Origin of the sequence: Pseudomonas fluorescens (assembly GCF_002022275.1) — a bacterium.
In the GTDB taxonomy this organism is placed as follows: domain Bacteria; phylum Pseudomonadota; class Gammaproteobacteria; order Pseudomonadales; family Pseudomonadaceae; genus Aquipseudomonas; species Aquipseudomonas fluorescens_AJ.
The window spans coordinates 312,850-416,710 of the sequence record NZ_MSDF01000014.1 but is presented as its reverse complement, the minus strand read 5'-3'; the positions used below and the strand labels follow the sequence as shown (position 1 = coordinate 416,710).

102 protein-coding genes, 1 other RNA gene and 1 pseudogene (1 of these 104 cut by a window edge) are annotated in these 103,861 nt (G+C 60.2%); 66 read left to right on the top strand and 38 right to left on the bottom strand.

Annotation, left to right across the window (positions count from 1 at the left end):
- A partial coding sequence (locus tag BFW87_RS32240) for a hypothetical protein (protein WP_254865864.1) occupies positions 1-245 on the top strand: 245 nt, incomplete at its 5' end.
- Here the strand turns inward: BFW87_RS32240 and BFW87_RS10160 are convergent.
- Positions 242-700 carry a TIGR02444 family protein gene (locus tag BFW87_RS10160; RefSeq protein WP_078739716.1) on the bottom strand — a complete coding sequence of 153 codons (459 nt, stop codon included), beginning with the start codon at positions 698-700 and terminating at the stop codon, positions 242-244. The two genes, BFW87_RS32240 and BFW87_RS10160, sit on opposite strands and share 4 nt — an antisense overlap.
- Positions 701-750: 50 nt before the next feature.
- Here BFW87_RS10160 and BFW87_RS10155 point away from each other — a divergent pair, with 50 nt between their 5' ends.
- The 5 genes from BFW87_RS10155 (at position 751) to BFW87_RS10135 (ending at position 6,704) form a co-directional block, all read left to right on the top strand.
- Positions 751-2,661 carry an ATP-binding cassette domain-containing protein gene (locus BFW87_RS10155; protein WP_078739715.1) on the top strand — a complete coding sequence of 637 codons (1,911 nt, stop codon included), beginning with the start codon at positions 751-753 and terminating at the stop codon, positions 2,659-2,661.
- On the top strand, positions 2,661-3,233 hold the full coding sequence (locus BFW87_RS10150; protein WP_078739714.1) for a mechanosensitive ion channel family protein: 573 nt from the start codon (positions 2,661-2,663) through the stop codon (positions 3,231-3,233). The genes BFW87_RS10155 and BFW87_RS10150 overlap by 1 nt, the downstream gene beginning before the upstream one ends.
- Positions 3,234-3,322: 89 nt before the next feature.
- Entirely contained in the window at positions 3,323-3,955 is a 633-nt protein-coding gene (locus BFW87_RS10145; RefSeq protein WP_078739713.1) for a LysE family transporter, read from the top strand.
- A 244-nt stretch (positions 3,956-4,199) separates the two neighbouring features.
- Entirely contained in the window at positions 4,200-6,095 is a 1,896-nt protein-coding gene (locus BFW87_RS10140) for an FTR1 family protein (RefSeq protein WP_078739712.1), read from the top strand.
- Positions 6,096-6,248: 153 nt separating this feature from the next.
- Positions 6,249-6,704 carry a YaiI/YqxD family protein gene (locus tag BFW87_RS10135; protein WP_078739711.1) on the top strand — a complete coding sequence of 152 codons (456 nt, stop codon included), beginning with the start codon at positions 6,249-6,251 and terminating at the stop codon, positions 6,702-6,704.
- Here the strand turns inward: BFW87_RS10135 and elbB are convergent.
- Positions 6,701-7,366, bottom strand: coding sequence for an isoprenoid biosynthesis glyoxalase ElbB (gene elbB / locus BFW87_RS10130; protein ID WP_078739710.1), 666 nt, complete (start codon positions 7,364-7,366; stop codon positions 6,701-6,703). The genes BFW87_RS10135 and elbB overlap by 4 nt on opposite strands.
- Before the next feature lie 116 nt (positions 7,367-7,482).
- Here elbB and BFW87_RS10125 point away from each other — a divergent pair, with 116 nt between their 5' ends.
- Entirely contained in the window at positions 7,483-8,718 is a 1,236-nt protein-coding gene (locus tag BFW87_RS10125; RefSeq protein WP_078739709.1) for a sterol desaturase family protein, read from the top strand.
- Here BFW87_RS10125 and BFW87_RS10120 read toward each other — a convergent pair.
- Entirely contained in the window at positions 8,699-9,334 is a 636-nt protein-coding gene (locus tag BFW87_RS10120) for a DedA family protein (RefSeq protein ID WP_078739708.1), read from the bottom strand. The two genes, BFW87_RS10125 and BFW87_RS10120, sit on opposite strands and share 20 nt — an antisense overlap.
- Positions 9,335-9,542: 208 nt before the next feature.
- On the opposite strand from BFW87_RS10120, the gene hemB reads away from it, so the two are divergent.
- Entirely contained in the window at positions 9,543-10,556 is a 1,014-nt protein-coding gene (hemB, locus tag BFW87_RS10115) for a porphobilinogen synthase (protein ID WP_078739707.1), read from the top strand.
- 18 nt (positions 10,557-10,574) lie between these two features.
- Complete coding sequence (gene ppk1 / locus BFW87_RS10110; protein ID WP_078739706.1) at positions 10,575-12,800, top strand: polyphosphate kinase 1; 2,226 nt, start codon at positions 10,575-10,577, stop codon at positions 12,798-12,800.
- 128 nt (positions 12,801-12,928) lie between these two features.
- Here the strand turns inward: ppk1 and ppx are convergent, their stop codons facing one another.
- The gene (gene ppx, locus BFW87_RS10105; RefSeq protein WP_078739705.1) at positions 12,929-14,431 is read right to left on the bottom strand and encodes an exopolyphosphatase; all 1,503 of its coding nucleotides are present in this window, start codon (positions 14,429-14,431) and stop codon (positions 12,929-12,931) included.
- A gap of 482 nt (positions 14,432-14,913) precedes the next feature.
- Between ppx and BFW87_RS10100 the strand changes: the two genes are divergently transcribed.
- The 4 genes from BFW87_RS10100 to BFW87_RS10085 all read left to right on the top strand — a co-directional run bounded on the left by BFW87_RS10100 (position 14,914) and on the right by BFW87_RS10085 (position 19,427).
- A complete protein-coding gene (locus tag BFW87_RS10100; RefSeq protein WP_078739704.1) occupies positions 14,914-15,561 on the top strand; it encodes a DUF1120 domain-containing protein in 648 nt (215 codons plus the stop codon).
- Between the two features lie 132 nt (positions 15,562-15,693).
- The gene (locus tag BFW87_RS10095) at positions 15,694-16,383 is read left to right on the top strand and encodes a fimbria/pilus chaperone family protein (protein ID WP_078739703.1); all 690 of its coding nucleotides are present in this window, start codon (positions 15,694-15,696) and stop codon (positions 16,381-16,383) included.
- 64 nt (positions 16,384-16,447) lie between these two features.
- A complete protein-coding gene (locus BFW87_RS10090; RefSeq protein ID WP_254865875.1) occupies positions 16,448-18,886 on the top strand; it encodes a fimbria/pilus outer membrane usher protein in 2,439 nt (812 codons plus the stop codon).
- Positions 18,876-19,427: a hypothetical protein gene (locus BFW87_RS10085; RefSeq protein WP_078739701.1), complete on the top strand. Its 552-nt coding sequence runs from the start codon at positions 18,876-18,878 to the stop codon at positions 19,425-19,427. Before BFW87_RS10090 ends, BFW87_RS10085 begins: the two co-directional genes overlap by 11 nt.
- Here the strand turns inward: BFW87_RS10085 and BFW87_RS10080 are convergent.
- From BFW87_RS10080 to BFW87_RS10065, 4 genes are read right to left on the bottom strand one after another with little or no spacing between them, the layout of a single operon-like run.
- Positions 19,399-20,136: an amino acid ABC transporter ATP-binding protein gene (locus tag BFW87_RS10080; RefSeq protein ID WP_078739700.1), complete on the bottom strand. Its 738-nt coding sequence runs from the start codon at positions 20,134-20,136 to the stop codon at positions 19,399-19,401. The two genes, BFW87_RS10085 and BFW87_RS10080, sit on opposite strands and share 29 nt — an antisense overlap.
- On the bottom strand, positions 20,123-20,773 hold the full coding sequence (locus tag BFW87_RS10075; RefSeq protein ID WP_078739699.1) for an amino acid ABC transporter permease: 651 nt from the start codon (positions 20,771-20,773) through the stop codon (positions 20,123-20,125). Before BFW87_RS10075 ends, BFW87_RS10080 begins: the two co-directional genes overlap by 14 nt.
- Positions 20,770-21,438 carry an amino acid ABC transporter permease gene (locus BFW87_RS10070; protein WP_078739698.1) on the bottom strand — a complete coding sequence of 223 codons (669 nt, stop codon included), beginning with the start codon at positions 21,436-21,438 and terminating at the stop codon, positions 20,770-20,772. The genes BFW87_RS10075 and BFW87_RS10070 overlap by 4 nt, the downstream gene beginning before the upstream one ends.
- A gap of 14 nt (positions 21,439-21,452) precedes the next feature.
- A complete protein-coding gene (locus BFW87_RS10065; RefSeq protein WP_078739697.1) occupies positions 21,453-22,238 on the bottom strand; it encodes a transporter substrate-binding domain-containing protein in 786 nt (261 codons plus the stop codon).
- A 255-nt stretch (positions 22,239-22,493) separates the two neighbouring features.
- Between BFW87_RS10065 and BFW87_RS10060 the strand changes: the two genes are divergently transcribed.
- The 6 genes from BFW87_RS10060 (at position 22,494) to BFW87_RS10035 (ending at position 29,789) form a co-directional block, all read left to right on the top strand.
- On the top strand, positions 22,494-23,189 hold the full coding sequence (locus BFW87_RS10060; protein ID WP_078739696.1) for a FadR/GntR family transcriptional regulator: 696 nt from the start codon (positions 22,494-22,496) through the stop codon (positions 23,187-23,189).
- A 120-nt stretch (positions 23,190-23,309) separates the two neighbouring features.
- On the top strand, positions 23,310-23,639 hold the full coding sequence (gene trxA, locus BFW87_RS10055; protein WP_003213989.1) for a thioredoxin TrxA: 330 nt from the start codon (positions 23,310-23,312) through the stop codon (positions 23,637-23,639).
- Between the two features lie 236 nt (positions 23,640-23,875).
- Positions 23,876-25,135 (top strand): transcription termination factor Rho, encoded by a 1,260-nt coding sequence (gene rho / locus BFW87_RS10050; RefSeq protein WP_003176825.1) that lies wholly within the window; start codon positions 23,876-23,878, stop codon positions 25,133-25,135.
- Between the two features lie 156 nt (positions 25,136-25,291).
- Entirely contained in the window at positions 25,292-27,295 is a 2,004-nt protein-coding gene (locus BFW87_RS10045; protein ID WP_078739695.1) for an acyltransferase family protein, read from the top strand.
- A gap of 59 nt (positions 27,296-27,354) precedes the next feature.
- Positions 27,355-28,821 carry a 4-hydroxy-3-polyprenylbenzoate decarboxylase gene (gene ubiD / locus BFW87_RS10040; RefSeq protein WP_038444369.1) on the top strand — a complete coding sequence of 489 codons (1,467 nt, stop codon included), beginning with the start codon at positions 27,355-27,357 and terminating at the stop codon, positions 28,819-28,821.
- Complete coding sequence (locus BFW87_RS10035; RefSeq protein ID WP_078739694.1) at positions 28,821-29,789, top strand: CDP-6-deoxy-delta-3,4-glucoseen reductase; 969 nt, start codon at positions 28,821-28,823, stop codon at positions 29,787-29,789. Before ubiD ends, BFW87_RS10035 begins: the two co-directional genes overlap by 1 nt.
- 143 nt (positions 29,790-29,932) lie before the next feature.
- Here the strand turns inward: BFW87_RS10035 and BFW87_RS10030 are convergent, their stop codons facing one another.
- Complete coding sequence (locus tag BFW87_RS10030; protein WP_078739693.1) at positions 29,933-30,415, bottom strand: sn-glycerol-3-phosphate transporter; 483 nt, start codon at positions 30,413-30,415, stop codon at positions 29,933-29,935.
- A 328-nt stretch (positions 30,416-30,743) separates the two neighbouring features.
- Here BFW87_RS10030 and BFW87_RS10025 point away from each other — a divergent pair, with 328 nt between their 5' ends.
- Positions 30,744-33,131, top strand: coding sequence for a TonB-dependent receptor plug domain-containing protein (locus BFW87_RS10025; protein WP_078739692.1), 2,388 nt, complete (start codon positions 30,744-30,746; stop codon positions 33,129-33,131).
- Positions 33,132-33,157: 26 nt separating this feature from the next.
- Entirely contained in the window at positions 33,158-33,814 is a 657-nt protein-coding gene (locus BFW87_RS10020; protein WP_078739691.1) for a gamma-glutamylcyclotransferase, read from the top strand.
- Here the strand turns inward: BFW87_RS10020 and glpT are convergent.
- Positions 33,811-35,148: a glycerol-3-phosphate transporter gene (glpT, locus tag BFW87_RS10015; protein WP_078739690.1), complete on the bottom strand. Its 1,338-nt coding sequence runs from the start codon at positions 35,146-35,148 to the stop codon at positions 33,811-33,813. The two genes, BFW87_RS10020 and glpT, sit on opposite strands and share 4 nt — an antisense overlap.
- A gap of 272 nt (positions 35,149-35,420) precedes the next feature.
- Positions 35,421-36,398 (bottom strand): NADPH:quinone oxidoreductase family protein, encoded by a 978-nt coding sequence (locus BFW87_RS10010; protein WP_078739689.1) that lies wholly within the window; start codon positions 36,396-36,398, stop codon positions 35,421-35,423.
- Positions 36,399-36,548: 150 nt separating this feature from the next.
- Here BFW87_RS10010 and BFW87_RS10005 point away from each other — a divergent pair, with 150 nt between their 5' ends.
- Entirely contained in the window at positions 36,549-36,956 is a 408-nt protein-coding gene (locus tag BFW87_RS10005) for a flagellar basal body-associated protein FliL (protein ID WP_078739688.1), read from the top strand.
- A 5-nt stretch (positions 36,957-36,961) separates the two neighbouring features.
- On the opposite strand, the gene BFW87_RS10000 is transcribed toward BFW87_RS10005, so the two are convergent.
- Positions 36,962-37,411 (bottom strand): EVE domain-containing protein, encoded by a 450-nt coding sequence (locus BFW87_RS10000; RefSeq protein WP_078739687.1) that lies wholly within the window; start codon positions 37,409-37,411, stop codon positions 36,962-36,964.
- A 194-nt stretch (positions 37,412-37,605) separates the two neighbouring features.
- On the opposite strand from BFW87_RS10000, the gene BFW87_RS31960 reads away from it, so the two are divergent.
- Complete coding sequence (locus tag BFW87_RS31960) at positions 37,606-37,755, top strand: hypothetical protein (protein WP_176159726.1); 150 nt, start codon at positions 37,606-37,608, stop codon at positions 37,753-37,755.
- A gap of 7 nt (positions 37,756-37,762) precedes the next feature.
- On the opposite strand, the gene BFW87_RS09995 is transcribed toward BFW87_RS31960, so the two are convergent.
- The 4 genes from BFW87_RS09995 to BFW87_RS09980 form a co-directional block, all read right to left on the bottom strand.
- Positions 37,763-38,392, bottom strand: a complete 630-nt coding sequence (locus BFW87_RS09995; RefSeq protein WP_078739686.1) for a 5-formyltetrahydrofolate cyclo-ligase — start codon at positions 38,390-38,392, stop codon at positions 37,763-37,765.
- A 57-nt stretch (positions 38,393-38,449) separates the two neighbouring features.
- A non-coding RNA gene (gene ssrS / locus BFW87_RS09990) (6S RNA) lies at positions 38,450-38,628 on the bottom strand.
- A 30-nt stretch (positions 38,629-38,658) separates the two neighbouring features.
- On the bottom strand, positions 38,659-38,976 hold the full coding sequence (locus tag BFW87_RS09985) for a cell division protein ZapA (RefSeq protein ID WP_078739685.1): 318 nt from the start codon (positions 38,974-38,976) through the stop codon (positions 38,659-38,661).
- The gene (locus BFW87_RS09980; protein ID WP_003177365.1) at positions 38,973-39,182 is read right to left on the bottom strand and encodes a TIGR02449 family protein; all 210 of its coding nucleotides are present in this window, start codon (positions 39,180-39,182) and stop codon (positions 38,973-38,975) included. Before BFW87_RS09980 ends, BFW87_RS09985 begins: the two co-directional genes overlap by 4 nt.
- A 138-nt stretch (positions 39,183-39,320) precedes the next feature.
- On the opposite strand from BFW87_RS09980, the gene BFW87_RS09975 reads away from it, so the two are divergent.
- The 9 genes from BFW87_RS09975 to gcvH all read left to right on the top strand — a co-directional run bounded on the left by BFW87_RS09975 (position 39,321) and on the right by gcvH (position 48,736).
- Positions 39,321-39,878 carry a YecA/YgfB family protein gene (locus BFW87_RS09975; protein WP_078739684.1) on the top strand — a complete coding sequence of 186 codons (558 nt, stop codon included), beginning with the start codon at positions 39,321-39,323 and terminating at the stop codon, positions 39,876-39,878.
- Positions 39,879-39,898: 20 nt separating this feature from the next.
- Entirely contained in the window at positions 39,899-41,221 is a 1,323-nt protein-coding gene (gene pepP, locus BFW87_RS09970; protein ID WP_078739683.1) for a Xaa-Pro aminopeptidase, read from the top strand.
- Complete coding sequence (gene ubiH, locus BFW87_RS09965; protein WP_078739682.1) at positions 41,218-42,405, top strand: 2-octaprenyl-6-methoxyphenyl hydroxylase; 1,188 nt, start codon at positions 41,218-41,220, stop codon at positions 42,403-42,405. The genes pepP and ubiH overlap by 4 nt, the downstream gene beginning before the upstream one ends.
- Positions 42,398-42,883, top strand: coding sequence for a DUF4442 domain-containing protein (locus tag BFW87_RS09960; RefSeq protein WP_078739681.1), 486 nt, complete (start codon positions 42,398-42,400; stop codon positions 42,881-42,883). The genes ubiH and BFW87_RS09960 overlap by 8 nt, the downstream gene beginning before the upstream one ends.
- A 9-nt stretch (positions 42,884-42,892) precedes the next feature.
- The gene (locus tag BFW87_RS09955) at positions 42,893-44,110 is read left to right on the top strand and encodes a 2-octaprenyl-3-methyl-6-methoxy-1,4-benzoquinol hydroxylase (RefSeq protein ID WP_176159734.1); all 1,218 of its coding nucleotides are present in this window, start codon (positions 42,893-42,895) and stop codon (positions 44,108-44,110) included.
- Between the two features lie 161 nt (positions 44,111-44,271).
- Positions 44,272-45,276, top strand: coding sequence for an extracellular solute-binding protein (locus tag BFW87_RS09950; RefSeq protein WP_078739679.1), 1,005 nt, complete (start codon positions 44,272-44,274; stop codon positions 45,274-45,276).
- Between the two features lie 166 nt (positions 45,277-45,442).
- Entirely contained in the window at positions 45,443-47,059 is a 1,617-nt protein-coding gene (locus tag BFW87_RS09945) for an ABC transporter permease (RefSeq protein WP_078739678.1), read from the top strand.
- A gap of 157 nt (positions 47,060-47,216) precedes the next feature.
- Positions 47,217-48,299, top strand: a complete 1,083-nt coding sequence (gene gcvT, locus BFW87_RS09940; RefSeq protein ID WP_078739677.1) for a glycine cleavage system aminomethyltransferase GcvT — start codon at positions 47,217-47,219, stop codon at positions 48,297-48,299.
- A 53-nt stretch (positions 48,300-48,352) separates the two neighbouring features.
- On the top strand, positions 48,353-48,736 hold the full coding sequence (gene gcvH, locus BFW87_RS09935) for a glycine cleavage system protein GcvH (RefSeq protein ID WP_078739676.1): 384 nt from the start codon (positions 48,353-48,355) through the stop codon (positions 48,734-48,736).
- Positions 48,737-48,805: 69 nt separating this feature from the next.
- Here the strand turns inward: gcvH and BFW87_RS09930 are convergent, their stop codons facing one another.
- The 7 genes from BFW87_RS09930 to BFW87_RS09900 all read right to left on the bottom strand — a co-directional run bounded on the left by BFW87_RS09930 (position 48,806) and on the right by BFW87_RS09900 (position 54,901).
- On the bottom strand, positions 48,806-49,948 hold the full coding sequence (locus BFW87_RS09930) for a DegT/DnrJ/EryC1/StrS family aminotransferase (protein ID WP_078739675.1): 1,143 nt from the start codon (positions 49,946-49,948) through the stop codon (positions 48,806-48,808).
- A gap of 158 nt (positions 49,949-50,106) precedes the next feature.
- Positions 50,107-50,772: an outer membrane protein gene (locus tag BFW87_RS09925; protein WP_078739674.1), complete on the bottom strand. Its 666-nt coding sequence runs from the start codon at positions 50,770-50,772 to the stop codon at positions 50,107-50,109.
- Between the two features lie 179 nt (positions 50,773-50,951).
- A complete protein-coding gene (locus BFW87_RS09920; protein ID WP_003176799.1) occupies positions 50,952-51,266 on the bottom strand; it encodes a DUF2388 domain-containing protein in 315 nt (104 codons plus the stop codon).
- A gap of 68 nt (positions 51,267-51,334) precedes the next feature.
- A complete protein-coding gene (locus BFW87_RS09915; RefSeq protein WP_078739673.1) occupies positions 51,335-51,781 on the bottom strand; it encodes an NfeD family protein in 447 nt (148 codons plus the stop codon).
- 10 nt (positions 51,782-51,791) lie between these two features.
- Positions 51,792-52,712 carry an SPFH domain-containing protein gene (locus tag BFW87_RS09910; RefSeq protein WP_078739672.1) on the bottom strand — a complete coding sequence of 307 codons (921 nt, stop codon included), beginning with the start codon at positions 52,710-52,712 and terminating at the stop codon, positions 51,792-51,794.
- Positions 52,713-52,789: 77 nt separating this feature from the next.
- Entirely contained in the window at positions 52,790-54,481 is a 1,692-nt protein-coding gene (locus BFW87_RS09905; RefSeq protein ID WP_078739671.1) for a GspE/PulE family protein, read from the bottom strand.
- 81 nt (positions 54,482-54,562) lie between these two features.
- Positions 54,563-54,901 (bottom strand): hypothetical protein, encoded by a 339-nt coding sequence (locus tag BFW87_RS09900; protein WP_078739670.1) that lies wholly within the window; start codon positions 54,899-54,901, stop codon positions 54,563-54,565.
- Between the two features lie 127 nt (positions 54,902-55,028).
- Between BFW87_RS09900 and BFW87_RS09895 the strand changes: the two genes are divergently transcribed.
- Positions 55,029-55,499, top strand: coding sequence for an Lrp/AsnC family transcriptional regulator (locus BFW87_RS09895; protein WP_033897555.1), 471 nt, complete (start codon positions 55,029-55,031; stop codon positions 55,497-55,499).
- Between the two features lie 140 nt (positions 55,500-55,639).
- On the opposite strand, the gene BFW87_RS09890 is transcribed toward BFW87_RS09895, so the two are convergent.
- On the bottom strand, positions 55,640-57,007 hold the full coding sequence (locus tag BFW87_RS09890; protein WP_078739669.1) for a CYTH domain-containing protein: 1,368 nt from the start codon (positions 57,005-57,007) through the stop codon (positions 55,640-55,642).
- A gap of 158 nt (positions 57,008-57,165) precedes the next feature.
- Between BFW87_RS09890 and argE the strand changes: the two genes are divergently transcribed.
- Both argE and argA read left to right on the top strand, forming a co-directional pair.
- Entirely contained in the window at positions 57,166-58,314 is a 1,149-nt protein-coding gene (gene argE, locus BFW87_RS09885; RefSeq protein WP_078739668.1) for an acetylornithine deacetylase, read from the top strand.
- Positions 58,315-58,449: 135 nt separating this feature from the next.
- Positions 58,450-59,748 (top strand): amino-acid N-acetyltransferase, encoded by a 1,299-nt coding sequence (gene argA / locus BFW87_RS09880; RefSeq protein WP_078739667.1) that lies wholly within the window; start codon positions 58,450-58,452, stop codon positions 59,746-59,748.
- 149 nt (positions 59,749-59,897) lie between these two features.
- Here the strand turns inward: argA and BFW87_RS09875 are convergent.
- Positions 59,898-60,347: pseudogene (locus BFW87_RS09875) on the bottom strand (hypothetical protein); the annotation flags it as partial.
- A gap of 369 nt (positions 60,348-60,716) precedes the next feature.
- Between BFW87_RS09875 and BFW87_RS09870 the strand changes: the two are divergent.
- The 8 genes from BFW87_RS09870 to BFW87_RS09835 all read left to right on the top strand — a co-directional run bounded on the left by BFW87_RS09870 (position 60,717) and on the right by BFW87_RS09835 (position 67,978).
- A complete protein-coding gene (locus BFW87_RS09870) occupies positions 60,717-62,075 on the top strand; it encodes an OprD family porin (protein ID WP_078739666.1) in 1,359 nt (452 codons plus the stop codon).
- Between the two features lie 272 nt (positions 62,076-62,347).
- Positions 62,348-62,986, top strand: a complete 639-nt coding sequence (locus tag BFW87_RS09865) for a peroxiredoxin (protein WP_003195267.1) — start codon at positions 62,348-62,350, stop codon at positions 62,984-62,986.
- 315 nt (positions 62,987-63,301) lie between these two features.
- On the top strand, positions 63,302-63,895 hold the full coding sequence (ssuE, locus tag BFW87_RS09860; RefSeq protein WP_078739665.1) for an NADPH-dependent FMN reductase: 594 nt from the start codon (positions 63,302-63,304) through the stop codon (positions 63,893-63,895).
- Between the two features lie 95 nt (positions 63,896-63,990).
- Positions 63,991-64,959: a sulfonate ABC transporter substrate-binding protein gene (locus BFW87_RS09855; protein ID WP_078739664.1), complete on the top strand. Its 969-nt coding sequence runs from the start codon at positions 63,991-63,993 to the stop codon at positions 64,957-64,959.
- 25 nt (positions 64,960-64,984) lie between these two features.
- Complete coding sequence (ssuD, locus tag BFW87_RS09850) at positions 64,985-66,133, top strand: FMNH2-dependent alkanesulfonate monooxygenase (protein WP_078739663.1); 1,149 nt, start codon at positions 64,985-64,987, stop codon at positions 66,131-66,133.
- Between the two features lie 9 nt (positions 66,134-66,142).
- Positions 66,143-66,931 (top strand): aliphatic sulfonate ABC transporter permease SsuC, encoded by a 789-nt coding sequence (gene ssuC / locus BFW87_RS09845; RefSeq protein ID WP_078739662.1) that lies wholly within the window; start codon positions 66,143-66,145, stop codon positions 66,929-66,931.
- Positions 66,928-67,734, top strand: a complete 807-nt coding sequence (gene ssuB / locus BFW87_RS09840) for an aliphatic sulfonates ABC transporter ATP-binding protein (protein WP_017139537.1) — start codon at positions 66,928-66,930, stop codon at positions 67,732-67,734. The genes ssuC and ssuB overlap by 4 nt, the downstream gene beginning before the upstream one ends.
- Positions 67,735-67,762: 28 nt before the next feature.
- The gene (locus BFW87_RS09835) at positions 67,763-67,978 is read left to right on the top strand and encodes a TOBE domain-containing protein (RefSeq protein WP_003213899.1); all 216 of its coding nucleotides are present in this window, start codon (positions 67,763-67,765) and stop codon (positions 67,976-67,978) included.
- A gap of 56 nt (positions 67,979-68,034) precedes the next feature.
- Here BFW87_RS09835 and BFW87_RS09830 read toward each other — a convergent pair whose 3' ends face one another.
- Both BFW87_RS09830 and BFW87_RS09820 read right to left on the bottom strand, forming a co-directional pair.
- Positions 68,035-68,694: a TetR/AcrR family transcriptional regulator gene (locus BFW87_RS09830; protein ID WP_078739661.1), complete on the bottom strand. Its 660-nt coding sequence runs from the start codon at positions 68,692-68,694 to the stop codon at positions 68,035-68,037.
- Between the two features lie 210 nt (positions 68,695-68,904).
- On the bottom strand, positions 68,905-70,281 hold the full coding sequence (locus BFW87_RS09820) for a glutamine synthetase family protein (RefSeq protein WP_003213894.1): 1,377 nt from the start codon (positions 70,279-70,281) through the stop codon (positions 68,905-68,907).
- 278 nt (positions 70,282-70,559) lie between these two features.
- Here BFW87_RS09820 and BFW87_RS09815 point away from each other — a divergent pair, with 278 nt between their 5' ends.
- From BFW87_RS09815 to BFW87_RS09780, 8 genes are all read left to right on the top strand, one after another.
- Positions 70,560-71,339 (top strand): gamma-glutamyl-gamma-aminobutyrate hydrolase family protein, encoded by a 780-nt coding sequence (locus BFW87_RS09815; protein ID WP_078739660.1) that lies wholly within the window; start codon positions 70,560-70,562, stop codon positions 71,337-71,339.
- A 39-nt stretch (positions 71,340-71,378) separates the two neighbouring features.
- On the top strand, positions 71,379-72,737 hold the full coding sequence (locus tag BFW87_RS09810) for a glutamine synthetase family protein (RefSeq protein ID WP_078739659.1): 1,359 nt from the start codon (positions 71,379-71,381) through the stop codon (positions 72,735-72,737).
- 58 nt (positions 72,738-72,795) lie between these two features.
- Complete coding sequence (locus tag BFW87_RS09805) at positions 72,796-74,160, top strand: aspartate aminotransferase family protein (RefSeq protein WP_078739658.1); 1,365 nt, start codon at positions 72,796-72,798, stop codon at positions 74,158-74,160.
- A 193-nt stretch (positions 74,161-74,353) separates the two neighbouring features.
- Complete coding sequence (locus BFW87_RS09800) at positions 74,354-75,448, top strand: polyamine ABC transporter substrate-binding protein (protein ID WP_078740034.1); 1,095 nt, start codon at positions 74,354-74,356, stop codon at positions 75,446-75,448.
- A 151-nt stretch (positions 75,449-75,599) separates the two neighbouring features.
- The gene (locus BFW87_RS09795) at positions 75,600-76,694 is read left to right on the top strand and encodes a polyamine ABC transporter substrate-binding protein (RefSeq protein WP_078739657.1); all 1,095 of its coding nucleotides are present in this window, start codon (positions 75,600-75,602) and stop codon (positions 76,692-76,694) included.
- Positions 76,695-76,760: 66 nt separating this feature from the next.
- On the top strand, positions 76,761-77,903 hold the full coding sequence (locus tag BFW87_RS09790; RefSeq protein WP_078739656.1) for an ABC transporter ATP-binding protein: 1,143 nt from the start codon (positions 76,761-76,763) through the stop codon (positions 77,901-77,903).
- On the top strand, positions 77,900-78,820 hold the full coding sequence (locus BFW87_RS09785) for an ABC transporter permease subunit (RefSeq protein ID WP_078739655.1): 921 nt from the start codon (positions 77,900-77,902) through the stop codon (positions 78,818-78,820). Before BFW87_RS09790 ends, BFW87_RS09785 begins: the two co-directional genes overlap by 4 nt.
- A complete protein-coding gene (locus tag BFW87_RS09780) occupies positions 78,817-79,701 on the top strand; it encodes an ABC transporter permease subunit (RefSeq protein ID WP_056860728.1) in 885 nt (294 codons plus the stop codon). Before BFW87_RS09785 ends, BFW87_RS09780 begins: the two co-directional genes overlap by 4 nt.
- A 132-nt stretch (positions 79,702-79,833) precedes the next feature.
- Here the strand turns inward: BFW87_RS09780 and BFW87_RS09775 are convergent, their stop codons facing one another.
- On the bottom strand, positions 79,834-80,475 hold the full coding sequence (locus tag BFW87_RS09775; RefSeq protein ID WP_078739654.1) for an HD domain-containing protein: 642 nt from the start codon (positions 80,473-80,475) through the stop codon (positions 79,834-79,836).
- Between the two features lie 288 nt (positions 80,476-80,763).
- On the opposite strand from BFW87_RS09775, the gene BFW87_RS09765 reads away from it, so the two are divergent.
- A complete protein-coding gene (locus tag BFW87_RS09765) occupies positions 80,764-81,729 on the top strand; it encodes a GlxA family transcriptional regulator (RefSeq protein ID WP_078739653.1) in 966 nt (321 codons plus the stop codon).
- Here BFW87_RS09765 and BFW87_RS09760 read toward each other — a convergent pair.
- A complete protein-coding gene (locus BFW87_RS09760; protein WP_078739652.1) occupies positions 81,707-82,060 on the bottom strand; it encodes a carboxymuconolactone decarboxylase family protein in 354 nt (117 codons plus the stop codon). The genes BFW87_RS09765 and BFW87_RS09760 overlap by 23 nt on opposite strands.
- A 99-nt stretch (positions 82,061-82,159) precedes the next feature.
- Here BFW87_RS09760 and BFW87_RS09755 point away from each other — a divergent pair, with 99 nt between their 5' ends.
- Positions 82,160-83,062, top strand: coding sequence for an AraC family transcriptional regulator (locus BFW87_RS09755; RefSeq protein ID WP_078739651.1), 903 nt, complete (start codon positions 82,160-82,162; stop codon positions 83,060-83,062).
- Between the two features lie 113 nt (positions 83,063-83,175).
- On the opposite strand, the gene BFW87_RS09750 is transcribed toward BFW87_RS09755, so the two are convergent.
- Positions 83,176-85,530 carry a penicillin acylase family protein gene (locus BFW87_RS09750; protein WP_078739650.1) on the bottom strand — a complete coding sequence of 785 codons (2,355 nt, stop codon included), beginning with the start codon at positions 85,528-85,530 and terminating at the stop codon, positions 83,176-83,178.
- Between the two features lie 150 nt (positions 85,531-85,680).
- Here BFW87_RS09750 and BFW87_RS09745 point away from each other — a divergent pair, with 150 nt between their 5' ends.
- Both BFW87_RS09745 and BFW87_RS09740 read left to right on the top strand, forming a co-directional pair.
- Complete coding sequence (locus BFW87_RS09745) at positions 85,681-86,787, top strand: GNAT family N-acetyltransferase (protein WP_078739649.1); 1,107 nt, start codon at positions 85,681-85,683, stop codon at positions 86,785-86,787.
- Positions 86,784-87,662, top strand: a complete 879-nt coding sequence (locus BFW87_RS09740) for a hypothetical protein (RefSeq protein ID WP_078739648.1) — start codon at positions 86,784-86,786, stop codon at positions 87,660-87,662. The genes BFW87_RS09745 and BFW87_RS09740 overlap by 4 nt, the downstream gene beginning before the upstream one ends.
- Here BFW87_RS09740 and BFW87_RS09735 read toward each other — a convergent pair.
- From BFW87_RS09735 to BFW87_RS09720, 4 genes are all read right to left on the bottom strand, one after another.
- On the bottom strand, positions 87,640-88,860 hold the full coding sequence (locus tag BFW87_RS09735) for a DegT/DnrJ/EryC1/StrS family aminotransferase (protein ID WP_078739647.1): 1,221 nt from the start codon (positions 88,858-88,860) through the stop codon (positions 87,640-87,642). The two genes, BFW87_RS09740 and BFW87_RS09735, sit on opposite strands and share 23 nt — an antisense overlap.
- Positions 88,860-89,270, bottom strand: a complete 411-nt coding sequence (locus BFW87_RS09730; protein WP_078739646.1) for a DMT family transporter — start codon at positions 89,268-89,270, stop codon at positions 88,860-88,862. The genes BFW87_RS09735 and BFW87_RS09730 overlap by 1 nt, the downstream gene beginning before the upstream one ends.
- Entirely contained in the window at positions 89,270-89,626 is a 357-nt protein-coding gene (locus tag BFW87_RS09725) for an EamA family transporter (RefSeq protein ID WP_078739645.1), read from the bottom strand. Before BFW87_RS09725 ends, BFW87_RS09730 begins: the two co-directional genes overlap by 1 nt.
- 95 nt (positions 89,627-89,721) lie before the next feature.
- A complete protein-coding gene (locus tag BFW87_RS09720) occupies positions 89,722-90,300 on the bottom strand; it encodes a DUF6436 domain-containing protein (protein WP_078739644.1) in 579 nt (192 codons plus the stop codon).
- A gap of 99 nt (positions 90,301-90,399) precedes the next feature.
- Between BFW87_RS09720 and BFW87_RS09715 the strand changes: the two genes are divergently transcribed.
- Entirely contained in the window at positions 90,400-91,341 is a 942-nt protein-coding gene (locus tag BFW87_RS09715; protein ID WP_078739643.1) for an alpha/beta hydrolase, read from the top strand.
- Between the two features lie 119 nt (positions 91,342-91,460).
- Here BFW87_RS09715 and BFW87_RS09710 read toward each other — a convergent pair whose 3' ends face one another.
- A complete protein-coding gene (locus tag BFW87_RS09710) occupies positions 91,461-92,213 on the bottom strand; it encodes a DUF2059 domain-containing protein (protein WP_078739642.1) in 753 nt (250 codons plus the stop codon).
- 131 nt (positions 92,214-92,344) lie between these two features.
- On the opposite strand from BFW87_RS09710, the gene BFW87_RS09705 reads away from it, so the two are divergent.
- Together BFW87_RS09705 and BFW87_RS09700 are read left to right on the top strand one after the other, a co-directional pair.
- The gene (locus tag BFW87_RS09705; RefSeq protein ID WP_078739641.1) at positions 92,345-92,977 is read left to right on the top strand and encodes a 2OG-Fe(II) oxygenase; all 633 of its coding nucleotides are present in this window, start codon (positions 92,345-92,347) and stop codon (positions 92,975-92,977) included.
- Between the two features lie 2 nt (positions 92,978-92,979).
- Positions 92,980-93,465 (top strand): DUF523 domain-containing protein, encoded by a 486-nt coding sequence (locus tag BFW87_RS09700; protein ID WP_078739640.1) that lies wholly within the window; start codon positions 92,980-92,982, stop codon positions 93,463-93,465.
- A gap of 106 nt (positions 93,466-93,571) precedes the next feature.
- On the opposite strand, the gene BFW87_RS09695 is transcribed toward BFW87_RS09700, so the two are convergent.
- Positions 93,572-94,045 carry a transporter substrate-binding domain-containing protein gene (locus BFW87_RS09695; RefSeq protein WP_078739639.1) on the bottom strand — a complete coding sequence of 158 codons (474 nt, stop codon included), beginning with the start codon at positions 94,043-94,045 and terminating at the stop codon, positions 93,572-93,574.
- Between the two features lie 134 nt (positions 94,046-94,179).
- Between BFW87_RS09695 and BFW87_RS09690 the strand changes: the two genes are divergently transcribed.
- Positions 94,180-94,620 (top strand): DUF4399 domain-containing protein, encoded by a 441-nt coding sequence (locus BFW87_RS09690; RefSeq protein WP_078739638.1) that lies wholly within the window; start codon positions 94,180-94,182, stop codon positions 94,618-94,620.
- Positions 94,621-94,684: 64 nt separating this feature from the next.
- Here the strand turns inward: BFW87_RS09690 and serA are convergent, their stop codons facing one another.
- Positions 94,685-95,914 (bottom strand): phosphoglycerate dehydrogenase, encoded by a 1,230-nt coding sequence (gene serA, locus BFW87_RS09685; RefSeq protein ID WP_003176761.1) that lies wholly within the window; start codon positions 95,912-95,914, stop codon positions 94,685-94,687.
- Between the two features lie 204 nt (positions 95,915-96,118).
- Here serA and BFW87_RS09675 point away from each other — a divergent pair, with 204 nt between their 5' ends.
- From BFW87_RS09675 to BFW87_RS09660, 4 genes are all read left to right on the top strand, one after another.
- Positions 96,119-97,513, top strand: coding sequence for an FAD-binding oxidoreductase (locus BFW87_RS09675; protein ID WP_078739637.1), 1,395 nt, complete (start codon positions 96,119-96,121; stop codon positions 97,511-97,513).
- A gap of 22 nt (positions 97,514-97,535) precedes the next feature.
- Entirely contained in the window at positions 97,536-98,201 is a 666-nt protein-coding gene (locus tag BFW87_RS09670) for a fumarylacetoacetate hydrolase family protein (protein ID WP_078739636.1), read from the top strand.
- Between the two features lie 223 nt (positions 98,202-98,424).
- Positions 98,425-99,348 carry an SdiA-regulated domain-containing protein gene (locus tag BFW87_RS09665; RefSeq protein WP_078739635.1) on the top strand — a complete coding sequence of 308 codons (924 nt, stop codon included), beginning with the start codon at positions 98,425-98,427 and terminating at the stop codon, positions 99,346-99,348.
- Positions 99,349-99,468: 120 nt separating this feature from the next.
- On the top strand, positions 99,469-100,377 hold the full coding sequence (locus BFW87_RS09660; protein ID WP_078739634.1) for an SdiA-regulated domain-containing protein: 909 nt from the start codon (positions 99,469-99,471) through the stop codon (positions 100,375-100,377).
- Between the two features lie 107 nt (positions 100,378-100,484).
- Here BFW87_RS09660 and rpiA read toward each other — a convergent pair whose 3' ends face one another.
- On the bottom strand, positions 100,485-101,156 hold the full coding sequence (rpiA, locus tag BFW87_RS09655) for a ribose-5-phosphate isomerase RpiA (protein WP_078739633.1): 672 nt from the start codon (positions 101,154-101,156) through the stop codon (positions 100,485-100,487).
- A gap of 137 nt (positions 101,157-101,293) precedes the next feature.
- On the opposite strand from rpiA, the gene ilvA reads away from it, so the two are divergent.
- The 3 genes in view from ilvA to BFW87_RS09640 are tightly spaced (at most 40 nt apart) and all read left to right on the top strand, a layout consistent with a single transcriptional unit that may run on beyond the window.
- Complete coding sequence (gene ilvA / locus BFW87_RS09650; protein WP_078739632.1) at positions 101,294-102,808, top strand: threonine ammonia-lyase, biosynthetic; 1,515 nt, start codon at positions 101,294-101,296, stop codon at positions 102,806-102,808.
- A 40-nt stretch (positions 102,809-102,848) separates the two neighbouring features.
- A complete protein-coding gene (locus BFW87_RS09645; RefSeq protein WP_078739631.1) occupies positions 102,849-103,262 on the top strand; it encodes a DUF2269 family protein in 414 nt (137 codons plus the stop codon).
- A gap of 4 nt (positions 103,263-103,266) precedes the next feature.
- Positions 103,267-103,861 carry the 5' end (the start) of an SDR family oxidoreductase gene (locus BFW87_RS09640; RefSeq protein WP_078739630.1) on the top strand. It continues 656 nt past the right edge of the window, so 595 of the gene's 1,251 nt are visible here — the first part of the coding sequence; it begins with the start codon at positions 103,267-103,269; its stop codon lies beyond the right edge, outside the window.

Sequence of the window (103,861 nt, the reverse complement as noted above, 5' to 3'; positions counted from 1 at the left end):
CAAAACCAGCCGCCAAGCCAGCTGCTAAACCTGCTGCTGCAAAACCAGCTGCCAAGCCAGCTGCTAAGCCTGCTGCTGCAAAACCAGTTGCCAAGCCTGCCGCCAAACCTGCCGCTGCAAAACCAGCTGCCGCCAAGCCGGCAGCACCGGCTGCTACCCCGGCAGCGTCCACCGCTCCAACCGCATCGGCCAGCAGCACCCCTGCACCGGTAGCGCCAAGCACCACTCCAACCAGCGCTTCCTAAGTGCCGGTGACCACGGCGCGCAGCAGTTGCAGCGCGTCGTGGTCAAGGTTGGCGGCTTCGGGCGCCAAGCCTTCAAGCCATCGGTGGTGACCTGTTTTCATCGGCCATGCCTGTGCCAACTTCTCCAGACGCGCCAACAATTGCCGCTCGGCCTCCAGCTCCAGGGCTTTGACGCGCTCGCGTAACCCTGCCAATTGCTCATCCTGCTGCGCCATTTCGCGCCATTGAATACGCACTTGCCGCAACGGCCAGACCACCTGCAACTGCCAGGGCCCGGCAATCTGTTCAAGTGCCTCGACACGCTCGGCTGTCAGGGCTACACCCCTTTGTTCCAGCCAGGCCCCGCAGAGCAACAGGCACACATCTGCGCCTTGCTCCTGCAAGCGCAGGCAAGCGGCTTCGACGCCCGGCCGGGCGTAAGTCGAAAGGGCAAAGCTCCACAGGTCAGCGCACATATTCACACCCAAGCCAGCGGGCAACGAAGCTGGTAGACTCCGCCGCCATTATGATCCGACTTCAAAGCCTAACATTACAGCGTGGCCCGCAACGTCTTCTCGAAGACGCCGAGCTGACCCTGCACGCCGGTCACAAAGCCGGCCTGATCGGTGCCAACGGCGCCGGTAAATCCACGTTGTTTGCCCTGTTGCTGGGTGAGCTGACCCCGGATTCCGGGGACTGCCTGCTGCCGGCCGACTGGCGCATCGCCCATATGCGCCAGGAGATCGACACCCTGGACCGCATTGCGATCGACTACGTGCTCGATGGCGACCTGCGCCTGCGCCAGGTGCAACACGACCTCGCCGAGGCCGAGAAAGCCCAGGACGGTGCCGCCCAGGCCCGCCTGCACTCGGAACTCGACAGTGCCGACGGCTACACTGCCGACGCCCGCGCGCGCAAAATGCTCGCTGGCCTCGGTTTTACCAATGAACAGATGGACCGCCCGGTCGCCGACTTCTCCGGCGGCTGGCGCATGCGCCTGAACCTGGCCCAGGCGTTGATGTGCCCCTCGGACCTGTTGCTGCTCGACGAACCGACCAACCACCTGGACCTCGATGCCATCTTGTGGCTGGAAGATTTCCTCAAGAGCTACCCGGGCACTTTGCTGCTGATTTCCCACGACCGGGACTTCCTCGACGCCGTGGTCGACAACATCGCTCACGTTGAACAGAAGAAAATCACCCTCTACCGTGGCGGCTATAGCGCGTTCGAACGCGCGCGCGCCGAGCGTTTGGCCCAGCAACAACAGGCGTTCGAGAAGCAACAGGCGCAGCGTGCGCACATGGAAAGCTACATCGCCCGCTTCAAGGCCCAGGCCACCAAGGCCCGTCAGGCCCAGAGCCGGATCAAGGCGCTGGAACGCATGGAAGAACTGTCGGCGGCCCACGTCGATTCACCGTTCGACTTCGTGTTTCGCGAGTCGGTGAAAATTTCCAGCCCCTTGCTCGACCTCTCCGATGCCCGCCTGGGTTATGGCGACAAAACCATTCTGGAGAAGGTCAAGCTGCAGCTCACGCCGGGCGCGCGTATCGGTTTGCTCGGGCCCAACGGCGCGGGCAAGTCGACGCTGATCAAGAACCTGTCGGGCGAGCTGCAACCATTGGCCGGCCGCCTGACCCGTGGCGAGAACCTGGTTGTGGGCTACTTTGCCCAGCATCAGCTGGACTCCCTCGACTCCAAAGCCAGCCCCTTGCTGCACTTGCAACGCCTGGCACCGACCGAGCGCGAGCAGACCTTGCGCGACTTTCTCGGTGGTTTTGACTTCCGTGGCGCGCGTATCGATGAGCCGGTGCTGAATTTCTCCGGCGGCGAAAAGGCCCGCCTGGCCCTGGCGTTGATCGCCTGGGACCGTCCGAACCTGCTGCTGCTCGATGAGCCCACCAACCACCTGGACCTGGAAATGCGCCTGGCGCTGACCATGGCTCTGCAAGAGTTCAGCGGCGCGGTACTGGTGGTGTCTCACGATCGCCACTTGCTCAAAAGTACCACCGACAACTTCCTGCTGGTGGCCGACGGCAAAGTCGAAGAGTTCGACGGCGACCTCGACGACTACGCACGCTGGTTGACCGATTACCGCCTGCGCAACGCGCCGACCAGCAACACGCCGGTCAACCCGGACAAAACCGACAAGAAGGCCCAGCGCCAAGCTGCGGCTGCGCTGCGCCAACAGTTGGCGCCGCATAAACGCGAAGCCGACAAGCTGGAAGCCGAGCTGGGCAAGGTGCATGAGCGCCTGGCCAAGATCGAAGCCAGTCTGGGCGACAGCGGCGTGTATGAGGCCGCACGCAAGGACGAGCTACGTGACCTGCTGGCCGAGCAGGCCAAGCTCAAGGTGCGCGAAGGGCAATTGGAGGAAACCTGGATGGAGGCCCTCGAACTGCTCGAAACCCTGCAAGCGGAGCTGGAGGCGCTGTCCTGATGGAAGCGCTGCAACTGCCGCTGCCGGCGCAATGGGTCGAACCGGTGTGGATCGGCGTGCAAATCCTGCTGATCCTGTTGGCTGGCTACCTCGCCCAGCGCTTTGTCGCCAAGGGCCTCACTCGACTGGGCGAGCGCTACCCGTTCCCGCCGCAATTGCTGATGCCGCTGCGCGGTGGCTTGCGCTGGCTGATCATGGGCAGTGCGCTGATTTTCGTCCTCGGCCGTCTGGGCGTGTCCGCCACGGTGCTGTGGACGGCGTTGTCAGGGTTTGTCGCGGTTGCCGCCGTAGCGTTTTTTGCCATGTGGTCGGTGTTGTCGAACCTGCTGTGCGCGATTTTGATCTTTACGGTTGGGCCGTTTCGCCTCGGCGACATCGTCGAACTGGTCGATACCGTCGACAAACCGGGCGTGAAAGGGCGGGTGGTTGCGATCAACCTGCTGTACACCACGCTGATCGAAGTGGCAGAAGCCGGCACCGACAGCGCGATGGTGCAGGTGCCCAACAGCCTGTTCTTCCAGCGTTCGGTGCGCCGTTGGCCGGGTACGCACGTATTCCCGGGCGACCGCTAGCATTCACATTTTGTAAAAACCTATAGCCAGCCTTCTGTCGACAGAGTTAGCTTTAGCCAATAAACGCTGACTCTTCCTTGAGGTGTGCAATGGCACTCGATACATGGCTGGCCTTTTTCGTGGCCAGTTGGATCATCTCCCTTTCTCCTGGTGCCGGCGCCATCGCTTCGATGTCCAGCGGCCTGCAATACGGCTTCCTGCGCGGTTACTGGAATGCCATTGGCCTGCAACTGGGGCTGGCGATGCAGATTGCCGTGGTGGCGGGCGGGCTGGGTGCCATTTTGGCGGCATCTTCTACCGCCTTCTATGCGATCAAATGGTTCGGCGTGGCGTACCTGGTGTACCTGGCCATCAAGCAATGGCGCGCTTTGCCGATGGACATGGCCGATGACTCCGCCGTGCGCCCGATCGGCAAGCCGTTGGCGATGATGTTCCGGGGCTTCCTGGTGAACGCCAGCAACCCCAAGGCCTTGGTGTTCATGCTGGCGGTGTTGCCGCAGTTCGTGGACCCGCACGCGCCGTTGCTGACCCAGTACCTGATCCTGGGCGCGACGATGATCAGCGTCGATATGATCGTGATGGCGGGGTATACGGGGTTGGCGTCGAAGGTGTTGCGGCTGTTGCGCACGCCCAAGCAGCAGAAACGCATGAACCGCACGTTTGCCGGGTTATTCGTGGGGGCGGCGGGCTTCCTCGCCAGTTTGCATCGCGCGACAGCCTGACTGACTCAACCGGATCAAAAATGTGGGAGCGGGCTTGCTCGCGATAGCGGTGAACCAGTCAACTTATCTCTCGACTGACACACCGTAATCGCGGGCAAGCCCGCTCCCACATTTGTTTTGTGCGAGCCGATTACACCCGGCCCGTTCAGGCGGACACGCATGTCGCGGCTGCACTAACGCCTTGAGTCAAACCTCTTAACGTTGAACAATAGTGTTACTTCGTATTTTCCCTTGAGATTCATTCATGACTGCCCCCTTCCGTTTTCTCGGCTGGCTGTTATTGCCGGTGTTGATGTCGTGCAGCTTCAATCTGTTGGCCGCGACGGCTGAAGGCGCTCCACAAGCCCTGCATTTGCTGGACTATATTGGCGCCGACTACCTGCCGACCGTCGAGGCGGGCACCGTTGTTGACGAGTCGGAATACCGCGAACAGGTGGAGTTTCTCGGCGTGTTGCAGGGGCTGGTCTCGCAATTGCCGGATAAACCCGAGCGCGCCGAGCTGGTGAAGGGTGTCGATGAGTTACTGGCGGCGGTCACCGCCCGTCAGGACGGTGCCGCGGTTGCCCGTCAAGCGCGTCAGTTGGGCGCCAAGCTGGCGGTGGCGTACGAGGTCAGTCAGGCCCCGGCCATCACGCCCGACCCGACACGCGGTGCGCCGCTTTACGTTCAGCAGTGTTCGGTCTGCCATGGCACCACCGGTGCCGGTGATGGGCCTGCAAGCGTAGGCATGATTCCACCGCCCGCAAACCTGCGCGATGCCACGCGCCTCGATCGCCTGAGTCTCTACGCGATCTACAACACCCTGGGCCTGGGCGTCGAAGGCACGGACATGCCGTCCTTCGCCGATCAATTGGACGACCGCCAGCGCTGGGACCTGGCGACTTACATCGCGGGCTTCACCGCCGACCCGGCTGCCGCCAAGAGCGAGCAACCTTTCAACCTGGCCGACCTTGCGCGCCAAACCCCGAATGAAGTACTGGCTGCCAGCGGCCCGGCCGCCGCCGCCACGTTCCGCGCTCAACGCGCTCAGCCGCCGCAGGTCAAACGTGGCCCGGCGCAGTTGCTCGATTACACCGGCACCACGCTGGACAAGAGCCTCGCGGCCTTCCGCAACGGTGACCACGAACAGGCCTATGACCTGTCGGTGGCCGCCTACCTGGAAGGTTTCGAGCTGGTGGAAAGCTCCCTGGACAACGTCGACGCCAATGTGCGCAAAGACACCGAGAAGGCCCTGATGGCTTACCGGCAGTCGTTGCAGGACGGTTTGCCGATCGAGCAGGTGCAGCAACGCCTGGACGTGGCCAAGGGCAAACTCACCGAATCTGCCGGTTTGCTGGGCAGCGACGGCCTGAGCTGGTCGCTAAGCTATATCTCTGGCTTGCTGATTTTGTTGCGCGAAGGTCTGGAAGCGATCCTGGTACTGGCGGCGATCCTCGCGTTTTTGCGTAACACCGGCCAACAATCGGCGGTGCGCAGCGTTAACGTCGGTTGGGGCCTGGCACTGCTGGCAGGCTTGGCTACGTGGGCGTTGGCGGCGTATGTGATTGACGTCAGCGGCGCTCAGCGTGAATTGCTGGAAGGCTGTACAGCCTTGTTCGCCAGTGTGATGGTGTTGTGGCTGGGTGTGTGGATGCACGACCGGCGCCACGCGGCGGCCTGGCAGGATTACATCAAGAGCAGCCTGGTGGGCGGCGGCGGGCGGTTTGGCTTTGCGATGCTGGCGTTCTTCTCGGTGTACCGCGAGCTGTTCGAAGTGATCCTGTTCTACGAAACCCTGTGGCTGCAAGCGGGACCTGCCGGGCACAACGCGGTACTGGCCGGTGGCGCCACGGCGCTGGTGCTGCTGGTGGGGTTGGCGTGGGTGATCCTGCGGGGTTCGGCGAAGCTGCCGCTGGCGTTGTTCTTCGGCATCAACGCGGCGTTGCTGTGCGCACTCTCGGTGGTGTTCGCCGGGCATGGCGTAAAAGCGCTGCAGGAAGCCGGCATCTTCGGCACGCGGCCAGTGGCGTTTTTTGACTTCGACTGGCTGGGTATTCACGCTGATGCGTATTCACTGAGCGCGCAGGCCGTGGCGATCCTGGCGATTGTGGTGCTGTATGGTCGCAGTCGGTTGGCCGAGAAGCGCCGCATTCCTGCTTGAACGAACGAGGTCAAAACTGTGGGAGCGGCGGTGCGACGATTCGACTTGCCCGCGATTGCAGTGTGTCAGTTGGTGAAATGTTGGCTGATCCACCGCTATCGCGGGCAAGCCCGCTCCCACATTGGATCTATATTGGTAATGGAAGGTGGAAATATGCGCGTGTGGATCGATGCCGACGCTTGCCCCCGGGCCGCCAAGGACCAAGTCGTCAAGTTCGCGTTGAAGCGCCAGTTCGAAGTAGTGCTGGTCGCCGGTCAGAGCCAGATCAAGCCGAGCTTCGCCTGCGTAAAGCTGATCGTGGTGCCCAGCGGGCCGGACGCGGCAGATGATTACCTTGTCGAACATGCCGTGCCCGGTGAGTTGGTGATCTGCAGCGACGTGCCCCTGGCCGATCGGCTGGTGAAGAAGGGCGTCACGGCCCTCGACCCGCGCGGCAAGGAGTTCAGCCCGGCGAACATGAGCGAGCGGCTGGCGGTGCGTAACCTGTTCACTGACCTGCGCGAGCAAGGCCAGATGGGCGGCGGCCCGCCACCCCATGGGGAAAAGGACAAGCAGGCGTTCGCCAATGCCCTGGACCGGATCCTCACCCGGTTGATGCGCGCCAGCTAGTCGTTTTCGTGGGTCAGCTCCAACACCCGGTCCACCAGTTTGTTGATCCCCGAAGCCACCTCACTGATGCTCTTGCCGACCATGTAGGCGGGTGTGCTCACCAGTTTGCGCGCGGTGTCTTCGACGATGTCTTCCACCGCACACTCACGGTGGGTGGCGCCCATCTTGTTCAGTGCTGCCGCCGTGTCAGGGCAGTTGCCGATGGTGCAGGTCACGCCCGGGCCGTAGATCTTCGCGGCCAGCGCCGGCGAAATGCAGATCAGCCCCACCGGTTTACCCGCCTCGGCAAAGGCCTCGGCCAGTTCCAGCACCTGCGGGTTGACGCTGCAACCGGCGCCCTCGACGGCAAAGTTCGACAGGTTCTTCGCCGCGCCAAACCCGCCTGGCACGATCAGCGCATCGAACGCGTCGGCGTCCGCTTCGCGAATGTCTTTCACTTCACCCCGGGCAATACGCGCCGATTCCACCAGCACATTGCGTGTCTCGGGCATCTCCTCACCGGTGAGGTGGTTGATCACGTGCAATTGCGCGATATCAGGGGCAAAACATTGGACCTGAGCGCCGCGCTGGTCCAGGCGCAGCAAGGTGATCACGCTTTCATGGATCTCTGCGCCGTCGTATACGCCACAGCCGGAAAGGATCACTGCAATGTTTTTGCTCATGGGCATTTCTCCATTTTTTGTGGCGTTAAATGTCTACTAATTTGTCACCTGTTGCCAATGGGATCCGCGGCCGCTACACCTAATCTTGATGTAACAAAAATAGACCGGACTAGCCCATGGACTTCGTGCCTTACGCGGTACCGTTTTTCATCGCCCTGATTGTGGTGGAGCTGCTTGCCGACCGCTGGCGCGGCGAACGCAACTATCGGGTGGCAGATGCCATCAACAGCCTCAGTACCGGCGTGCTGTCGACTACAACCGGCTTGCTGACCAAAGGCGTGGGGCTGCTGACCTATGCCTTCGCCCTCAAACACCTGGCACTGATCGAGTTGCCCGCGCAAAGCGTGTGGACCTGGGTGTTCGCCTTCGTGTTCTATGACTTTTGCTACTACTGGCTGCATCGCTGCGGCCACGAGCGCAACATCTTGTGGGCCGCGCACTCGGTGCATCACCAGAGCGAGGACTACAACCTCACCACCGCCCTGCGCCAGACCAGTACCGGTTTCCTGCTGAGCTGGATCTTCTACCTGCCTCTGGCCGTGCTCGGGGTGCCGCTGGTGGTGTTTATCAGTGTGGCCTCGCTGAACCTGCTGTACCAGTTCTGGGTACATACACGCCACGTGCCCAAGCTCGGCTGGTTCGAATGGTTTTTCGTTACGCCGTCCAATCATCGGGCCCACCATGCACAGAATGCTCTCTACATGGATCGCAACTACGGCGGGGTGTTCATTATTTGGGACCGTCTGTTCGGCTCCTTCCAGGAAGAAGACGAAAACGAGCCGGTGATCTTTGGCGTGACGACACCTTTGGCGAGTTGGAACCCGCTGTGGGCCAACCTGCAGTTTTATGCGCAGCTGTGGAGTGATGCGCGACGCACCGAGCGTTGGCGGGACAAGCTGCGCATCTGGTTCATGCGTACGGGCTGGCGCCCTGAGGACGTAAAGGCCAAATATCCACTGGTGAAACACGACCTGAGCCAGTTCCGCAAATTCGAAGTGCCGCTGGACGCACGCCAGCAAATCTACATCGCCCTGCAATTTGCGGCGTACGTAGGGTTTGGCAGCTACCTGATGAATTTTGGTGAAGGGTTGCCCGCGGCGGCGTTGGTGGTGGGCTGGGGCACGATGGCGGTGGGGTTGTTTACCCTGGGCGTGGCCCTGGAGAACCGCCCTTGGGCACTGAAGGCCGAATGGGTGCGCCTGGGGCTGAATGTGCCGCTGGTGTGGCTGGCGCCGCTGGTCGGGTTGTGGCCAGCGAGCAGCTTGGGCTGGCTGGGCCTGGTGAGTTACAGCCTGCTCAGCGTGATCGGTCTCTACTGCTGCAGAGACCGGCTTACTCGATTGGCGTCTTAGGCGCTTCTACCTGCACCGGCTCGGCGGCGAGCCGGGCCTTGGCGTCAGCGCAGGCCTGGCGGGCAATACGCGCGTTCTTGAAGCGCCGACGCAGCCACAGGCCGAGCCCCAGCAACAGCAGCGCACCCAATACCCACAGTTCGTACTTCTTGACGCTGCCCAGCATGCCTTCCAGCACCGCGCCGAAGTGGTAGGCCGCAGCCCCCAGCGCCGCCGCCCAGATGGCCGCGCCGATACCGTTGAGGATCAAATAGCGCACTGGCGGGTAGCCCGACAGGCCAATCGCCACCGGCATCACCGTGCGCAAGCCATACACGAAGCGAAAGCTCAGCACCCAGATATCCGGATGCTTGCGGATATGCTCCAGCGCCTTGTCGCCCATCAATTGCCAGCGCGGTTTGCGCGCCAACAGTTTGCGCCCGTGTTTGCGCCCCAGGAAATACCACAGCTGGTCGCCGGCGTAGCTGCCACAAAAGGCAACGATCACCACCAGATTGATATCCATGTAACCACGGAACGCCAGGAAGCCTGCGAGCACCAAGATGGTCTCGCCTTCGAAGAAGGTGCCAAGGAACAGGGCAAAGTAGCCGAAGTCATGCAGAAATTGTTGAAGCATGGTCTAGGGTGCTGGCGAAATGAACGCGCAGCCTACGCCTTCACGAAGATTCATGAAAGTATCGAGATGTGTCACGAAGTGAACAATTCCTACGTAAATGACGAATGCGACTACAGGTCGCACGGATAAGCACAACTGTCATTCCTTCGTCATAATGGCCGCTTATAACTGCAACGCTCGCCCGTAAACGCGGGCTCAGGAGTCTGTCGTGAGCTTTACCCCTGCCAATCGCCTGTTCCCAGCCACCCGTCTGCGTCGCAATCGCCGTGATGATTTTTCTCGCCGTCTGGTGCGTGAAAACGTGCTGACGACGAACGATCTGATCCTGCCGGTATTTGTGCTGGACGGCGAAAATCGCCGGGAAGCCGTGGCGTCGATGCCGGGTGTGGAGCGTTTGAGCATTGATCAACTGCTGATCGAAGCTGCGAATTGGGTCGAACTGGGGATTCCGGCAGTCGCGCTGTTTCCGTTCACGCCGCCCGAGCTCAAGTCCCTCGACGCCGCCGAAGCCTGGAACCCTGAAGGCATTGCCCAGCGCGCCACCCGCGCCCTGCGCGAGCGTTTTCCGGAGTTGGGCGTGATCACCGACGTGGCGCTGGACCCGTTCACCACCCACGGTCAGGATGGCATTCTCGACGAAGAAGGCTATGTTGAGAACGACATCACCGTCGATGCGCTGGTCAAGCAGGCCCTGTCTCACGCTGCCGCAGGCGCTCAAGTCGTGGCACCGTCGGACATGATGGACGGCCGCATCCAGGCGATTCGTGAAGCCCTGGAGCTGGCCGGCCACGTCAATGTACGAATCATGGCCTACTCGGCCAAATACGCCAGCGCCTACTACGGCCCGTTCCGCGATGCGGTGGGCTCGGCGCTGAACCTGGGCAAGGCCAATAAAGCCTCGTACCAGATGGACCCGGCCAACAGCCAGGAAGCCCTGCACGAAGTGGCCGCCGACCTGGCCGAGGGCGCTGACATGGTGATGGTCAAACCCGGGATGCCGTACCTGGACATCCTTTACCGGGTCAAAGAGGAATTCAAGGTGCCGACCTTTGTCTATCAGGTCAGCGGTGAATACGCCATGCACATGGCCGCGATCCAGAATGGATGGTTGAGTGAAGGGGTGATCCTCGAATCCCTGACTGCCTTTAAACGTGCGGGGGCTGATGGCATTCTGACCTATTTCGCCGCCCGCGCTGCCCAATTGCTTAGAGAGCAACAATAGCCCTCACAGGAACACTCGATGAATACCGAAGGACTCTCCGAAGTTGCCGTAAAAGACGCTCACCCGGTGGTGGAACAAGTCACCGAAACCCCGCCGGAGCATGAGCCGGCCGCGCCGGCGGTAGTGGCTGAAACGCCTGCCCCGGCGGCCCCGGTCGTCGCCGTGACCAACCTGGATGACAGCAGCCTGTACATCCACCGTGAGTTGTCACAACTGCAATTCAACATCCGCGTGCTGGAGCAGGCGCTGGATGAGTCCTACCCGCTGCTGGAACGGCTGAAATTCCTGCTGATTTTCTCCAGCAACCTGGACGAGTTCTTCGAGATCCGTGTTGCCGGCCTCAAAAAGCAAATCACCTTTGCCCGTGAACAGGCCGGCGCCGATGGCCTGCAGCCGCATCAAGCGCTGGCGCGCATCAGCGAATTGGTGCACGGCCATGTGGACCGCCAATACGCGATCCTCAACGACATCCTGCTGCCGGAACTGGAAAAACATCAGGTCCGCTTCATCCGTCGCCGTCACTGGACCACCAAGATCAAGACCTGGGTGCGCCGTTACTTCCGTGACGAGATTTCGCCGATCATCACCCCGATCGGCCTCGACCCGACGCACCCGTTCCCGTTGCTGGTGAACAAGAGCCTCAACTTTATCGTTGAGCTGGAAGGCATCGACGCCTTCGGTCGCGATTCGGGCCTGGCGATTATCCCGGCACCGCGCCTGTTGCCACGCATCATCAAGGTACCGGAAGAAGTGGGCGGCGCTGGCGACAACTATGTATTCCTGTCGTCGATGATCCACGCACACGCCGATGACCTGTTCCAGGGCATGAAGGTCAAGGGGTGCTATCAGTTCCGCCTGACCCGAAACGCCGACCTGGCGCTGGACTCCGAAGACGTCGAAGACTTGGCCCGTGCCCTGCGCGGCGAGCTGTTCTCGCGGCGTTATGGCGATGCGGTACGCCTGGAAGTGGCCGACACCTGCCCTAAACACCTGTCGGACTACCTGCTCAAGCAGTTCAACCTGGCCGAGTCCGAGCTGTACCAGGTCAATGGCCCAGTGAACCTGACGCGTTTGTTCAGCATCACCGGCCTGGACAGCCATCCGGAGCTGCAATACACGCCGTTTACGCCGCAGATCCCGAAACTGCTGCAAAACAGCGAGAACATTTTCAGCGTGGTGAGCAAACAGGACATCCTGCTGCTGCACCCGTTCGAGTCTTTCACGCCGGTGGTCGACCTGCTGCGTCAGGCCGCCAAAGACCCGCACGTGTTGGCCGTACGCCAGACCCTGTACCGGTCCGGCGCCAACTCGGAAATCGTCGATGCGCTGGTTGACGCCGCGCGTAACGGCAAGGAAGTCACCGCAGTGATTGAGCTGCGTGCACGCTTCGACGAAGAGTCCAACCTGCAACTGGCCAGCCGCCTGCAAGCGGCCGGTGCGGTGGTGATCTACGGCGTGGTCGGCTTCAAGACCCACGCCAAGATGATGCTGATCCTGCGCCGCGAAGCTGGCGAGATCGTGCGTTACGCCCACTTGGGCACCGGCAACTACCACGCCGGCAACGCCAAGCTCTACACCGACTACAGCCTGCTGACCTCTGACGACGCCTTGTGTGAAGACGTCGGCAAGTTGTTCAGCCAGTTGATCGGTATGGGCAAGACCTTGCGCATGAAGAAGCTGCTGCACGCGCCGTTCACGCTCAAGAAGGGCATGCTCGACATGATTGCCCGCGAAACCCAATTCGCCCTCGACGGCAAACCGGCGCACATCATTGCCAAGTTCAACTCGCTGACCGATCCGAAGATCATCCGCGCGCTGTACAAGGCCAGCCAGTCCGGCGTGCGTATCGACCTGGTGGTGCGTGGCATGTGCTGCCTGCGTCCAGGCATTGCCGGGGTGTCGCACAACATCCACGTGCGCTCGATCATCGGCCGCTTCCTGGAACACACCCGCGTGTTCTACTTCCTCAACGGTGGCGAGGAGCAGATGTTCCTCTCCAGTGCCGACTGGATGGAGCGCAACCTCGACAAGCGTGTGGAGACCTGCTTCCCGGTGGAAGGCAAGAAGCTGATCATGCGGGTCAAGAAGGAGCTGGAAAGCTACCTCACCGACAACACCCACAGCTGGAGCCTGCAGCCGGATGGCCGTTACGTGCGTAACACGCCAACCGGCAACCAGAACCCGCGCAGTGCGCAGGCGACGTTGCTGGAGAAGCTGGGCAGCCCGATTCTGTCGGTGAACTAACGGCCAATACGGACTAAAAATGTGGGAGGGGGCTTGCTCCCGATAGCGGTGTGTCAGTTGACCTATTCATCAACTGACCCACTGCCATCGGGAGCAAGCCCCCTCCCACATTGGTTTTGCAGTGTTCTTTAGCGCAAATTCAGGCTGAACCCCACCCGCGTCAACCACTCCGCTTCCTGGGCGAAATCCGCCTGGGTCAGCTGGTTTTCATCCAGCCAACCTTTTGGGAATACCACGTCGAGGCTGTCGCCATTGGCGCGCAGGGTCACCTGGGGCATTTCCTGGGTGCCGCGGATGTGGTGGAACAGGATCGCAAAGCGCAGCAGCACGCACAGGCGAATCAGCTTGATGCCTTCGTCGCCGAAGTCGGCAAACTTGTCTTTAGGGATGTTACGGCGATGGCCGCGCACCAGCAGGGCCAGCATCTGTTGGTCTTCGCGGGAGAAACCGGCGAGGTCCGAGTGCTCGATCAGGTAGGCGCCGTGCTTGTGGTAATGGTAGTGGGCGATGTCCAGGCCCACCTCATGCACCTTGGCGGCCCAGCCGAGCAGCTCACGCCACACGCCGTCTTCAAGGTCCCAGTCTTCGGCGACCTGGTCGAAGGCGTGCAGGGCTTTGCGTTCCACGCGGGCGGCTTGCTCCAGGTCAACGTGGTAACGCTCCATCAGCGAGCTGAGGGTGCGCTCACGCACGTCTTCGTGGTGATGACGGCCCAGCAGGTCGTAGAGCACGCCCTCGCGCAGGGCGCCGTCGCAGTGGTCCATGCGTTGCAGTTCGAGGGCGTCGAAAATCGCTTCGAGAATCGCCAGGCCTGCCGGAAAGATAGTGCGGCGGTCGGGCTTGATGCCGTCGAAGTCGATTTTTTCCGCATCGCCGAGCTTGAACAGCTTGCGTTTGAGCCACGCCAGGCCTTCAGCGTTGACCTCGCCGGAGCCATGGCCACCGGCTTTGAGGGCCAGGCCTATGGCGCGAATGGTGCCGGACGAGCCGATGGCTTCATCCCAGGTCAGGCGATGCAGGGCGTGCTCGATGCTCATGATCTCCAGCCGCGCCGCGGTATAGGCCTGTGCATAGCGCGCCGGGGTGATCTTGCCGTCCTTGAAGTAACGCTGGGTGTAGCTGACGCAACCCATCTGCAGGCTTTCGCGCAGCAATGGCTCGAAGCGTTGCCCGATGATGAATTCGGTACTGCCGCCGCCAATGTCGGCGACCAGGCGTTTGCCGGGCGTGTCGGCCAGGGTGTGGGACACGCCGAGGTAGATAAGGCGCGCTTCCTCACGGCCGGAGATGACTTCAACCGGGTGGCCGAGGATCTCCTCGGCGCGGCGGATGAATTCGCCACGGTTGCGTGCTTCACGCAGGGCGTTGGTGCCGACGATTCGTACGGCGCCCAAGGGCATGCCGTTGATCAATTGGGCAAAGCGCTTGAGGCAATCGAGCCCGCGCTGCATGGATTCTTCATTGAGCTGGCGCGCGTCGTCGATCCCGGCAGCCAGTTGGACTTTCTCGCCGAGCCGCTCAAGGATGCGGATTTCGCCGTTCTGGGCCTTGGCCACGACCATGTGAAAGCTGTTGGAGCCCAGGTCGATGGCGGCGATCAGGGACAGATTCTTGGCTTGGGATTGCGGCATGGTTTGGGGGTCTCGGTCGATAACCCAGCCATCGTGCCACGATCGACCGCTGACGCCAACGCGTTGTGCTTCAGTAATTTTCCTGACGCTGTCTGTGGGGAAATATCGTGGGAAATGTAGGCTGATTTTGTAAGCGGCCAGCGAATGCGCTTATCGATCACGTAGGAATTTTTAACCTGTGCTTGTCGCAAGTTCTTACTGAGTTTTCCTACAGTGGAGTGCTTGATGTTCTCCTCGTTATTTTGTTCTGGACTACTTTAATAGCGCTTGCGAGCGACTGCTTATATTCACCGCTCCCACACTTATTGATGTGTTGTCTGATTCTTTCATGAAGTACCAAAGGAACAGACTGTCACCCGGCAATTTTGCCTGGGTGTTATTTATTTATAGTTGCGTATGTCTCGGAAGATGAAGTGGTTGGCGATGGAATCGCCAAGGCACAAATAAAAAGCGCCTGATAACTTTCAAGTGACAGGACAAGCATGAAAAAGATTGTTGGATTGACTCTCGGTATCGTGTGCCTGGCTTCGGCCCTCAGCGCCCAGGCAACCACCAGTGCCCAACTGGTCGTCAGAGGTACGATTACACCGGCGGCCTGCAACCTCAGCCTGGCGGGCAGTGGCATCATCGATTACGGCACCATCCGTTCCGGCGAATTGTCCCAGGCGGCGTTCAACCCGCGCGAAGAGCGGAGCACTTCCCTGGTTGTCAATTGCGGCACCACGCCGGCCCGGTTCGGCATCACCTTTACCGATTTGCAGGCGGGCAGCAAGGTCACGGGCATCCTGGGTGCCGGTTATACCGAAGCTCAGAACTTCGGTTTGGGTGCGGTCGCCACCCGCCGTACGGGCGGTTACTCAGTCACCCTCAGGGATTTGCGCACCTCCGGTGCGGCCCTGCTCCCCATCATGCGCACAGGTGCGGGCGCCTGGCAGATCAGCGATGGCAAAGTCGCTCAATCGCCTAGCCAATACTCGTGGCGCAACAGCGGCGCGATTACACCCGCCGCTATTTCCCAACTGACCGGCACCCTTGTGGTGAAGGCGGTCATCAACAGGGCCCAGGACCTCGACCTGAGTCGCGACATCGCTATTGATGGCCGCGCCACGTTGGTACTGAGTTACATCTAAACGACTGAAAGCAGCCAATCAAGAAACTCTCACTTCCTGGTTGGCTGCTTTTTCGTGGGCGCTTGGCTACCAATCGTCAATCTGACCGCTTGCGGGGAATATTGAGTGCGTGGTTTTTCGATAATAAATAACGTGTTGTTAGCGTGTGTAAGTGTGTGTCTTTTGTTTTCTGCTGTTGCAACTGCGGACGGAATGTTGCCGGAAACGACCGTTGTTGTGTTGTATGAAGAAGACGGCGAAGCCACCTTAACTATCAAGAACACCGATTCCGGACCTGCATTGCTGCATTCGGTAGTGGAAAACGTGCCCGAAGACGTGGATCCGTTATTAATTGTCACGCCGCCCATTGCGCGGGTGGAGGCGGGCGACACTCAGCTGGTGCGTTTTATCAGCACGTTGGAGGCGCCACTCAAGACTCAGCGGCTAAAGCGCGTGTCGTTCGAGGGCATCCCCCAGGCGCGCGCGGCGGGCAGTGCGACCATCGGTATCACCCTGCGCCAGAATTTGCCGCTGATCCTGCACCCAAAAGGTTTGCCTCGGCACCACACACCCTGGGAGCTTCTGAAGTGGACGCGGGAGGGGGAGCGCCTGAGGGTCCACAACGACAGCGCCTACGTTGTGCGCCTGGCCCCGGACTTACGGTTGTTGCCACAGGGCCTCGTGGGCACCTTGCCACGCACTTACATCCTGCCGGGTGAGGCGTTGACGGCGGAGGTCGACAGCCCCCTGGGCGGCGTGGCCGAGGTCGAGATTCAGCCCGCCACGGTCTATGGCTTTTCGGTAGATCACTACCGGGCGCCGATCAGTGCCAATGGGGGTTGATCGACGCATGAACGGTCTGTGGAACAACCGCTTTGCGACCTCGCCCTGGCCTCGCGGACCGTCGATGTTCGTGGGGGTCGCGGCGTTGTGGAGTCTGCCCGGCCTGGTGCTTGCGCTGGAGCTCGGGGAGGGTTTTGACCTTGCGGCACTCACCGCCCACGGCATTGACCCTAACGTTTCCGACTATTTTCGCAATGCGGCGCGCTTTCGCGAAGGTGTCCACGTGGTGGGGTTGCGGGTCAATGGCAACCCGCTCGGGCTGGTGGATGCCCGGTTCGATCAACAGGGCCGGCTGTGTTTCACCCCTGGGTTGCTCCAGAAAGCCGGGCTGGTGAAACCGAACGCGATCTTGCTCGAAGGCACTGCGCCAGATCAGGCCTGCCATGATTTTCTCGGGGCGTTCCCGACGACCATGGTCAGGCTGCGCCCCGGCACGGATGAAGTGGCGCTGGTCGTGCCGACCCAGTCCTTGCGCGGGCCGGAGTGGGGCGCCGGGCATTTTTCCCGGGGCGGGGCGGCGGCGTTGTTCAACTACGACGTGCTGGGGTTCGACAGCCGCTCGCGCAGTGGGCCCAGCCGGTTTGTGTCGGCGTACACCGAGGCGGGCTTTAACCTTGAGGACTGGATTGTTCGCAGTCGCCAGTTCTACGTGTCCGACAACGGCAAGGCGCGTACCGAACACCTGTACGCCTTTGCCCAGCGGGATATCGCCGTACTGCAGTCGACTTTCCAGGTGGGCCAGCTCTCCAGTAATAACCCGTTGTTTGGCGGCATTCAGCTGTCCGGCCTGCAATTTTCCCCGGATGGTCAATCACGCGGCCCGGCAGGCGCCAACAATGCGGTGGTCGAGGGCCTGGCCCAGAGCCAGTCGCGAATTGAAGTGCGTCAGTCTGGTGTATTGATCCATACCACCCTGGTGCCTGAAGGCCCCTTCCGCCTGACAGGGCTGCCCTTGCTCAATGGCACCAGCGACCTTGAAGTCAGCGTGATCGACGTGCGCGGTGGCAGGCGCAGTTTTGTGGTGCCCGCAGCGTCTTTCGGTGGGGCTGTACCGACTGCGCCCGGGTATTACTTTTCGCTGGGCAAGCTGCGTAGAAGTACCGCTGAAGAGGGGCCTTCACCGGTGGTCGCCATGGGGAGCGGCACCTGGGGGTTGGGGCGTGATTCGTCCGCGGGCTTTGGCTTGTTAAGCACCGATGATTATTGGTCGGCAGGCGGTACGTTGAGCAGCGTGTTTTTTCAGCGGGTTTCTCTGGGCGTCCGTCAAAACCTGTCCCGGGACAGCAAAAATGCAGTGTCCGGCTCGCGCAGCAGCGTGTCGGTCAGTAGCCCGTTGTTCAGCAATATCGACGTCAACCTGAGTGCAACCACCCAGACCCGGGGTTATCGCGAAGTGCTTGAAGCGGGCGGGTCGTCCACGGCCGATGAGTTGGGTTCCCGCTTCAAAAATCAATACACGGCGGGCATGAGCTGGGCCGATCCCACGCTGGGCGTGTTTTCCGTGGGTTATACCCGCAGTGCACAATTTGACCGGCAAACGTCCGAACACGTGTTTGCCTCCTGGAACACCTCCATGCGCTATGCCGACGTCGCATTGATCGCCGATTCGCAGGTGGGCGGTACTCGTCGTGACGCAGGTTTAAACAGCAATCGACGCGACACGTCACCAGGCGATAACGTGTCGGTACGGTTGCAAGTCAGCGTTCCGCTGGGCGGTGACCGTCGTGTGAACAGCTACACCAGCCGCCGTGGAAACCAGTTCACCGCCGGTACGGCGCTCAGCGACAGGGTCAATGAGTATGTGAACTACGAGGTGGGCGTGGAACGCGACCTCAGGGCCCGAGAACAATCGGTTCGAGGGCAAGTGGATATCCTGCCGCGTTACACCCGCGTTGGCCTGGGCGTCAGCCGCGACCCGTCGGGCGCCAGCTACACCGGGCAATTGCAGGGCGGCGTGGTGGCCCACAAGGGCGGGCTGACCTTCTCGCCCTATGCCGTGCAGGACACCTTTGGCGTGATCAAGGTGGGCGACATCGGTTCTGCAAAAATCGAGACCCCGCAGGGGCCGGTGTGGACCGACTTCAGTGGGCAAGCGGTGATCGCAGGCTTGCCGGCGTACTCCAACAGCCGGGTCGAAGTGCAGACCCAATCATTGCCCAAGCGCGTCGACCTGAAGAACGGCACCCAGGTGCTCGCCGCGGGCCGTGGGTCTTTTAATGCTGTGGATTTCGAGGTGGTGAAAGTGCGCCGTGTGCTGCTCACCGCCCGTGATCAGCAAGGCCGGCCTTTGCCCCAGGGCGCCGCGGTATTCGGCAAAGGTGATCGCTTCCTGACCAGTGTGGTGGGCGACGGCATGATCTTTCTGAACGACGTCAATGAGTCGCAAAGCCTGCGGGTTGCGCTGCCGGATTCTTCCTCCTGCCTGTTGCGCATTGCCCCTGGGAGCACGCCTGATAATGACAAGTTCTATGAAACTGCATCGGCGGTGTGCCATGCCCGTTAAGCGCGCAAGCCTGTTCGGGATGGTGCTCTGCACATTACTGGTGGCCCCAGACGGGTGGGCGGAAAACTGCCGGTTATCACTGAGCCAGCCGCGTATCGACTATGGCGTGATTCGCCGGGAGGGTCCGGTCGATAAACTTGCCCTGGTCCTCGGCACTCGCGTGCGGCACCTGAACATCCAGTGCGCAGAGCCTGCGGCCATGGCGCTGCGCTTTATCGGGGTTGCAGCCGACGGGCAGGGGTTTCAGTTTGGTCGGCAGGGGCGCTTTCGCCTGAGCCTCAAACACGCTCAGGTGGATGGGCATGCAGTCGGCTGGGTAGCGGCGCACTTGCCCGGTGAGCCGGCCAGCGGGCAATTGCTGCCCGGCCAGACCTTGATGGCGCGGGTAGCAGGGATGCCGATGGTAGGCCGGCGACTCACAGCCCAGGTCGAGATCGACACCGAACTGCCCGCCAGCGCTCTGGAAGTACGAAGTGAGGCACTGTTGGAAGGGCAGGGCAGTTTCGAGCTGATCAGCCCGGCTGTTCCACCGAACCAATGAAGTTGGCGAGCTCCGGCGTTCTGGGGTTGGCGAACAAGGTTTTGGGGTCGCCCACTTCATGCACCTTGCCTTGGTGCATGAACACCAGTTTGTCGCCGACTTCCCGGGCGAAGCGCATTTCGTGGGTCACCATGATCAAGGTCATGCCGTCCTTGGCCAGTTGGCGCACCACGCTGAGCACTTCGTTGACCAGTTCCGGGTCCAGGGCCGAGGTGATTTCGTCGCACAGCAGCACTTTGGGTGACATCGCCAGTGCGCGGGCAATGGCTACGCGCTGTTGCTGGCCGCCGGACAGGCGATCGGGAAAGGCATCAAACTTTTCCCCCAGTCCAACGCGCTCGAGCATCTGCCTGGCAAGCTGCGCGGCCTTGGCTTTGGGCACTTTTTGCACCACTTGCGGCGCGAGCATCACGTTTTCGCCTACGGTCAGGTGCGGGAACAGGTTGAACTGCTGGAACACCATGCCGACTTTCTGCCGCAGGCTGCGCAGGTCAGCGCGGGCTGCGTCGAGGTATTCACCGTCCACTTCGATGACGCCGTCGTTGATCGACTCCAGGCCGTTGAGGGTACGCAGCAAGGTGGATTTGCCAGAGCCACTGCGGCCGATGATCGCCACCACCTGGCCTTCTTCAACCGTCAGGTCGATGCCCTTGAGCACGTGGTGATCGCCGTAATACTTATGCAGGGCGGAAATTCTAAGCAGAGGCATGCAGTCTCCTTTCCAGGTAGCGCGCACTGAGGGACAAGGGGTAACAGAGCAGGAAGTAACCCAGCGCAACCAGCCCATAGACCATGAAGGGTTCGAAGGTGGCGTTGGCGAGCATCCCGCCGGTTTTGGTCAGTTCGGTGAAGCCGATAATCGAGGTCACCGCGGTGCCTTTGACCACTTGCACCGAGAAACCCACGGTGGGCGCTACGGCAATGCGCAGCGCCTGGGGCAAGATCACGTAGCGCAGTTGTTCAAGCGGGTTGAGTGCCAGGCTGGCCGAGGCTTCCCATTGCCCATGGGCGATGGACTCCACGCAACCGCGCCAGATTTCAGCGAGGTAGGCGCTGGTAAACAGCGTCAGGGCGATTGCCGCGGCCAACCACGGCGAGATGTCGATGCCCAGCAAGGCAATGCCGAAAAACACCAGGAACAGCTGCATCAACAGCGGCGTGCCCTGAAACAGTTCGATGTACGTGCGCGCGACATTGCGCGGGAACGCCTTGCGGCTGATGCGCATCGTCATCACCAGCAAGCCGATCACACCGCCGCCGATAAACGCCACCAGCGACAGCAACAGGGTCCACTGCAGGCCGGTGAACAGGTTGCGCACAATGTCCCAAAAGGAAAAATCACTCATCGGCTGTTCCTCATCACGTAGCGACGGCCGATCCAGTTGAGCAACTGGCGAATCATCAACGCCATGCACAGGTACACCAGGGTGGTCAGGGTATAGGTTTCAAACGCGCGGAAGTTGCGTGACTGAATAAAGTTGGCGGCAAAACTCAGCTCTTCAGTGGCGATTTGCGAGCACACCGCCGAGCCGAGCATCACGATGATGATCTGGCTGCTCAGGGCCGGCCACACCTTGCCCAGCGCCGGCAGCAGCACCACGTGGCGGAACGCTTCGAAACGTGTCATCGCCAGTGCCGCTGCGGCTTCCAGTTGGCCGCGAGGGATCGCCTGGATACCCGCGCGGATGATTTCCGTCGAATACGCCCCGAGGTTAATCACCATTGCCAATACGGCGGCTTGCCACTCGGTGATTTTCAGCCCCAGGGACGGCAAGCCGAAGAAGATGAAGAACAACTGCACCAGAAACGGTGTGTTGCGGATCAACTCGACATACACGCCAAAGAACCAGGCGAAGGGCTGGATCTTCCACGCCCGCACCACCGCGCCGAGGGTGCCCAGGGCTACGCCGAGGATGGCACCGATGGCGGTCAGCTCCAGCGTAAACAGGGCGCCGCGCAACAGCAGGTCGGTATTGGCCAGCACCGGCACAAAGTCAAATTGATACGCCATGAATCAGCTCCGCTTCAGAGGTCGGCTGGCAGCGGCTCTTTGAGCCATTGCATCGCGTTCTTTTCCAGGCTGCCGTCAGCCTTGGCTGCGACGAGGATCTGGTTGACCTTCTCCAGCAGCGCCGGCTCGTTCTTGTTCACGCCCACGTACACCGGCGAGTCCTTGAGTTTTACCTTCAGTGCCGGGACGCGTTTCGGGTTGCGCTCGCTGATCGCCACCATCACCACGTTGCCGCTGGCGATGAGATCGACCTGGCCGGCCAGGTAGGCGGCGATGGTCGAATTGTTGTCTTCGAAGCGCTTGATGGTCGCCTCTTTCGGTGCCACGGCGGTCAGTTCGATGTCTTCGATGGCGCCGCGCGTCACGCTGATGGTCTTGCCCTTGAGGTCGTCGGTGGTGCTGATGGCGGCGTCAGGCGGCCCGAATACGGCCAGGTAGAACGGCGCGTAGGCCTTGGAGAAGTCGATGACCTTTTCGCGCTCGGCGTTTTTGCCCAGGCTGGAAATCACCAGGTCGACTTTGCCGGTGGTGAGAAACGGGATGCGGTTGGTGCTGTTGACCGGGGTCAGCTCCAGCTTGACCTTGAGCTGGTCGGCCAGCAGCTTGGCGGTGTCGATGTCCAGGCCGCGGGGCTTCATGTCAGGGCCGACCGAGCCGAAGGGCGGGAAATCCTGGGGCACGGCGACCTTCAGGGTGCCACGGGCGATGATATCGTCCAGACCATTGGCATGGGCGGGTGCCTGGCTCAGCATCAAACTGGCAAACAGGGCAGTGAGCAGGGCGCTGTAGCGCTTGGTCATGGCAACTCTCCGGGAATGGCGAAGGAATTTTCTGCTGTTGGGCAGTGCACAGCCCATGCCATCACTGCCTGGATCGTCTGTAACGCTGGAATTTGTTGGGGCGGGGTGGTCTTACTGGTCTGAACAGTGCGTGTATTTTTCGCACCGTTTTCGAGCGTCGCCAAAACCCCGCGAGCCCCTTTGGGGCGTGGCTTGCCGACGGCCGCGAATAGCTTTACAACTAGCCGCTCAGTTGTCTGGAACCTTGAGTTTTTTATGAATTCCATCGCCCAAGCCGTACCGGAAGCGGCCCTGCAGGCCATCCGCAAACTGATCAAGGAGCAGGGCTTCGGTGCGGGTGATGCATTGCCGTCCCAGCGCGACCTGGCGGTGCAGTTGGGCGTGAGCCGTGCGTCGTTGCGCGAGGCGTTGTCGTCCCTCAGCGCCTTGGGTGTGGTCAGTGTGCAGCCGGGCAAAGGCGTGTTCGTGCAGGCGGTTGACGAAGCGCCGGGGTTTGCCTGGCCCTTTGCGGCGCAGGCCACGCCGCTGGACATCTTCCAGCTGCGCTATGCCCTTGAGGGGTTTGCGGCAGGGCTGGCAGCCATGACGTTGACTCTGGATGAGCTGGACGCCCTGGAGGACAACGTCGAGGCGATGCGCAAGGTGCTCAAGGCCGGCGACTTCGAAGCGGCGGCCCGGTTGGACTTCGAATTTCACCAGCGCATCCTGCTGGCCAGCGGTAATCAGGCGATGGTGAGCATTCTGAGTGCCAGCGCCGAGGTCTTTCTGGAGAGCCAGAAGCTACCGTTCATCCGACCGGAACGTGCCATGGAAACCTGGCAGGAGCACCGCAAGATCCTGCGTGCCCTGGCCCGGCGCGCCAGTGCCGCGGCGCAGAAAACCATGCAGGAGCACGTGCGCAATGCGGCCTTGCGCACCGGCATCGCCTTCGTGACCCCCGTGGCACCCTGAGTGGGCGATACCCACACTCATGCGCCACCATAGCAAGACTCAATCAGAGGCGGCTTCCTGAACGGGGGAAGGGCGGCTATGATGGGCCACGTTTTTTTTGCTTACAATCCGGAGACATCCATGAGCAACGATCTTATCAAGCACGTCACCGACGCGACCTTTGAGGCCGAAGTACTCAAGGCTCAAGGCCCGGTGCTGGTTGACTACTGGGCTGAATGGTGTGGCCCTTGCAAAATGATCGCTCCTGTTCTGGACGACATTGCGACCACCTACGAAGGCAAGCTGACCATTGCCAAGCTGAACATCGACGACAACCAGGAAACCCCGGCCAAGCATGGCGTGCGTGGTATCCCGACGCTGATGCTGTTCAAGAACGGCAACGTTGAAGCCACCAAAGTGGGCGCGCTGTCGAAGTCCCAGCTGCAAGCTTTCCTCGACGCGAACATCTAAGCGTCGTCAAAAAAGCCCCGCCAACCCGCGGGGCTTTTTCGTGAAACAGGGCTAGACGCTCCGAAATTCAGGTGGTACATTCGGCCCCGCACTGGTTTCTCCACTGCCCCCTGCAAGCCGTCGCCGACGCATTCCTTTTCGATTAGTACGCGATCCTGTCGCCTTCTCTGCGGCGCGGCCTCATTAAGCCAAAAGCTTAATTTCCCCCCCTCCATAAATGATTACGTCATTCCTATATGAATCTGACTGAACTCAAGCAAAAGCCGATTACCGACCTGCTTCAACTGGCCGAAGAAATGGGCATAGAAAATATGGCCCGTTCGCGCAAGCAGGACGTGATTTTCTCCCTGCTCAAAAAGCACGCGAAAAGCGGCGAGGAAATCTCCGGTGATGGCGTGCTGGAGATTCTCCAGGACGGCTTCGGCTTTCTCCGCTCTGCAGACGCTTCCTACCTTGCCGGCCCAGACGATATCTACGTCTCGCCGAGCCAGATCCGTCGCTTCAACTTGCGCACCGGTGACACCATCGTCGGCAAGATCCGCCCTCCAAAGGAAGGCGAGCGTTATTTCGCCCTGCTCAAGGTCGACACGATCAACTTCGATCGTCCCGAGAACGCGAAAAACAAGATTCTCTTCGAGAACCTGACGCCGCTGTTCCCGACCGTGCGCATGAAGATGGAAGCCGGTAACGGTTCCACCGAAGACTTGACCGGTCGTGTTATCGACCTGTGCGCTCCGATCGGTAAAGGCCAGCGCGGCCTGATCGTTGCACCGCCGAAAGCCGGTAAAACCATCATGCTGCAGAACATTGCAGCGAACATCGCACGTAACAATCCTGAAGTTCATCTGATCGTCTTGCTGATCGATGAGCGTCCGGAAGAAGTGACCGAAATGCAGCGCACCGTGCGCGGCGAAGTGGTTGCCTCCACGTTCGATGAGCCGCCAACCCGCCACGTGCAGGTTGCCGAAATGGTGATCGAGAAGGCCAAGCGCCTGGTCGAACACAAGAAAGACGTGGTGATCCTGCTCGACTCGATCACCCGTCTGGCCCGTGCCTACAACACCGTGATCCCGAGCTCCGGCAAGGTATTGACCGGTGGTGTCGATGCCCACGCCCTGGAGAAACCGAAGCGTTTCTTCGGCGCCGCGCGGAACATCGAAGAAGGCGGCTCACTGACCATTATCGCCACCGCACTGGTTGAAACCGGTTCGAAGATGGACGAAGTGATCTACGAAGAGTTCAAGGGTACCGGCAACATGGAACTGCCCCTGGACCGTCGCATCGCGGAAAAACGCGTGTTCCCGGCCATCAACATCAACCGTTCCGGCACCCGCCGCGAAGAGTTGCTGACGGCCGACGACGAACTGCAGCGCATGTGGATCCTGCGCAAGCTGCTGCACCCGATGGACGAAGTCGCCGCCATCGAGTTCCTGATCGACAAGCTGAAAACCACCAAAACCAACGACGAGTTCTTCCTGTCGATGAAGCGTAAGTAACACGACGATTCAGGTCGAAGAAAAAATGGTGCCCTTGAGGGTGCCATTTTTTTTGCGCCAAACAGGGAGGTTTGTGTGCCGAGAGTGTCAGTAGAGAAACAAAAAGGGCGAGTACGCCTACGCTCTCTTCCATATGTATCAGGCTGATTACGATTTATGACCGCTCTTGCTTACCGAAGAGACATTGATGGCCTGCGCGCTATCGCTGTCCTGGCTGTAGTGTTGTTCCACTTTGGGGTTCCTGGCGTCACCGGCGGCTTCGTCGGCGTAGATGTTTTTTTTGTGATTTCAGGTTTCCTGATCACGTCGATCATCCTGCGTGAGCGCGAGGGTGGGCATTTCAGCTTTCTGAATTTTTGGGCGCGCCGGGCCCGGCGTATCCTGCCAGCGTTGCTGGTGATGATGTCTGTGTCCTTGATCGTCGGATGGTTCCTGATGGCGCCCAAGGACTATTCCGAGCTGGGCCGATCGATCCATAACCAGGCGATCTTCATCTCCAATTTATTCTTCATGCGGCAGGACGGCTATTTCGAAACCGCCTCTGATATGAAGCCGATGCTGCACACTTGGTCGCTGTCGGTCGAAGAACAGTTCTACATTGCGTTTCCGCTGTTGCTGGCGCTGTTGTCGAGCCGGCTCAAGCACTGGCGCAGCGCGTTGTTCGTGTTGCTGCTGGTGTCATTTGCGGCGAGCGTGTGGGCTGTGGCGCACGCGCCGGACAAAGCGTTTTTCCTGCTACCTATGCGTGCCTGGGAGCTGCTGGCGGGCTCCATGCTGGCCGTTATGCCCGCGCGCGCCAAACGTACAAGCCCGATGTTGGCGCAAGCCGTCAGCGCTATCAGCCTGGGGCTGATCCTGGTGGCAGTCGTTGGCTATGACGACAGCACCGCCTTCCCGGGTTTGGCGGCCCTGTTGCCGGTGTTGGGCGTGGTCGGGCTGATTTGGGCCAACGGCCAACACACCACGTGGGTCGGGCGGTTGCTGGGCAGCCGCGTGTTGGTCGGCATTGGGCTGATTTCGTATTCCTGGTACCTGTGGCATTGGCCGGTGCTGGTGTTTGGCAAATACGCGAATATTGCTGATCTGACGCCTTTTCAGCTTGCGGCCCTGTTCAGCCTGAGCCTGCTGCTGGGGTATGCGTCCTGGCGCTTTGTCGAGGGGCCATTTCGTGAGCGACGCCTGTTGGCTGGAAATCGGGCAGTGCTGGCAGCGGCGGTCGTTGGGCTGGTCAGCCTGGGTTTGATCGGCAAAGGCCTGGTGTGGTCGGATGGTTTTACCTGGCGGTTGTCGCCTCAGGCGCTGCAATTTGCCAAGGCTTACACCTGGAGCCCCAAGCTGGTGAATTGCCTGTCGGATGACAAGAAAAACAAACACCGTGAGCTGTGCCATTTTGGCCCGCAAGGCGGCGCGGCGCGTGCCCTGGTCTGGGGTGACAGCCATGCCTCGGCGTTGATTCCTGCGTTGAAAGACGGTGCTGGCAAGTACGACTTCGGCATCACGCAGGCCGGATACGCCGGCTGCCTGCCTTTTTACCGCAAAGAAAACACGCAGGGCTGCAACGCTTTTAATGATCGCGTCACCCAGTTGCTGAGCCACGAGTCGTTCAGTGATGTGGTGCTCGTTGCACGTTGGAGCCTTTACGTTTATGGCCAGCGCAACGGTGATACAGGCCCTACGATTCATGATCCGGCGACAGGGAAATATGACCGTGCCGTCGCTGAGCGCAAATTCTCCGAGGGCGTCACTGCGCTGGTGCACCAACTGCGAGCCAGTGGCCACCGTGTGTGGCTGGTCAAGGAAGTACCGTTGCAGGAATTCAACGTGCCTTACCGGCTCAGCCGCCTGGCAATGCTGGGGCGCCCGACCGATAAGGAAGGTTTGCCAGTCACCGAACACCTGCAGCGACAAGCCACGATCAGCGCTGTTTTTGAGCAGATCGCGGCAGCAGACTCGGGTGTGCAACTCCTGGATCCGGCGCCCAAGCTGTGTGATGCCAATGGCTGGTGTCGGGTCGAGTTGGGCGGTCAGGCGCTGTATACCGACGATAACCACCTTTCTATCGTGGGCACGCATTATGTGGAAGGCTTCCTTGATCCGTTCTTCAACACCTTGCGCAACGTCTCCGTCGAGTCGGGTGTGAGTCGTAATGACGTGCAATAAGCTGCCAGCGTCCGTAAGAGCAGGTAGGATGTACGCCTATTTTACGGGTGGCATGGTTAATGAAATTCAAGGATCTTCGGGATTTCGTGCAGCAACTTGAGCAGCGCGGAGAGTTGAAACGCATCCAGGTGCCGGTCTCCCCGGTCCTGGAGATGACTGAGATTTGCGACCGTACCCTGCGTAACAAGGGCCCGGCGCTGCTGTTCGAGAACCCGACCGGCTTTGATATCCCGGTGCTTGGCAACCTGTTCGGCACGCCCGACCGTGTGGCCTTTGGCATGGGCGCCGAGTCAGTCAGCGAGCTGCGCGAAATCGGCAAGCTGCTGGCGTTCCTGAAGGAACCCGAGCCGCCCAAGGGCTTGAAGGACGCCTGGTCGAAGCTGCCGATCTTCCGCAAGATCATTGCCATGGCCCCCAAAGTGGTCAAGGACGCGGTGTGCCAGGAAGTGGTCATCGAAGGTGATGATGTCGACCTGGCGATGCTCCCGGTGCAGACCTGCTGGCCCGGCGATGTTGGCCCGCTGATCACCTGGGGCCTGACCGTCACCAAAGGCCCGAACAAGGACCGCCAGAACCTCGGTATCTACCGCCAACAAGTGATCGGCCGCAACAAGGTGATCATGCGCTGGCTGAGCCACCGTGGCGGTGCGCTGGACTTCCGTGAGTGGTGCGAAAAGCATCCGGGGCAGCCGTTCCCGGTCTCGGTGGCCCTGGGCGCAGACCCGGCGACCATCCTCGGCGCCGTAACCCCGGTGCCTGACAGCCTGTCCGAATATGCCTTTGCGGGCCTGCTGCGCGGTAACCGCACGGAGCTGGTGAAATGCCGTGGTAACGACCTGCAAGTGCCAGCGACTGCCGAAATCATTCTTGAAGGCGTGATTCATCCGGGCGAAATGGCCGATGAAGGCCCTTACGGTGACCACACCGGCTACTACAACGAAGTCGACAGCTTTCCGGTGTTCACCGTCGAGCGCATCACCCACCGTATCAAGCCGATCTACCACAGCACCTACACCGGCCGTCCGCCGGATGAGCCGGCCATTCTGGGCGTGGCACTGAACGAGGTGTTCGTACCGATCCTGCAGAAGCAGTTCCCCGAGATCACCGACTTCTACCTGCCGCCTGAAGGCTGCTCGTACCGCATGGCCATTGTGACCATGAAGAAGTCGTACCCGGGCCACGCCAAGCGTGTGATGCTGGGTGTGTGGTCGTTTTTGCGACAGTTCATGTACACCAAATTCGTTATCGTCACCGACGACGATATCAATGCCCGCGACTGGAACGACGTGATCTGGGCCATCACCACGCGCATGGACCCCAAGCGCGACACGGTGATGATAGATAACACGCCGATCGATTACCTCGACTTCGCTTCGCCGGTGTCGGGCCTTGGCTCGAAAATGGGCTTGGATGCCACCCACAAATGGCCGGGTGAAACTACCCGGGAGTGGGGTCGGGTGATCGTCAAGGATGAAGCCGTCACCGCGCGTGTTGACGCGATGTGGAAAGAATTGGGAATAGATTGATGCGTGTAACACTGCAACCTTCCGGCGCCATATTGGAGCTGGTACCTGGCGAGCGAATCCTGGAAGGGGCGCGCCGCCTGGGCTATGAATGCCCGCAGGCTTGTCGCAATGGCGTATGCCACGTGTGTGCGGCGCTGCTGGTGGAGGGCCGGGTGCAACAAGCCGGTGAGGTTCGCGACCATGGTGAGTTCTTCACCTGCATCGCCGAACCGCTGGAAGATTGCATTGTGTTGTGGGATGGCGTGTTGGCGCCGGGAGAGTTGCCATTGCGCAAGTTGTCGTGCCAATTGAGTGAGTGTGTGGAGGTCGGTGGCGATGTGTGGCGCGTGCGCCTGCGTGCCCCGGCCGGCAAAGCGCTGCGTTACCACGCCGGGCAATACCTGATGATTGAGCGGGAGAATGGCGAAAAATCGGCGTTCTCTCTGGCTTCCGCACCCCATGCCGGGCGCGAGCTGGAGTTGCATGTGCTGGCCCGCGAGGACAGCGCACGCAACCTGCTTGAACAGTTGCAACGCAACCAGATGGCGCGCATTGAACTGCCCTTTGGTGACACTCACCTGGCCGAATTGCCGGACGGGCCGCTAGTGCTCATCGCCGCCGGCACCGGCATGGCGCAGATGCACAGCCTCATCGAGCATTGTCGCGCCTCCGGCTTCAAGCACCCGGTGCATCTGTATTGGGGCGTGCGCCGCCCGGAAGATTTCTACGAAATTGAACACTGGGACCAGTGGCTGCAGCTGCCTAACCTGTTCCTGCACAAAGTCGTCAGCGACCTGTGCGGCTGGGAAGGGCGCTGCGGGCTGTTGCATGAGGCGGTGTGTGAAGACATCAGCGACCTCAAGGCCGTGCACGTTTACGCCAGTGGTTCGCCGGCGATGATTTACGGCACGCTGGATGCGCTGGTCGAAGCCGGCATGGATGCGCACCAGATGCGCGCCGATGTGTTCGCCTACGCGCCTCGGCCCTGATCCGATCACCGATCAAACTGTGGGAGCTGGCTTGCCTGCGATGGCGGCGTGTCAGCTTGCACACAGTGCACTGACCCACCGCCATCGCAGGCAAGCCAGCTCCCATAGGGATTTGTGTTTGCATCAAGGATTTGTGTCTGCTTTTAGAAGCGCACGCCGGTCGTGATCATCGCCGCATTGAACCCCAGCAACACCACTTCCGCCGCAACCGGCCCGTAATGGGTGCCCACGGACGGAATAATCACCGGCGCAATGCCGAAACGGTTCAATGGAATCTTGTCGCGGTATTTGCCGCGATAGCCCTGGATCGCCCCGCCCGTGAGTTTTAGATACACCGGATAGTCGGCCATGTCATAGCGTTTGCCCGCGTAGGCGTAATACGAGCGCTGGCTGAACGAGTTGCGAAACGTCGCCCCGCCATACACAAAACCTGAGGCTTCATTGCGCTCCAGGTTGATCAGATCCTGATTGTTGTTGTGCTTGGGGTCGGGCGAAAAGTGCCGGGTGTATACGCTGGTCTGCGCATACCAAAAACCTTTGTCGTCATTGGCCGGCGGTACTTCGGCGGCGAGTGCGGTAGTGGCCTGGGCAAGGAACAACAAGCCGGGCAGTCGGAATTTCTTCATGGGTGCGACCTCGGTAGTCGGTGTGATGGGCGGCTAGGTGGGTCGTGATGTGCGCGTTATTTTGACGGCTTGGCACATGCCCAGGCTGAACCGGGGCTGAAAGTACCGGGATTGCTGCGCGCAATCCTGACGAGTGGGGCACCGGGCTTATGCATTCGCTTATTCCTTAAAGGTATTTAATTTGTTACATAAATATCTTTAAGCTATATCTCAACGGACTACCGATTTATTCCAATAACCAATAACTGACCGCCACCGCCCGCCAGCCGGATCGATCGTACGAACTCAGAGCGTTGACGTTCTGATTGTTGATTCAAAGGGGAGCGGTATGGGGAGTTACAGGAAACACGCGCTGTACTCAGCGATTTTGTCAGCCAATTTGCTGACCGCTGCAGGCTTCAACCCGGTATCGGCGGCCGAAACAACCACCGCCGACGCACCAAAGCTCGACACCGTCATCGTCACCGGTACCCGCGCCCAAGAGCGCACCGCCAGTGCTTCGCTGTCACCCATCGATGTGATTTCCGGCGATACCCTGCGCAGCACCGGCTCCGATGAGCTGGGCGCCGTGTTGGCGCGCCTGATTCCATCGATCAACTTCCCGCGCCCAAGCCTGGTGGATGGCGCGGAGCTGGTGCGGCCTGCGCAGTTGCGCGGCCTGTCGCCGGATCAGGTGCTGGTGCTGGTTAACGGCAAGCGCCGCCACACCAGTGCGTTCGTCAATTTGGGCGGTGCGGTGGGCCGTGGCTCGGCACCCGCGGACCTGAATGCGATCCCGCTGTCGGCGGTGGACCACATCGAAGTGCTGCGCGATGGTGCATCCGCCCGTTATGGCTCCGACGCGATTGCCGGGGTGATCAACGTGATCCTCAAGCACGACGACCACGGTGGTTCGATTTCGACCAAGTTCGGTGAATACAAAAAAGGTGACGGTATCCAGCGCAATGTCAGCGGCAATACCGGCTTTGCGCTGGGTGACAATGGCTTTATCAACGTGTCGGGCGAAGGCGCCGACAACGATTACACCAACCGCGCAGGCGACGATTTCCGACCGGGCAGTGTAGGTTCCACTACTTACGGCCAGCGCGTGTTCCGTCAGGGCGAGCCGGCAACCAATGAAGGCAAATTCCAGTTCAACTCCGAATATTCTTTCAACGACGCGGCCGAGTTCTACAGTTTCGGCGGCTACAGCAAGCGGCGCGGCGAAACGGCGGCGTTTTACCGGGCGAGCAATGCGTCCAACAACATCCCCGCGCTCAACCCCAATGGTTACTTGCCGCTGATCAAGGGTGATCTGGAAGATACCTCGTTGGTGGTCGGGTTGCGTGGCTTGCTGGCTTACGACTGGCATTACGACCTGTCGGCCAACTATGGCAAGAACCAATATGAGTTGAGCACCGAAACCATCAACACCTCACTCGGCCTGGCGACGCCGCGCAAATTCAACAACGGCACACTGAGCAATGACCAGAAACAGGTCAGCCTGGACCTGTCCCGCGAATTTGATCTGGGCTTTCTGCCTTACCCGGTGTCGGTGGCCTTCGGCGGTGAATACCTGCATCAGGGTTATGAAATCGAAGCGGGCGAGCCAGCGTCCTACTACCAGACCGGCAGTTCGGGCCTCGGTGGTTTCCGCGATGCCGACGCCGGCAGCAGCTCGCGGCACAACTGGGCCCAGTACCTGGACCTGGAAACCAACTTCACCGAAAAACTCAGTGCCTCGGCGGCCGTGCGCCACGAGGATTACAGCGACTTCGGCTCCAACGTCAGCGGCTCGTTGTCGGCGCGTTACGACTTCACCCCGCAAGTGGCCTTGCGCGGCAGTATTTCCAACGGTTTCCGCGCGCCGTCCCTGGCCCAGCAGAACTTTGCCTACACCTCGTCGCAGTTGATTGGCAGCACTATCCAGGAGGCGGGCACCTTCCCGGCCAATAGCCAGGTCGCCCGTCTGTTGGGCGCCGAAGACCTGAAAGCCGAGAAATCACGCAACTACAGCCTGGGCCTGGTGCTGGAACCGGCAGATGATCTGACCGTGACCCTCGATGTGTACCGCATCGACATCCGCGACCGCATCAGCCTGTCGTCCAACCTCAACCTCAACCCGGCGACCATTGCCTACCTGCAAGCCAACGGGGTCGGCAACATCAACTACACCACGGCGCGTTACTTCACCAACGCCACAGACACCAGCACCGACGGCGTCGATCTGGTGGCCAACTACCGCTACCAGTTCGATAACGGCATCCGCTGGAACAGCACCGTGGGCTACAACTACAACCACACCAAAGTGACCGACGTGAAGGCCAACCCGGCCATCCTCGACAGCTTGGGCGCCAACCTTCTGCGGGTAGACCGTCGCGAGCAGATCGGTTTGCTCGGCGACACCACGCCTCAGCACAAACTGACGCTGGGTAACGATTTCACCTACGGCAATTGGGCGCTGCACAGCAACCTGGTGCGCTATGGTGAGTTCACCAGTTACCAGACGGACAAGGTCAACGATCAGACTTTCAACGCGACCTGGATACTGGATTTGTCGGCGGACTATAAGCTCAAGAATTGGACCTTCACCCTGGGTGGCGACAACATCACCGACAAATACCCGGAGAAGGTCAACGCGTTCGCCAGCAGTGGCGGCAACCTCGCCTACAGTACTTTTTCGCCGTACGGTTACAGCGGCGCGTTTTATTACGGTAAAGTTGCCTATAACTGGTAGTACGCAGGAGACCTAAGCGATTCGCCATGACTGTTATTGAATCCGATCTTATGCAATTGGCTTACCCTCCGCGGCTCGATCTGGGGCCGCAACTCACTCACGAACAGTTGATGAGCTCAATGCAGGCCACCATGGCCCGGCATAAGGGTGGGCCGGTCTGGCTATTCGCTTATGGTTCGCTGATCTGGCGTCCCGAATGCTCCTCGACCGAGCGCGTGCGGGCACGGGTCCACGGTTATCACCGGGGCCTGTATCTGTGGTCGCATGAGCATCGGGGTACGCCGGAGCTGCCGGGTTTGGTCTTTGGTCTGGATCGCGGCGGCTCCTGCAGCGGGTTTGCCTACCGCTTGCCGGAAGACCAGCTCGAAGCCTCGCTTTACGCTTTGTGGCAGCGTGAGATGCCTTACCCCTCCTACCGGCCGCACTGGCTCAACTGCCGTCTCGAAGATGGCAGCCAGGTACAGGCGTTGGGGTTTGTGTTGGAGCGGCACTTGCCAAGCTATGCCGGCAACCTGCCCGACATCGTGCTCAACCACGTGCTGGAAAGCGCTTGCGGGCGTTACGGCACTACGCGCGATTATGTCGAGCAGACCGTCAACGCCCTGCGTAGCCACGCCATGCCAGACAAAAATCTGGAGGCGCGGCTCAAGCGTTGTGCGAAGGGATGTTCAGGCGGCGATTAACGCGCCGTGCTGATGCTGTTGGTGTGCCACAGCGTTGGGATCAGGAACGCGATTGCCAACAGGCACGCGCCTACCAGCAGTACGAAACCCCCGTCCCAGCCAAAATGGTCGACCGTGTAGCCCATGGCTGCACTGGCGGCCACCGAGCCTCCCAGGTAACCGAACAAACCGGTGAACCCCGCAGCGGTACCGGCGGCTTTCTTCGGTGCCAGTTCCAGCGCTTGCAGGCCGATCAGCATCACCGGGCCGTAAATCAGGAAGCCGATCGAGAACAGCGCAATCATGTCGACCATCGGGTTGCCCGGCGGGTTGAGCCAGTAAACCAGCGTCGCCACGGTGACCAGCGCCATGAATACGATGCCGGTCAGGCCACGGTTGCCACGGAAGATCTTGTCCGACATCCAGCCGCACAGTAGCGTGCCCGGAATGCCCGCCCACTCATAGAAGAAGTACGCCCACGAGGTTTTATCCACGTCGAAGTGCTTGGCTTCCTTGAGATAAGTCGGCGCCCAGTCCAGCACGCCGTAGCGCAGCAGGTAGACGAAGACGTTGGCGAAGGCGATGTACCACAGCATTTTGTTGCGCAGCACGTACTTGACGAAGATTTCCTTGGCGCTGAATTCTTCTTCGTGGCTGGCGTTGTAGCCTTCCGGGTAATCGTTCTTGTATTCCTCGATCGGCGGCAGGCCCACCGATTGCGGGGTGTCGCGCATGGTGATGAAGGCAAACGCCGCCACTGCCAACGCCACGGTCGCCGGCACGTAGAAGGCTGCGTGCCAGTCGTTGAACCAGGCCATGCCGAGCAGGAACAGCGGGCCAATCAGGCCGCCGCCGACGTTGTGCGCCACGTTCCACACCGACACCACGCCGCCGCGTTCTTTCTGCGACCACCAGTGCACCATCGTTCGTCCACTTGGCGGCCAGCCCATGCCTTGAGCCCAGCCATTGATGAACAGCAAAATGAACATCATGGTCACGCTGGACGTCGCCCAAGGTGCGAAACCGAAAATGAACATCACGCCCGCTGATATCAGCAGGCCGAAGGGCAGGAAGTAGCGTGGGTTGGAGCGGTCGGACACCAGGCCCATGAGGAACTTGGACAAGCCGTAGGCAATCGCAATCGCCGACATCGCCAGGCCCAGTTGACCACGGGTGTAACCCTCGTCGATCAAGTAGGGCATGGCCAGGGAGAAGTTTTTACGCAGCAGGTAGTACCCGGCGTAACCGAAGAAAATACCGGCGAAGATCTGCCAGCGCAGTCGTCGGTAGGTACTGTCTATTTTTTCTTCAGGCAGGCGTGCCTGGTGTGCGGCAGGTCGAAAGAAAGCAAACATTCAAGAGCTCCAAATTTCTTGTTTTGACTGCGGATGCGAATGTTACAGTTTCGTTACCGAAAATAGCATCGCCTCTTATCTGCAAACACAGGAAATGGGAGCAATTGCATGTTCTCTTATGAACATGTCGTGAATAGATAAGTGTGGGTCGTGATAGGTGCTCAAGAACACTGAAGATCAAATGTGGGAGCTGGCTTGCCTGCGATGGCGGTCTGTCAGTGATATCGCTATCGCAGGCAAGCCAGCTCCCACATTAACCACATTTCAAGTCATTACCGGGTTTGGACCACGACTTTGCCCACCGCCTTGCGCTGCCCCAGGTCATTGATAGCCTGGGCGGCCTGCTCCAGTGGGTACACCTGCGATACCAATGGCTTGAGCTTGCCCTCGGCATACCAGGTAAACAGTTGCTGGAAGTTCGCCGCATTATCCTGCGGCTGGCGCTGGGCAAACGAACCCCAGAACACCCCGACCACGGAGGCGCCCTTGAGCAGCGCCAGGTTCACCGGCAACTCGGGAATGCGCCCGCTGGCAAAACCCACCACCAACAGACGGCCGTTCCAGGCAATGCCACGGACGGCCTGGTCAAACAGGTCACCGCCCACCGGGTCGTAGATCACATCTACGCCGTTGCCGTCGGTCAGGCGTTTGATTTCGTCTTTAAGATTGGCTTCGCTGTAATTGATCAACTCATCAGCGCCGGCCGCCTTGGCCACCGCGAGTTTGTCGGCACTGCTGGCGGCGGCAATCACGCGGGCGCCCATGGCCTTGCCGATTTCCACCGCAGCCAGGCCCACGCCACCAGAGGCGCCGAGTACCAGCAGGGTTTCGCCGGGTTGCAGGTTGGCGCGTTGTTTCAGCGCGTGCATCGAGGTGCCGTAGGTCATGCTGAAGGCGGCGGCGGTGTTGAAGTCCATGCTTGGCGGGATCGGCAGCACGTTGTAGCCCGGCACTGCGACCTGTTCGGCGAAACTACCCCAGCCGGTCAGCGCCATGACGCGGTCGCCCACCCTCAAATGGCTGACCTTTTCACCGACTTCACTGACCACGCCCGCCGCCTCGCCGCCTGGCGAAAACGGGAAGGGTGGCTTGAACTGGTATTTGCCCTCGATGATCAGGGTGTCCGGGAAGTTGACCCCGGCGGCGTGCACGTCCAGCAGGATTTCGTTCTTCTTGATCGCAGGGCTTTCGATCTCTTCCAGCACCAGGGTTTCGGCGGGGCCGAAGGCTTTGCACAGCACAGCTTTCATCGGACTATTCCTTTTGGCATCGTGGCCGATAAGTGTAGGAGGGTACGCCCGTGGGTCAACGAGCATGCCCGGGCCTGATAAGCCGCCATAAGCTTGTGCTCAGCCTTGCTAGCGTTATGCTAGCCCGCAACCGAATTCGAGGAATGAACTGTGAAAGCGTGGATCCTGTTGATGCTGGCCCTGACCTTGCCGATGGCAGCCCAGGCCGAAGAAGCCAAAGAAGGTGAGGCACCGAAGGTCAGCTATATCAGCTTGACCCCGCCGTTCGTGGGCAACTATGGCCTGGACGGCACGGCAAAGCTCAAGGTGTTCAAGGCCGACATCGCCTTGCGCGTGACCGGGCCTGAAGCGGCTGCGGCCGTCAAAGCCAATGACCCGCTGATCCGCAACCAGTTGGTCGCGCTGTTCACCCAGCAGACCAGCGAGGCCATGAGCACGGTCGAAGGCAAAGAAAAACTGCGCCAGGAAGCCTTGAAGCAAACCCAGCAAGTGATGAACGACGAGACCGGCAAGCCGGTGGTTGAAGACCTGTTGTTCAACAACCTGATCATCCAGTAACGCTCTCAACGCAATTGAATGATGGCCGCCCATTGCTCGGCGGTCACCGGCATTACGGAAAGCCGGCTGCCTTTTTGCACCAGCGGCAGTTCGGCGAGGGCGGTTTGCTGTTTCAGGTAGCCAAGGCCCAGCGCTTTGGGAAAGGTTTTAACGTGGGCCACATTGATGGCGCTCCACGGGTTTTTCTCGGCTGTGGCTTTGGCGTCGAAGTAGTGGCTTTCCGGCTCCAGCGCCGTCGGGTCCGGGTATGCCGCTTCGACGATTTTGCCGATGCCGGCAATGCCTGGCTCCGGGCAACTGGAGTGATAGAAGAAAAACTCATCGCCCACTGCCATGGCCCGCAGAAAGTTGCGCGCCTGATAGTTGCGCACCCCGTCCCAGCGGGCTTCGCCGAGCTTTTCCAGACCGTCGATGGAGAGTTCGTCGGGCTCGGATTTCATCAGCCAGTAGGCCATTTTTGGGCTCCTGAAAAAGGCATTGGGCAAGTTGTCGGGCAATTCCATGACAAACCGACAGTCGGTTGGCGTCAAGGTTTGCGTGTTGGTTCACGTTACCGCAGAATGCCCGCCTTCAAGCTTGACGCAGCTGCAACGGACTACTTTGGAACGTTGTTGTCATCGTGTACGAGGTGCCTGCAGGGGGGCAATCGATGCAACGTAAACCGGATTTACTATGGATTTTGGTTATTTTGTTTGGTCTGGGCGTCGTGACCACCGGGTATGCGCAGAGCAAATGGTCGAACAAGACCGATGCACCCGTTGAACTGGCTCAGCAGCAGCCGCAACCGTTCAAGCGTTAACACGGCTTCAAGGCGTCGCTGATTCCGGCGACGTTTCTGCGATATACCATTGCTTATCGGTGACAGTGCCTGCCAACGGCACGTCCCAGCTTGCCTGCGCCAATCGATCGACTTTCTGACATTCATGGGCCAGGCCCAGCAGCGTCGGTTTGCGCCAGCTTTTGCGTCGAGCCAGGTAAGCGAGACTGCGGTCGTAGAACCCGCCGCCCATGCCCAGGCGTCCGCCGACATCATCGAACCCCACCAACGGCAACAGCACCAAATCCAGGGCCCAGACCTGGCGTTGCTGGTGGGCATTCACCCGCGGTTCAAGAATGCGAAAGCGGTTGGGCTGCAACTTATCCCCAGGCCGCACGCGTTGAAACACCATCTTTGTTCGTGGCCAGGCACTGAGCACCGGCAGGTAGGTGGCTTTGCCCCGGCGCTGAGCGGCGCGCAGCAGCAGGCGCGGATCGATTTCACCGTCCGTCGGTAGGTATAAAGAGATATGTTTGGCCCGGCGAAACAGCGGGTGCTGTGCCAGTTGCCGATACAGGCCAAGGGCGGCCTTGCGCTGCTCGCTCGGCGACAGTTCGCGGCGGGCTTTACGCAACATGCGTCGAAGGTGCGGACGGGAAAGCGGCGCAGGTTCGGTCATGGTTTTCGGCTCATAAAACAATGCCAGTCCGAGGACTGGCATTGAGTTTGGGAATTCAGGCTCCCCGACAGAGCCGCTGTCGACTTAGCCCTTGAACCCGAAAGTTCAAGGTGGAAGATGCAGTAGGCTTTAAGGCTTTCCGTCTAGCGGACATGCACACCAGCCCAACGTGCAACTTCCAGGGTAGTGCGAATCGGCTCAGGGACATCGCCGACTGGCAAACACGCCAGGGAGTGGGGCGAGTATACCTTAAACAGTCGCGGCAATCAGCCCTTGGGTGGCTCTGGATCGGTAGAAAGTACCAGATCCACGCGCTCCAGCAGGTCACGCACCTGCTCGCGCGTCGAGCCGCTGGCCTGCACGTCAGGCTGTTCCTGCTTATGCAGCAAATCGTGGGTAATGTTCAGTGCGGCCATCACGGCGATGCGATCGGCACCGATGACTTTGCCGCTGCTGCGGATTTCACGCATCTTGCCATCCAGGTAGCGGGCGGCACTCACCAGGTTGTTGCGCTCTTCCTGGGGGCAGATGATCGAATATTCTTTGTCGAGGATCTGCACGGTTACGCTATTGCTTGAACTCATGAGTCTTGCTCCAGGGCCTTCAGGCGCGAAATCATCGATTCGACCTTACGCCGGGCGATTTCGTTTTTTTCAATGAGGTGAGCGCGTTCCTCGCGCCAGGTCTTTTCCTGAGCTAATAGGAGTCCGTTTTGACTCTTAAGTTGCTCGACCCGATCAATTAGCAGTTCGAGTCTGGCCATCAGCGCTTGCAGGTCGGTGTCTTCCATTGGGTTCCACTGGATTTGTCTGATGAATGGCAACTGCAGGATAAACGATCTGACGCCCTTGATAGTCTTGGTACGTCTGCCGGTGCTAGGATACAGCGCTCCATTCTAGACATTGCGCCGTCTGGCGCCTAGCTCACCATGCCTATTCAGAACTCCCCGTACGACGCTTTTTCCAAACTGCTGAGCACCAGCGGTCACCCTTGCTCGCCTGCTGAACTGCACGGCGTGTTGCTGGGCCGCAGTTGCACCGGTGTTGGCTTCGATGCCGACAACTGGCTGGCCGATGTGGCCGAGCTGCTGGAAACCGAACCTACCGACAACGTGCGTAACGCGCTGATCGGCCTGCAGGAAATGGTCAAGGGCGAGCTCACCGGTGATGACGTCACCGTGGTCCTGCTGCTGCCGACCGACGACGCGCCGCTGACCGAACGCGCCGCAGCGCTGGGCCAATGGTGCCAGGGTTTCCTCCACGGTTTTGGGGTGAACGCCGGCGGCCTCGAGCTGAGCACCGACGCCAAGGAAGTGTTGCAGGATTTGGCAGCCATCTCCCAGGTGCAAGATGCCCTGGAAGAATCCGAAGACGGCGAAGGCGACTACATGGAAGTCATGGAATACCTGCGCGTTGCGCCGCTGCTGCTGTTCACCGAGACCAAAAAGTCTGCTGAACCTGCTTCGCCCAAGCCGTCGCTGCATTAAGAAAGGACACCCATCTGCCCATGATCCATATCCCCAAAGCGGAATACACCCGGCGCCGCAAGGCGCTGATGGCGCAGATGGAACCCAACAGCATCGCGATCCTGCCCGCTGCCGCTGTGGCGATCCGCAACCGTGATGTGGAGCATGTGTACCGCCAGGACAGCGATTTCCAGTACCTCAGCGGCTTCCCCGAACCGGAAGCGGTGATTGTGCTGATGCCCGGTCGCCAGCATGGCGAGTACGTGCTGTTCTGCCGCGAACGCAATGCCGAGCGCGAACTCTGGGACGGCCTGCGCGCCGGCACCGAAGGCGCGATCCGCGACTTTGGTGCCGACGATGCCTTTCCCATTACTGATATCGACGACATCCTGCCCGGTCTGATCGAAGGCCGTGACCGGGTGTATTCGGCCATGGGCAGCAATGCCGAATTCGACCGGCATGTGATGGAGTGGATCAACGTGATCCGCTCCAAAGCGCACCTCGGCGCCCAGCCGCCGAATGAATTTGTTGCCCTGGATCATCTGCTTCACGACATGCGTCTGTATAAATCGGCGGCAGAAGTGAAGGTAATGCGCGAGGCCGCACGAATTTCCTGCGCCGCCCACGTGAAGGCCATGCAGGCCAGCCGCGCCGGGCTGTATGAGTTCAGCCTGGAAGCCGAGCTGGACTACGAATTTCGCAAGGGCGGCGCGAAGATGCCTGCCTATGGCTCGATCGTCGCCGCCGGGCGCAACAGCTGCATCCTGCATTACCAGCAGAATGACGCGGTGCTCAAGGATGGCGATCTGGTGCTGATCGACGCCGGTTGCGAGATCGACTGCTACGCCAGCGACATCACCCGTACCTGGCCGGTCAGCGGAACGTTTTCGCCGGAACAGAAGGCGATCTACGAAATTGTGCTGGCTTCCCAGGAAGCGGCCTTTGCCGAGATTGCGCCGGACAAACACTGGAATCAGGCCCACGAGGCCACAGTGCGCGTCATCACCGCGGGTTTGGTGAGGCTCGGTTTACTGCAAGGTGACGTCGACGAGTTGATCGCCAGCGAAGCCTACCGCGCCTTTTATATGCACCGCGCCGGCCACTGGCTGGGCATGGATGTGCACGATGTGGGCGAATACAAAGTGGGCGGTGAATGGCGCGTGCTGGAAGTCGGCATGGCGTTGACTGTGGAGCCGGGCATCTACATCTCGCCGGACAACCAGAACGTTGCAAAGAAATGGCGTGGCATCGGCGTACGCATCGAGGACGACGTGGTAGTGACCAAGAAAGGCTGTGAAATCCTGACCGACGGCGTGCCCAAGACTGTCGCCGATATCGAAGCGCTGATGGCGGCCGCCCGATGAGCCGGGTCAACCTGGCGATTATCGGCGGCGGCCTGGTGGGCGCCAGCCTGGCGCTGGCGTTGCAGGCCGGGGCCAAGGCGCGTGGTTGGAAGATCGTGCTGATCGAACCGTTCGCCCCGGGCGACAGCTACCAGCCGAGCTACGACGCGCGGTCTTCGGCGCTGTCGTTTGGTGCCCGTCAGATTTACCAACGCTTGGGCCTGTGGCAGGACATCGCCCGCCGCGCCGAGCCGATCAAGCAGATCCACGTGTCCGACCGTGGGCGTTTCTCCACCGCGCGTTTGTCGGCGATGGAAGAGGGCGTGCCCGCGCTGGGTTACGTCGTGGAAAATGCCTGGCTCGGCCAATGCCTGTGGAAAGGTCTGGATAAAGAAGTGATCAGTTGGCGCTGCCCGGCGGAAGTCACGCGCATGGAGCCGTTGCCCGACGGTTATCGCCTGACGCTTAACGATGAAACGGTCCTTGAATGTGATCTGGCAGTACTGGCGGACGGTGGCCGCTCCGGTTTGCGCGAGCAACTGGGCATCGGCGTGAAAACCCGCCCGTATAACCAGAGCGCGCTGATCGCCAATATCACCCCAAGCGAATCTCACAACGGCGAGGCATTCGAACGCTTCACCGACGAAGGCCCGATGGCCTTGCTGCCGCTGCCCGACAACCGTTGCGCGCTGGTGTGGACGCGCATTGGCATGGACGCTCAGCGCTTGGCCAACCTTGATGAACGCAGTTTTCTCAGTGAATTGCAGGGCGTATTCGGCTATCGCCTGGGCACCTTGAAGCAAGTCGGTGCCCGGCATTTGTATCCGCTGACGTTGGTAGAGGCCGAAGAGCAAGTGCGCTCGCACCTGGTCGTCCTCGGCAATGCCGCTCACAGCCTGCATCCGATTGCCGGGCAGGGGTTCAACTTGTCCCTGCGCGATGCGAATGCCTTGGCCGAAGCCCTGCTGGCCGGGCCGCAGACCCCGGGTGATTTGGCGACGTTGCAAAGCTATCGCGAGCGTCAGCGCCTGGATCAGAAACTGACCGTGGGCTTCTCCGACCAAGTCACGCGCCTGTTTGGCAGCGCTCAACCGTTGGTCGCGCTGGGCCGCAACATGGGCCTGCTGGGCCTGGACTTGCTGCCGCCGGCCAAACGCTGGTTTGCTCGTCAGGCCATGGGCCTGGGCACGCGCTCCGATGGGTAAGTGGCTGATCCAACGGCTGGGCAAGGCGCGGCTGCTGCGCTGGATCATGACCTTGTACCCGCCATACCTGGGCGCGGGCATCAGTGTGCAACACATGAGCGCCGACTTTCGTCACGTCAAAGTGCGCATGGGCCTGGGCTGGTACAACCGCAATTACGTCGGCACGCAATTCGGCGGCAGCCTGTATTCGATGGTCGACCCGTTTTATATGCTGATGCTGATGGAGAACCTGGGCCGCGACTACATTGTGTGGGACAAGGCCGCGAGCATCGACTTCATCTCGCCGGGCAAAGGCCCGGTGTACGCCGAATTTTCCATCGACGAAACCTTGCTTGATGAGGTGCGTCGCCAGACCGAAGGGGGCGAGAAGTATTTGCCCCAGCTCAAGGTCGAGATTCATGACGGCGCCGGCACTCTGGTGGCGTGCGTCGACAAAACCCTTTACGTGCGGCGCAAGCCGCCAGCAAGGCAGGCTTAAAGCATGGACATGCGCGCAGATGTGCTGATTGTCGGGGCCGGAATGGTCGGAAGCGCCCTGGCGCTGGCGTTGCAGGGCAGTGGCCTGCAGGTGCTGCTGCTCGACGGTAGCCCGCTGAGCGTCAAACCGTTTGACCGTGCTGCAGCTTTCGAACCTCGCGTGAGCGCCTTGTCGGCGGCCAGCCAGCGCATCCTCGAGCGCCTTGGTGTGTGGCAGGGCATCGTCGACCGGCGCGCCAGCCCTTACGGCGAAATGCAGGTGTGGGACGGCAGCGGCACCGGGCAGATCCACTTTTCGGCGGCCAGTGTGCACGCTGAGGTGCTTGGGCATATCGTCGAGAACCGTGTGGTTCAGGATGCCTTGCTCGACCGCCTGCACGACTGCGATTTGGGCCTTCTGGCCAACGCGCGCCTGGAGCAGATGCGCCGCTCTGGCGACGATTGGCTGCTGACCCTGGCCGATGGTCGCAAACTGCGCGCGCCGCTGGTGGTCGCCGCCGACGGTGCAAATTCTGCCGTACGGCGCCTGACCGGCACCGCGACCCGCGAATGGGATTACTTGCACAACGCCATTGTCACCAGTGTGCGCAGCAGCCAGGCGCACCAGCGCACGGCCTGGCAACGCTTTACCGACACCGGCCCGCTGGCGTTTCTGCCGCTGGTGCGGGACGGGCAGGAGGACTGGTGTTCGATCGTCTGGTCGACCACGCCGGCTGAATCCGAACGCCTGATGGCACTGGATGATGAGAGCTTCTGCCGTGAGCTGGAGCGCGCCTTTGAAGGGCGCCTTGGCAGCGTAATCAGCGCTGATCCGCGCGTTTGTGTGCCGCTGCGTCAGCGCCACGCCAAACGCTACGTCGCCGAAGGCCTGGCGTTGATCGGCGACGCGGCCCATGTGATTCATCCGTTGGCGGGGCAGGGCGTAAATCTGGGCTTCCTCGATGCAGCGACATTGGCCGAAGTGCTGTTGTCTGCGACCGAGCGCGGCGAGCGCCTGGCGGATGTGAAAGTGCTGAGCCGCTACGAGCGTCGGCGCATGCCGCACAACCTCGCCTTGATGGCGGCGATGGAAGGTTTCGAGCGGCTGTTCCAGGCCGATCAACTGCCGCTGCGCTGGCTGCGCAACGCCGGGTTGAAAATGGTCGACCAAATGCCCGAAGCCAAGGCCGTGTTCGTGCGCCAAGCCCTCGGCCTCACCGGTGACCTCCCGGACCTGGCCAAACCCTGAACCTGAAATGCAGCCCCCTGTGGGAGCCGGGCTTGCCCGCGATGAGGCCATCAGCCCCAGCGCAAACCCCGGCCACGCAACATCTCGTAACGCCTCCACCAAGCGCCACCAAATGTGAGTCCTTATCATTTGCGCTCCTTCGATCACGAGAGACCGCAACCATGTCGGCACCCAAGCGCCTCCTGACTGCCCTGGCACTCACCCTTATCGGCACCACCACCGTGCAGGCGGCCGACGAAGTGGTGGTCTACTCCTCGCGTATCGACGAACTGATCAAGCCGGTGTTCGACGCCTACACCCAAAAGACCGGCGTACAGGTGAAGTTCATCACCGACAAGGAAGCCCCGCTGATGCAGCGCATCAAGGCCGAGGGCGAAAATGCCACCGCCGACCTGCTGCTGACCGTCGACGCCGGCAACCTCTGGCAGGCCGAGCAAATGGGCATCCTGCAGCCGTTCACCTCCGAAGTGATCGACAAGAATATCCCCCTGCAATACCGCTCTTCCAAACACGCCTGGACCGGCCTGAGCCTGCGCGCACGAACCATTGCTTATTCCACTGCGCGGGTAAAACCGGGCGACCTGACCACCTATGAAGCCCTGGCCGACAAGCAGTGGGAAGGCCGTCTGTGCCTGCGCACGGCGAAAAAGGTCTACAACCAGTCGCTGACCGCCACCCTCATCGAAACACATGGTGCAGCCAAGACTGAAGAAATCGTCAAAGGCTGGGTCAACAACCTGTCCACCGACGTGTTCTCCGATGACGTCGCCGTGCTCGAAGCCATCAACGCCGGGCAGTGCGACGTGGGCATCGTCAACACTTACTACTACGGCCGCCTGCACAAACAGAAGCCGGACCTGGCGGTAAAACTCTTCTGGCCGAACCAGGGTGACCGTGGCGTGCACGTGAACCTGTCCGGCATCGGCCTGACCAAACACGCGCCGCACCCGGAAGCCGCCAAAGCCCTGGTGGAGTGGATGACCACGCCTGAGGCGCAGAAGATCTTTGCTGATGTGAACCAGGAATTCCCGGCCAACCCGGCGGTACCGCCGTCGGCCGAAGTGGCGACCTGGGGCAAGTTTGTGGCGGACACCTTGCCGGTGGAAGTGGCGGGCAAGCGCCAGGCCGAGGCCATTCGGTTGATGGATCGCGCCGGCTGGAACTAAGTACAATCAGCAGGACTGCGCAGATCTAAATGTGGGAGCGGGCTTGCTCGCGAAGGCGGTGTATCAGTCACACGTGTACCGACTGACACGACGCATTCGCGAGCAAGCCCGCTCCCACATTGGTTCGAGGCGAATTCAAAATCATCATTCCCCAGAGAGCTTTTCCTTGGCCCACCCCGCCCAGCGCCGCTGGTACCTGCCGGTCTTCACTGTCGCCGCCCTGGTGTTGCTGCCGCTGAGCGTACTGTTACTGTCCTGGCAAAGTATCGACCAGCAGATTTGGTCCCACCTCTGGGAAACCCAGATGCCGCGCCTGCTGGGCAATACCCTGACGCTGGTGCTGGGCGTCGGCGTTGGCGTGACGGTGTTGGGCGTCAGCCTGGCCTGGCTGACCAGTCTCTGTGAATTTCCCGGCCGGCGCTGGCTCGACTGGGCGCTGATGCTGCCTTTCGCCATTCCCGCCTATGTGTTGGCGTTCGTATTCGTCGGCCTGCTGGACTTCTCCGGCCCCGTGCAAACCCTGCTGCGTGAATGGTTTGGCACAGGTTTGCGTTTGCCACGCGTGCGCTCTACCAGCGGCGTGATTATCGTGTTGGTGCTGGTGTTCTATCCCTACGTCTACCTGCTGGCGCGCACTGCGTTTTTGGCTCAAGGCAAAGGCCTGATGGAAGCGGCGCGGGTGCTGGGCCAATCGCCCTGGCAAGCATTTTGGCGCGTGGCGCTGCCTATGGCGCGGCCCGCGATCGGCGCGGGTGTGGCATTGGCCTTAATGGAAACCCTGGCCGATTTCGGCGCCGTATCAGTGTTCAACTTCGACACCTTCACCACCGCCATCTACAAGACCTGGTACGGCTTCTTCAGTCTGTCCAGCGCTGCACAGTTGGCCAGCCTGTTGCTGCTGGTGGTGATGCTGGTGCTTTACGGCGAGCGGCGTGCCCGCGGTGCCAGCCGCCCGAGCAATGAACGACCGCGAGGCAAAGCCCTGTATCACCTGCGTGGGTTCAAGGCGGCGGCGGCCACTGGTTGGTGTGGCTTGGTGTTCGCGTGTGCGTTTGTCATTCCGGTGCTGCAACTGGTCGTCTGGTTCTGGCAGCGCGGTCGGTTCGACCTGGATGAACGCTACACGGGCCTGATCGTCCACACGCTCTACCTGGGCGGCATTGCGGCGCTGATTACGGTCAGCGTGGCGCTGATACTGGCCTTCGCCAACCGCCTGGCGCCGACCCGGGCAATTCGCTCCGGCATCAGCCTGGCTAATGTCGGCTATGCCTTGCCGGGCTCGGTGCTGGCGGTGTCGATCATGTTGGCGTTCAGCTATCTGGACCGTGAACTGGTGGTGCCGCTGTCGGGCCTGCTGGGCGGCGCAGGCAAACCGCTGCTGCTCGGGAGCCTGGCGGCGCTGGTGCTGGCGTATCTGGTGCGGTTTCTGGCGGTCGCCTATGGGCCACTGGAAAACAGCCTGGCGCGAATCCGCCCGTCGTTACCGGAAGCAGCACGTAGCCTTGGCGTGAGCGGGCCGCGACTGTTTTGCAAAGTGTATCTGCCGTTGTTGTTGCCGGGGACCTTGAGCGCGGCGCTTCTGGTGTTTGTCGATGTGCTCAAGGAAATGCCCGCCACCCTGCTGATGCGCCCGTTCGGCTGGGACACCCTGGCAGTACGCATCTTTGAAATGACCAGTGAAGGCGAGTGGGCGCGGGCTTCGTTGCCGGCGCTGACCCTGGTGCTGGTCGGCCTGTTGCCGGTGATCGGGCTGATTCGACGCTCTGCACGGCCAATCGGTTAGGTGCCAGTCCTACGGCTTGCGGCTACAATGCGCGGCATTCGGTGCGCTTCGTCTTTCGGAGCGGGTCGCTGGGCGTGGCTGCAGGCCTTGTAATTCAAGGCATTCAGGCGCAAACAGCTGCTCCGCGCACCTTCGCCAAGCCCGGAAGGAGAAACCCATGGGACAGCGTACGCCTCTGTATGACCTGCATCTCGCCCTAGGCGCGAAAATGGTCGATTTTGGCGGTTGGGATATGCCTCTGCATTACGGCTCGCAAGTTGAAGAACACCATCAGGTGCGACGCGACTGCGGGGTGTTCGATGTATCCCATATGACCGTGATCGATGTCACAGGCCTTCAGGCCAGGGAATGGCTCCAGCACTTGCTGGCCAATGACGTCGACCGTTTGCATGGCTGCGGCCGTGCGCTTTACAGCGCCATGCTCAATGAGCAGGGCGGCGTGGTGGACGACATGATCGTCTACCGCACAGAAAGCGGTTACCGGTTGGTGGTCAACGCCGCCACGCGTGATCAGGATATGGCCTGGATGCAGGCGCAATTGGGCAGCTATTCAGTGCAACTTCATGAGCGGCCCGAATTGGCCATGCTCGCCATTCAGGGGCCCCACGCTCGGCAGAAAATCGCCGAACTGGTCACCCAGTCGCGCGGCACCCTGATCCATCAGCTCAAGCCGTTTGAAGGCCAGGCAGACGGCGACTGGTTTATCGCCCGTACGGGTTACACCGGCGAAGACGGCCTCGAAATCGTGCTGCCTGCCGATCAGGCTCCGGGTTTTTTCAACGACCTGGTGGGCGCCGGTATTTCACCCATTGGGCTCGGCGCCCGCGATACCCTGCGCTTGGAGGCTGGCATGAACCTCTATGGCCAGGACATCCACCAGGAGGTTTCGCCGCTTGCGGCCAACATGGCCTGGAGCATTGCCTGGGAGCCTGTCGAGCGTAACTTCATCGGCCGCGCTGCGCTGGAAGCGGAAAAAGCGGCAGGTGTGCAGTTCAAATTGGTCGGGCTGGTACTGGAGGAACGTGGAGTTTTACGCGCTCACCAGGTGGTTCGTATCGCCAATGTTGGCGAAGGAGAGATCACCAGTGGTAGTTTCTCTCCTACGCTGAGCAAATCCATTGCCCTGGCACGTGTACCGACGGCCACCGCCGATCGGGCCGAAGTGGAAATCCGCGGCAAGTGGTACCCGGTTCGAGTGGTCAAACCGACCTTCGTGCGCCATGGCAAAACCTTGATCTAACCTATTTCCGGCAGGCCAAAGGCCGCTGACATTTCTAATTGAGGACACAGATTATGAGCGATATCCCTGCCGACCTGCGTTTTGCCGAAAGCCATGAATGGGCCCGTCTGGAAGCTGACGGCACCGTGACTGTCGGTATCTCCGACCATGCCCAGGAAGCCTTGGGTGATGTGGTATTTGTTGAATTGGCCGAAGTCGGCGCTCAGTTTGAAGCTGAAGGCCTGGCGGGTGTGGTTGAGTCGGTGAAGGCTGCTTCGGATATCTACTCACCGGTTGCCGGCGAAGTGATTGCTGTCAACGAGGAGCTGGGCGGTAGCCCTGAGCTGCTGAATTCCGACCCGTACGGCGCCTGGATCTTCAAGCTCAAGCCAAGCAACCCGGCTGATCTGGAAAAGCTGCTGGATGCTGCAGGCTACAAAGCTGCCATCGGCGAATAAAGGCAGATAGCTGAAACAGCACAAACCAATGTGGGAGCTGGCTTTCCAGCTCCCACAGTTGATTGGGGTTTATTCCGGCTTCAGTACTGCTTTTACTGCTGCTACAGACCGCTCCACATCAGCCTCAGTCATCGCCGTAAACATTGGCAACGACACAATCAGACGCCCAACCTTTTCCGACACCGGGAACATGCCTTCCTTGAACCCCTGCGCCCGATAAAGGCTCAGCAGGTGGATCGGCGGGTAGTGATAGCCAATGCCCACGCCGTGGGCCTGCATCTGCTCCATGAACGTCGCGCGAGCCGGCAGGCCATCCTGACGCTCCGGCAGTACCAGCTGGAACAGGTGCCAATTGCTGTTTTCGAAATCGGCTGGTGGCAGTTGCGCGCCGTATTGCGCTTCAAAATCACTGCCGAAGCACTTGAAGTAGTGCCGTGCCAGGTTCTGGCGGTGCGCAGTGATCTTCTCGATATGAGCAAACTGGCCCAAGCCGATGGCTGCGGCGATATCGGTCATGTTGAACTTGCCGCCCAACACATCCACATCCAGCCCGTCGAAGCCGGTGCGGGTAACGCCCTGCAGACGATATTTTTCCGCCAGGCGTGCTTCCTCAGCGTTGTTCAACACCAGGCAACCGCCTTCAGACGACGTGATGTTCTTGTTGGCCTGGAAGCTGAACGACACGAAATCACCAGTCGCACCAATGCGCTCCCCGTCCCAGCTGGAGCCCAGGGCCTGGGCGGCGTCTTCGACGATGCGCAGGTTGTACTTGTTGGCCAGTGCATACAGCATCGGCATGTCCAGGGGCAGGCCGGCCAGGTACACCGGGATGATTGCCTTGGTACGCGGGGTGATGGCGGCTTCGACCTGCGCCAGGTCGATATTGCGGGTGACCGGGTCAATATCGGCAAACACGGGCGTGGCGCCCACTTCCAGAATCACGTTGGCGGTGGCGACCCAGGAAATAGGCGTGGTGATCACTTCATCCCCAGGCCCAATGCCGGCGATGCGCAACGCAATTTCCATGGTGCACGTGCCGGAGTTGAAGGTGCGCACCGGGCGGCCGCCAAAGTATTCCGACAACTGTGCTTCAAACGCCTGCACTTTCGGCCCGCTGGTGATCCAGCCCGAGCGCAGTACATCGCCGACCGCCGAAATGGTGGCTTCATCAATGGTAGGTTTGGAAAACGGCAGAAAAGGCTGTTGGCTCATGACGACGAATGCATCCGTTTCAGATAGGCGATGAGTGTTAAAGGTATCAGTACCGCATGGTTGCACGGTTTGACTGAATATAGCCTGTCGTGCGTGAACGAATCGTCATGTTGCGGGCAAAAAAATACCGCTTTCTCAGCGGCATTTCTTGCGGTGTGTCAGAAGGCTAACCGGGCTTCGAGGAACACATTTTGTTCCTTGAGTTTGCCTTTGAGCTGCTCATCGCGGGCGTTTATTCGGTTGGCGAAGGTGTTGTACCCCGTCTCGACTTTGCCCATGTCAACATAACGCCAGCCTGTGCCCAGGGTGAGTTTATCGCTGACTTTGGCATCCAGGCCCAGGCCTACGCTGTAGGCGAAGTTGTATTGGGTATTGCTGGCAAACTGACGGGTAGGGTTGCTCTGGAAGCCCCCTGCATCAATTTTCGCCACGCCCACTCCGGCCATACCGTAAAACGACAACCAGTCGTTGATCGGGATGTTTTTATAACCATTGAACATCAAACGCTGGCTGTCGACTTCGAGGCGGTTGACGTTGGCATTGAATGGCGCCCAGTAAGAATCGAACGTTGAGCTGCTGCGCGTGGTGTATTCACTTTCCAGACGCCAGCCATCGGAAAAGGCGTAGCCCAGGGCGAACGAGCCGGTAAAGGACTTGCTGCTATCGGGGGCCTCCACTTGCTGGGTGACACGAGGACTCGTCAGCAGGGCACTTGACAGGTTCTGGCGAGCGCTATTGAGTTTCGCTGACCCGTACCAGGTTTCTGCCTGGGCGTAAGAGGTGGCAAACGCTGAGAGAAGTAGCGCGTAGACAAGCTTTTGCATGGGGTTGATTCGCTTTATATAAAAGGAATCTTCAGCTTGTTGCCTGGCCCTTGAGGGTTCGATAGGACTTATCTGACAGCAGACGGAAAAATCGGAAATATGGTGCAATAAGCAATCGACGATCACTGAAAAGATAAAAAAATGCCGCTGAAAAAGCGGCATTTTTTATCGGTCGAGTGTTACTCGGTCACAGCGTTTTTCGCGAGGATGGCGTTAGCCAGCTCCATGTCCGTGGCTTGCAGGCCAGGGTTGTCGGCGCGGACTTTCTGCATGGCAGCTTCCAGGTATGGGCCGCGAATGCCGCCGTCGCTGGCAACAAAGCTGCCTGCGTCGTCCTGGGCCGCAACCACCAGCTTATGGTCCTTGAAGGTCAGGTACGTCGAGCCGGTAGTGGCGCCCGACGAGATGACATTGCGCCAGAAGCTGTCGGCCATGGCTGAACCGACAGGTAGGGAAAGCACAGCGAGGGTTGCGACAGCATATTTGAGACGCATGATGGGTGACTCCGGGTGGGTTATCTGTACTTTATGATTGTAATTACCCCAATCGAGTTCAATCCTGACTAAACAGTTTCAACCTGCAAAATCACCCCGTTTTGCCCAATCACGCGGACTTGAGCGCCTACAGGGCTGTCCGGGCCCGTCGCCATCCACACGCCATCGCCGACTTTTATCTTGCCACGGCCATCGACTATCGCCTGATGCACCACAAAGGTGCGCCCGATCAATTCTGAGCCACGCATGTTCAGCCCGGGCTGGTCGCTGACCTTGGCGCTGCTGCGCTGGCGCTTCCACCAGTACACCGCCGTCAGGATCGACAACACCGCGAACAGCAGCAGTTGCCATTCCAGCCCGAGTGGCGGGACCAGAAACTTGATCACACCGACGGCCGCCGCGGCGATACCCATCCATAGCAGGTACCCACCGGCGCCAAATACCTCAAGGATCAACAGCACCGTACCCAGTGCCAGCCAGTCCCAGAACGACAGATGCTGCAGGAATTCCCACATGGCGACTGCCTCAGCCTTTCTTGTTGTCGAAGGTTGCCTTGACGATCTCGCCGATGCCACCAATGGAGCCAATCATCTGACTCGCTTCCAGCGGCATCAGGATCACTTTGCTGTTGTTGGCGGAAGCCAGTTTGCCCAGGGCGTCGATGTATTTTTGCGCGACGAAGTAGTTGACCGCTTGCACGTTGCCCGACGCGATGGCTTCGGAGACCACTTTAGTGGCACGCGCCTCGGCTTCAGCTTGACGCTCACGGGCTTCCGATTCGAGGAATGCGGCCTGGCGGCTACCTTCGGCCTCGAGGATCTGCGCTTGTTTTTTGCCTTCGGCGGTCAGGATCGCCGACGCCCGCAGGCCTTCAGCTTCGAGGATCTGCGCACGCTTGATCCGCTCGGCTTTCATCTGGCCGGACATGGCGGCCATCAGGTCGGCAGGCGGGCTGATGTCCTTGATCTCGATACGGGTGATCTTGATGCCCCACGGCGCTGTAGCTTCATCGACAGTGCGCAGCAGTTTTTCATTGATGCCATCGCGTTGGCTCAACATCGCGTCCAGCTCCATGGAGCCGAGCACGGTACGAATATTGGTTTGCAGCAGGTTACGGATGGCGTGTTCGAGGTTGTTCACCTCATAGGCGGCCTGGGCGGTGTTGACCACCTGGAAGAAGCACACGGCGTCGATCTGCACGGTGGCGTTGTCGGCGGTGATCACTTCCTGGGGCGGAATATCCAGCACGCTTTCCATCACGTTGATCTTGCGACCGATGCGGTCCATGACCGGAATGATGATGTTGAGGCCGGGCTTGAGGGTGTTGGTGTAGCGGCCAAAACGTTCGACGGTCCACTGGTAGCCCTGAGGTACCACTTTAAAGCCCATGAACAGGATGGCCACGGCCAATCCCACGAAAAGAAGCAGTACGGTTCCGATCTGCATAGCGATTCCCTATCTGAAGGTGTCAGTGAAACGACATTGGGCCGATTGTAACGGTCTGGTCACCGATAAGAACGGTTTCATCGCCCAACTATCAAAGGATTTGTTTCTGAATCCCCCGGAGTAATCCGTAATACCTCCGCCATGGTTGTCAGCCCGGCTTTCACTTTGCGTAATCCGGCCATTCGCAGGCTTGACATGCCTTGCTCCAGCGCCGCCCGGCGCAGCGTCTGCACGTCGGCCCCGGGAGTGATCAGTGCTTTGAGTGCCTCGTTCATCACCATGATTTCGTAGAGTCCGGCGCGGCTCCGATAGCCACTGTCGCGGCATTCCACGCAGCCACCCGCCTCGTGCTCGATTTCCTGCGCACCCGTCGCGCGTTTGCAATGAGGGCATAGCAGGCGCACCAGGCGCTGCGCCATCACGCCAATCAACGTAGCTTTGATCAAGTAATGAGCGATTCCCAGTTCCTGCAAACGGCTGATTGCGCCTGGCGCATCGTTTGTATGCAGGGTCGCAAACACGAGGTGGCCGGTCAGTGCAGCCTGAACTGCCATTTCGGCCGTCTCCTGGTCGCGAATCTCGCCGATCATGATGATGTCCGGGTCTTGTCGCAGCAGTGCGCGAATGCCGCTGGCGAAGGTGAGGTCAATATTGTGCTGGACCTGCATCTGGTTGAAGGCCGGCTCAACCATTTCAATCGGGTCTTCCACGGTGCACAGGTTGACCTCCCGGGTCGCCAGCTGTTTGAGCGTGGCGTAGAGGGTGCTGGTTTTGCCCGAGCCGGTGGGGCCGGTCACCAGGATGATGCCGTTGGCTTGGTGGGTCATGGTGTGCCAACGCTGCTGGTCTTCGGGCGACAGGCCCAGTTGGTCAAAATCCTTGAGCAGTACCTGCGGGTCGAAAATCCGCATCACCAGCTTCTCGCCAAACACCGTCGGCAGGGTTGAGAGGCGCAACTCGACTTCGACGCCTGCAGGGCTTTTCGTCTTGACCCGCCCGTCCTGGGGTTTGCGTTTTTCAGCCACGTTCATGCGGCCCAGGCTTTTCAAGCGACTGATCACCGCCAGGGTGACCTGGGGCGGAAACTGGTAGACATCATGCAGCAACTCGTCGATGCGAAAGCGAACACGACCCTGATCGCCGCACGCTTCGATATGGATATCGCTGGCCCGTTGGTCGAAAGCGTACTGCAGCAGCCAATCGACGATATTGATGATGTGGGCGTCGTCGGCATCCGGCTCCTTGTCGCCGGCCCCCAGGTTGAGCAACTCGGGGTTCGCTGGCGACATCACCCGTTGATCAGCGCCGCTGACCGACTTGGCCAACCGGTAGAACTCGCCGATGCAACGCTGAATGTCCTGTGGGTTGGCGACCACCCGGATGATTGAGCGTTTTAGCACCTGCGCCAGGCCGGCCTCCCAACCGCTGACAAAAGGTTGCGCGCTGGCGACGGTGACGGTGTGCGCATCCACGGCCACCGCCAGAATGGCGTGGCGCTGCGCGAACGCGTGGGACATCAAGGGTACAACCGTCGCCACGTCGATTTTCAACGGGTCGATACGCAAATAAGGCTGCCCGGCACGTTGAGCGAGCCATTGCGTCAACGTTTCCAGGCAACCCCCCTCAGCCGCAATGCATTCCAGCGGGTGCCGGGTGGAAGAAACGGTCGACAACCTATGCGCCGCTTGCGTCGTGATCAAGCTTTGCTCGAGCAACGCTGGCAACAATTGATGCAGGTGCAATGGGCGATCTGGCAGTGGGGCGGCCATGAGGGGTTCCTGAAGGGTAGGGGTGTGATCCCAGACTAGTCAGCCCCTGACAGTCCTCCCCCTGGCGTGTATTGCAGGCTTTTACTGAGCGGCCGCCGTCACCGCTTCAGGCCGCGCAGAATCAGCGGGCCACAGGTCCAGCGAACACACGCTGATCAGGTTTCGAATCTTTTCACCGATGACTTGGGCGCGATGCCAGCTCAAACCGTCCATCACGATATCAATGCTCAGCAAGTCGGATTCCCGGTTCACAAGCACCTCTTGCGGCGTCAAAAACTGCAGCGCGAAATAGTTGAGGACCCGACACAGGACGTCCGGCTCCGCCTCAGCGACGATCCGGTAATGCGCCAGGCAATGGACGCTGGTGACGGCCCAGGCATCAACGCGGGAGACGGGGAAGGTGGTTTCGACGGCGTGCATGCTGATTCTCCAGATTCGACTGGAGAAATTTTTACACGCGTCCGCTGAGATTTCTTATCTAAAATTGAGCTTATTCAAGCCTGATAGAATAGATTGATTCGAAGTAAGCACTATCAAAGGTATTTTTATGCACAGTGAGTTGGACGTGTACGACCGCCGTATCCTCGCCCTGTTGCAGGAGGACGCCTCGCTCTCCAGCGCGCAGATCGCCGAGCAGGTCGGCCTGTCACAGTCGCCGTGTTGGCGGCGTATCCAGCGGCTCAAGGAAGAGGGCGTGATCCGCGGTCAGGTCACCCTGCTGGATCGAAAGAAGATCGGCCTCAACACGCAGATTTTCGCCGAGGTCAAACTCAACGCCCACGGGCGATCGAACTTCACAGAGTTCACCGACGCGATTCGCGGGTTTCCGGAGGTGTTGGAGTGTTATGTGCTGATGGGGGCGGTGGATTTTCTGCTGCGAATTGTTACGTCGGACATTGAGGCGTACGAGCGGTTTTTCTTCGAGAAGCTGTCGATGGTGCCGGGGATTCAGGAGGTGAATTCGATTGTGGCGTTGTCGGAGATCAAGTCCACCACCAGCCTGCCGGTCTTGCGCTGACCGTGTGGGAGCGGGCTTGCTCGCGAAAGCGGTGGATCAGACACACATTCAGTGACTGACACTCCGCTTTCGCGAGCAAGCCCGCTCCCACATTGGAACGCATTCCACTGTGGGAGCCGGGCTTGCCCGCGATAGCGATCTTACAGGCGCAGCAAGGTTTTCCAGGCGCGATTCTGATACACCGCAATCGCCTGATGCATACGCGCATCCAGCGACTCATCGGTGATCGGCTGATTGGCCAGTTGCGCCAACTTGTTCAGCTCGCCATACAAACGGTCCAGCTCTGCAATGTCCACCACCTGACGTGCATGGTGCAGCCACGCCTGAATACGCTCGATACGCGGCAGTTGCTCGGCCAAATCTTCCGGCTGCTGCTGGTAGCGCGGCAGTTGCAGGGCGACGGCGTCGTCGGCCAACAGGCGCGGCAGCCAGTTGGTGATTTGTGCGGCGCCCTGGCGGTTGCCACGCACGTTGCGGTCGGCAGTCCAGGTACGGGCGAGTAACCAACGCGACAAGCTCAGTGAGAACAGGCCCCAGCGCACGTCGTCCAATTCTTCGACGAACTGTTCCGGCGCGGCTTTGCGGATGTCTTCATCATCGTCGCCGGCTTGTACCAGCGGGCGCCAGTCTTCCAGCAAGGCATCGAGTGCGCTGCGCAGTTCGCTGGTGGATTGACGCGGCGCGGCCTGGCCGAGGCTGCCGATCAGCGCGCGCAATTCGCCGAGGTTGTCGACCCAGTCCTGCAACAGACGCCAGTGGCCGTTGAAACGGTATTGCTCGGCCAGACGCTGGCTGCTGCCGAGCAGGTGCCACATGATCGCGGCGAAGGCATCGTCCAACGGCATTTCGGCCTGAATGTCGGGTGCTGGCAGGCTCAGGGAGTAGCTGCTGGCGTCATACAGACGGTAGCCGCGCTCGGCCTTGCTGATATCGCACGGCATCAGTGCGAGGGTCGCGGCCAGTTCGGCAGCCAATTCGAGCAGAGCAGCCGGTTCACCTTCGCGCAGTTCCAGTTCCAGCTCGCAGATTTCTTCTTTCTGCTTGCCGACCACTACATGACCGAGGTCCAGCGCGGCTTCGATGACCACTTTGGCCTTGCCACGGCCCCAGGCGATTTCGGCGCGTTCACGCACAAAATCGGTGGTGAAGATTGGCTTGAGGGTCTTTTTGTCCAGCTCGGCCAGTTGCTCGGGCCAGCATTCGCCGTCGAGTTTCTTCACGTCAAGCTTGGCTTTGGGCAAGTCCCAGTTGTACTCGTTGCGTTCCGACAAGCCGGCGATGCTTTGGCCGCGGGTCTTGAGGGTCTGGATGATCTCGTCACCGTCCTTGCGCAGGCGCAGGGCGACTTTGGCCTGGGCCAGGTCGCGCTCGGGGGTGTCGAAATACTGGTTCATCAACTCACGGCGTTCCCAGCCACTTTTGTTGCGTTTTTTCAGTAACGGGTGCTCACGCAGCGCGGCGAGTGTTTCGCGGCTGACACGGAGCTTGATTTCGGTTTCTTTCTGCATGGCCGGAAAATCCAGGATCGGGAGCGCAGCCGGGGAAAAGAGAGGCTGCCAAGGCCGTGCAGTGTACAGGACTGAGCCCGGCAACGTGCCGCAACGGTTTATTGTGGTGTGCAGATGGCTCTATAGTGGGGCTCATCCGGGAAGTTGAGAGACCGCGCATGCCGTTACCGTCCATGAAAGAGCAGTTCGCCGCATTGATTGCCGCGCCTTCGGTCAGTTGCACCCAAGCGTCTCTCGACCAGACCAACCGCCCGGTGATCGATTTGCTTGCCAGTTGGCTGGGCGATTTGGGTTTCGCCATCGACATCCAGCAAGTCAGCCCCGGCAAATTCAACCTGCTGGCGACTTTCGGCAGCGGCCCCGGTGGCCTGGTGCTGGCGGGGCATAGCGATACCGTTCCGTATGACGCCGCGTTGTGGAAGACCGATCCGCTCAAGTTGACGGAAGTCGACGGCCGCTGGGTAGGCCTGGGCAGCTGCGATATGAAGGGCTTTTTCGCCTTGGCGATTGAAGCCGTGTTGCCGTTGCTGGACCAACCGTTCAAGCAGCCGCTGTTGATCCTTGCCACGTGCGATGAAGAAAGCTCGATGTCCGGCGCCCGCGCGCTGGCTGAGGCCGGGCGCCCGTTGGGCCGCGCGGCAGTCATCGGCGAGCCGACCGGCCTCAAGCCGATCCGCCTGCACAAAGGCGTGATGATGGAGCGCATCGACATCCTCGGCCAAAGTGGCCATTCGTCGGATCCAAGCCTGGGCCACAGCGCCCTTGAAGCCATGCATGACGCCATTGGTGAGCTGCGTGGCCTGCGGCTGGCCTGGCAGCGCGAGTACCGCAACCCGCAATTCAGTGTGCCGCAACCGACCATGAATTTCGGCTGCATCCATGGCGGTGATAACCCCAACCGTATCTGCGGCCAGTGTTCCCTGGAATTCGACCTGCGGCCGCTGCCGGGCATGGACCCTCAGGTACTGCGCGACGCCATCCGGCAGAAGCTCGAGCCCTTGGCCGAGCGCCATAAAGTGAAGATTGATTACGCGCCGTTGTTCCCCGAAGTGCCGCCGTTCGAGCAAGCCGAAGACGCCGAGCTGGTGCGGGTTGCGGAACGATTGACCGGTCATCGCGCCGAAGCAGTAGCGTTCGGCACCGAAGCGCCTTATCTTCAGCGCCTCGGTTGCGAAACCCTGGTATTGGGCCCCGGCGATATCGCCTGCGCTCACCAGCCGGGTGAGTACCTTGAAATGTCACGCTTGACGCCTACAGTGCGTCTATTGCGTGAACTGATCGGGCATTACTGCCTGAAGCCCGCGTAAATTAACCCCTGCCCATTCGTACATAGAAGGAGAGCGAGCGTGTCGCCAAGCCTGTTCCGACGATAACCATCAGCCCGTTGTGCGCTTTCACGATTCATCCTTTTTCGGCTGCTTTTTATTACAGGCCCAGGTGTTATGCCCGAATACGTTAATTGGCTTCGTCACGCTTCGCCCTACATCAATGCTCACCGGGACTGCACCTTTGTAGTCATGCTGCCCGGCGACGGTGTGGAACATCCGAACTTCGGCAATATCGTCCACGACCTGGTGCTGCTGCACAGCCTGGGTGTGCGGCTGGTGCTGGTTCACGGCTCACGCCCACAGATCGAAACCCGTCTTGAAGCACGCGGCCTGACCCCGGCTTACCACGAAGGCCTGCGCATCACCGATGCCGCGACGCTGGAGTGTGTGATCGACGCGGTCGGCCACTTGCGTATCGCCATTGAGGCGCGCCTGTCGATGGACATGGCGTCCTCGCCCATGCAGGGCTCGCGCCTGCGCGTGGCCAGCGGCAACCTGGTGACGGCGCGGCCGATCGGCGTGCTCGAAGGCGTGGACTATCACCACACCGGCGAAGTGCGCCGCGTCGACCGCAAGGGCATCAACCGCCTGCTGGACGAGCGCTCTATCGTGCTGTTGTCGCCCCTGGGCTACTCGCCCACCGGTGAAATCTTCAACCTGGCCTGCGAAGACGTGGCCACCCGCGCCGCCATTGACCTGGGCGCCGACAAGTTGCTGTTGTTTGGCGCCGACCTGGGCCTGATCGACGAGCATGGCCGTCTGGTGCGTGAATTGGGTCCACAGCAAGTACCGGCGCACCTCCTGCGCCTGGGCAGCAATTACCAGGCGGAACTGCTCGATGCCGCTGCCGAGGCTTGCCGTGGCGGGGTAGGGCGTAGCCATATTGTGAGTTACGCCGAGGACGGCGCCTTGCTCACCGAGCTGTTTACCCGGGACGGCGGCGGTACGCTGGTGGCTCAGGAGCAATTCGAGCTGGTGCGCGAAGCAGCAATTGAAGACGTCGGCGGTTTGCTCGACCTGATCAGCCCGCTGGAAGAGCAGGGCATTCTGGTGCGGCGTTCGCGGGAAGTGCTGGAGCGTGAGATTGAGCAGTTCAGCGTGGTCGAGCGCGAAGGCATGATCATCGCCTGTGCGGCGCTGTATCAGATCGCCGATTCCGATGCCGGTGAGCTGGCGTGCCTGGCGGTGAACCCGGAGTACCGCCACGGCGGTCGCGGTGATGAGTTGCTGGAGCGCATCGAGACCCGCGCGCGCGCGCAGGGGTTGAAGACGTTGTTTGTACTCACCACCCGAACCGCTCACTGGTTCCGTGAGCGGGGGTTTGTGCCGAGTACGGTGGATCGCCTGCCGTCGGCGCGGGCGTCGCTGTACAACTATCAGCGTAATTCGAAGATTTTCGAGAAGGCTCTCTGACCCAAGCGCAACGCTGGCTTGTGTGGGAGCTGGCTTGCCTGCGATTGCATCACCTCGGTTTCACTGGAAGACCGAGTTGTCAGCATCGCAGGCAAGCCAGCTCCCACAGTTGGTTGCATTTATTGGCAGATGAACGTGTCTGTGACGAGCGCCGAGTAACCTGTCAATTTGGCGATTTTTTGAGCCTGCTCTGAATCCTTGTAAACCTGTCCACTACGTCAAGATATTTTCCCGCCAAATCCTTGCGTGCCACCCACGTTTCAAACGTCGGAGCGCCCACCCGCTCAATTGGGTCGTGTCTTTCAGGGTTTTATCGGTCTTGCGAATTTCGCCCGGCTGCCGCTTCACCACGTTGACCTGTTGGGTGTCCGGCCTCCAATGCTTCAGGGCATCGAGCAGGCTGTAATGAGAGATTGGGACGAAGGGCATTGCCCGCCAGACTCAGCGGTAAGTCTTCAGAAGCGCTGATCTGTGCCGATACGAAAGGGGCTAATACCGGTTTGGTAGCCGCCGGTGAAATTGGCCGCTTGGACACCAAAAGAAATTATTAGTGACACAAAAACTGTAACAAATTGACGGGAGGATGTGCGTTTGGCCATGATGGCGTCGCCTTTTTGATCGTCGGTGACGTATGCAACAGTACGGCCACGCTAATCGATCTAAAAAAAGGCAGATAAATACCGTTCAGGCATTAGCTAATGGAGCAGTTGGTCTACGCTGCCGGCTCGCTTTATGAAAAGTCTTATGCCTGAATCGTATGAAAAAGAATGAAAACATTCTTTTTGGGTGTATGAAAAACTCATTACCCTGCAGGGACCAAATCAACTGCGGTTAGACGAAGGTAGTAGACATACAAAGTTACGATTGACTTGGTAGTCACTATCCGGCGCTAATCGCGCATCTGTGGATCCAGGGCGTCAGACCCGGGACCTAAGAAATACAAAAATTAGAAATGAGAGGAGCGGTACATGAAGAAGTCAACATTGGCGTTGGCTGTAGCTTTGGCTGCGGTTGCCCAACAGGCGAACTCCGCCGGTTTCATCGATGACAGCAAGGTTACGCTGGGGTTGCGTAACTTCTACATCAACACCGACAACCGCGATGGCCAGCCATCCGGCACGTCCAACACCCGCAACAAGAACGCTGAATGGGGCCAGGGTTTCGACCTGCGCTTCATCTCCGGCTTCACCCAAGGGACTGTTGGCTTCGGTCTTGATGCAATCGGCCTGTACGGCGTGCGCCTGGATTCCAGCCGTGCCGAACACGGTAACTACACTGGCACTGCTTCGGGCGGTACCGTGTTCCCAAGCGATGGCAACAAAGCCGTCAACGATTTTGCCAGCCTGGGTGTGACCGGTAAGGTCAAAATCTCCCAGACCGTGCTGAAAATCGGCACCCTGCAGCCAAACAACCCGGTCATCAAGACCAACGACGGTCGTCTGCTGCCACAAACCTTCCAGGGCGGCGAGATCTCTTCCAACGAGATCAAAGACTTGACCCTGACCGCTGGTCAGATCGAGCACGCCAAAGGCCGTAACTCCAGCAACAACGAAGGCCTGTCGCTGGCTGGCGCCAACGGTAGCTCGAACTACGACGCAGGCAACTTCGTCAACAAGTTCTACTACGCCGGTGCTGACTACAAAATCACCAAAGATCTGACCGCTTCGTACTACTTCGGCGAGCTGAAGGACTTCTACGCGCAGAACTTCCTGGGCCTGGTCCACAACTGGGCTATCGGTCCTGGCGTGCTGAAAAGTGACCTGCGCTACTACCGCAGCCGTGACAACGGTGCCAACGGTAACGAAGCGGGCTACTACACCACCGGTTACTACTCGGATCACCCGACCAACGCCACCAAGGTTAAAGGCAAGGTCGACAACGATCTGTACAGCTACCTGGCGTTGTACTCGGTTGCCGGTCACACCTTCGGTGCTGGCTACCAGTACACCAAGGGCGACAGCGACTTCCCTTGGTTGAACCAGGGTGACGGTTCGTCCAACAGCACCACCACCGACATGCAGATCCAGAAGTTCGCCCGCGCTGGCGAGCGTACCTGGCAAGCACGTTATGCCTATGACTTCGCCAAAGTCGGCGTACCTGGCCTGACCGCTGGTGTTGTTTACCTCAAAGGCAGCAACATCGACACCGTCGTCGGTGAAAAAACCGAGTGGGAACGCGACCTGACTCTGGCTTACGTTGTTCCGGAAGGCCCGCTGAAAAACCTCGGCGTAGCCTGGAAAAACGCTATGTGGCGTACCGACCTGGTGAACACCCGTTCCCAGGACGAAAACCGCGTAATCGTCAGCTACAGCTACGCGTTCAAGTAACTGCGTAAAGCCTTGCCCGGCGCAATGCCGGGCAAGGTATGTTGCTTCAAGTCGGGCTCAACCCCCGCAAGCCCTTCCTGAATCCCCTCTTTGTACAGCGTCTCAAGGCCTTCTCGAACCTTGGAATCAATGGTGCTCCTCGCCCGTTGCGGCGTCCAATGAACAGATTTTTAATATTCTTTTATCGTCTAAATAAATCGATATTTATTCTTTTTAAATAATCTCCAACCCATGCACAGTGGGCTCCATAAGCACCCATCAGGAGCCACACCATGAGCCTAAGACTGGGCGACATCGCCCCCGACTTCGAGCAGGATTCCAGCGCCGGCAAAATTCGTTTCCACGAATGGCTGGGCGATAGCTGGGGCGTGCTGTTTTCCCATCCGGCTGACTTCACCCCGGTGTGCACCACGGAGCTGGGCTTCACCGCCAAGCTCAAGGATGAATTCGCCAAACGCGGCGTCAAAGCCATTGCCCTGTCGGTCGACCCGGTGGACTCGCACCACAAGTGGATCGAAGACATCAACGAAACCCAGAATACCGTCGTCAACTTTCCGATCCTGGCCGATGCCGATCGCAAAGTGTCGGACCTTTACGACCTGATCCACCCGAACGCCAGTGACACCCTCACCGTGCGTTCCTTGTTCGTGATCGACCCGAACAAGAAGATTCGCCTGACCATTACCTACCCGGCCAGCACCGGCCGCAACTTCCACGAAATCCTGCGGGTCATTGATTCGCTGCAGCTGACCGACAACCACAAGGTCGCCACCCCCGCCAACTGGCAGGATGGCGATGAAGTGGTGATCGTGCCGTCGCTCAAGGACGAGGAAGAGATCAAGAAGCGCTTTCCGAAGGGGTATCGTGCGGTGAAGCCGTACCTGCGACTGACCCCACAACCTAACCGTTAAGGCTCAGACCGCCATCGCGGGCAAGCCCGGCTCCCACAGTTGACCGCATTCCCCTGTGGGAGCCGGGCTTGCCCGCGATGGCGCCGGTACATGCACCACACATTCTGGATTGAAACCGAATCACATAGCAGGGGTTTTCAGGCCGTTTCGACGGCCTTTTTTTTCGCCCGCAGATTAATAAAGCTCATATTCAATTTAAGAATAAACAAATGAAAAAATGAGATTTATAGATATATAAATCTGCTGCTAAGGTCTCTCCATCTTGGCGACATCGCCACACAGCGAACCGCCGACACTTGCTCAAGGAATACCCGCATGCTGGTCGTAACACTTGGAGGCAGCCCCAGCCAGCGTTCGCGCTCCGGGGTCTTGCTGGATAAAACCCGTCAGTGGCTGCAGGACAAAGGCGTGGAAGTGGTGAGTTATCAGATACGGGACTTCCCGGCCGAAGACTTGCTGCATGCGCGCTTCGACAGCCCCAAGGTCATCGACCTGCTGCAACAAGTGGCCAACGCCGACGGCTTGGTCATCGCCACGCCGGTGTACAAAGCCTCGTTTTCCGGCGCGCTGAAAACCGTGCTCGACTTGCTGCCCGAACGCGCCCTGGCCCACAAGATCGTCTTGCCGATGGCCACCGGCGGCAGCATCGCCCACATGCTGGCGGTGGACTACGCCTTGAAGCCAGTGTTGTCAGCGCTCAAAGCCCAGGAATTGCTCCACGGCATTTTTGCCGAAGACAGCCAGATCGCATACGGCGAAGGCAGCGCCCAGGCGCAACTGGTGCCGGTGCTCGAACACCGCTTGCACGAGGCCCTGGAGACCTTCTACAGCGCCATGGCCCGTCGCCCCAAACCGCTTGACCCCCATGTGTTGAATGAACGTTTGTTGAGTGCTCGCTGGAGCATCTGAGCCTCACCGATTTAAAGATCTACTCACCTTACTCAGCCGCCAACGGCCAAGCAGGTGCAGCCAACCCCCTCATCGCACTATTTGGAGAGAGCGCCATGCGCACTGTCATCTTGCGTCGTGGTCTGGTCGCACTGTTTGCTGCGGCTGTGTCCTTCGGCGCCATTGTTCAAGCCCAGGCCGCTGAAACCCTGCGGATCGGTTATCAGAAATACGGCACGCTGGTGCTGCTCAAGGCCAAGGGCTCGCTGGAAAAGCGCCTGGCCGCTCAGGGCGTGCAAGTGCAATGGACTGAATTCCCCGGCGGCCCGCAATTGCTCGAAGGCCTGAACGTCGGCTCGATCGATTTTGGCGTGACGGGCGAAACCCCGCCGGTCTTCGCCCAGGCCGCCGGCGCCGACTTGCTGTATGTGGCCTACGAGCCGCCAGCGCCGACCAGTGAAGCGATCCTGGTGCCGAAAGATTCGCCGATCAAATCCGTGGCCGAGCTCAAGGGCAAAAAAGTCGTGCTGAACAAAGGCTCCAACGTGCACTACCTGCTGGTGCGTGCGCTGGAAGATGCCGGCCTGAAATACACCGACGTGCAGACCGTGTTCCTGCCGCCCGCCGACGCGCGTGCCGCCTTCGAGCGCGGCAGCGTGGACGCCTGGGTGATCTGGGACCCGTATCAGGCCGCCGCCGAGAAACAACTGCAAGCGCGCACCCTGCGTGACGGTACCGGCATTGCCGACAACCACCAGTTCTACCTGGCCACCAAACCCTACGCCGAACAGCACCCTGAAGTGATCAAGGCGCTGGTGGAAGAAGTGCGCGCGGTGGGCGAATGGTCCAAGGCCAACCCGCAGGAGGTGACTGAGCAAGTCGCGCCGCTGCTCGGCCTGCCGGCTGACATCACCCTGACCTCGGTGAAACGCCAAGGCTACGGCGCGCTGTTCCTGACCCCGGAAGTGGTCGCCGCCCAACAGAAAATCGCTGACAGCTTTTACCAACTCAAATTGATCCCCAAGCCCTTGAACATCAAGGACGTGATCTGGACGCCACCCGCCGCCGTTGCCAAAGCGCCGTAATCCGACTTCTTCAGGAGACAACTCCATGAGCCTCAATATTTTCTGGTTTCTGCCTACCCACGGCGACGGCCATTACCTTGGCACCGCCGAAGGCGCTCGCGCCGTCGACCACGGTTATTTGCAGCAAGTCGCGCAGGCGGCTGACCGCCTGGGTTTTGGCGGCGTGCTGATCCCCACCGGTCGCTCCTGCGAAGATTCGTGGTTGGTGGCCGCCTCGCTGATCCCGGTGACCCAGCGGCTGAAATTCCTTGTCGCATTGCGCCCCGGGATCATTTCCCCGACGGTGGCGGCGCGTCAGGCCGCGACCCTCGACCGTTTGTCGGGTGGCCGCGCGCTGTTCAACCTGGTCACCGGCGGTGACCCGGAAGAATTAGCCGGCGATGGCTTGTTCCTCACCCACGAGGAGCGTTATCAGGCCTCCGTGGAATTCACCCGCATCTGGCGCCGTGTGCTGGAGGGCGAAACCGTCGATTACGACGGCCAGCACATCAGCGTCAAAGGCGCCAAATTGCTCTACCCGCCCATTCAACAACCGCGCCCGCCGCTGTACTTCGGCGGTTCTTCCGAAGCGGCCCAGGACTTGGCAGCCGAACAGGTGGAAATGGTGCTGACCTGGGGCGAGCCACCGGCCGCCGTTGCCGAGAAAATCGCACAGGTGCGCGCCAAGGCGGCAAAACTTGGGCGCACCGTGCGCTTCGGTATCCGCCTGCATGTGATCGTGCGTGAAACCAATGCCGAAGCCTGGCAAGCCGCCGACAAACTGATCTCCCATGTGGACGATGAAACCATCGCCCGCGCCCAGGCCTCGCTGTCGCGCTTTGACTCGGTGGGCCAGCAGCGTATGGCCGCCTTGCACGGCGGTAGTCGCGACAACCTGGAAGTCAGCCCCAACCTGTGGGCCGGCGTCGGCCTGGTGCGTGGCGGGGCCGGTACCGCGCTGGTGGGCGATGGCCCAACGGTTGCGGCGCGGGTCAATGAGTACGCGGCGCTGGGCATCGACACCTTTATCTTCTCCGGTTATCCACACCTGGAAGAGTCGTACCGGGTCGCCGAACTGCTGTTCCCACACCTGGATATCGAACGTCCCGAGCTGCCCAAAGGCGCCGGTTACGTCAGCCCGTTCGGCGAAATGGTCGCCAACGACATCCTTCCCAAAGCTGCGTCACAGAGCTGAGGCGCTGCCATGAATTTTGAAAAACTGAGCCATCGCGTGGCGCCCTGGGTGCTGCCGATTCTATTGCTGGCGGTGTGGCAGTTGTCGGTGTCGGCAGGCTGGTTGTCGACGCGCATTTTGCCGGCGCCGAGCGCCGTGATCGAAGCCGGGGTTAACCTGGTGCGCACCGGCGAGATCTGGACGCACCTGGCCATCAGCGGCTGGCGTGCCGGGCTGGGCTTTGCGATCGGTGGCAGCATCGGCCTGATTCTAGGCTTTATTACTGGCCTGTCGAAGTGGGGCGAACGCCTGCTGGACAGCTCGGTGCAGATGATCCGCAACGTGCCGCACCTCGCGCTGATTCCGCTGGTGATCCTGTGGTTCGGCATCGACGAAACCGCGAAGATTTTTCTGGTCGCCCTCGGCACGCTGTTCCCGATTTACCTGAACACCTACCACGGCATCCGCAACGTCGACCCGGCGCTGGTGGAAATGTCGCGCAGCTACGGCTTGTCCGGTTTCAGCCTGTTCCGTCAGGTGATCCTGCCGGGCGCGCTGCCGTCGATTCTGGTGGGCGTGCGCTTTGCGCTGGGCTTTATGTGGCTGACGCTGATCGTGGCGGAAACCATCTCGGCCAGCTCCGGTATCGGTTACCTGGCGATGAATGCCCGTGAATTTCTGCAAACCGACGTGGTGGTGCTCGCCATCGTGATGTACGCGATCCTCGGCAAGCTCGCCGACCTTGCTGCGCGTGGCCTTGAGCGTGTGTGGCTGCGCTGGCACCCGGCTTACCAAGTGAATAAAGGAGGTGCGGCATGACCGCTCAACAACCTCCGCGCCTGCTTAAAGGCATTCCGCTGGCGGTGCGCAAGTTGCGCAAGGCCTTTGGTGCGAGGGAAGTGCTCAAAGAGATTGACCTGCATATTCCGGCGGGCCAGTTCGTCGCCGTGGTCGGTCGCAGTGGTTGCGGCAAAAGTACTTTGCTGCGCCTGCTCGCCGGTTTGGACAAAGCCAGCGGCGGCGAGCTGCTGGCGGGCTCTGCGCCGCTGAGCGAGGCGATTGAAGACACGCGGTTGATGTTCCAGGAAGCGCGTTTGCTGCCGTGGAAAAAGATCATCGACAACGTAGGCCTGGGCCTCAAAGGCAACTGGCGTCCAAAAGCGCTGGAAGCTCTGGAAGCGGTCGGCCTGGCCGAGCGCGCCAATGAGTGGCCAGCGGCCTTGTCCGGTGGCCAGAAGCAACGCGTGGCCCTGGCGCGTGCGTTGATTCACCAGCCACGCCTGCTGCTGCTCGACGAGCCGCTGGGCGCGCTGGATGCGCTGACCCGCATCGAGATGCAGCAACTGATCGAAAACCTCTGGCAGAAGCACGGCTTCACCGTGTTGCTGGTGACCCATGACGTCAGCGAAGCCGTAGCGATTGCCGACCGGGTGATTCTGATCGAAGACGGCGAAATCGGCCTGGACCTGATCGTCGACCTGCCGCGCCCACGCGCCCGCGGCTCACATCGCCTGGCTGCGCTGGAAGCTGAAGTGCTCAACCGTGTGCTGTCGTTGCCCGGCTCGCCGCCGGAACCTGAACCTGTTTCACCGCTGCCTACGCAATTGCGTTGGGCTCAATAACTCACTTGTCCCCTGAAGGAAGAAGACCATGACTATTAAAGCCATCAACGTGCGTAACCAGTTCAAAGGCACCATCAAGGAAATCGTCGAAGGCGACGTGCTGTCGGAAATCGACGTGCAGACGGCGTCCGGCATTGTGACTTCGGTGATTACTACCCGCTCGGTGAAAGAGTTGGAGTTGGTGATTGGCAGCGAAGTGATTGCGTTCGTTAAGTCCACCGAGGTGTCGATCGCCAAGTTGTGATCTCAGGACCGCCATCGCAGGCAAGCCAGCTCCCACCTTTTGATATGTGAACACAGTCAATGTGGGAGCTGGCTTGCCTGCGATGAGGCCCGTTTGGGCAAATACGCCGGCAGATAAAGCCCCACATACGCATCAAACACCCGCATGCCCTCATCGGCCATGCGCGCTGTGATCTGCCCGTGCTGGTGTATCGAACGTGCGTACACGCGGTCACTCAATTCCAGCGCCAACGCAAACACATCCACATCACTGGGCAACGTCGGCACTTCAAAGTGACGGCTGAACACCGCCAACATCAAATCCCCCAATTCCAGATCATGCTGACGATCCGCCTGGGTCACTTCGGTCAATCCATGCTGCGCCAAGATCAACTGCCGCGCGGCGGCGTCGTGTTCGTAGATAGCGAGCATGCGCTGTTCGACGATGCAGGACAGGTCGCGCCAGTGCTTGAGTGATTCATGCTCGATAGGGGCCTGAATCGCCGCGCGGAATGCTGCGTGCACATCCGCGGTCAATGCCTCCAGCAGCGCCGGCACGCTGGCGAAAAAGTGATACACCGACGACGGTGGAATCTGCGCACGTTCCGCCACGCTGTAGATCGACAAACTCGCCACGCCTTCGGCCGCCAGCAAGGTGCGGGCAGCATCGAGGATCGCGTCGATCCGGGCCTGGCTGCGGGCGCGGGGTTTGCGAGGGGCGGCGGGGCGGGTGGTCATGGAAGTCTCCTACAAGGCAGCGGGCATTGTACGCGACCTGATGATCGTTCCCACGCTCTGCGTGGGAACGCCTTACTGGACGCTCCGCGTCCGCTCTTGGGACGCAGAGCGTCCCTGGCTGCATTCCCACGCGGAGCGTGGGAACGAGATCGCAGTGCAAAAAAATGCCGCAGGCCATAAGCCTGCGGCATCTTTTAAAGCAGCAACCGCTTACACGGTATGCAGGTACCAGTTGTACTCAAGGTCGGAGATGGAGTGTTCAAACTCTTCCAGCTCACTTTCCTTACAGGCAACGAAGATATCGATGTATTTAGGATCGATGTACTTGGCCATCACCTCGCTGTCGTCCAACTCGCGCAATGCATCGCGCAGGTTGTTCGGCAGGCTTTGTTCGTTCTGCTCGTAGCTATTGCCTTCCACCGGTGCGCCAGGCTCGATCTTGTTGGTCAGGCCGTGATGCACGCCTGCCAATACCGAAGCCATCAGCAGGTAAGGGTTGGCGTCGGCGCCGGCCACACGGTGTTCGATACGTACGGCGTCGGACGAGCCGGTCGGTACGCGAATCGCCACGGTGCGGTTGTCCAGGCCCCAGCACGGCGAGTTCGGCACGTAGAACTGTGCGCCGAAACGACGGTAGGAGTTGACGTTAGGGCACAGGAACGCCATTTGGGCGGGCAGGGTCTCGAGCACACCGCCGATCGCGTGACGCAATGCGGCGTTCTGCTCGGGATCCTCGCTGGCAAAGATGTTCTTGCCGTCTTTGTCCAGGATCGAAATGTGTACGTGCAAACCGTTGCCTGCCTGGCCCGGGTAAGGCTTGGCCATGAAGGTGGTGTCCATCTCATGGTCGTAGGCGATGTTCTTGATCAGGCGCTTGAGCAGTACCGCGTAGTCGCAGGCCTTGATCGGGTCGGCGACGTGGTGCAGGTTCACTTCGAACTGCGCCGGGGCACTTTCCTTGACGATGGCGTCGGCGGGGATGCCTTGCTCTTTTGCACCTTCCAGAATGTCCTGGAGGCAGTCGACGTATTCGTCGAGGTCGTCGATCAGGTAGACCTGTGTCGAGTGCGGGCGTTTGCCGGAGATCGGCGAGCGGGGCGGTTGTGGGCGGCCGTTCACGTTCTCCTGGTCGATCAGGTAGAACTCCAGCTCGAAGGCGGCGCAGATGGTCAGACCGAGGTCGTCAAATTTGCTTACAACTTGGCGGAGGACTTCGCGAGGATCGGCGAAGAAAGGTTCACCTTCCAGTTCGTGCATGGTCATCAGCAGCTGCGCGGTTGGGCGCTTTTGCCAGGGTTCATTGCACAGGGTGTCGGGGATTGGATAACAGATTCGGTCAGCATCACCGATGTCCAGACCCAGGCCGGTGCTTTCCACCGTCGAGCCGTTGATATCCAGGGCAAATAAAGAGGCAGGCAGGTTAATGCCCTTCTCGTAAACCTTGTGGAGGCTGGTGCGTTCGATGCGCTTACCGCGCACCACACCATTCATATCCGCAATTAGAAGGTCTACGTACAGAACCTCAGGATGATCCTTAAGGAACGCGTTCGCTTCGTTAAGCTGAACGGCACGCGGGGGTACCGACATGATGCAACACCTTTGTTGTTAAAAATATCAATCATTGATCTTTTCTGGTTTCAGTCAACCCGAACGGCTTGCCGAAGTCAAGCGAGGCCTTTTTTGCCCTAAAAAAGCACCTTGAGGCCTTTTTTGGGGCTTTTTGGGGCATTTTTTTGGGTTTGAAGGGCTTGGGACTAGCAGGCTTGAGCGGGCCGTGTTGTATTTTTTACGGGGGTGTTGTGTAAAAAAATGAACAAGGCTAAGCTCGATTCAAACCCATAACAGCAATAATACCGGGGTGCTTCATGTCTCGCCTGCCGTTAATCGGCGTGACCGCCTGCTCCAAACAGGTTGGTCTGCATGCTTATCACATCAGTGGCGACAAATACGTCCGTGCAGTCGCTACCGCTGCCAAGGGCTTGCCGTTGATCATTCCGTCCCTTGGCGATTTGCTCGACCCGGCCAATATTCTTGACGGCCTGGACGGCATCCTGTTTACCGGCTCTCCTTCCAACATCGAACCCTTTCACTACGACGGTCCGGCCAGCGTGCCCGGGACTGCTCATGATTCTGCACGCGACCAGACCACGCTGCCGTTGCTGCGCGCCGCCATTGCGGCCGGCGTTCCTGTGCTGGGTATCTGCCGGGGCTTCCAGGAAATGAACGTGGCGTTTGGCGGCAGCCTGCACCAGAAGGTTCATGAAGTGCCGGGCATGATGGATCACCGCGAAGACGACACCCAGCCGCTGGACGTCCAGTACGGCCCGGCGCACGCCGTGGCGATCTCCCCGAATGGGGTATTGGCAAGCCTGGGGTTGCCGCAGACGATTCAGGTCAACTCGATTCACAGCCAGGGCGTGAACCGCCTGGCCGCCGGGTTGCAGGTGGAAGCCACCGCCCCGGATGGCTTGATCGAAGCTTTTTCTTACACGTCGGGCAAGGCTTTTGCTTTAGGAGTGCAATGGCACCCCGAATGGCAGGTAAGCTCTAACCCGCACTACCTCGCGATCTTCCAGGCCTTTGGCACGGCTTGTCGAAAGCGGGCGATGCAACGCGACGCGGATGCTGCGTCAACTTACGCCTGACCTTTAATGGATGTCAGGAAACACAGCCCAGAGGCATTTATGAGTAACAACCTCGACCAGCTCACCGATTGGTTGAAAGACCACAAGATCACAGAAGTCGAATGCATGATTGGCGACCTCACGGGCATCACCCGCGGCAAGATCTCGCCGACCAACAAGTTCATTGCCGAAAAAGGCATGCGCCTGCCCGAGAGCGTTCTGTTGCAGACCGTGACCGGCGACTATGTCGAAGACGACATCTATTACGAACTGCTCGACCCGGCCGACATCGACATGATCTGCCGCCCCGACCAGAACGCTGTTTACCTGGTGCCATGGGCCATCGAGCCGACTGCCCAGGTGATCCACGACACCTACGACAAGCAAGGCAACCCGATCGAGCTGTCGCCGCGCAACGTGCTCAAGAAGGTCCTCAAGCTGTACTCCGATAAAGGCTGGCAGCCCATCGTGGCGCCGGAGATGGAGTTCTACCTGACCAAGCGCTGCGAAGACCCGGACTTCCCGTTGCAACCGCCGATCGGCCGTTCCGGACGCCCGGAAACCGGTCGCCAGTCCTTCTCTATAGAAGCTGCCAACGAATTCGACCCGTTGTTCGAAGACGTCTACGACTGGTGCGAACTGCAGGAACTGGACCTCGACACGTTGATCCACGAGGACGGCACGGCGCAGATGGAAATCAACTTCCGTCACGGCGATGCCCTGTCCCTGGCCGACCAGATCCTGGTGTTCAAGCGCACCATGCGCGAAGCCGCGCTCAAGCACAACGTGGCCGCCACCTTCATGGCCAAGCCAATGACCGGCGAGCCTGGCAGTGCAATGCACTTGCACCAGAGCATCATCGACATCGCCACCGGCAAGAACGTTTTCTCCAATGAAGACGGGACCATGAGCCAGCTGTTTCTCAACCACATTGGCGGCCTGCAGAAATTCATCCCTGAATTGCTGCCGTTGTTTGCCCCCAACGTGAACTCGTTCCGCCGCTTCCTGCCCGACACCTCGGCGCCGGTAAACGTGGAATGGGGCGAAGAAAACCGCACCGTGGGCCTGCGCGTACCGGATGCCGGCCCGCAGAACCGTCGCGTGGAAAACCGCCTGCCGGGCGCCGATGCCAACCCGTACCTGGCGATTGCCGCCAGCTTGCTGTGTGGCTACATCGGCATGGTCGAAGGCCATAACCCGAGCGCGCCGGTGGTGGGCCGTGGTTACGAGCGCCGCAACCTGCGCTTGCCGTTGACCATCGAAGACGCCCTGGAACGCATGGAAAACAGCAAGACCATCGAGAAGTACCTGGGCCAGAAATTCATCACAGGCTACGTCGCGGTCAAGCGGGCCGAGCATGAAAACTTCAAGCGCGTGATCAGTTCGTGGGAGCGGGAATTCCTGCTCTTCGCCGTCTGATGCGCCGGGCGCACTGTGGGAACAGCGCGCCCTCACCTGAAACATCTAGGAGATTGGTATGTCCAGCAACAACCCGCAAACCCGTGAATGGCAAGCCTTGAGCAGCGATCATCACTTGGCGCCGTTCAGCGATTTCAAGCAATTGAAAGAGAAGGGCCCACGGATCATCACCAAAGCCCACGGCGTTTACCTGTGGGACAGCGAAGGCAACAAGATCCTCGATGGCATGGCTGGCCTGTGGTGCGTGGCGATCGGTTACGGTCGCGATGAACTGGCAGACGCCGCCGCCAAGCAGATGAAAGAACTGCCGTACTACAACCTGTTTTTCCAGACCGCCCACCCGCCGGTGCTGGAATTGGCAAAAGCTATTTCCGACGTTGCGCCGCAGGGCATGAACCATGTGTTCTTCACCGGTTCCGGCTCCGAAGGCAACGACACCATGTTGCGCATGGTCCGCCATTACTGGGCGATCAAAGGCCAGCCAAACAAGAAAACCATCATCAGCCGCAAGAATGGCTACCACGGCTCCACCGTGGCCGGCGCCAGCCTGGGCGGCATGACCTATATGCATGAACAGGGCGACTTGCCGATCCCGGGCATCACCCACATCGCCCAGCCTTACTGGTATGGCGAAGGCGGCGACATGAGCCCGGAAGAGTTCGGGGTATGGGCTGCCAACCAGCTGGAAGAGAAGATTCTGGAAGTCGGCGTGGACAACGTCGGTGCCTTTATTGCCGAGCCGATCCAGGGTGCCGGCGGCGTGATCGTGCCGCCAGACACTTACTGGCCGCGCATCAAGGAAATCCTCGCCAAGTACGACATTCTGTTCGTCGCTGACGAAGTGATCTGCGGTTTTGGCCGTACCGGTGAGTGGTTCGGTAGCGACTTCTACGACCTCAAGCCGCACATGATGACCATCGCCAAGGGCCTGACCTCGGGTTACATCCCCATGGGTGGCCTGATTGTTCGCGACGACGTGGTGGCGGTGCTCAACGAAGGCGGCGATTTCAACCACGGCTTTACCTACTCCGGGCACCCGGTGGCGGCGGCAGTCGCCCTGGAAAACATCCGCATCATGCGCGATGAAAAGATCGTTAGCCGCGTTCACGACGAAACGGCACCGTATTTGCAGAAACGTCTGAGGGAACTGGCTGATCACCCGCTGGTGGGTGAAGTTCGCGGTGTGGGCATGCTCGGGGCGATTGAACTGGTGCAGGACAAGGCCACGCGCAAACGTTACGAAGGGAGGGGTGTGGGCATGATCTGTCGCACCTTCTGCTTCGAAAATGGCCTGATCATGCGCGCCGTAGGCGACACCATGATCATTTCGCCGCCGCTGGTGATCAGCAAGGCTGAAATCGACGAGCTGGTAAGCAAGGCTCGCCAGTGCCTGGACCTGACTTTGGCGGCATTGCAGGGCTAAGTGCTAGGCTCAGTGCGCAGCGGCTTTCGGGTGCTGCGCACTGAGCAATTACAAATGAGGCTTTGGTTGAAAGCCGGCCTCGGAACTTGCCAGACTGTCGCCCTGTTTTGTTGCCCTTAGACGGGCCGCTTAACGATGAAGAACGTGGCCCAAAAAAGAAAAATTGGAGCATCACCAAATGAAGGCATTAGGTTTGAAGAACGCTGGCAAGACCCTCCTCGCCTTGTCCCTGTTGGGCGCAATGGCGGGCGCGGCCCAGGCAGACGATAAAGTGCTGCACGTGTACAACTGGTCCGACTACATTGCACCGGACACCATCGCCAACTTTGAAAAAGAGTCGGGCATTAAAGTGGTGTACGACGTTTTCGACAGCAACGAAACCCTGGAAGCCAAGTTGCTGGCAGGCAGGTCCGGTTACGACATCGTCGTACCGTCGAACAACTTCCTCGCCAAGCAGATCAAGGCCGGCGTTTACCAGGAGCTGGACAAGTCCAAACTGTCCAACTACGACAACCTGAACAAGTCCCTGCTCAAAGCCGTGTCGGTCAGCGACCCGGACAACAAGCACGCCTTCCCGTACATGTGGGGCTCGATCGGTATCGGTTACAACCCGGAGAAGGTCAAGGCCGCACTGGGCATCGACAAGATCGACTCCTGGGACACCATCCTCAAGCCTGAAAACCTCGCCAAGCTGAAAAGCTGCGGCGTGAGCTTCCTCGACTCGCCAACCGAAATGCTGCCGGTTGCGCTGCATTACCTTGGCCTGCCGACCGACACCCAAAAGAAAGAAGACCTTAAGCAAGCCGAGGCCTTGTTCCTCAAGCTGCGTCCATCGATTGGCTACTTCCATTCGTCCAAGTACATCTCGGACCTCGCCAACGGCAACATCTGCGTAGCCGTGGGTTACTCGGGTGACGTGCAACAAGCCAAGTCCCGCGCCGCTGAAGCCGGTGGCAAAGTCAAAGTGGCCTACGACATTCCGAAAGAAGGCGCCGGCAGCTTCTATGACATGGTCGCCATCCCTAAAGATGCCGAAAACGTCGACGCGGCTTACAAGTTCATGAACTACCTGCTGAAGCCGGAAGTCATGGCCAGTATTACCAACAGCGTGCGTTTCCCGAACGGTAACGAGAAGGCAACCGCACTGGTCGACAAAGACATCACCAGCGACCCGGGCATCTACCCGCCAGCGGATGTGCAGGCCAAGCTCTACGCCATTGCCGACTTGCCGGCTGCAACCCAGCGTGAAATGACACGCAGCTGGACCAAGATCAAGTCGGGCAAATAAGCCTTGAAGCATGTGGGAGGGCAGTTTGACTGCCCTCCCACAAATTAAATGACAGAAAGTTTTTGCCGGATCGGTTTATCGAGGGTAAGTTGCGCGCCGGTTTTGTTGCCGGGAGACAACTTCGGGCCCAACTAGTAAAGAGGACCTTCACTTGCCAATTTCTTTATTTCGCAAAGCCATGCTGGCGGGTGCAGGTATCACGCTGGCTATCAGCGTGCAGGCTGCACCGACTGTGCATATTTATAACTGGTCTGACTACATCGGCACCGACACCCTGGCCAACTTCGAAAAGGCCACGGGCATCAAGCCGGTGTATGACGTGTTTGATTCCAACGAAACCCTGGAAGGCAAGTTGCTCGCCGGGCGCACCGGTTACGACGTGGTCGTTCCGTCCAACCACTTCCTTGGCAAGCAGATCAAGGCCGGGGCGTTTCAGAAGCTCGACAAGTCATTGCTGACTAACTATTCCAACCTCGACCCGGCGCTGCTCAAACGCCTGGAAAAGAACGACCCGGGTAACCAATACGCTGTGCCGTACCTGTGGGGCACCAACGGCATCGGTTACAACGTCGATAAAGTGAAGGAAGTGCTGGGCGTCGACCATATCGATTCCTGGGCCGTGCTCTTCGAACCGGAAAACATGAAGAAGCTTGCCACGTGCGGCGTGTCGTTCATGGACTCGGCGGATGAAATGCTGCCGGCGGTGCTCAACTACATGGGTCTGAACCCCAATAGCACCAACCCGGACGACTACAAGAAGGCTGAAGAAAAACTGCTGAAAGTGCGGCCTTACGTGACCTACTTCCATTCGTCCAAATACATCTCGGACCTGGCCAACGGCAACATCTGTGTGGCGGCGGGTTTCTCCGGTGATGTGTTCCAGGCCAAGGCCCGTGCGAAAGAAGCCGGCAAGGGCATCAACATCGCCTACGCCATTCCGAAAGAAGGCGGCAACCTGTGGTTTGACGTGCTGGCGATTCCGGCAGATGCCGCGAACGTCAAAGAGGCCCACGCCTACATCAACTATTTACTGCAACCTGAGGTGATCGCTCAGGTCAGTGATTACGTCGGTTACGCCAACCCTAACCCTGGGGCGGACAAACTGATGGAGCAATCGATACGCACCGACGCAGCGGTTTACCCACCGCAGGCGGTTCTCGACAGGACCTTTGTGAACTTCGAGCTACCCCCGAAAGTGCAACGTTTGATGACCCGTAGCTGGACCAAGGTCAAGACGGGCAAGTAAGGCTAAAACTATCCAGGGTTCGTCCGTATTGGACGTTCTGCACTCTTTTTTTTGGGAGTTTCGTAAATGGCAGTTGCCTCCGGCGCCTATAAGAAAGCCCTCGAGGGCGACCAGACACCGAAAAAGGTGCTGGTCAAAATCGACCGGGTCACGAAGAAGTTCGACGAGACGATTGCTGTGGACGATGTGTCCCTGGAAATCAAAAAAGGCGAGATCTTCGCCTTGCTCGGCGGTTCGGGTTCGGGCAAATCCACCCTGCTGCGCATGCTCGCAGGCTTCGAGCGCCCAACGGAAGGTCGCATTTACCTCGACGGTGTGGACATCACCGACATGCCGCCGTACGAGCGGCCGATCAACATGATGTTCCAGTCCTACGCCTTGTTCCCGCACATGACCGTGGCGCAGAACATCGCCTTTGGCCTGCAGCAGGACAAGATTCCCAAGGCCGAAGTCGACGCCCGCGTGGCCGAGATGCTCAAGCTGGTGCGGATGAGCGAGTACGCCAAGCGTAAACCGCACCAGTTGTCCGGTGGCCAGCGTCAGCGTGTGGCGTTGGCGCGTTCCCTGGCCAAACGTCCGAAATTGCTGCTGCTCGATGAGCCGATGGGCGCGCTGGACAAGAAGCTGCGCTCGCAGATGCAGCTGGAGTTGGTGGAGATCATCGAACGCGTTGGCGTGACCTGCGTGATGGTGACCCACGACCAGGAAGAGGCCATGACCATGGCCGAGCGCATTGCGATCATGCACCTGGGCTGGATCGCCCAGATCGGCAGCCCGATCGACATCTACGAAACGCCTACCAGCCGCCTGGTGTGCGAGTTCATCGGCAACGTCAACATCTTCGAAGGTGAAGTGATCGACGACGCCGAAGGCCACGCGACCATCACCTGCAAGGACCTGGACCGCAACATTTACGTCGGCCACGGCATCAGCACCTCGGTGCAGGACAAAGCGGTGACGTACGCGATCCGTCCGGAAAAGCTGCTGGTGACGGCCGAAATGCCGACCTGCGAGTACAACTGGTCCAGCGGCAAGGTGCACGACATTGCCTACCTGGGTGGTCATTCCGTGTTCTACGTGGAACTGCCGAGCGGCAAGCTGGTGCAATCCTTTGTCGCCAACGCCGAGCGCCGTGGCCAGCGACCGACCTGGGGTGACCAGGTCTACGTGTGGTGGGAAGACGACAGCGGCGTGGTACTTCGCTCATGAATATGAAGAAGTTTAAACGTCGCCTGCAACGAATAACGCCCGGTGGCCGGCACGTGGTCATCGGCATCCCGTTTCTCTGGCTGTTCCTGTTCTTCGCACTGCCGTTCTTTATCGTTCTGAAAATCAGCTTTGCCGAAGCCGACGTGGCGATCCCGCCGTACACCGAGATCTACACCTTCGTTGAGCAGAAGCTGCAACTGGTGCTCAACCTTGGCAACTACGCGATGCTCGGTGACGATGAGCTCTACATCGCCGCGTACCTGGGCTCGCTGAAGATGGCATTTTTCAGCACGCTGTTGTGCCTGCTGATCGGCTACCCGATGGCCTACGCGATTGCCAGCGCGCGCAAAGAGATGCAGACCGTGCTGGTGCTGCTGATCATGATGCCGACCTGGACCGCGATTCTGATCCGCGTGTATGCGTGGATGGGCATCCTCAGCAACAACGGTTTGCTTAACGGCTTCCTGATGTCGATGGGGCTGATCAACGAACCGCTGCAGATCCTCAACACCAACATCGCGGTGTATATCGGCGTGGTCTATTCGTACCTGCCGTTCATGATCCTGCCGCTCTACGCCAACCTGGTGAAACATGACCAGAGCCTGCTGGAAGCCGCGTCGGACCTGGGTTCGAGCACGTTCAACAGCTTCTGGAAAATCACCGTGCCGCTGTCCAAGAACGGCATCATCGCCGGCTGCATGCTGGTGTTTATCCCGGTGGTGGGCGAGTTCGTGATCCCGGAACTGCTCGGCGGTCCGGAAACCTTGATGATCGGTAAAGTGTTGTGGCAAGAATTCTTCAACAACCGTGACTGGCCGGTGGCGTCTGCCCTGGCGGTGGTGATGCTGGCGATCCTGATCGTGCCGATCATCCTGTTCAACCGCAGCCAAGCCAAAGAGATGGAGGGCAAGATATGAAGCGCTTCAGTTTCTCGAGTTTCATGCTGGTGGCGGGGTTGTTATTCATCTACCTGCCGATGCTGATCCTGGTGATCTACTCGTTCAACGAATCCAAGCTGGTGACAGTGTGGGGCGGTTGGTCGATCAAGTGGTACGTGGGCCTGCTGGACAACACCCAGTTGATGGGCTCGGTGGCGCGTTCCCTGGAAATTGCCTGCTACACCGCCGTGGCGGCGGTGGCGCTGGGCACCCTGGCCGCCTTCGTGCTGACGCGCATCAGCCACTTCAAGGGCCGCACGCTGTTCGGCGGCCTGGTGACGGCGCCGTTGGTCATGCCCGAAGTGATCACCGGTCTGTCGCTGTTGCTGCTGTTCGTGGCCATGGCGCAGATGATCGGCTGGCCGCAGGAACGTGGCATCGTCACCATCTGGATCGCCCACACGACCTTCTGCGCGGCGTACGTGGCGGTGGTGGTGTCGGCGCGCTTGCGTGAGCTGGACCTGTCGATCGAAGAAGCAGCGATGGATTTGGGGGCGCGGCCGTGGAAGGTGTTCTTCCTGATCACCATCCCGATGATCGCGCCATCGTTGGCGGCGGGCGGCATGATGTCGTTCGCGCTGTCGCTGGATGACCTGGTTCTGGCCAGCTTCGTATCGGGCCCGGGTTCGACCACCTTGCCGATGGAAGTGTTCTCGGCCGTGCGCCTTGGGGTTAAACCCGAGATAAACGCCGTGGCCAGCCTGATTCTGTTGGCAGTGTCGCTGGTGACTTTCCTGGTGTGGTTCTTCAGCCGTCGTGCGGAAGAGATGCGCAAGAAGGCTATTCAGCAAGCGATCGAAGAAGCGGCGGCGGATGGCTGGCAACAGCCCGACAAGCGCCGCGCGCCTGCGCCGGTCTAACTGACGGAACGGGAAACAAAATGTGGGAGCTGGCTTGCCTGCGATAGCGGTGTATCAGTCGACTGATGTGTTAACTGATAGACCGCTATCGCGGGCAAGCCCGCTCCCACAGTTGATTGCGTTTCAGGCTGATTAAGCAGTCCACGGCGACTTGCGAATAACCTCCACAAAATTCATCGGCCTGAACCCCGGCTCCTGATCCACCAGCACATCCGTCTTCACGTTGCCAAACGTGGTTTGCGGACGATGGCGCAAGCCGTCGGCAAACGCGCAGATGATGCACTCCTTGAACCCTTCACCGCGCGGGTGCGCATGCACCACGGCTTCGCGCTGCGCGGTCGGAAACGCTGCGTAGTCCATGCCCAGCACGTCCATTTCCACACCCGCGGTTACCAGCGCGACGGTCGGGCGCAGATGCTGCGGCACGCCCGGCGTGGTGTGCAGGGCGATGGACAGCCAGACTTGCTCGATATCGTCGTCGCTCAGCCCATAAGGTTTGAGGAAAGCCGCCGCTGCATTGGCGCCGTCCACTTCAAAACGCTCGTTGTCACTGCGATGGCCTTCCACCAGGCCCAAATCATGGAACATCGCGCCGACGTACAGCAGCTCAGGGTTGTAGGCCAGCTGCTTGCGCTCGCCGCTCAACGCGCCGAACAGAAACACGCGGCGGGAGTGGTGGTAGAGCAGGTCGGATTCGACGTCGCGGATGTATTCGGTGGTGGCCTTGGCCAGGGCGCTGTCCGGGATCTGGATGCCGGCGATGGTGGTGCTCATGGTCGTTCTCCTCAACAAAGCGCCGGGGGTGGCGCCGATGAGTCCAGTCTGGTCGCGTGCCCGCGACGGGGCTATCGGCACGAGGGAGCGATCCCGGCCAATGTGCCTTCACATCGTGCCAAGGGGTTTTCTGGATGCACTCAATCAAATGTGGGAGCTGGCTTGCCTGCGATAGCATCACCTCGGTATACCTGATACACCGAGGTGTCTGCATCGCAGCGGTGCGGCGGTCCGACAAGCCAGCTCCCACAGGGTTTCGGGTTCACTCAGTCATAAAGGTCATCACCCATGGGCAAAACCGTCGCCATCCTGATCTTCCCCGGCGTCCAGTCACTGGACGTGACCGGCCCCATGGATGTGTTCTGCGAGGCCAACCGTTTCCTGCCGCCCGAAGATCATTACCAGCTTGAAGTGCTTGGCCTGGGACACGGCAGCATGGCGGCTTCCAACGGCCTGTCGCTCCAGGCCCACCGTCACTACAGCGAAGCCCTGCAAGCCTACGACCTGCTACTGGTCGCCGGCGGCCCGCAATTGCCCTTCGAAGACTTTGGCGCCCCGTTCGACGACTGGCTGCGCGGTGCAACTGCCCGGGCGCAGCGCTTCGGTTCCATCTGCAACGGCGCTTTCATGCTGGCCCGCGCCGGGCTGCTGGAGGGGAAAACCGTCACCACCCACTGGAACGATGCGGCTGGTTTGGCGCGCCTGTGCCCCACCGCCCAGGTCGACGCCGACCGCCTCTACGTGCAGGACGGCAACCTCTACACCTCGGCCGGGGTCACGGCGGGCATCGATTTGTCGCTGTATTTGCTGGCCCAAGACCACGGCCCGGAAGTCGCGTTGAGTGTGGCCAAACGCTTGGTGGTGTTCACCCAGCGTTCGGGCGGGCAGTCACAATTCAGCCCTTTCCTCACGCCCCACGCCGAAACCACCTCGGCGGTGGCATTGGTGCAGCTGTACGTGCTGGCGAACCTGACCGGCGATTTGACCATCGCCGACCTGGCCAAGGCGGCCAATATGAGCGCGCGCAATTTCTCCCGGGTGTTTTCCCGTGAAGCGCGGATTACGCCGGCGGAGTTTGTCGAGCGAGCGCGGGTAGATGCGGCGCGGGTGATGCTCGAAAGCAGCCCCGCACCGCTGAAAACCGTGGCCTATCAATGCGGCTTTCGCGACGCCCAGCACATGCGAGGTGTGTTCAACCGTCGGCTGGGCGTCACGCCACAACAGTTTCGACTTAACTTTGCGGCGCCGGTTTGAGCGTGTCGTAGGCTTCCAGCGCGCGCAGCGAGTAGATGTACGCCGCACCCGCATTCAACGAAATGGCGGTGGCGAGGGTTGCAGCGACTTCTTCGCGAGTGGCGCCGGCCTTGATGGCTGCGTCCGCGTGCACGCCGATGCAACCGTCGCAGCGCGTGGTGATCGCCACGGCGATGGAAATCAGTTCACGGGTCTTGGCATCGAGAACATCGTTTTCCTCGGCAGCTTCGCCCAGCGCCATGTAGGCTTTGACCATCTTCGGGTTGCTCTTGCCCAGTGCGCCAAAGGCTTTCTTCACGGTAGGCAGCAAGTCGGACCAGTTATTGAACATTGCGGTAACTCCTGAACAGGTGGGGTGTGAAGCCAGTCTGTGCTGTTCGGGGTTGGCGTCATTGTTCAATCCGCTCATCTTTTTGACCGATGCTCGCAAATGAATTCGATCGACACGCTAATCGCGCTGGCCAACCTGCGCGGCAGTCTGGATTTACGTTGCCAGTTCCAGGGCGACTGGGCGCTGGACCACGCGCCGGAAAACCTCGGTGTGGCGCCGTATCACATCGTGATCAGCGGCACCTGCCGCGCCGAGCTCACGGGCGGCCAGCACGTGACGCTGGAGGAGGGCGATATCCTGCTGATGCCCGGCGGCGCCACGCATCTGCTGCGCAGCCAGGGCGCGCGCATCCGGCCGATGCAGCCGACGGTGATCGACGGCGGGTTGCTCCCGGTGCACCGCTTGGGCGGTGAGCGGCCTGAGGTGGATATGCTCTGCGGCAGTTTTCACTACAACCGTCAGTCATTGCTGTTTGGGGCGTTGCCGGAGTATCTGGTGGTGTCCAGTCGGGAGTGGCAGGGCGATGGGCAACTGGCCGCTTTGATCGCGCTGTTGCGCAGTGAAGCGGACGGGCAGCAATTGGGCGCACGTTCGTTTATCGACGCGCTGTCGTCGGCGCTGTTCACGCTGATTCTGCGCACCTGGCTCACCCGCCAGGCGCCGGTGGCGGGCACCTTCGCATTGCTCGCCGACAAACGCCTGAGCAAAGCCTGGCAGGCGATGCTGGCCGAGCCGGGTCATGAGTGGACCATCGACAGTTTGGCTGGCGCTGCGAGCATGTCGCGGGCGACGTTTATGCGTGCGTTTGTGAAGGTTGCTGGGGTGTCGCCGTGGGTGCTGCTGACGCAGTTGCGTATGGAGCTGGCGTTTAACCTGCTGCGTCAGTCGCGGTTGAGCTTGATGGATATTGCGGCGCAGGTGGGGTACCAGTCGCAGGCGGCGTTCAGCAAGAAATTCAAGGAGACCTACGGTGAGGCGCCGGGGCGACTCCGGGCACAGTAGCCGCCACACCGCGGTTAAAAAATGTGGGAGCTGGCTTGCCTGCGATAGCGGTAGTTCAGTCACATCGCTATCGCAGGCAAGCCAGCTCCCACATTAATCGGGTTTACAGGCTGCTACCGGGCTGGCAGTAATTTCAGGGTTCCGCGCGTATTCGCCGTCACTTCCTCATCACTGAAATGCGCCTGTTCATACCCGCCTTCAATGTAGGTTTGCGCCTGGTCGCCATAGTGCGAATCAAACGGCACGCCGCTTTGCCCCACCGGGTTGATGGTCAGGGCGTGGGTCGGGTCGGCGAAGTCGATCAGGCGGCGCGTTGACGGCCCGTAGGTCACCGGCCACGGTGCAGGGCCAATCGCGGCGGATTGGTTATTCGGCACTTCGTGGCTGCCGGGGGCGGGGAAGGGGCCGACGTTGAAGATCACATCCAATGGCTTTTGCATGCCCAGCGGGTGGCCGTGGGTCAGGGTGTGGGCTTTGCCCCACAGCCATTGGTTCGGGTCGTCGCCGAAAGTGGCCTTGAGGTGGGCCAGGCTGTTGTCCCAGGCGAGTTTGACGGTGTCGGCGCGCTTGCCGTCCCACCACGGAGAGTCAGGTGAAGCGGCCAGGCGTGGCAGCGCTGCGTCGATTACGCGGGTGCTGAGCAGGGTTTTGAACAGGTTGTCGCCGAGCTTGGGGTGGAACGCCGCATCGGTGAGGTTGAACAGGAACTGGTTGAACAGCGTGGCGCTGGTGGAATCGAGCGGGTAGTCGCCTTTCCATGCCGCCAACTGATCGACCAGCTTCAATTGCGCCGGGTCCTTGACCACTTCACGCAGCACCGGCAACAACGGCGCGAGCAAGCGTGGGCCATAGGCGGTGGTGGTGCCCAGTTGCAAAGCCTGGCTGTTGTTCACGTCCCACTTCACGCTTTTGTCGCTCAGCTGCGCATTCAACTGCTGGCCACGGTCAGCCAGGTTGTAATAACCGGGAATCTCCATGCCGGTGGGCGACACCGGCTGCGCATTGGCCGACACCACATACCCCCGCGCCGGGTTTTCTTCCTGGGGGTTGGCGCTGAAAGGGTAGAACCCCAGTTTGTCCGCCTGAGCGCTGCTGCCGTCGAGGATAAAGCCCGGGTTGACCCCGGCCGGGCGGATCGGCAACTGCGCCGCCGCCCACCAGCCGATATCGCCCTTGGCATTCGCCCACACAATGTTCAGCCCCGGCGCTGAGACTTTGGCCGCTGCCGCGCGGGCCTTGGCCAGGGTGTCGGCGCGGTTGAGCTGGTAGAAACCTTCGAGAATCGGATTTTGCGTGTCGAGGAATGCCCACCACATGGCAATCGGCGTCTTGCCGGCGTTTTCGCCGAGCACGTCATTGATGATCGGGCCGTGGGGCGACTGGCGCAGGGTGATGGTCACCGGCGCCTGGCCCTTCACGGCAATCTGCTGCTCGCTGCCTGTCATGTCGACCCATCTGTCGTGGTACCAGACTTGGTTAGGATTCGCCGGGTTGACCTTTTCGGCGATCAGGTCGAGGTCATCGTTCTGGAACATGGTCAGGCTCCAGCCGAAGTCCAGGTTGTGACCCAGGAACGCCACCGGCACCAGCGCGTTGTGATAGCCATACAGCTCAAAGCCCGGCGCCGACAGCTGCGCTTCGTACCACACCGACGGCACCGAGAAACGGATATGCGGGTCACCCGCCAGCAACGGCTTGCCACTCTTGGTGCGGCTGCCGCTGATGGCCCAGGCGTTGCTGCCTTCGAACTGCGGCAAGCCGTTGTCGGCCAGGGCCTTGTCGCTGAGGGTGGCAAGGGCGCCGAGGCTGTTCCAGTCGCTGGCGGCCAGGTTCAGCGCGCCTTTTGGTTGCCAGTCGAGGTCGAAGACTTTCAGGTAGTCGCCGCCCAACTGGTCGCGGATGTACGTCAGCAAGGGTTCTGTGCGAAACGCGGCGGCAAAGCTGTAGGCCAGATAACCGGCGACGCTGATGGTGTCTTCGGCGGTAAAGCGGCGTTTGGGAATGCCCAGCACGTCGAATTCCATCGGGCTGGGGTGGCTGTCCTGATATTGGTTGATACCGTCGAGGTAGGCTTGCAGCGCTTTCCACGCAGGCGAGTCGTGGTCCATCTGTTCCACGTAACTCAAGGCGCGCTCGCGAATGCGCAGGCTGCGGAACAGCTTGTCGGTCTCCAGCACCTTGGGCCCCAGCACTTCGGCGAGTTCGCCACGGGCCAGGCGGCGCATGATCTCCATCTGGAACAGCCGGTCCTGGGCGTGCACGTAGCCGAGGGCGCGGTAGAGGTCGGCCTCGTTCTCGGCGCGGATGTGCGGCACGCCACGGTCGTCGTAGCGCACGGTGACCGTGCCTTGCAGGTTGGCCAGGGTTTCAGTGCCCTGGCGGGTCGGTTGCTTGCTGTAGACATACCAGCCGGCACCGGCCATGAGGGCGGCAATCAGCAGAGCGAACACGGTCAGGCTGCGTTTCATGGACGGTCCTTGAGTCAGTCACCTTGAAGGTCAACGGAGTCTAATGGGTTTGGCGAAGGCTCGGGGAATTGCTGCTGTGACAGCCGAGGTTCAAGTGGAGAACACCCCGAAGCGGCTATTATTCCACCTGTCATCTTTGAGCTTTTTGCCATGACCTGCGCCCTGCAACCCCCTTCAGACTCCAGCCGCCCCCAGCCCGCCTACGCGTGTTGCCTGGAAGCGCCCTCACTGATCGGGCGTTTTTTGCAGCACCCGCCGGTGGGCTTTGATGCGCGACTGTCCGAACAGGGCCTGCCGTATTTTTTCACGCCGTTTAATTTGTTGACCACCGCTGACGACGCGTTTGTAGAACGCGTGCGCAGCTGGCCCGGCTACGGCCTGTGGAGTGCGTGGCTGCAAATCGACAGCTGTTTTGTGGGCACCACGGTCAGCGAATACGCGCCGTTTCCTCAGGCCGTGTCGCCTCAGGACCTCGCGCAGTGGCTGCAGGAGAAATGCGCGCCGCAGCGCAAGCTCACCGTCATCAAAGACGTGCCCTGCAACTCTCCACTGCTCAGCGACGCGGACAACCGCTATGCGCAGGCCTTGATCGAAGACTGCACCCGGCGTGGTTTTATCAGCCTGGAGGGTCAGGCGTTGGCGTATGTGCCGATCAACTTCACCACGATAGATGAGTACCTGGCGCGGCTGTCCCACAGTCGCCGACGAAATATCCGACGCAAACTGCGCAGTCGCGAGGCCATGCGCGTGGAAATTCTCGACACCGGCGATGCGCGCTTCAACGATGACGCGTGGCTGACGCAGTTGTATGGGCTGTACAAGGCGGTGTACGACCAGAGCGAGATCCATTTTGACCTGCTGACCCCTGAGTTTTTCAGCGGCCTGTTGAGGGACTCCGCGAGCAATGGGCGCGTGTTCTGCTACTGGCACTGTGACGAGCTGATCGGCTTCAACCTGTGCTACGTGCAGGCAGGCAAGCTGCTCGACAAGTACATCGGCCTGAATTATCCGCTGGCGCTGGAGTTCAACCTCTACTTCGTCAGCTGGTTTGTGAACCTTGAGTACGCAGTGGCCAACGGCCTGAAATTTTACGTGGCAGGCTGGACCGACCCACAGGTCAAGGCCAGTCTGGGCGCCGATTTTACGTTTACACGCCACTTGGTCTGGGTGCGCAACCCGTTGTTACGCAAATTGGGCAACCGTTTCCGTCACCACTTTGAAAGCGACAACCAGTGGCATCAGGAGCAAACCTCATGAGCCTGGCCCGCGCGCCGCTGATTCTGGATTTCGACGGTGCCGTCACTGACATTCCCGGCGCAACCACTTTACCGCTGCAAGCCTGGCAGGAAAAAATCCGCTTCGGCTGCCGCTGGGCGCAGTTCAAGGAACTGGAAAACGCTCTGCAATCACAAATGCCCAGTGATTACGGCTGCGTGTTCACCGGCAGTGGCGACTATCACCACCTCAGCCAACTGTTGCTGCACCGCCTGCCCGCGCAGCAAAAATTCCAGCTGATCATTTGCGATAACCACCCCGACAACATGCGCTACCCCTTTGGCATTCATTGCGGTTCGTGGGTTTACTGGGCCAGCCGGTTGCCGCAGGTCGAGCATGTGCATGTGCTGGGCATCGGTTCGCAGGACATCGGCCTGGGCCACGCCTGGGAAAATCACTGGTCGCCGTTGCTCAAGGGCAAGCTGACCTACTGGAACGTCAACGTCGATACGCGCTGGATGAACTGGGTGGGCGCCGGGCGCGGCAATCGTGCCTTCAGCAACTCGGATGAGCTGATGCGCGCGTTTCTGGCGCAGTTTAATCGGTCGTTGCCGGTTTACCTGTCCATCGACAAAGACGTGCTGAGCCCGGAAGTGGTGAACACCAATTGGGACCAGGGCGAGTTTCTTGAGCAGCATTTGACTGACTTGATCAGCGCCTGCGAGGGCCAGATCATCGGTGCGGACATCACCGGGGATGTGTCGGCCTATAGCTATGAAAGCAAGTTCAAGCGCTGGCTGAGTGCGTCCGATGGCCAGGAGCAATTGCCGGCGGCGCAGGTGCAGTTGTGGCAGCAACAACAGAACGAGCTGAACAGCCGGCTGGTGGCGCGGATCAATCAGGGCTGGCGAGGGTAGCGTTGAGCTGGATCAGGATCTGTTCAAAGAGTTCGTCGCTCAACCAATGGCTGTTGCTGATCGACAGACTGCGGCTGGCGAAGGCCTCGGCCTGGGTGATCTGGCCGCCCGGCTGCAACAACGGAGCCACGGCGGGGTAGCCGGGCAAGGTGTGGATAAACAGGCGCGTCACGCCGAGCCCTGAGGTCCACAACTGCGCCATCGCCGCATCGCGGGTGTGCACGGAAGGCATCACCACCATCAGGAAAGGCCAGGTGCCTTGCTGTCCCGGCCGGTCCATCACCACCGAGACGCCGGGCAAAGCATTCAAGCGTGCAGCGCGGCGCAAGGCGCGCTCGCGGCCTTGCTGCAAGTAGTCGGGCAAGCGAGCCAGTGCGGCGGTGCCGACTTTGCGACGGTAACTGCCGAGGCGATGCAGCGGGATGTCGTCAACCGAGAAATCATCGCCCACGGCCGCCACTTCATCCCTTCGTGCCAGCGCGGCGCGCAAACCCTTGCCATAGGCGTAGTACAAGCCGCGCGGCTGATAAACCAGCGCGTACCCCCACAGTTCGGCGCTGCGTAGCAGTTCCCAGCCCAAGCTGAAGGGCAGGTCGTTGCGGCACTGGCGGTGCAGCGCCTGGTGCAGCACCGGGTCGCGGCTGAACAGCACGCCGCCTTCTGCCGTCGTCAGGCCTTTGCCCAGCGCCATGCTGAAAAAGCCTACGTCGCCTTTGAGCCCGACAGACTGGCCTTCGTCCAGTGCGCCCATGGCCTGGGCGGCGTCTTCGATGATCGCTGCGCCGACGCGGCTGGCAATGCGCTTGGCGGCATCGACATCGGCCACGCGCCCGGCCAAATGGGTGACCACCACCGCCAGTGTGCTTTCGTCGCACAGGTGCGTCAGTTGCGTTTCGTCCAGGTCGATACTGCCCTGCTGCAAATCACAGGGCACCACTTGCAGCGGCGGGCAGTAGTGGGCAGCCAACGCCACCAGCGGACAGGTGTAGGCCGGCACGATCAGCCGGGTGCGGCCGGGCATGCGTTGCTGCAACACCCGCAGGGCAATGATCAGCGCGGCAGTGCCGGAGCAGGGTAGAGCGGGCAGTGGAATCGAGAATTGGCGGGCCAGCGCAGGGGCCAGCTCGCCCGAGAGGCCGAGCAAGTCCCGCCAGCGCAGAGGCAGCCCTGCGGTGGGCGGAATTTCCCGAGGGAGCATTACGCGAGCGTTTCCGAAGGGTCAGCCTGGACGACCTTTTCGGCTTCGTCTTCACTGCGCGCCAGGCACAGAATGCCCGCGATAATCAGCGCGCCGCCGATGATTTTGGGCCAGGTCAGGCTGTCATCGAACAACCAGACGGAAATCAACGTGACGCTGATCAACTCCAGGTGCGACGCTGCAAACGCGGGGCCCACCGGGGCGTACTTGAGCAAGGTCATCCAGGTGAAAAACGCGCCGATATAGCCCACAAAAGCGCCGTAGATCCAGGGCGCACCAAACACGCGAATCAGCCAGGCGGCGTCCATTGCCAACGGTTCAGCGTGCACCGAGGCGAATTTGAAGCTGACCTGCGCCAGGGTGTCGAAAATGATCAGCGCGAGAAAACCCAGGATATAGAAACGTTTCATCATTCGAACCCTACGACGGTCACGCCACAGGCGATCAGCATGATGCCGATCAACCGCCACTTGCTCAGGCTTTCCTTGAACAGGAAACGCCCGGCAATCATGATCACCACGATATTGATCGAGCCCAGCATCACGCCGACCGACAGTGGCACCAGCGACAGAAACGCTAGCCACAACACGAATTCAAAGACGTAGCAGATGACGCCCAGCCAGATCCACGGGCGCTTGAGCATGTGCTTCCAGTGGGCCAGGCCGTCATGCTCGGCGCTGGCGGAGGCGGCAGCTTTGAATGCCAGTTGGCCGGATGTATCAACGATGACGTTGAGCATCCAGAGGATGATGGTTAACTGGCTCATGTGTTCCTGTCGTCTGCTTACAAACCCGCTGGAAACCTACGATACAGCAGCCTGCGGGCCGGGTGACTGGAGTTTGCCGGTCGAACAGCTTGTGTTCAGTTTGACGCATTGCCCCATTGGCAATAGCAGCCCACCGCCAGGGTGTGGGTGGCATCGACTTCGCGCCCGGCCTCCAGGGCCTGGAGGATCGGTTCGATAAAACTGTTGCTGGAATTGCACGTCAGCCCTTCGCTGTAGGGGCCGAAATACGCCAGCTTGCCGGTGCGATCCCAAATGCCCACGGCCGGTGTGGCCGGCACGTGGTCGGCGCCGTCGAGGGCCGTGAGGGTTTTCATTTTGCGCAGGTTATCGGGCAGCTTGCCGTGGCTGCCGGCCTTTTGCAGGGCATAAAACTCAACGCCCTTGGGCGCGTAGTGCTCGATCAACTCGCCCAGGTGCTGCTGGTTGCCGACATTGCACGGGCAGGCCGGGTCCCAGAAATGCACCAGGCGGATCGGCCCGGGGCCTGACAGCTCGGCGGGCAGGCGCAGGGCGTCGCCGGAGAAAACCGCCGTGTGTTCGCTGAACGCGCGCAGGTAGCGGCCCTGGAACCAGTCATACGCCGCCCACAGCACACCGGCGCAGATAACCAAAAGCAGGCTGGCGAACAAGGCGGAACGGTAGGGCTGTCGCATTCAGATCAATCCTCGAAGGTCGCGTAGCTTGCCATGCTTGCCCTGACAGATGAATATCGCAGCTCGATATTCATCTTCACCGTGAGTCTGGAACCCTTTATGCCTGTCAGCTTTGACCCCGATCATCTGCGCGAGAGCTTGCGGCCTTTAGTGGATGCGCAACCGCTCAGCGCCGAAGCGCGGGTCTACCAGCGTTTTTACGGGCTGGACCTGCCGGCGCGCAAAGTGCCAGCGGTGAGCCGCCTGGGGCGCTTTGAGGTGGACGGGTTTGAAGTGGTGGCACAGGTATGGTGGCCGCCGCTGCCGGTGGCGACGATGTTCATGTTCCACGGCTTCTACGACCACATGGGGCTGTACCGCAATGTGGTGGACTGGGCGCTGGATCAGGGGTTTGTAGTGATTGCCTGTGATTTGCCAGGCCATGGCCTGTCCAGCGGCGCGCGTGCCAGCATTGACGATTTCGCGGTGTACCAGAACGTAGTGCAGGCGCTGTTCGCCCAGGCGCACATGCTGCAATTGCCACAACCCTGGCACCTGTTCGGGCAAAGCACCGGCGGCGCGGTGGTGGTGGACCATTTGCTCAACCATGGCGCTGAGAGTCCGGCCCAGGGCAAGACCTTCCTGCTGTCACCCTTGGTGCGGCCGCGTGCCTGGGGTTGGTCGCAGGTCAGCTATTACCTGCTGCGACCGTTCGTCAAAGGCATCGCGCGGCGGTTCAGCGAAAACACCAATGACCCCGCATTCAAACCGTTTCTCGAAGCAGACCCCTTGCAGCCCCGGCAACTGCCTACAGCCTGGGTCGGAGCACTGGCGCGCTGGATCAAACGCATCGAAGCCGCCCCGCGCAGCCCGCGGCGGCCGGTGATTGTGCAAGGTGAGGAAGATATGACGGTGGACTGGCAGCACAACTTGAAGGTGCTGCGAGGCAAGTTTGATCAGCCCGAGGTATTGATGGTGCCGCGTGGAAGGCATCACTTGGCGAATGAGATTCCCGAGATTCGCGAAGAATACTTCAAGTACCTCACCGACCACCTGAAGTAACGCAATCAAAACTGTGGGAGCTGGCTTGCCTGCGATGCAGACACCTCGGTGTATCAGGCACACCGGGTTGATGCCATCGCAGGCAAGCCAGCTCCCACACAAGCCTGTTTCCACAGGGGTTACTGCGACAGGCTGGAGGTGCTCTGGCCTACCGCAAGCCCCGCACGAATGGCCGCCAATGCCGCCTGGTAATACGCCTTACCCTCCAGCGACTCCGCAAACGTGGCGAATTCTTCCAGTTCCGGATCAGACAAATCCCGATAGACGTACAACAGCGTGTTGTTCAAATCATTGCCGATCTGCTGCATCAAGCGTTCACGCTGACCATTCAACATGCCCTGCGCCTGACCACCGCCCAACAAACCGGGGATCATCTGGCTCAAACTGTCGGCGGCGACGCCGGCAATCGCCAGGCTGACTTCCGCACCCGCCTCACGCGCCGGCAGCGCCTGGGCCAGATGGCCGATGATCAGGCTGCGGGTAGCGTCGGCTTGAATGTGCGGCAGGCCCTGAGCATTTTTCGCCAACTGGTCGCGGCGCGTGGCGAGCAGCTCTGCAGCGACGATCTTGCGGCCCAGCGGCGACTGAAAAAAAGCCAGGGCCGGTTTTGGGTCCGCGAGATTCTTGCGCAATTGTGCTTCGGCACGCTGGTCCACCGCCTGGGCGGCAAAGCGTTTATTGCTGTTGTCCACCAGCGCCTGATACACCGCCGGCGGCAGGCTGTTGCGGTAGCGTTGCTGGGCCGCACTGAGGGCGTCATTGAAATGCGCGCGTTGTTCGGCCCAGCCGGCGACCTTGTACAACTGGTCATGGCCGTCTGCCCAGGCGGGCAAAACGCAGAACATCAGCATGGAAAAAAACAAACGACGCATAGGGACTCCTGTCAGTCGGCCACTATTGTCCGTGTCGGGCGTAGGATTTGTCGAGAAATCCTATCGGCTACATCACTAAAGTGTGTTCAGACGCTCGGCGGCTCTGTCGGATTTACAGGCGTATGGATACTATGCGCGCCATGCAAACACCCCTCGATCATCCCCTGCTGCAACGCATTGTCGATGACCTCGCCGAAAAAGGCTGGTCGCAGCAGAACGGCTTCCTGCCCCAGGGTCTGACCCTGGAACTGGCGGCTGAGTGCCGTAAACGTGCGGCCGAGGGTGAATTGGCGCCCGCCGCAGTCGGTCGCGGGCCGGCGCAAGAGATCCGCGAGGGTATTCGCGGTGACCATATCCAGTGGCTGGAAGAGGGCGACGCGGCCGTCTGCGAGACCTACATGGGCGTGATGGACGGCCTGCGTCAGGCGATGAATCGCGGCCTGTTCCTGGGCCTGGAAGATTTCGAAAGCCACTTCGCGATGTACCCGCCGGGCGCGTTTTACCTCAAGCATGTGGACCGTTTTCGCGACGACGACCGGCGCATGGTTTCCGCGGTGGTTTACTTGAACGAAGACTGGCTGCCCGAGCACGGCGGCCAGCTGCGCATGTACCTCAAGGGTGGCGTCGAATACGACGTGGTGCCCACCGGCGGTTGCCTGGTGGTGTTTTTGTCCGGCGAGGTGCCCCACGAAGTCCTGCCTGCCACGCGCGAACGCCTGTCCCTCACCGGTTGGTTTCGCCGACGCGGCAACGAGCCGTTTTAAGCATGGAAAAGATTCTGGTCAGCCGCTGCCTGCTCGGGCACAAGGTACGCTACGACGGTGAGGGCAGCGGGCCGTTCGATCAATTGGCGGCGTGGCAGGCTGAGGGCCGCGTCGTTGCGATCTGCCCGGAAGTGTCGGGCGGTTTGCCGACGCCCAGGCCATCTGCCGAGATTCCCGGCGGGCAGGGCATCGATGTGTGGGACGGCCGTGCCCAAGTGCTCACAGCCGAGGGCGAAGACTTCAGCGCCGCCTTCCTCGACGGCGCCCGCCAAGCCTTGGCGCTGGTGCAGCGCCACGGTATCCGCATCGCCGTGCTCAAGGCCAACAGCCCATCGTGCGGCAACCTGCTGACCTATGACGGCACGTTCAGCGGCGTAAAGGTCAGCGGCGAAGGCGTGACGGCAGCGCTGCTCAAGCGCCATGGGGTGGCTGTATTCAGTGAGCTCCAGTTGCCCGAAGCGGCACAACATCTCTCAAGCCTTAACTAGATCAAATGTGGGAGCTGGCTTGCCTGCGATAGCAGTGTGTCAGTCAGCAGATGAGCTGGCTGGAAGGCCGCTATCGCAGGCAAGCCAGCTCCCACATTGACCTCATTCACTCAGGTCCAAACCACTTCTGCGTCAGCGCCTTCAAGCGACCATCCGCCTTAACCTGATGCAATGCCTTGTCCAAACTGCTTTTGAACGCCGGATTATCTTTTTGGAATGGAATGGCCATCTCAGGTGTTTCCTTGTAGACGTCACTGAAATCGAACCGATTCTGCAGCTCGGCAGTCAGAACGATATGGTTGATGGCCACATCGTATTTGCCGGATTCAACACCTGGTAGCAGGTCGGCGTCATCGGTGGTGATGAACGAGGGGCGTACGTCCATTTCCTTGGCCAATTGTTCACCCAGCTCCACCTCAAAGCCGGTTAGCTTGTCACCGTCCTTGAAGTTGAACGGCGGGGTGTTGGCTTCCAGGGCGATGCGCAGTTCGCCTCGGTCAAACACATCATCGATCAATTCGGCGTGAGCCAAAGGGCTCAGAAGGGAAAGCAAAAGTACAAGGCCAGGCGAAAAGCGCATGGTCGCTCCTAAGGAATTCAGCTGTGCGAGGCGCCAGTCAGCATCGCTTTGCTATGGTGATGAGTGCCTTGGACAGCAATTTTTCGCGAAGTTGTCATAACCCAACATATTTCATGCAGAAATTGGAGAAGTGAATGAAAGCTCTATTTGCCCGTGCAACGATTGCCAGCCTGCTGTTGGGCGCCTCTATGTTGGCCACTGCCGCCGACGGCATCCCGCGCAGCGCGCCGCCTGAAGGCGCCAAAGTATTCATCGTGTCGCCCAAAGACGGTGCCACTGTCGATAAAACCTTCACCGTCAAATTCGGCATGGAAGGCCTGAAACTGGCCCCGGCGACCAGCCAGGATCCAGGCACCGGCCACCATCACCTGCTGATCGACCAGAAAGAACTGCCGGACGCCAGCGTGCCGATCCCGGCCACCGACACCGTGATCCACTACGGCAAGGCGCAAACCGAAACCGAGCTGACCCTGACCCCAGGCAAGCACACGCTACAGCTGGTGGCCGGCGACAAACTGCACATGCAGTTCAACCCGACTGTAGCCTCGAAAGTGATCACGGTTAACGTTAAGTAAGATTTGTTCAGATGCAAAAAAGGGAGCCCCGAGGGGCTCCCTTTTTCGTGGTGCTGGCGAAACCTTAGAACAACACGCGGCTACGAATTGTGCCGTTGATGTGCTGCAGCTTCTCTTGCGCCAGGTCCGAGTACTCGGCGTCGACGTCGATCACTACGTAGCCAACCTTCTCGTTGGTCTGCAGGAACTGACCGGAGATGTTGATGCCGTTTTCCGCGAAGACCTTGTTGATCTCCATCATCACGCCAGGGATGTTCTGGTGGATGTGCAGCAGACGGTGTTTGCCAGGGTGAGCCGGCAGGGCCACTTCCGGGAAGTTGACGGACGATACCGAGGTACCGTTGTCGCTGTACTTGACCAGCTTCTCCGACACTTCCAGGCCGATGTTGGCTTGGGCTTCAGCGGTGGAACCGCCGATGTGCGGGGTCAGGATCACGTTGTCCAGACCACGCAGCGGGCTTTCGAAGATGTCGTCGTTGGAGCGTGGCTCCACCGGGAACACGTCGATCGCGGCGCCGATCAGGTGCTTGTCCTTGATCGCGTCGGCCAGGGCGTCCAGCTCGACCACGGTGCCACGGGCTGCGTTGATCAGGATGCCGCCTTTCTTGATGGCGCGGATTTCCTTCTCGCCGATCATCCACTGGGTCTCAGCAGTTTCCGGCACGTGCAGGGTGACGATGTCGGACATGCCCAGCAGCTCGGTCAGGCTCGACACCTGAGTGGCGTTGCCCAATGGCAGCTTGGTCAGGGTGTCATAGAAGAACACCTGCATGCCCAGGCCTTCAGCCAGTACCGACAATTGCGTGCCGATCGAGCCGTAACCGACGATACCCAGCTTCTTGCCACGGATTTCGAAGGAGTTGGCTGCGCTCTTGATCCAGCCGCCACGGTGGCAGGACGCGTTCTTCTCAGGGATGCCGCGCAACAGCAGGATGGCCTCGGCCAGCACCAGCTCCGCAACGGAACGGGTGTTGGAGTACGGTGCGTTGAACACCGCGATACCGCGCTCGCGCGCAGCGTTGAGGTCGACCTGGTTGGTGCCGATGCAGAAACAGCCGACCGCCACGAGTTTCTTGGCGTGATCGAAGATCTCTTCGGTCAACTGAGTGCGGGAGCGAATGCCGATAAAGTGCGCGTCGGCGATCTTTTCCTTTAACTGGGCTTCCGGCAGAGAACTGGTGATGTACTCAATGCTGGTGTACCCGGCGGCCTTCAGGACGTCGACGGCCGATGGGTGGACGCCTTCCAGAAGAAGGAACTTGATCTTGCTCTTATCGAGAGAAGTCTTGCTCATCTGCTTAAACCTGTATCCCGGAAAAAAATGGCAGGGAATCGAGCAGCGCAAGCTGACCCGGACGGCAGGAAAGCCGTCACCGCAAAACGCCCTTGGGCTCTGTCCTGCGGGGGCGGTATGCTAGCATACGTGCCCCGCTAAACACCCATTCCTGCGACGTGAAGCGTTCTCAGGATGACCATGAATTGTTCGAGAGTTCTGTCGATGACCCATCCTGCCCTGATTGATGAGCTGAAGACCCTGGTTGAGCCTGGCAAGGTCCTGACCGATGCTGACTCCCTTGAGGCTTACGGCAAGGACTGGACCAAACACTTCGCGCCTGCACCCACCGCCATCGTCTTCCCGAAGACCACCGAGCAGGTGCAGGCCATTGTCCGTTGGGCCAATGAACACAAGGTGGCGCTGGTGCCATCGGGTGGGCGTACCGGCCTGTCGGCAGCAGCGGTGGCGGCGAATGGCGAAGTGGTGGTGTCGTTCGACTACATGAACCAAATCCTCGACGTGAACCTCACCGACCGCACCGCCGTGTGCCAGCCGGGCGTGGTCACCAAGCAATTGCAGAACGTCGCCGAAGAAAAAGGCCTGTACTACCCGGTGGACTTCGCTTCGTCCGGTTCGAGCCAGATTGGCGGCAATATCGGCACCAATGCCGGCGGGATCAAGGTGATTCGCTACGGCATGACCCGTAATTGGGTGGCGGGCATGAAAGTCGTCACCGGCAAAGGTGATGTGCTGGAGCTGAACCGTGACCTGATCAAGAACGCCACCGGCTACGACATGCGCCAGCTGTTTATCGGCGCTGAAGGCACCCTGGGTTTTGTGGTCGAAGCCACCATGCGCCTCGACCGTGCGCCGAAGAACCTCACTGCGATGGTGCTCGGCACCACTGATTTCGACTCGATCATGCCGGTGCTGCACGCGTTCCAGAGCAAACTCGACCTGACCGCCTTCGAATTCTTCTCCGACAAGGCCCTGGCCAAGGTCATGGGGCGTGGCGATGTGCCGGCGCCGTTCGAAACTGACTGCCCGTTCTACGCGCTGCTGGAATTCGAAGCCACCACCGAAGAAGTCGCCAACCACGCCCTGGAAACCTTCGAGCACTGCGTAGAGCAGGGCTGGGTGCTGGACGGCGTGATGAGCCAGAGCGAAACCCAACTGCACAACCTGTGGAAACTGCGCGAGTACATCTCCGAGACCATTTCCCACTGGACCCCATACAAGAACGACATCTCGGTCACCGTTTCCAAAGTGCCGGCGTTCTTGAAGGAAATCGACGCGATCGTCGGCGAACACTACCCGGACTTCGAAATCGTCTGGTTCGGCCACATCGGCGACGGCAACCTGCACCTGAACATCCTCAAGCCGGAAAACCTGAGCAAGGACGAGTTCTTCGCCAAGTGCGCTACCGTGAACAAGTGGGTGTTTGAAACCGTTCAGAAGTACAACGGCTCGATCTCCGCCGAACATGGCGTGGGCATGACCAAGCGCGATTACCTGACCTACAGCCGTTCCCCGGTAGAAATCGAGTACATGAAAGCAGTGAAAGCGGTGTTCGACCCGAACGGGATCATGAACCCTGGCAAGATTTTCGCTGTTTAACCGCCCCTGAAGGAGTCGTTCCATGAGCTACCAGCACAAGTATGTCGACGGCACCAACATCCACTTTCCCCTGGGTAAAGTGGTGTGCATCGGGCGTAACTACGCCGAACACGCCAAGGAACTGGACAACCCGGTACCGACCGAGCCGCTGCTGTTCATCAAGCCGGGCAGTTGCGTCGTAGCGCTGGAAGGCGGCTTTGCCATTCCGACCGAGCGCGGTTCGGTGCACTACGAAGCGGAAATCGCGGTGTTGATCGGCAAGCCGTTGTCGACCAAGCCGAGCCGTGAAGAAGTGCTGGACGCCATCTCCGGCTTCGCCCCGGCGCTGGACCTGACCCTGCGCGACAAACAGGCCGAGCTGAAAGCCAAGGGCCTGCCGTGGGAAATTGCCAAGTCCTTCGACGGCGCGGCAGTGATCGCCCCGTTTGTGGTCGGCAGCACCTTCCCGGACGTCACCGACATCAGCATTCGCCTGACCATCAACGGCGAAGTGCGCCAGGACGGCAACAGCTCGCAGATGCTCAACCCGATCATCCCGATGATCCAGCACATGGCCGGCTGCTTCTCGCTGCAGGCGGGCGATGTGATCCTCACCGGCACCCCGGCTGGCGTGGGCCCGCTGAATGTGGGTGATGAGCTGGTGCTGGAGTTGGGTGGCGGCAGCCGCTTTGAAAGCAGCGTTCGCTAAAGGCTGAATACAGTCCAAATGTGGGAGCTGGCTTGCCTGCGATGACGGTGGTGAATTCACTGACGCCATCGCAGGCAAGCCAGCTCCCACAGGGTTTGGGTGCATACCAGGCCTCGGGTTTTGCATTTTTTTCACACGCCACCCGGATAATCCCCAGCCTCCTGCGCGCGGGGCCGTTGATCCTGTGCTATCACCTTAAGCTGACTCCCCGGAAAAGCGCCCCATGGCCGTGACCCTGCCTACCATCACTTCCAAGCCCCGCTCTCGCTTCGCCTTGCGCTGGTATTCCTGGCTGCTTCTGGTCGGGGTGATTGTGTATGGCGTCGCCTGGGTCATGCACTGGGATGATCGCGGCGTGTTATGGGTCGCTGAGCGCTTTGAAACCCCGGCCGAACAGCAAGCCAGCGTGTGGCTGCCGGATTACCACGCGGTGATCGATGGCAAGTTGCTGCCGGGCATGGAAAAGGACGAAGCCTCGGATGTGTCCTACAACCCGCAGACCAAAACCCTGTTTTCCGTCATGGGCAAAAACCCGTTCCTTGTTGAGTTGAGCCTGCAAGGCGACGTGCTGCGCAAAATGCCGCTCAACGGCTGGAACAACCCGGAAGGCGTGACAGTGATGGAAAATGGCTTGATGGCCATTGTCGATGAGCGCATGCACACCCTGACCGTGGTCAAGGTCGACGCCAGCACTCAGCAACTCAACATCGCCGACTTCAAGCCCTTCGACCTGGGCCCGTCCAAAGACCAGAACAAAGCCTTCGAGGGCGTCACCTGGGACAAGCGCAATCAACAGATCGTGCTCGGCGAAGAGCGCCCGCCCGCGCTGTTCACCTTGAAAAGCGATGGCACTGCGCTGACCGGCGACAAACAAAAGGTCGCCAGTACCGAGCTGGACATGCGCAACCTTTCGGCGTTGGCGGTCGACCCACGTACCGGGCACCTGCTGGTGCTGTCGGCCGACTCGCACCTGTTGCTGGAGCTGGATGAAAAGGGCGAGCAAGTCAGCTTCATGACCCTGCTCGGCGGCTTCAACGGCCTCAAACACACCATTCCTAGGGCGGAAGGCGTGACCATGGACGAGAACGGCACGCTCTACATGGTCAGTGAGCCGAACCTGTTCTATCGTTTCGAAAAGCAAAAATAACCCACGATTACGTCGGATATTTCTCCAGGAACGGCATTCGCCAAACATTGGGCAGCGTTTAAGTTTAAATTCAGACAGGCGTGATATTCATTCGCCACTTTTTGATCTTGAGCCTTGCTGATGCGCCGATTTACCCGCCCCAAACCCGCGTTTTTGATCCTGTTGCTGATCGCCCTGGTTGCCACCGGGGTGATCGCGCAGCAATTGCGTTTATTCGAGCGCGCGTGGTTCAACTGGCAGACCTGGCGCTTGCCTGCGGATGATCGCTCCATCGGCCTGGCCGATTACCGGGTGGTGGTGGAGGGCCAAGTGATTGAAGGCCTCGACGACGATGTCTCGGCACTTACCTACGACCCGGTGCGCAAAAGCCTGTTTACCGTCACCAATAAAAACGCCGAGCTGATCGAGCTGTCCCTGCAAGGCAAGATCCTGCGGCGCATTCCTCTGGTGGGGTTTGGCGATGCCGAGGCGGTGGAGTTCATCAGCGACAACATCTACGTGATCAGCGATGAAGCCCAGCAGCGGTTGATCAAAGTGCATGTGAACGACGATACGCAATTTCTCGACGCCGCCGACGCGGAGCAAATGACCCTGGGCGTGCACATCGGCGGCAACAAAGGCTTCGAAGGCCTGGCATACGATTCGGTGGGCAAGCGCCTGTTCGTGGCCAAGGAGCGCGACCCGATGCTGATCTACGAGGTCCACGGGTTTCCCCACTTCAAGCCGGAAAAAACCTACTCGGTGCACGTGATCAACAACCCCAAGCGCGATGCCGGGCTGTTTGTACGCGACCTGTCGAGCTTGCAATACGACGAGCGCAGCGGCCATTTGCTGGCGCTGTCGGATGAGTCGTTTCTGGTGTTGGAGCTGGACATTGACGGTCGCCCGTTAAGCAGCTTGTCGCTGCTCAATGGGCGCCATGGCCTGAAAAAGCGTGTGCCGCAGGCCGAGGGTATCGCCATGGATGACGAGGGCAGCTTGTATTTGGTCAGCGAGCCGAACCTGTTTTACGTGTTCAAGAAGCCCTGATTCCAAAACCACTGCCGAACCATTGTGGGAGCTGGCTTGCCTGCGATGGCGTCAGTGAATTCACCACCGCCATCGCAGGCAAGCCAGCTCCCACATTTTGTTTTGCGTCAGGCCTTGATGGTTTTTACGCCTTCGGAAGTGCCCAGCAGCAACACATCCGCCGGGCGCGCCGCAAACAATCCATTGGTCACCACGCCGACGATGGCGTTGATTTGCGTCTCAAGCTCCACCGGGTTGGTAATCTGCATATTGAACACATCAATGATGATATTACCGTTATCGGTCAACACGCCTTCGCGGTACACCGGGTCACCGCCCAGCTTCACCAGCTCGCGGGCCACGTGGCTGCGGGCCATCGGGATCACTTCCACCGGCAGCGGGAACGCGCCGAGTACCGGCACCAGCTTGCTGCCGTCGGCGATGCAGATAAACGTCTTGGCCACGGCCGCGACGATCTTCTCGCGGGTCAGGGCTGCGCCGCCGCCTTTGATCAGGTTCAGGTGCGCGTCGCTTTCGTCGGCGCCGTCGATGTAGAACTCCAGGTCGCTCACGGTATTGAGCTCGTACACCGGAATGCCATGGCCTTTCAGGCGCGCGGCGGTGGCTTCGGAGCTGGCTACGGCGCCGTCAAATGCGCCCTTGTGCTGGGCCAGTGCGTCAATAAAGCAGTTGGCGGTGGAGCCGGTGCCGACACCGACGACGCTCTTGTCATCGAGTTTGGGAAGGATTAAATCGACGGCGGCCTGGGCCACTGCCTGTTTGAGTTGATCCTGGGTCATGCGGGCTCCGGAACGGGCGGGGAGTTATCGAGGGCGGCGAGTATAACCCAACAAAACCTCGGGATTCGTGTGGTCGCCCGGCCAAAAGCCGGGTTAGACTCCTTGGCCCTGCCCAACCCGCCCAGTGATTTCCGCCGATGCTCGAACAGTACGTCAAAAAGATCCTCACCTCGCGCGTTTACGACGTTGCCGTAGAAACCCCGTTGCAGACCGCCCGCCAGCTCTCCGAGCGGCTGGGTAACTCGGTCTGGCTCAAGCGCGAAGACTTGCAGCCGGTGTTCTCGTTCAAGATTCGCGGCGCCTATAACAAGCTGACCCAACTGACGGCTGAAGAGCGCGCGCGCGGCGTGGTCACGGCGTCGGCGGGCAACCATGCCCAGGGCCTGGCCCTGGCCGCCAAGGTGTTGGGGGTGAAAGCCACCATCGTGATGCCCAAGACCACGCCCGAGATCAAGGTTGAAGGCGTGCGCTCCCGTGGCGGCAAAGTGGTGCTGCATGGCGATTCCTTCCCGGAAGCCCTGGCCTACTCGCTGAAACTGGTCGACGAAAAAGGCTACGTCTACATCCATCCTTACGATGATCCACACACCATTGCCGGGCAGGGCACCGTGGCGATGGAAATTCTGCGCCAGCACCCTGGGCCTTTGGACGCGATTTTCGTGCCGGTCGGCGGCGGCGGGCTGATCGCCGGTATTGCGGCGTACGTGAAATACCTGCGCCCGGAGATCAAGATCATCGGCGTTGAGCCGGACGACTCCAATTGCCTGCAAGCCGCGATGGCCGCAGGCGAGCGCGTGGTACTGCCGACCGTGGGCATCTTTGCCGACGGCGTGGCGGTGGCGCAGATCGGCCAGCACACCTTCGATATCTGCAAAGACTATGTGGACGAAGTGATCACCGTCAGCACCGATGAAATCTGTGCGGCGATCAAGGACATCTACGACGACACGCGTTCCATCACTGAGCCAGCGGGCGCCCTGGGCGTGGCGGGGATCAAGAAATATGTGGAGACCCGTGGCGTGACCGGGCAAACCCTGGTCGCCATCGACTCGGGCGCCAACGTCAACTTCGACCGCCTGCGCCACGTGGCCGAGCGCGCCGAGCTGGGTGAAGGTCGCGAAGCCATTATTGCCGTGACGATTCCCGAGAAGCCGGGCAGCTTCAAGGCGTTCTGCGAAGCCGTGGGCAAGCGCCAGATCACCGAATTCAACTACCGCTACCACACCGGCCGCGAGGCGCACATCTTTGTCGGCGTGCAGACTCACCCGGACAACGACCCGCGCAGTGCACTGATTGCTAGCCTTACAAGGCAGGGTTTTCCGGTGCTGGACCTGACCGAAAACGAACTGGCCAAGTTGCACATCCGCCATATGGTCGGTGGGCATGCGGCCAAGGTCAGCGATGAACTGGTGTTCCGTTTCGAGTTCCCGGAGCGTCCTGGTGCGTTGTTCAACTTCCTCAACAAACTGGGTGGGCGCTGGAATATCTCGATGTTCCATTACCGCAACCACGGCGCAGCCGACGGCCGTGTGGTCGCAGGCCTGCAAGTACCGGCGGACGAGCGCCACCTGGTGCCCGCCGCCCTGGCCGAGATCGGCTACCCGTACTGGGATGAAAGCGAAAACCCGGCCTACCAGCTGTTCCTCGGTTGAGCGACTACGCTGACTGAGCGGCCCTTAAGGAATAGAGACCATGGAAACGCTGACCACCCTCAAGGTTATCCACATCACCGCCACCGTGTTGCTGCTGCTCAGCGGCCTCGGCCTGGCGGTACTGGCCTGGCGCAAACGCAGCGCCGGCCCGGCGGTGACCGTGCAACGTCCGTGGGCGTTTGTGTGGTTGCTGATGGGGGTTTGCATGGTCAGCATGCCGTTTACCGGCTGGTGGCTGGTGCATCTGGTCGGCTGGCCGCTGGGGCAAACCTGGATTCTGGGCTCCAGCATTCTCTATACCGTGGCGGCGCTGGCGTGGTTCTGGCTGGTGGCGCGACTTAATCGCCTGCGCAAGGGCGACGGTGGCAGCCTGAATTTCACGCTGGTGCTGGCGGTGGTCAGCCTGGTGGGGTTTGTGGCGATTGCCGGGTTGATGGGCGCCAAGCCGGTTTAGCCGCATGAATGTTCTGTTGGTTGGCGCGACAGGGTTTGTTGGGCGCCATCTGTTGCGCGCCTTGCAGCACGCCGGGCATAGCGTGATTGCCACCTGCCGCGAGCCTCGAAGTCAACATTGGCCGGGGGTGGAGTGGCGTTCTCTTGACCTGAGCCTGTTGGCTGATGATCCCAAGCATTTCAACTTTCCTGAATCCGTTGATTTATTGATCAATGCGGCGGGGTTGCTGAGCGTGGATGCGGCCGAGTTGAGCCGGGTTCAGGATGTCGGCACGCGTGCGCTGTTTGATCTGGCTGCCGGGCGCGGCGTGCGGGTGTTGCAGATTTCTGCCTTGGGCGCCTCGGCGCACTCCGAGGTGGCGTTTCTCGCCAGCAAAGGCGCGGCGGATGACTATTTACTTGGCCTCGCAATGACCTCGGTAGTGCTGCGCCCATCATTGGTCGTGGGCGCGGGCGGTGCCAGTAGTGGCTGGTTGGCCGGGCTTTCCCCGCTGCCGCTCATTCCGTTGCTGAACCTCACCGCGCAGGCGCAGCCCGTGCACATCGATGATCTGGTCGGTGCCGTGCTCGCCTTGATGCGCCGCTGGCCCGCCGAATCCA

What these genes read in the sequence shown, in the direction of transcription:
- BFW87_RS10160 (WP_078739716.1), bottom strand. Translation starts at nt 700, where the DNA reads ATGTGCGCTGACCTGTGGAGCTTTGCCCTTTCGACTTACGCCCGGCCG.
- BFW87_RS10155 (WP_078739715.1), top strand. Translation starts at nt 751, where the DNA reads ATGATCCGACTTCAAAGCCTAACATTACAGCGTGGCCCGCAACGTCTT.
- BFW87_RS10150 (WP_078739714.1), top strand. Translation starts at nt 2,661, where the DNA reads ATGGAAGCGCTGCAACTGCCGCTGCCGGCGCAATGGGTCGAACCGGTG.
- BFW87_RS10145 (WP_078739713.1), top strand. Translation starts at nt 3,323, where the DNA reads ATGGCACTCGATACATGGCTGGCCTTTTTCGTGGCCAGTTGGATCATC.
- BFW87_RS10140 (WP_078739712.1), top strand. Translation starts at nt 4,200, where the DNA reads ATGACTGCCCCCTTCCGTTTTCTCGGCTGGCTGTTATTGCCGGTGTTG.
- BFW87_RS10135 (WP_078739711.1), top strand. Translation starts at nt 6,249, where the DNA reads ATGCGCGTGTGGATCGATGCCGACGCTTGCCCCCGGGCCGCCAAGGAC.
- elbB (WP_078739710.1), bottom strand. Translation starts at nt 7,366, where the DNA reads ATGAGCAAAAACATTGCAGTGATCCTTTCCGGCTGTGGCGTATACGAC.
- BFW87_RS10125 (WP_078739709.1), top strand. Translation starts at nt 7,483, where the DNA reads ATGGACTTCGTGCCTTACGCGGTACCGTTTTTCATCGCCCTGATTGTG.
- BFW87_RS10120 (WP_078739708.1), bottom strand. Translation starts at nt 9,334, where the DNA reads ATGCTTCAACAATTTCTGCATGACTTCGGCTACTTTGCCCTGTTCCTT.
- ppk1 (WP_078739706.1), top strand. Translation starts at nt 10,575, where the DNA reads ATGAATACCGAAGGACTCTCCGAAGTTGCCGTAAAAGACGCTCACCCG.
- ppx (WP_078739705.1), bottom strand. Translation starts at nt 14,431, where the DNA reads ATGCCGCAATCCCAAGCCAAGAATCTGTCCCTGATCGCCGCCATCGAC.
- BFW87_RS10100 (WP_078739704.1), top strand. Translation starts at nt 14,914, where the DNA reads ATGAAAAAGATTGTTGGATTGACTCTCGGTATCGTGTGCCTGGCTTCG.
- BFW87_RS10090 (WP_254865875.1), top strand. Translation starts at nt 16,448, where the DNA reads ATGTTCGTGGGGGTCGCGGCGTTGTGGAGTCTGCCCGGCCTGGTGCTT.
- BFW87_RS10085 (WP_078739701.1), top strand. Translation starts at nt 18,876, where the DNA reads ATGCCCGTTAAGCGCGCAAGCCTGTTCGGGATGGTGCTCTGCACATTA.
- BFW87_RS10080 (WP_078739700.1), bottom strand. Translation starts at nt 20,136, where the DNA reads ATGCCTCTGCTTAGAATTTCCGCCCTGCATAAGTATTACGGCGATCAC.
- BFW87_RS10075 (WP_078739699.1), bottom strand. Translation starts at nt 20,773, where the DNA reads ATGAGTGATTTTTCCTTTTGGGACATTGTGCGCAACCTGTTCACCGGC.
- BFW87_RS10070 (WP_078739698.1), bottom strand. Translation starts at nt 21,438, where the DNA reads ATGGCGTATCAATTTGACTTTGTGCCGGTGCTGGCCAATACCGACCTG.
- BFW87_RS10065 (WP_078739697.1), bottom strand. Translation starts at nt 22,238, where the DNA reads ATGACCAAGCGCTACAGCGCCCTGCTCACTGCCCTGTTTGCCAGTTTG.
- BFW87_RS10060 (WP_078739696.1), top strand. Translation starts at nt 22,494, where the DNA reads ATGAATTCCATCGCCCAAGCCGTACCGGAAGCGGCCCTGCAGGCCATC.
- trxA (WP_003213989.1), top strand. Translation starts at nt 23,310, where the DNA reads ATGAGCAACGATCTTATCAAGCACGTCACCGACGCGACCTTTGAGGCC.
- rho (WP_003176825.1), top strand. Translation starts at nt 23,876, where the DNA reads ATGAATCTGACTGAACTCAAGCAAAAGCCGATTACCGACCTGCTTCAA.
- BFW87_RS10045 (WP_078739695.1), top strand. Translation starts at nt 25,292, where the DNA reads ATGACCGCTCTTGCTTACCGAAGAGACATTGATGGCCTGCGCGCTATC.
- ubiD (WP_038444369.1), top strand. Translation starts at nt 27,355, where the DNA reads ATGAAATTCAAGGATCTTCGGGATTTCGTGCAGCAACTTGAGCAGCGC.
- BFW87_RS10035 (WP_078739694.1), top strand. Translation starts at nt 28,821, where the DNA reads ATGCGTGTAACACTGCAACCTTCCGGCGCCATATTGGAGCTGGTACCT.
- BFW87_RS10030 (WP_078739693.1), bottom strand. Translation starts at nt 30,415, where the DNA reads ATGAAGAAATTCCGACTGCCCGGCTTGTTGTTCCTTGCCCAGGCCACT.
- BFW87_RS10025 (WP_078739692.1), top strand. Translation starts at nt 30,744, where the DNA reads ATGGGGAGTTACAGGAAACACGCGCTGTACTCAGCGATTTTGTCAGCC.
- BFW87_RS10020 (WP_078739691.1), top strand. Translation starts at nt 33,158, where the DNA reads ATGACTGTTATTGAATCCGATCTTATGCAATTGGCTTACCCTCCGCGG.
- glpT (WP_078739690.1), bottom strand. Translation starts at nt 35,148, where the DNA reads ATGTTTGCTTTCTTTCGACCTGCCGCACACCAGGCACGCCTGCCTGAA.
- BFW87_RS10010 (WP_078739689.1), bottom strand. Translation starts at nt 36,398, where the DNA reads ATGAAAGCTGTGCTGTGCAAAGCCTTCGGCCCCGCCGAAACCCTGGTG.
- BFW87_RS10000 (WP_078739687.1), bottom strand. Translation starts at nt 37,411, where the DNA reads ATGGCCTACTGGCTGATGAAATCCGAGCCCGACGAACTCTCCATCGAC.
- BFW87_RS31960 (WP_176159726.1), top strand. Translation starts at nt 37,606, where the DNA reads ATGCAACGTAAACCGGATTTACTATGGATTTTGGTTATTTTGTTTGGT.
- BFW87_RS09995 (WP_078739686.1), bottom strand. Translation starts at nt 38,392, where the DNA reads ATGACCGAACCTGCGCCGCTTTCCCGTCCGCACCTTCGACGCATGTTG.
- BFW87_RS09985 (WP_078739685.1), bottom strand. Translation starts at nt 38,976, where the DNA reads ATGAGTTCAAGCAATAGCGTAACCGTGCAGATCCTCGACAAAGAATAT.
- BFW87_RS09980 (WP_003177365.1), bottom strand. Translation starts at nt 39,182, where the DNA reads ATGGAAGACACCGACCTGCAAGCGCTGATGGCCAGACTCGAACTGCTA.
- BFW87_RS09975 (WP_078739684.1), top strand. Translation starts at nt 39,321, where the DNA reads ATGCCTATTCAGAACTCCCCGTACGACGCTTTTTCCAAACTGCTGAGC.
- pepP (WP_078739683.1), top strand. Translation starts at nt 39,899, where the DNA reads ATGATCCATATCCCCAAAGCGGAATACACCCGGCGCCGCAAGGCGCTG.
- ubiH (WP_078739682.1), top strand. Translation starts at nt 41,218, where the DNA reads ATGAGCCGGGTCAACCTGGCGATTATCGGCGGCGGCCTGGTGGGCGCC.
- BFW87_RS09960 (WP_078739681.1), top strand. Translation starts at nt 42,398, where the DNA reads ATGGGTAAGTGGCTGATCCAACGGCTGGGCAAGGCGCGGCTGCTGCGC.
- BFW87_RS09955 (WP_176159734.1), top strand. Translation starts at nt 42,893, where the DNA reads ATGCGCGCAGATGTGCTGATTGTCGGGGCCGGAATGGTCGGAAGCGCC.
- BFW87_RS09950 (WP_078739679.1), top strand. Translation starts at nt 44,272, where the DNA reads ATGTCGGCACCCAAGCGCCTCCTGACTGCCCTGGCACTCACCCTTATC.
- gcvT (WP_078739677.1), top strand. Translation starts at nt 47,217, where the DNA reads ATGGGACAGCGTACGCCTCTGTATGACCTGCATCTCGCCCTAGGCGCG.
- gcvH (WP_078739676.1), top strand. Translation starts at nt 48,353, where the DNA reads ATGAGCGATATCCCTGCCGACCTGCGTTTTGCCGAAAGCCATGAATGG.
- BFW87_RS09930 (WP_078739675.1), bottom strand. Translation starts at nt 49,948, where the DNA reads ATGAGCCAACAGCCTTTTCTGCCGTTTTCCAAACCTACCATTGATGAA.
- BFW87_RS09925 (WP_078739674.1), bottom strand. Translation starts at nt 50,772, where the DNA reads ATGCAAAAGCTTGTCTACGCGCTACTTCTCTCAGCGTTTGCCACCTCT.
- BFW87_RS09920 (WP_003176799.1), bottom strand. Translation starts at nt 51,266, where the DNA reads ATGCGTCTCAAATATGCTGTCGCAACCCTCGCTGTGCTTTCCCTACCT.
- BFW87_RS09915 (WP_078739673.1), bottom strand. Translation starts at nt 51,781, where the DNA reads ATGTGGGAATTCCTGCAGCATCTGTCGTTCTGGGACTGGCTGGCACTG.
- BFW87_RS09910 (WP_078739672.1), bottom strand. Translation starts at nt 52,712, where the DNA reads ATGCAGATCGGAACCGTACTGCTTCTTTTCGTGGGATTGGCCGTGGCC.
- BFW87_RS09905 (WP_078739671.1), bottom strand. Translation starts at nt 54,481, where the DNA reads ATGGCCGCCCCACTGCCAGATCGCCCATTGCACCTGCATCAATTGTTG.
- BFW87_RS09900 (WP_078739670.1), bottom strand. Translation starts at nt 54,901, where the DNA reads ATGCACGCCGTCGAAACCACCTTCCCCGTCTCCCGCGTTGATGCCTGG.
- BFW87_RS09895 (WP_033897555.1), top strand. Translation starts at nt 55,029, where the DNA reads ATGCACAGTGAGTTGGACGTGTACGACCGCCGTATCCTCGCCCTGTTG.
- BFW87_RS09890 (WP_078739669.1), bottom strand. Translation starts at nt 57,007, where the DNA reads ATGCAGAAAGAAACCGAAATCAAGCTCCGTGTCAGCCGCGAAACACTC.
- argE (WP_078739668.1), top strand. Translation starts at nt 57,166, where the DNA reads ATGCCGTTACCGTCCATGAAAGAGCAGTTCGCCGCATTGATTGCCGCG.
- argA (WP_078739667.1), top strand. Translation starts at nt 58,450, where the DNA reads ATGCCCGAATACGTTAATTGGCTTCGTCACGCTTCGCCCTACATCAAT.
- BFW87_RS09870 (WP_078739666.1), top strand. Translation starts at nt 60,717, where the DNA reads ATGAAGAAGTCAACATTGGCGTTGGCTGTAGCTTTGGCTGCGGTTGCC.
- BFW87_RS09865 (WP_003195267.1), top strand. Translation starts at nt 62,348, where the DNA reads ATGAGCCTAAGACTGGGCGACATCGCCCCCGACTTCGAGCAGGATTCC.
- ssuE (WP_078739665.1), top strand. Translation starts at nt 63,302, where the DNA reads ATGCTGGTCGTAACACTTGGAGGCAGCCCCAGCCAGCGTTCGCGCTCC.
- BFW87_RS09855 (WP_078739664.1), top strand. Translation starts at nt 63,991, where the DNA reads ATGCGCACTGTCATCTTGCGTCGTGGTCTGGTCGCACTGTTTGCTGCG.
- ssuD (WP_078739663.1), top strand. Translation starts at nt 64,985, where the DNA reads ATGAGCCTCAATATTTTCTGGTTTCTGCCTACCCACGGCGACGGCCAT.
- ssuC (WP_078739662.1), top strand. Translation starts at nt 66,143, where the DNA reads ATGAATTTTGAAAAACTGAGCCATCGCGTGGCGCCCTGGGTGCTGCCG.
- ssuB (WP_017139537.1), top strand. Translation starts at nt 66,928, where the DNA reads ATGACCGCTCAACAACCTCCGCGCCTGCTTAAAGGCATTCCGCTGGCG.
- BFW87_RS09835 (WP_003213899.1), top strand. Translation starts at nt 67,763, where the DNA reads ATGACTATTAAAGCCATCAACGTGCGTAACCAGTTCAAAGGCACCATC.
- BFW87_RS09830 (WP_078739661.1), bottom strand. Translation starts at nt 68,694, where the DNA reads ATGACCACCCGCCCCGCCGCCCCTCGCAAACCCCGCGCCCGCAGCCAG.
- BFW87_RS09820 (WP_003213894.1), bottom strand. Translation starts at nt 70,281, where the DNA reads ATGTCGGTACCCCCGCGTGCCGTTCAGCTTAACGAAGCGAACGCGTTC.
- BFW87_RS09815 (WP_078739660.1), top strand. Translation starts at nt 70,560, where the DNA reads ATGTCTCGCCTGCCGTTAATCGGCGTGACCGCCTGCTCCAAACAGGTT.
- BFW87_RS09810 (WP_078739659.1), top strand. Translation starts at nt 71,379, where the DNA reads ATGAGTAACAACCTCGACCAGCTCACCGATTGGTTGAAAGACCACAAG.
- BFW87_RS09805 (WP_078739658.1), top strand. Translation starts at nt 72,796, where the DNA reads ATGTCCAGCAACAACCCGCAAACCCGTGAATGGCAAGCCTTGAGCAGC.
- BFW87_RS09790 (WP_078739656.1), top strand. Translation starts at nt 76,761, where the DNA reads ATGGCAGTTGCCTCCGGCGCCTATAAGAAAGCCCTCGAGGGCGACCAG.
- BFW87_RS09785 (WP_078739655.1), top strand. Translation starts at nt 77,900, where the DNA reads ATGAATATGAAGAAGTTTAAACGTCGCCTGCAACGAATAACGCCCGGT.
- BFW87_RS09780 (WP_056860728.1), top strand. Translation starts at nt 78,817, where the DNA reads ATGAAGCGCTTCAGTTTCTCGAGTTTCATGCTGGTGGCGGGGTTGTTA.
- BFW87_RS09775 (WP_078739654.1), bottom strand. Translation starts at nt 80,475, where the DNA reads ATGAGCACCACCATCGCCGGCATCCAGATCCCGGACAGCGCCCTGGCC.
- BFW87_RS09765 (WP_078739653.1), top strand. Translation starts at nt 80,764, where the DNA reads ATGGGCAAAACCGTCGCCATCCTGATCTTCCCCGGCGTCCAGTCACTG.
- BFW87_RS09760 (WP_078739652.1), bottom strand. Translation starts at nt 82,060, where the DNA reads ATGTTCAATAACTGGTCCGACTTGCTGCCTACCGTGAAGAAAGCCTTT.
- BFW87_RS09755 (WP_078739651.1), top strand. Translation starts at nt 82,160, where the DNA reads ATGAATTCGATCGACACGCTAATCGCGCTGGCCAACCTGCGCGGCAGT.
- BFW87_RS09750 (WP_078739650.1), bottom strand. Translation starts at nt 85,530, where the DNA reads ATGAAACGCAGCCTGACCGTGTTCGCTCTGCTGATTGCCGCCCTCATG.
- BFW87_RS09745 (WP_078739649.1), top strand. Translation starts at nt 85,681, where the DNA reads ATGACCTGCGCCCTGCAACCCCCTTCAGACTCCAGCCGCCCCCAGCCC.
- BFW87_RS09740 (WP_078739648.1), top strand. Translation starts at nt 86,784, where the DNA reads ATGAGCCTGGCCCGCGCGCCGCTGATTCTGGATTTCGACGGTGCCGTC.
- BFW87_RS09735 (WP_078739647.1), bottom strand. Translation starts at nt 88,860, where the DNA reads ATGCTCCCTCGGGAAATTCCGCCCACCGCAGGGCTGCCTCTGCGCTGG.
- BFW87_RS09730 (WP_078739646.1), bottom strand. Translation starts at nt 89,270, where the DNA reads ATGAAACGTTTCTATATCCTGGGTTTTCTCGCGCTGATCATTTTCGAC.
- BFW87_RS09725 (WP_078739645.1), bottom strand. Translation starts at nt 89,626, where the DNA reads ATGAGCCAGTTAACCATCATCCTCTGGATGCTCAACGTCATCGTTGAT.
- BFW87_RS09720 (WP_078739644.1), bottom strand. Translation starts at nt 90,300, where the DNA reads ATGCGACAGCCCTACCGTTCCGCCTTGTTCGCCAGCCTGCTTTTGGTT.
- BFW87_RS09715 (WP_078739643.1), top strand. Translation starts at nt 90,400, where the DNA reads ATGCCTGTCAGCTTTGACCCCGATCATCTGCGCGAGAGCTTGCGGCCT.
- BFW87_RS09710 (WP_078739642.1), bottom strand. Translation starts at nt 92,213, where the DNA reads ATGCGTCGTTTGTTTTTTTCCATGCTGATGTTCTGCGTTTTGCCCGCC.
- BFW87_RS09705 (WP_078739641.1), top strand. Translation starts at nt 92,345, where the DNA reads ATGCGCGCCATGCAAACACCCCTCGATCATCCCCTGCTGCAACGCATT.
- BFW87_RS09700 (WP_078739640.1), top strand. Translation starts at nt 92,980, where the DNA reads ATGGAAAAGATTCTGGTCAGCCGCTGCCTGCTCGGGCACAAGGTACGC.
- BFW87_RS09695 (WP_078739639.1), bottom strand. Translation starts at nt 94,045, where the DNA reads ATGCGCTTTTCGCCTGGCCTTGTACTTTTGCTTTCCCTTCTGAGCCCT.
- BFW87_RS09690 (WP_078739638.1), top strand. Translation starts at nt 94,180, where the DNA reads ATGAAAGCTCTATTTGCCCGTGCAACGATTGCCAGCCTGCTGTTGGGC.
- serA (WP_003176761.1), bottom strand. Translation starts at nt 95,914, where the DNA reads ATGAGCAAGACTTCTCTCGATAAGAGCAAGATCAAGTTCCTTCTTCTG.
- BFW87_RS09675 (WP_078739637.1), top strand. Translation starts at nt 96,119, where the DNA reads ATGACCCATCCTGCCCTGATTGATGAGCTGAAGACCCTGGTTGAGCCT.
- BFW87_RS09670 (WP_078739636.1), top strand. Translation starts at nt 97,536, where the DNA reads ATGAGCTACCAGCACAAGTATGTCGACGGCACCAACATCCACTTTCCC.
- BFW87_RS09665 (WP_078739635.1), top strand. Translation starts at nt 98,425, where the DNA reads ATGGCCGTGACCCTGCCTACCATCACTTCCAAGCCCCGCTCTCGCTTC.
- BFW87_RS09660 (WP_078739634.1), top strand. Translation starts at nt 99,469, where the DNA reads ATGCGCCGATTTACCCGCCCCAAACCCGCGTTTTTGATCCTGTTGCTG.
- rpiA (WP_078739633.1), bottom strand. Translation starts at nt 101,156, where the DNA reads ATGACCCAGGATCAACTCAAACAGGCAGTGGCCCAGGCCGCCGTCGAT.
- ilvA (WP_078739632.1), top strand. Translation starts at nt 101,294, where the DNA reads ATGCTCGAACAGTACGTCAAAAAGATCCTCACCTCGCGCGTTTACGAC.
- BFW87_RS09645 (WP_078739631.1), top strand. Translation starts at nt 102,849, where the DNA reads ATGGAAACGCTGACCACCCTCAAGGTTATCCACATCACCGCCACCGTG.